The sequence below is a fragment of the Williamsia muralis NBRC 105860 genome, assembly GCF_001598915.1.
Lineage (GTDB): Bacteria > Actinomycetota > Actinomycetes > Mycobacteriales > Mycobacteriaceae > Williamsia > Williamsia muralis.
The window spans coordinates 57297-172639 of record NZ_BDAP01000006.1 but is presented as its reverse complement, the minus strand read 5'-3'; the positions used below and the strand labels follow the sequence as shown (position 1 = coordinate 172639).

Genomic DNA, 115343 nt, shown 5'->3' with positions numbered 1-115343 from the left:
CACGCCCGGGCAGGGTCTGGACTGCAGCGGTCTGACCCAATGGGCCTACCGGGAGGCCGGAGTCGAATTGCCCAGGCTTGCCCAGGAACAGGACACAGCCGGCGTCGCGATCGCACAGTCCGATCTCCAGCCGGGTGATCTCGCGGTGTGGTCGGGACACGTCGCCATGTATGTGGGCAACGGCCAGCTGGTGGAAGCCGGTGACCCGGTCAGCGTGTCCCCGCTGCGTACGACCAACATGGGTCAGACCTTCGAAGGGTTCTACCGACCGCAATGACTCGAGCGACACCACTGGTGATCCGGCACCGTCACGATCCGGCCATGCCCGATGTAGCCGACGTTCAGGATCGGTGACTAGGCTCTGTGGCCATGGCCGGAGACATCGTCCCAATCGAACTCGGAATCACCGAGGGCAACGCGTTCACCCTGTGGGCCCCACGCTGGCGTGAGGGTGACGATGAGTGGGAGGCATTCCTCGGTCTCGACGAGGATCTGTACGGCTTCGCGTCCGTGGCAGAACTGGTGGCGTTCATCCGTTCGGGCGACGACAACGATCTGGTGGAACACCCCGCGTGGAACACCGTTGTCGGACTCAAGGCCGACGAACTCGAACCGGCCGAGGACAAATCCTTTGATCTGATCGCCGTTCCCGAGCTCGCCTCTGAAGACCCCACACCCGAGGTCATCGCCAAACTCGAGGACGTACTCGAGATCGTCCGGATCATCGGCGAGGTCTGCGAACTGACCCCGATCACCAAGTTCTTCAACGGCAACCCCATCCTCGGTGCCGTCACCACCGGCACCCGCAACTTTCAGGGCCGTGACGGTGAAGAACTGTGGGGGCGCATCGGAACACTCATCGACAAACGCTGGGACGACGTGGTCGATGCCATCGACGAGGTGATCACCAGCCCCGAGGTCGACGCTGACCTGGTGTCGGTGGCCGAGGCAGAGATCCTCGCCGCCGCCAGCGCCGAAGACGAAGACGAGCCCGACGAAGACATCGAGTTGATCGACGGCGAATCGGACGACACAGATTCCGATGACGACGACGATGACCTCGACGACGATGAAGACGATGATGACGACGAGATCGACGAGGACGATTTCTGGGCGTCGGTCGGCATCGATCCCATTCAGATCATCACCGCCGACGGCGAGTTCTTCACGCTGCGTTGTTATCTCGACGACGACCCGGTCTTCTTGGGGGCGCGCGGCAAGATCTTCGCCTTCCCCTCGCACCGGGCACTGGAGCGATTCCTCGCCGACGACAACGAACACGACCTCTCCGTGGTCAGCACCTTCGAGGAGATCCAGGTCGCCGCAACCGACGGTTCGCTGGAGATCGAGGTGTACGAGGACAACGTCTACGTGCTGCCCGGCCTCACCGAGGACATCGCGGACGGTCCCCGCCGCATCGACCGTCGCCAGCTGGAGTTGGCAGTCGAGCTGTTCACCGACGCAGCCGATTTCGCCGACGACGATTCCGTCGCGGAAGCACTGGGTTCCACTACGCCGCTGGGCTGGTTCGTCAACTATGCGCTCAACCCCGACCCGAAGCGCTTGGCGCCGAGCCCGCCCTTCGACAACGAGTCAGAGGCGTGGCGGGCGCTGGAGCACGAGTTCGAGACCCGGCTCGACAAGAAGCGCGGATAAAGCCACCGTCGACGCCGGTAGAAGCGCGGTCGACAGCGGCAAGAGCGCGGTCGACGGCGTTCAGCCGATGAGCACCGCGTACCCCGGCTTGATGACGTCGTCGATGATGGCGAGTCGATCGTCGAAGTGGATGAACGCCGACTTCATCGCGTTCACCGTGAACCGTTCGAGGTCGGCCCAGCCGTAGTCGAACTGGTCGACGAGCACCTTGCACTCCCGGCTCATGGTGGTGTCACTCATCAGCCGGTTGTCGGTGTTCACCGTCACCCGGAACCGCAGTCGGGCCAGCACGTTGAACGGATGGGTCACCAGACTCTCGACGGCACCGGTCTGAACGTTGCTGCTCGGACACAACTCCAGCGGAATCCGCTTGTCGCGCACGTAATTCGCCACATCGCCCAGTTGGGCGTCGGGGAATGCGCCTGCCGCGAGATCGGTGCCGTCCGGCAGGACGATGTCCTCGATGACCCGAACCCCATGCCCGAGGCGATCGGCACCGCAGAAGCTGATCGCCTCGTGGATCGACGGCAGTCCGAACGCCTCACCGGCATGGATGGTGAAGGGTGCGTTGTTCGCCCGCATGTACTCGAACGCATCGAGATGTCTGCTCGGTGGGTAACCGGCCTCGGCGCCCGCGATGTCGAAGCCCGCGACGCCGCGGTGGCGGAATCGCACTGCCAATTCGGCGATCTCCCTCGACCGAGCGGCGTGCCGCATCGCGGTCACCAGAGTGCGCACCTGGATCCTCCGGCCCCGGTCTGCCGCGTGTGCGGTGCCGTCGGCGAATCCTCGCAGCACGGCCTCGACAACCTCGTCGAGGGTCAGGCCGGCTTCCAGATGCTGCTCGGGGGCGAAGCGGACCTCCGCGTACACCACCCCGTCGTCGGCGAGGTCTTCGGCGCATTCACGGGCCACGCGCTCCAGAGCGGCCGCCGTCTGCATCACAGCGACGGTGTGGGTGAACGTCTCGAGGTATCGCACCAAGGATCCGCTGTCGGCGGCGTCACGGAACCACGAGGCCAGGCCGGGGACGTCCTCGGCGGGCAGATCCTCGTACCCCACATCGCGAGCCAACTCCAGCACGGTTCCCGGCCGCAGTCCGCCGTCGAGATGGTCGTGCAAGAGCACCTTCGGCGCGAGGGAGATCGTCGGCAAGTCCAGCGGCGCGGGTGTCATGTGTCGACGGTAACCCGATCGATCACCCGCGACCGGGCTTGCGGCGCTGTCGAACCGATCACGGCGGCCCCGGCCAGTGCCGCCGACCCGGCAGCAAAACGTTGCGGCGTTCCGGTGTACATGGTGAACAGCGGGTCGCCCACGGCCACGCGGTCGCCGGCACTCACATGCAGCTTCACCCCGGCCTCCGCCTGGACTGCTTCGCCCTGCCGTTCTCGGCCCGCACCCAGTCGCCATGCGGCCACGCCGACAGCCATGGCATCGATCGTTTCGACCACTCCGGCGGTCTGTGCGCGGATGACCTCGGACTCGGCGGCCACGGGCAGCGGCGCGCGGGGGTCGCCGCCCTGGGCCCGGATCATCGCGTCCCAGACGTCCATCGCCTTGCCGTTCGACAGGTTGTCCGCCGGATCCACCCCGGTGATCCCCGCGGCGTCGAGCATGGCGGCCGCCAACGCCACGGTGAGTTCGACGACGTCGGGCGGTCCACCACCGGCAAGTACGTCCACGGATTCGGCGACCTCCAGCGCGTTCCCTGCCGTGAGCCCCAGAGGCTCCGACATCGAGGTCAGCAGTGCCGAGGTGTGCACACCTGCTTGGTTTCCCAGCTCCACCATGATCTCGGCCAGCTCGCGTGCATCGGCCTCGGACTTCATGAAGGCTCCGGAGCCGACCTTGACGTCCAGTACCAGCGCGCCGGTTCCCTCGGCGATCTTCTTGCTCATGATCGAACTCGCGATGAGCGGAATCGATTCGACCGTCCCCGTGACGTCGCGCAGTGCATAGAGCTTCTTGTCGGCCGGAGCGAGAGTCGCACCCGCGGCGCAGATCACGGCGCCGACGGACTCGAGCTGCGCGACGATCTCGTCGTTTGTCAGGTCCGCTCGCCAGCCGGCGATGGCCTCGAGCTTGTCCAACGTGCCACCGGTGTGCCCCAGCCCGCGGCCGGACAGTTGCGGCACCGCGACGCCGAAGGACGCGACGAGCGGCGCCAGCGGCAACGTGATCTTGTCCCCCACCCCACCTGTCGAGTGCTTGTCGACGGTCTTCAGCTTCTTGCCGTCGCGCCGGAGATGGGTGAAGTCCATCCGTTCTCCGGAGTTCATCATGGCCGCCGTCCAACGGGCGATCTCCCGGCGGTTCATGCCGCGCAACAGAATCGCCATCGCGAGCGCCGACATCTGCTCCGCGTGCACCGACCCGTGGGTGAACGCATCGATGACCCAGTCGATCTGTCCGTCGGTCAATGCGTGACCGTCTCGTTTGGTGGCGATCACCGTGACCGCGTCATGGATCTCAGGCACCACCGACCTCCTTGTTCCCGTCAGCCCCATCGGCCACTCCGCCATCAACCACTCCGCCATCAACCACTCGGCCGGCCTCGAGATCGGCGGGCCCGAACGAGTCCGGCAGCAGAACGCCCAACGGCTTGGGCCCGTCGCGGTGATCGATCAGCATCGTGTCCCCGCCGTGTTCGAGCAACACTTGTCGACAGCGCCCACAGGGCATCAGGATCTGGCCCCGGCTGTCGGTGCAACTGAGCGCCACGAGGCGCCCACCACCGGAAACGTGGAGGTTTCCGGCCAGCGTGCACTCGGCGCAGAGCCCTAAACCATATGAGACATTTTCCACATTGCAACCGGTAACAATTCGCCCGTCGTCGACTAAGGCGGCCGCGCCCACCGGGTACCGCGAGTAGGGGACGTAGGCACCCTTCATTACCTCTATTGCTTTGTCCCGCAATAGATTCCAATCGATACTGGCCGACATTTCGCAGCCTTTCGCTCGCGACGGACAGCGCGGACGCATCCGCACCTGAGATGTGAAGAATGGTAAGGCAACCCTAATTCGAGATGCCTTGGGGCTCTTGTCGACTCGGGGAGGATTCCACCCTCGTTCAGCTTAGGTTTAAGGTTTGTTTTGTGGGTCCACGATCGAGCTGCCGGAACCGCGCTCGACGCGTCCACCAACGATGTTGGAGGCCAATTTCTCGATGAGCATTCCTACAGAGACCGCGCCCGCCCCGGTGCGCAAACGTTCCCTGTATCGGGGTGACCCAGGCATGTGGTCCTGGGTGCTGCACCGGATCACCGGTGTCTCGATCTTCTTTTTCCTCTTTGTACACGTGCTCGATACGGCAGTGATCCGGATCGACCCCGACAAGTACTCCGAGATCATCGAGACGTACAAGAACCCGATCGTCGGCCTGATGGAAATCGGCCTCGTGGCGTGTGTGCTCTACCACGCTCTCAACGGTGTTCGCATCATCCTCATCGACTTCTGGTCGAAGGGTCCCAAGTACCAGCGTCAGATGCTGTGGATCATCTTGGGCTTGTTCGTCATCCTGTTCGGCGCGGCGACGGTCCGGTTGCTGCAGCTCATCGTGGAACACATCTAGGGAGGCCGGACGATGACCACATCACAAACCCCCCGGATAGCCAAGACGTACGGCACCGACCACGACCGGCCGGCCAGTCTGGACAACCCGCGCTCACCGCGCCGCCCCAAGGGCGGCAACTTCGAGAAGAACGCATGGCTCTTCATGCGCTTCTCCGGCCTGGCGCTGATCATCCTGACCATCGGCCACATGTTCATCATGCTGGCCTGGGACGACGGTGTTCACCGGATCGACGCCTCGTTCGTCGCGGCGCGCTGGAAAGAACCGTTCTGGCAGGTCTGGGACATCTCGATGCTGTGGCTGGCCCAGCTACACGGCGGCAACGGTGTCCGCACGGTGATCGCGGACTACTCGCGTAAAGACTCGACACGTTTCTGGCTGAACGTCCTGCTGGTGCTGTCGATGATCCTGGTGCTGCTCACGGGCACGTACGCCCTGCTCACCTTCGACATCACGAGCGTGGGCTGACCCGATCCGCCTTTCGGCCACGACCGCATGCCTCCGGCGAGCACCCACCGGCCGCATCCGGTGACACTGATGAGAGAGAAGCCATAGATGCAGGAACACCGTTACGACGTGGTGATCGTCGGCGCCGGCGGCGCCGGAATGCGCGCGGCCATCGAAGCCGCGCCGCGCGCCCGAACAGCCGTGCTGACCAAGCTCTACCCCACCCGTAGCCACACCGGCGCGGCCCAGGGTGGCATGTGCGCCGCGCTCGCCAACGTCGAGGAAGACAACTGGGAGTGGCACACGTTCGACACCGTCAAGGGCGGCGACTACCTCGCCGACCAGGACGCGGTCGAGATCATGGCGAAAGAGGCCATCGACGCAGTGCTCGACCTCGAGAAGATGGGTCTGCCGTTCAACCGGACCCCCGAGGGCAAGATCGATCAGCGTCGATTCGGTGGGCACACCCGCGACCACGGCAAGAGCCCGGTCCGTCGGGCCTGCTACGCGGCCGACCGCACCGGCCACATGATCTTGCAGACGCTGTACCAGAACTGCGTCAAGCAGGACGTCGAGTTCTTCAACGAGTTCTACGCGCTCGACATCTGCCTCACCGAGAACGACAAGGGCGAGAAGGTTGCCACCGGTGTGGTCGCCTACGAGTTGGCCACCGGCGAGATCCACGTCTTCCACGCGAAGTCGATCGTCTTCGCGACCGGCGGCTCGGGACGTATGTACAAGACCACGTCCAATGCGCACACCCTCACCGGTGACGGCATGGGCATCGTCTTCCGCAAGGGTCTGCCGCTGGAGGACATGGAGTTCCACCAGTTCCACCCGACAGGTCTTGCCGGGCTGGGCATCCTGATCTCCGAGGCCGTACGCGGCGAGGGCGGCATCCTCCGCAACGTGGACGGTGAGCGGTTCATGGAGCGCTACGCCCCCACCATCAAGGACCTCGCTCCCCGCGACATCGTCGCCCGCTCCATGGTTCTGGAGGTTCTCGAGGGTCGCGGCGCCGGACCGAACAAGGATTACGTCTACATCGACGTGACCCACCTCGGCGAGGAAGTCCTCAACGAGAAACTGCCCGACATCACCGAGTTCGCCCGCACGTATCTCGGCGTCGATCCGGTCACCGAGTACGTCCCCGTGTTCCCCACCTGTCACTACGTCATGGGCGGCATCCCCACCAAGATCAACGGCGAGGTGCTGGCGAACAACGACGAGGTCGTGCACGGGCTGTACGCCGCTGGCGAGTGTGCCTGCGTCTCGGTCCACGGCGCCAACCGCCTCGGCACCAACTCGCTGCTCGACATCAACGTATTCGGTCGTCGTGCCGGCATCGCTGCGGCCGAGTACGCGCAGAACACCGAGTTCCACGAGATGCCCGAGGAGCCGACCAAGATGGTCGACGGCTGGCTCGAGACCATTCTCTCCGAGCACGGACACGAGCGGGTTGCCGACATCCGTACCGAACTGCAGGCCTCGATGGACGCGAACGCCTCGGTGTTCCGTACCGAAGAGACGCTGAAGCAGGCGCTCACCGACATCCACGGATTCAAGGAGCGCTACAACCACATTCGTGTTCACGACAAGGGCAAGCGCTTCAACAGCGACCTGCTCGAGGCGATCGAACTCGGCTTCCTCCTGGAGATGGCCGAGGTCACCGTCGTTGGCGCGCTGAACCGGAAGGAATCGCGCGGCGGTCACGCCCGCGAGGACTACCCCGATCGCGACGACACCAACTACATGCGGCACACGATGGCGTACAAGAAGGGCGACACCCTTCTCTCCGACATCGAGTTGGACTACAAGCCAGTGGTCCAGACCCGTTACGAGCCGATGGAGCGGAAGTACTGATGACCGTAACCACTGATGTCGCCGCCGGCGAAGCACCCGACGGCCCCGCACTCCCCCCGGTCCCCGATGAGGCGACCATGGTGACCCTGAAGATCCGCCGGTTCAACCCGGAAGATCCGGACGCACAGGGCTTCGAGAGCTTCCGCGTGCCTGCCCTGCAGACCGACCGCCTGCTCAACCTGCTCCTGTACGTGAAGGGCTACCTCGACGGCACCCTGACGTTCCGCCGCTCGTGCGCTCACGGTGTCTGCGGTTCGGACGCCATGCGGATCAACGGTGTGAACCGGCTGGCCTGCAAGCTGCTGATGAAGGACATGCTCCCCAAGGACAAGTCCAAGGAGATCACCATCACGGTGGAGCCGATTCGCGGCCTACCGGTGGAAAAGGATCTGGTGGTCGACATGGAGCCGTTCTTCGACGCGTTCCGCGCCGTGAAGCCGTTCCTGATGACCAGCGGCAACGAGCCGACCCGTGAGCGCATCCAGAGCCAGACCGACCGCGCCCGGTTCGACGACACCACCAAGTGCATTCTGTGCGCATGCTGCACCACCAGTTGCCCTGTGTACTGGAGCGAGGGCAGCTACTTCGGCCCCGCAGCCATCGTCAACGCTCACCGCTTCATCTTCGACAGCCGCGACGAAGGTGCCGCAGAGCGTCTGGACATCCTCAACGAGGTCGACGGCGTGTGGCGTTGCCGCACCACCTTCAACTGCACCGACGCCTGCCCTCGCGGCATCCAGGTGACCCAGGCCATCCAGGAAGTCAAGCGCGCGTTGATGTTTGCCCGCTGATCTGAGCAAGTTCGCGACACACACGATGGCCGTCACCTCGAGGTGACGGCCATTGTGCTGTCCGGGGCCGGTTCAGTAGTGGTAGGTGTCCGACGGGGCTGGCATGTGGTCGGGGTCGTCGTATTCTTCGCTGAATTCGATGCCGTAGGCACGCGCGAGGTCGAGGATCTTGGTGCCGCGAGCAATGCGTGGCAGATCGGACCCGTTGCGAATCTCGCCGCCGTCACGTTCGAACTCGGCAAAGAACTCCAGCGCCCAAGCGATCTCCTCGTGCGAGGGTGAGAGACCCTCGTTGACCGCAGCGCACTGGTCGGGCGTCAGGCAGATCTTTCCCGTCATCCCGAACTCGGCGCTCACGGCCGTGGCCTCGCTCAGCTTGAGCGCCGACGACCCGACCGTGGGCCCGTCGATCGCACTTGGCAGGTGGGCCGCTTTCGCGGCGATGGTGAAGCGCGATCGGGCGTACGCGAGCGTGGCGGGCTGATCGCCGAAACCGGTGTCACGCCGGAAGTCGCCGATACCGAAGGCCAGTCTGAAAGTACCCTTGGCCAAAGCGATCTCGCTGATCCGCTCCAAACCGCGGGCGGTCTCGACCAATGCGACGATCGGCACACCCGGTAGTCGTTTGGCGGTCTCGGTCACGTGGTCGACCGACTCGACCATGGCCAGCATCACGCCTCCGACCGTCACCTTGCTCAGCGCGTCGAGATCGTCGGCCCACCACTGCGTACCGAAGCCGTTGACACGTACCCAGTCGCGATTTCCGTCCCCGAGCCAGCGGACCACGTTCTCACGGGCGGCCACCTTGTCCCTCGGGGCGACGGCGTCCTCGATGTCGAGAACGACGATGTCGGCACGCGACTGGACAGCAGCCTGGAACCTCTCGTACTGCAGACCGTTCACCAGCAGCCAGCTGCGCGCCAGCACCGGGTCGATACGAAAACCGATGTCGTCGGGGTCGATGGCGGTGGCATTCTTCGGAGCGTTCACAACACACAATGGTCCTCTATCGATCCACGTCGGATCAACGGGGGCAAGGGCCTGCGCGTCGTTGCCGACCAGGAAGCCCGCGAGACGCGCAAATAGTCGGGTCCGCGGTGGGTTCATCAACTAAATCAGTCGTTGTGTTACTGATCTGGAAACAATTTCGTTGTTGTGGCGCGATTTGACTGTCGAAACCGTACGGTAAGCATGTTCGATCCCCTCACCGTCCGGAGATACCCATGGCCATTTCGGAAGCACCCGGTACCGCCGTCTCAGACAAGGGTCTGCGCGCCGGCTCACTGGGATTGGTGGGCAACGTCGTCATCGGCCTGTCGGCCGTGGCACCCGCCTACAGCCTCGCCGCCACTCTCGGTTTTGTTGTCGCAGCAGTGCACGAAAAGGCTCCGGCCATGTTCGTGCTCGCATTCATTCCCATGTTGCTGATCGCGTTCGCCTATCGCGAGCTCGGACAGGACACCCCCGACTGCGGCACCACGTTCACATGGGGCACCAAGGCGTTCGGGCCCTGGGTCGGCTGGATCGGCGGCTGGGGCCTGGCGGTGTCGGCGATCATCGTGCTCGCCAACGTGGCCGAGGTCGCCGGCGTCTACCTACTGCGGTTCCTCCACCTCGATTCCTGGGCCGAGAACATCTGGGTGAAGGTGCTGCTGGGCAGCGCCCTGATCGTGATGATGACCTGGGTCAGCATCCGCGGCATCGTCATCAGCGAGCGGATGCAGAACGTCCTGATCACCGTTCAGTTCGGTGTCCTCATCACCGCCAGCGTGATCGCCCTCGTCAAGGTCGGGCTCGACAAGGCCGGCCCACAGGCGATCAATCCCGAGCTCAGCTGGCTGTGGCCGAGTGGCCTGAGTTCGTCGGCGATCGCCGAAGCCGTCATCCTCTGCATCTTCATCTACTGGGGCTGGGACGCCTGCCTGGCCGTCGGCGAGGAGACCAAGGACTCCGCGAAAACACCGGGCCGCGCTGCCGTCCTCACCACGATCATCCTGGTCTGCACCTACGTCTTGGTCGCCTACGCCATCCAGTCGTTTGCCGGATTCGGCGACACCGGCATCGGCCTGAACAACGAAGAGAACGCCGACGACGTGCTGACCATCCTCGGTGACCCGGTTGCCGGCGCCGTGCTCTCGGCGCTACTGCTGCTCACCGTGTCGATATCGGCGCTGTCGTCCACACAGTCCACCATCCTGCCGACCGCCCGCGGAACGCTGTCCATGGCCGTCTACGGGGCGATCCCCAAACGCTTCGCGACCATCCATCCGCGGTACATGACACCGGCATTCGGCACAGCCGTCATGGGCGGGGCCGCGCTCGCGTTCTACCTCGTGTTGTCACTCGTCAGCGCCAACACCCTCGGCGACTCGGTGGCGTCTCTGGGCCTGGCGGTCGCGTTCTATTACGGGATCACCGCGTATGCCTGTGTCTGGTACTTCCGCAAGACACTGTTCACGTCTGTCCGAAACCTGTTCTTCCGCGGCATCTTCCCGCTTCTCGGTGCCCTTGCGATGACGTGGGCGTTCATCAAGAGCGCTGTCGACATGTACTCGATCGACTACGGGTACACCTCCGTCGGGGGCGTCGGCGGTGTGTTCGTCATGGGTGTGGGCATGTTGGTGCTCGGGATCCCACTGATGTTGCTGTGCTTCGCCTTCGGGCCGAAGGACTTCTGGAAGGGCAAGACCCTCAATGCCCGCACCGAAGTCAAGGTCCCTGATGTGTACTGAGGTCAGACAGCCGTCCGCACCCGCAGTGCCCGCTCACACCCTGACCACAACGCCTGTAACGAAAGCCGGTTCACACTCATGAGATTGACAGTGGGTTACCTCTACACCGACACCGGTGATGACGGGGTGAACCTCGCCATCGCCATCGCTCGTGCCACCGGGGCTGCGATCGACCTCGTCTGCGTGGTACGTGAAACCGAGCCGGATGGTTCACCGGGTCGGACGAGCTACCAAGAGGCGCTGGTCCGGAAAGCACAGCAGTGGCTCGACGAGGTGGTCGAGGACATCCCAGACGGCATCGATGTGAAGACGCACACCCCGGTCGCCGAATCGTTCCCCCAATGTCTCATCGAGTTCGCTCTCGAGACCAAGGCAGCGATGATCGTGGTGGGTGGCACGAGCGACGGCATCCTGGGCAAACACACCCTCGGAACCATCTCGTCGGCTCTGACCCACGCCTCACCGGTACCGGTCGCCCTGGCGCCCCGCGGATACAGCCGCGTCGACATCCCCACCATCGACACGCTGACGGTGGCCGTGCCGACTGCCGAATCGAAAGACAATCCGCTCCCGTTTGCCCTCGGCCTCGCGCGGGAGGGCGGATTGAATCTCCGTCTCCTGTCGCTGGTCTCCCACGACGGATACGCCGGTGCCGACGACGGTTCATCCGAGGTTCGCGCCCGCCACGTCGCCGCGGCGCAGGCCAACCTCAGGCTCGCCGAAGAGAGTTGTGGTGGAGCGGTCGGCATCGAATCGCTTGTCGCCGACGGCGACACGGTCGAGGAAGCGCTCGACGAATTGCGCTGGGGACCGGGAGATGTCGTGGTGATCGGGTCAGGACGGCTCGCTCCCCCACGCCGGGCTTTCCTGGGTTCCATGTCGGCCCGCATCCTGAGGAACACCGATGCACCGATCATCGTCGTACCCAAGGACTTCACGCCCTGACCTGCCCGATCTTGGTGGGTTCGGGCGAAGCCGACCTGCACAGACGCTCGCCCGAACCCACCAAGATCGGGGTCAGGAGTCGAAGCCGAGGCCCAGCGCATCCATGGTCTTGAGCCACAGGCCCCGCCGGCCCTGATTGCGGTCGGCACGCGCGAACTCATGGCGGGTGACGGTGATCCCGAACCACCGCAGCGGCTCCGGCGGGAAGGGCAGCGGTTTTTTCTTCACCATCTTCAGCCGGGTTCGTTCGGTGTCCTTGCCGTCGACGAGGTCTAGCGCGGTGCGCGCCCCGAAGTGTGAGGCCCCGACACCGAGCCCGGTGAAACCGAGTACGGACACCACCTTGCCGCCCATGCTCACATCCCAGAAGTTGCTGAACCGCGAGCAGGTGTCGATCACACCTCCCCAGGCGTGGCTGGCCTTGATCCCTTCCAGCTGCGGGAACACCTGCAACAGATGTTCGGCCAGCAGGGCGAATTCCGCCGGGCGCTGGGCATGCCGGGGATCGGTGTCCGAACCGTAGTGGTAGATCGCATCCCAGCCGCCGAACAGGATGCGGTTGTCGGCGGTGAGCCGGAAATAGTGGAAACGGTTGCCCGAGTCGGCAAGTCCCTGACGGCCCGTCCAGCCGATGGCCGCGAACTGCGCATCGGTGAGCGGTTCGGTCATGATCGCGTAGTCCCACACCGGCACCATCAGATGACCGAGCTTGCGGCGCAGCGGTTTTGATGCTGCCGTCGCCAGTATCACCTTGGCGGCATCAACCGTGCCGTAGCCCGTCTGCAGGTGCACACGTTCACCCATCGAACGGAGATCGGTGACCTCGCTGTGTTCGTACACGCGGACACCGAGGCGTTCGGCTGCTGCGGCCAGACCCCAGGCGAGGCGCGCAGGATCGATCAGGATCACGTCGGGGTCGTACACCGCCCCGTGGGCCATCGGGCTCGAGATGTGGCGGGCGAGCTCGTCGGCATCGAGGAACCGCAACGGCTGGTCGAGGACTCGACCCTGACGCGCAACCTCTTTCAGGTCGTCCACCTGCCACTGGAAATTGGCGATGTCGAGCTCACCGTTGCGCTCTGCGTCGGCATCGATGCCAAGGCGCCGCATCGCCGCCTCGATCTCATCGAGTGTCTCCACACCCATCTGGAGCAGCTCGGGCAACTCATCGGCGTAGCGGTCCAGTCCGTTCACCAGGCCGTGGGTCAGACTGGCCGAACAGAACCCGCCGTTGCGTCCAGACGCTCCTTCGGCGATCCGCGCGCCTTCGAGCAGGATGACCGACCGCGCAGGATCTGCCTCGGCCGCCTGCACCGCTGCCCACAGGCCGGTGAACCCACCGCCTACGATCACCAGGTCTGCAGTGGTCGAGCCGCTCAGCCGCCCCCGGGCAACCGGGCGTTCGGGCCGGTCGAGCCAGAAGGGCGCCGGCGCCGCCTCGGCGACCACGGCCGTTCCGCGGGCGGTGGGCGAGGATGCCCACGCCGCGGACTTCTCTACTGCGGCAGGGTGAAAATTGTTCGGTGCCATGGTTTTTGCGATACTCCTGTGATGTCGCTCATCACGTGTTTGATGGTGAGGTATTCGTCCAGCGAGTAGGTGGACATGTCCTTGCCGAATCCGGACGCACCGACTCCGCCGTGCGGCATCTCGCTGATGATCGGGATGTGGTCGTTGATCCAGACGCACCCGGCCCGGATCTCGCGGGAGGCGCGCTGAGCTCGATACAGATCACGGGTCCATGCCGATGCGGCCAACCCGTACACGGTGTCGTTGGCGCGGCGCAGTGCATCGTCATCGTCGTCGAAAGCGCTGACGGTCAGTACGGGACCGAAGACCTCGTCTCGATACACCTCGGCATCTTCGGGTACGTCGGCGAGCAGGGTCGGCGGATAGAAGGCGCCTGGGCCCTCTGGAACGGTGCCGCCGGTGACCACCCTGATGCCACCGTCGCGGGCGCGATCCACCATCGCCGACACCTTGTCGCGATGGGCAGCCGAGATGAGTGGGCCCATGTCGGTCGCCGGATCGGTGGGATCACCCATCCTCACGGCCGACATCAACTCGGCCACACCGGCCACGAAGTCGTCGTACAGGGGTCGAGCCACGATGGCCCGCGTGGCGGCGGTGCAGTCCTGGCCGGAGTTGATCAACGCCCCGGCGACCGCGCCGTGGATGGCTGCCTCTAGGTCGGCGTCGTCGAACACCACCAGTGGGGCCTTGCCCCCTAGTTCCAACTGCACCCGGGTGCCGTGAACCGCTGCCTGAGCCATCACCTGACGGCCGACCCCGGTCGATCCGGTGAAGGTGACCACGTCGACGCCGGCATGTCCGGCGATGGCGGCACCCACCTCCGCGCCGGTACCGGTCAACACGTTGAACACCCCGTCGGGCAGTCCTGCCTCCGAGGCCAGACGGGCCAACGTCAACGTGGTCAGGGGCGTGAGTTCGGCGGGCTTGAGGACCACGGTGCATCCGGCGGCCAATGCAGGCATGACCTTCCAGACCGCCATCTGCAACGGATAGTTCCACGGCGTGATGGACCCGACCACACCGACGGGTTCGCGCCGGATGGATGAGGTGTGCTCACCGGAGTACTCCGCCGTCGCCTTCCCTTCCAGGTTGCGGGCCAGACCCGCAAAGAAGGTGGTGTTGTCGACACATCCGGGCACGTCGAACTCGGTGGCGAGCCGGATGGGTTTTCCGGTGTGACTGACCTCTTCGGCCGCGAGGGCGTCGCCGGCCGCCGACATGGCGGATGCGAGCTCGGCCAGCACCGCACCACGATGCGCCGGTGTCGCGGACGCCCAGTCCCGCAGCGCATCTCGCGCGACGTCCACTGCAGTGTCCACGTCCTGCGCCGTGGCGAGGGACGTGGAGGCGACAGCCTTACCGGTGGCCGGATCGATGACGTCGTGCGTGGGCCCTGCGCCGACGAGCTCGGCACCACCCACCCAACCGGCGGCAAACGACGATGTCTTGGTCATGAAGGTCCTCGCACATGCGTGGTCGATTGGTCAGCGGTGCCTGCCACCTTACTGACCGATTGCGAAATCCGCGACCGTATTGCCTTTTGAACGACTAATTCGCCCGTTGTTGTTGCAGTCCGCTACGAAATCCGTAACCATGGCAATGCGAAGATCGAACCAGGATGCGCATCGAGAAGAATCGGGACCATGACCGATCAGCAACCGATAGCCCTAGACGACATCTCCAAGCAGATCATCGAGGAGCTGCAGGCCGATGGCCGACGTTCCTATGCCTCGGTGGGCAAGGCGGTGGGACTGTCGGAGGCTGCGGTGCGCAACCGGGTTCAGCGACTCAGCGATGCCGGGGTATTGCAGATCGTGGCGGTCACCGATCCCATGCAGGTGGGATTCGCCCGCCAGGCGATGATCGGGATCCGTTGCACCGGAGACACTGCCGAGTTGGCTGATGCACTGGCAACCATCGAGGAGATCGATTACGTCGTGCTCACGGCCGGCTCCTTCGACATCGTCATCGAAGTGGTGTGCGAGGACGACGAGCATCTGCTGGACGTGCTGAACAAGAAGGTCCGATCGCAGCCTGGTGTGACCGGGACCGAGACCCTGGTCTACCTGAAATTGGTTAAACAACAATACAATTGGGGTACGCGATGACCGCTCTCGACACCGAGACAACAAGCCTGGGCACCCGCTCGGCACGCCACCTGTGGGGACATTTCTCCCGGCACGGCGACCAGACCATCCCTCCCGTGATCACCCGCGGCGAAGGGGCACGGATCTTCGATGATCGCGGGCAAAGCTACCTCGACGGCCTCTCGGGCCTGTTCGTGGTGCAGGCCGGGCACGGACGTGACGAGCTCGCCGACGCCGCCGCCAGACAGGCAAAGGAACTGGCGTTCTTCCCCTTGTGGTCGTACGCCACGCCACCAGCGATCGAACTGGCCGAGCGCCTCGCGGGATACGCCCCCGGCGACCTGAACCGGGTGTTCTTCACCACCGGCGGCGGCGAGGCCGTCGAGAGTGCGTGGAAGCTGGCCAAGCAGTACTTCAAGCTCAAGGGCAAACCCGGAAAGCACAAGGTGATCTCGCGGGCGATCGCCTACCACGGCACACCGCAGGGAGCGCTCGCGATCACCGGCATCCCGGCACTCAAAGAGGCCTTCGAGCCTTTGACACCCGGTGCCTTCCGCGTGCCCAACACCAACATCTACCGCGCGACCGAGCACGGCGACGACCCGAAGGCGTTCGGCAGGTGGGCGGCCGACCGGATCGCCGAAGCGATCGAGTTCGAGGGCCCCGACACCGTCGCGGCGGTCTTCCTGGAGCCGGTACAGAACGCCGGCGGCTGTTTTCCGCCCCCGCCCGGCTATTTCCAGCGGGTCCGCGAGATCTGCGACGAGTACGACGTTCTGCTGGTGTCGGACGAGGTGATCTGTGCCTTCGGGCGGATCGGTTCCATGTTCGCCTGCAGCGACTTCGACTACATCCCCGACATGATCACGTGCGCCAAGGGGATGACGTCGGGCTACTCCCCGATCGGCGCGATGATCGCCTCGGATCGGTTGTTCGAACCCTTCAACGACAACTCGACCTCGTTCGCTCACGGATACACCTTTGGCGGACATCCTGTTTCGGCCGCCGTTGCGTTGGCGAACCTCGACATCTTCGAGCGCGAAGGCCTCAACGACAGGGTGAGGGACCTCGCGCCGGCGTTCCGCTCGACCCTGGAACGGCTGAACGATCTGCCGATCGTCGGGGATGTACGTGGCGAGGGCTACTTCTACGGGATCGAATTGGTCAAGGACAAGACGACCAAGGAAACGTTCACTCCCGATGAGTCCGAACGCGTCCTGCGCGGCTTCCTCTCCACGGCACTGTTCGACGCGGGCCTCTACTGCCGGGCCGACGATCGCGGCGACCCGGTTGTCCAACTCGCGCCACCGCTGATCTGCGGACAGGCCGAATTCGACGAGATCGAGCAGATCCTGCGTTCGGTTCTGACCGAGGCGTACAGCAAGATCTGACCTGCGCCGAGGCCTGGTCCGGTGACCCCTCCCGGACCAGGCTTCGGCGGCGGTCGCCGAGCCCCGACTTTCACTCAGCCTGAGCCGAACCCTGTCCCGCGGCGGCATGCTCGGACAGACTCGACGATATGACTGCCATCGCCGAATCGCGTTCCACCACCGTCAGTTCCATCGCGGTCCCGCGCACTGCCCTGTCGGTGACCAAACTCGGCGAGCACCTCGGCGCACGGGTTGACGGCGTGCGCTTGTCGGCAGACCTCGATGCGGCCACCATCGAGGCCATCCGCTCGGTGATCGCCACTCACAAGGCCGTGATCTTCACCGGCCAGCACCACCTCGACGACGACGCGCAATACGCATTCGCATCCGTCCTGGGCAGCCCCACCAAGGCGCACCCCACCGTGCTGTCCCGCGGTGAGGACCTGCTGCCGCTCGAAGGGGCCGCGAACTCCTGGCACACCGATGTGACATTCGTCGACCGAATCCCGAAGATCTCGGTCCTGCGTTCCATCCAGCGACCGAGCTACGGCGGCGCGACGATGTGGGCATCGACCGTCGCCGCCTACGCTGCACTCCCCGTTCCGTTGCGCGCGCTTGCCGACCGGTTGCGGGCTGTGCACTCGAACGACTACGACTACGCCGAACACCTCACGGTCGGCGACAGTTCCGATCCCGAGTACCGGGCAGAGTTCGGGAAGACCATCTACCGAACAGAGCACCCCGTGGTTCGCGTTCATCCCGAGACCGGGGAGCGCGCACTCACGCTCGGGCACTTCGTCCAGTCATTCACCGGGTTCAAAACCTCGGAAACAGCAGACCTACTCAGACTCTTTCAGGCCAGAATCGAACGGCCCGACAATACATTCCGGTGGAATTGGAATGAAGGCGATGTTGCCATCTGGGACAATCGGTCCACCCAGCATTACGGCGTCGCAGACTTCGGTGATCAATACCGTCGGGTCAACCGGGTCACCCTTGCCGGGGACATCCCGGTGGGAGTACACCGCGATCGGTCGACGATCATCACCGGTGATGCCTCGGATTACTCCGTTGTCGAAACCCCCAGCCCGCTGATCGGCTGGGAACCGGCCAGCAACGCGAGTATTCGCGGATACGCAGATCTTCCGGCGAATTAATCCTGGGCGCGCCGAAAGGCGCCCGTCCTCGCACGTCACCTGGGCATTTTCGGGCACGGTAAAAGAAAAAGCGCGTTCGTCCGGGGCCAGATAGTGATTACTGCTTAGTATTGCCGTGATGACAACGGCACACTCTCGATTACTTCGCCTGTTCGCCGCGATCACCACGGCGATATTTGCAGCGGCCCCAGCCATTATTGCCGCGCCACACGCCGGCGCCGCGCCAGGCGACGGCGGCATTGTGTCGGCCGCCCCCACCCTGAGCCTCGATTCACTGGGCGCAGGAGAAGATCTCGCCTTTCCCGGCCAGCAGGGTTCGACAACGGTGACAATTCCTGTGCCCGAAGGGCTGACGCCGACCGATATCCGAGCCACGGTTCAGCTGCCGTCGAATGCGCAGGGCGCCACCCTGACCGTCGTCCAAGACGGCGAGACACTGTCATCCATCGACGTGCCGTCAGCCGACCGGACGCCGGTCACGATCGGGTTGCGCGGCGCCGAGGTCATCGACAACGCAGTCATCGTCACCATTCGCAGTTTTGTTGTGCCACCGGCAGGTTTCTGTGTCTTCGATGAGACCGATCAGCTCATGCTTCTCACGCCGTCGGTGGTCTTCTCCGGGACCGAGATCGCGCCCACCGTCGTCGCGGACTTCCTGCCACCGATCCTCCAGCGACTGACCATCGCGACCCCTGCAACACCGACGCAGGCAGAATCCAATGCGGCCGTCGCGCTGGCATCTGCTGTGGTCGGCTATTACGGCGAGCAACCCGTCGACGTCGTGATGGAGACACTTCCGGAAGGTCAGTCCGCGCTCACCACACCATCCACGGCGTTCGAGAGGCAGGTTGCCGTCATCGAACGCCCCGACAGCGCGGTGACCCTACTCGGAACCGTGGGAGTGCCGGCGCTGTTGCTCAGTGGTCCCGCCACAGACCTGACCAACCAGACGCGGTTGTTGACCAGTGACATGTCGCGGCTGGCGGTCAGTTCGAAGGCAGTGGCCGGGCCGTTGCGCGCGAGCCCGCAACTGCCGCCCGATGCGACCACGCTGCGTGACCTGGGTGAGCCGGGTGCCAGCGCCACCGCCCTCACCGATCCCAAGGTCTCGATCGGCCTCGATCAGACACGCCTCGGCCGGCCCACCGGCGACATCAAGGTCAACCTCAAGGGGTCGTACACGCCGCTTCCGCCGAACTATGGCGGCCAGGTGGTGGTCTCGGTCGGTGATGAGGTCGTCACCCGATGGGCCACCGAGCCCAGCGGGACCATCGACAAGATGATCACCATCCCCGACCGGCTACTCCAGCGTTTCACCGACCTCAACGTGGCCGTGGACGCCGCCGGTGACACCGGGGCATGTGGTGAGGCCAGCCCCATCACGCTCGACATCAGTGGCGACAGCCCGGTTCAGAGCAGCCCGGCCACACCGCCGGTGCCGCCTGGGTTCCAGTCGGTTCCGCAGACGTTGATGCCCGAACTCCAAATCGGTCTGACAGTCGGGTCTTTCGCCGACACCGCCCGTGCCGTGTCCATCATCGAGGGTGTTCAGCGACTCAGCGCGGTACCGCTGGGAACAAGTGTGGTGCCGCTCGAGACCGCGACAGCCTCGAAGCTCCCGGCCATCCTGATCGCCGCCGACAACTGGGACGATCCCACCATCGACCTGCCGGTCAGCAAGTCCGGCAACAACCCCATCGATTTCGCCGGGGTCGACGGAAACGGCGACGAGACGACACTGACACTCGACCCGGCGGTGAACTTCGGCTCGTTGCAGACCGTCGTCGACGGTGAGCGGACAGTCCTGGTGGCCACCTCGACCGGTGCCCCTGGCCAGCTCGACGCGTTGCTGGGATGGCTGGGCGCAGATCGGGATCGCTGGGTCCGACTCAACGGCAATGCCCTTGTGGCGGTTCCCGACCGCGACCCCGTGGCGCTGACCGTCGACATCGGCTCCACGTCGAACACCTCCGACACCGAAGACAACCGTTCACTGATCCGATGGATCGGGGCGGGTGTTCTCGTGGCGATCGCGATAGTTGTCGCCATCGTCGTGATCCGCAGTCGCCGGCGCGAACCGGGAAGCTGATCCGTGGCGGCGTCGTCCGGATCGATCTTCTCGCGGTGGCACCCCGCATCGCGAATCGCGCTGCGATGGGCCATCATTCTCGCCGCAACGTTCATCGCCTTCTACTCGACGTGGCGCGACATCTCCGAAGAGGCGTACTCGGGTAGTTTGATCGGCTACGTCTTCTCGGTGCCGTGGCTGGCGTTGCTGGCGGCGCAGGGCGTGGCCCGGCGCCGTACCGGCGAGTTGCCGATTCACGACCGGCAGACGGACGTGATCGTCGGGTTCATGGGGCTGGTACTGGCACTGCTCATCAAAGGCGTTCTGCTGCGCCGATACTCGGACGACTTCAGCCTTCTCCATCTCGATCTGCTCGCGATGTGGATCTTCCTCATCAGCGCCAGCATCATGCTGTTCGGTCTTCGGCCGGTCACCCGATTCGCGTGGGTATGGCTCCTGCTGCTCATGATGTTCCCGCTGCCCTATCGGATCATGGTGATCACCCTTGGTGGCGGCCGTCAGATCGCCGGGCTGGTCGCCCTCGGACTTGCTGCGTTCGCGACCGCCATCGCCGTCGGACGCACCTGGCAACGCGCGGTGACCGGCGCGGCGTTGACGTTTGCGGTCGGTGGCGCAATCCTGTTGGTACTCATCGAGTTCTATCCCAATGCGCCGGTGATGGTGTACCAGCAGACGCCCACACTGACCGCAACGGTGGTGGTCAGCCTCGGTCTCTACTTCTACTCACGCCGGGGAGAGAAGAAACGTCCACTCGAACGGTCGATCAACCCGTTGACCGCCGGCGAGGTGTGGCGATCGGTGCCGGTGGTCGGGGTCATCGCAATTCTTCTGGCCTTCATCACGCTTCCCGTTCCCAGCCTTCCCCCGGTACGTCAGGTGGACGGCCTTCCGTTCCGTACACCGCTCATCTCCCCTCCGCAGTGGCAGACGACGAGCACCGTCGAATACCGGTGGGTCAAGAGGTTCTTCGGCACCAACTCGGTCCTGATCCGGCAGCGAATGCTCGCGGAAGAGGGGAACTTCGAGTGGGACAAGCTGTCCCGCCCGCGGGAGGTGGTGGTCGACAGCGTCACCAGCCGGCGGCCGATCTCGTTCACGATCTACCCCGACAACGTCCTCTACGACATGTCGCAGACCCGCTCCAGTGCAGGACGTGACGTCAACCTCGGTAACGGGATCATCGGGCGGATGTACGCGGTGGTCGACGACAAGCTGCTCGTCACCTGGACCAAGCTCACCTGGACCTGGGAAAACGGCGGCGCCGCACAGCGGGTGACCGTGCTTACCGTCGACAACCACGAGGCGAATGCGCCATTTCCCGAGCCGGCCAACGCACTGGTCAGCAACCTCAACACGGTCTTCACCGTGCTGCTCCGCGGCAATTCTGTGGTGACCAACAACGACCCCGTGTTCAAGGACGAGGGGCTGCTCACCGAGTTCGGTAGAGACCTGGTCGAGGCGCAGCTCGCGCCGCTCAAGAAGCAGGTACCCGCATGACGGGGCCACCGGAGCACCCCACGGGTCCCTCGGTTCCCGGTGAACTGAGTGAGGAGTTCAAGGCCGCGGCGTTGCACGATGCCATCGAGGGGCTCCGTGAGGCCGATCCGCTCAGATCGGCGTCGATCGCAGTTCTGGGATGGCAGAAGAACTTCCTGATCGGGCTCCTCGTGGTGGTTGTCGGGTTCGCCATCTGGCAACCCATTCCGACAGCAACTGCCCTGATCGGTGTCTGCACCCTCGGTTACGTCTGGTCGATGATCGACAGGCTGCTGCTGTTCCGGCGCGGGCTGGCATCGGGCCCGATCAACATCAGCGACGAACGGGCCCGGGCCATCCCCGACGCCGACCTCCCGCTATACACCATCCTGGTACCCGCCTACAACGAACCAGAGGTGGTTGCCGATCTCATCGGCGCGATGGCCGCGCTCGAGTACCCGTCGGACAAGTTGCAGGTCCTGTTGTTGCTCGAGGCCGATGACGACGTCACGATCTCGGCGGCCGAGGGGTGTCAGGACGTCGAGATGATCACCATCGTGCTGGTCCCGGCGGCCGACCCCCGAACCAAACCGAAGGCTTGCAACTACGGTCTGCACCTGGCAACCGGTGAGATCGTCACCATCTATGACGCCGAGGACCTGCCCGATCCCCTTCAGCTCCGGCGCGTGGTGGCAGCCTTTGCCTCAGAGGACGATTCGGTGGCGTGCGTCCAGGCCAAACTCGCGTTCCACAACGGCAGGCAGAACATGCTCACCGGGTGGTTCACCGCCGAGTACGGACTGTGGTTCGGATACCTGTTGCCGGGCCTGATGCGGAGCAAGGCCCCGATCCCGTTGGGCGGCACGTCCAATCATCTCCGGCGCTCGGTACTCCGTGAGATCGGTGCGTGGGACCCGTTCAACGTCACCGAAGACGCCGACCTCGGTGTCCGCATCGCCGAGACCGGCTACCGCACCGCCGTCATCGATTCGGTGACTCTGGAAGAGGCCAACAGCGATCCCATCAACTGGGTCCGCCAGCGATCACGGTGGTACAAGGGCTATCTGCAGACCTGGCTGGTGCATGTCCGACGTCCGGTGGGCCTGTGGCGGGCGATCGGTACCGTGAGTTTCATCCGTTTCACCTTGCTGTTGGCCGGTACACCCGTCATCGCATGCCTCAATCTCGTCTTCTGGTTGATCACCGTCTCGTGGTTTCTCGGCCAGCCCGCGGTCATCGGCGAAGTCTTCCCCTGGTACATCTATTTCCCGGCGCTGGTGTCGCTGATCTTCGGCAACGGCGCCACCATCTACATGAACCTGATCGCGCTGCGCGAAGACGATCGTCCCGATCTGCTGTTGCCTGCCCTGACCGTGCCGCTCTACTGGGTGATGATGAGTGTGGCGTCGGCAAAAGGGTGTTACCAGCTGATCCGCAATCCCTCGTACTGGGAGAAGACCTTCCATGGGTTGTCCGCGAAGCCGGACAGCGACTCCGGTGTCGGACAACCAGATGCGGCGGCAGCCGCATCGAAGACCGGGCCGAGCCAGGTTCCCCTCGACGCGGCGGGCGGCAATGTCTGATCGCGGACTCGGCCGGACCATCTACTTCGTCAGTCTCGCCGTCTACGTGGTGGTCGGCTACGTACTGTGCGTGCGTGAAGGATTCATCATCGGCGACTCGCTGTCCCGGGTGTCTGCGGCACAAACCGTTCTGTTCAGTCGCGACCCGCACGTCGCGGCCATCGGTTTCGTCTTCACGCCTCTGACCTCGCTGATCCAGTTGCCCGCAGTGGCATTCAGCCCACTGTGGGCACCGTTGACCGAACGAGCCTTTTCCGGGGTGCTCATGTCGGCGGCCTTCATGTCCGGTGCCGCGGTACAGATCTTCGCAACTGCCGCGGACCGTGGACTGCCGCGGTCGTTCGCCTTGATCGTCACCGCGCTGTTCGCGTTCAACCCCATGATCGTCTTCTACGGGTCGAACGGTATGAGCGAGGCGCCATTTGTGTTCTTCGTGTGCTGGGCGGTGCGCCGGCTGATCGCCTGGACCACAGACGACGACGTTCACCACCTCGCGGCTGCCGGCATCTCGCTGGGTCTGGGTTACCTCACCCGTTATGACGCCGTCGCCGCCATCGCCTGTGCCTCGCTGCTCGTCGCAGCGACCACGGCCATCCGCGCCTCGCCGCGGCTGCGATGGCGACGAGCCCTGCTGGACGGCGGATTGGTCGCCGCACCGGGCTTTTTCGCCTTCATCGGCTGGGCTGCGAGCAGCTGGCTCATCACGGGCCAGGCGTTTGCACAGTTCAGTTCTCAGTACGGCAACTCGGCGATTCTCCAGCAGTCCGAAGGCGGTGGAACAGATTTCGTGCCCGGTGTCGAGTTCGCGGTGGTGTCCACTGTGCTCCTGGCACCGACGCTTATCCCGCTGGCCCTCGCTGCCGGAGTCGCCGGATGGTGGCGTGGCGACTGGGCTCCGCTGCTGGTGCCGATCGTGTTGTTCGGTAGCGTTCTGGGCTTCCAGGGGTACAGCTATGCCAGTGGATCGACCTTTGGCTTCCTGCGGTTCTACATCGTCGCGATCCCGTTGGCCGCCACGCTCGCCATCCTGCTGGTCCCTGCGCGCGCGTGCACGATCACAAAACGGCGGGGCAAGTACGCACCGCAACCACCGCAGGCCCGCCGTTCGCCCGCTCGCCACCGGGTGGGTTCTGCCCGCACGTGGCCTGGACTCGCAGTGGCCGTTGTCTTGGTGGCGATCACCGTGCCCGCCTCGGCGTACGGCATGAGCAAACCCAAATATGCCCCGCAGGAGTATGCGCTGGGTGCGGTGCTCGACCCGGACCCGGACAACGTCACCGAACGCAAGGCAACCGAACACCGCATTGCGTCAACGTTTTCCACCGAACGAGAGCTGGCGAAGTATCTCGACAGCCTCGACCTGCCCGAGGGCTCGGTGCTGACCGACACCGTCTACGGATTCGCTGTTGTCGCCGCATCTCGAAAGCCCAAGACCTTTGTGGTCCCCTCTGATCTGGATTTCACCGCCTACCTGAACGACCCCAGCAGAAATGAGGTCCGATACCTGTTGTCGGTGCCCAACACCGGTCGCGGTGAGTCCGACGCGGTGAACCTGCGGTATCCGACGTTGTACGAAACCGGCGCCGACATCGCGACTCTGGAGCTCGAGGTACCCAATGACGGTGAGGATCAGCCCGATTGGCGGGTCTACCGGGTTGAGGAAGCTCCGACGCTCTAGGGACTCAACGCCCGGATCACGGCAAAGATGGGATCCCCGGGGCCGATGTCGAGCGTGCACTCGCCGAGCCGGGGGTCGGGCACAAACGCCCAGAACAACGCACCGGCGGTGCCCGCTGCCCGTTGGGCGGTGATCTTCCGCGTCAGGTCGTCCGCCCGGCCCTGCAACGGCCCACACGACCCCGCCATCTGGCCCATCTCGGCAACCACCAGCGGTTTGCCGACCAGACCGGCCTGTTGGATCCGTCGCTGCAGTCCGTCGGTCGCCGTTCCCGGCAGCGGCTCACCCCGCGGCCCGTAGTCGTGGTAATCGAGTACGTCGATCCCCGGCGATGCAGCGACATACTGGTACTCGTCGCCGCGCGAACCACACTGACCGCCGCCTGCGAGCCCGGCCCAGATGGGCGTGTCCGGGTCGAGTGCACGCAGCCGGGCACCGGCGACATCGAAGAACTTCCGGAGCACTTCGGCCGAACGCGGCGGACAGAGCCGGTTCTGCCACGAACACCGACTGTCGTTGCAATTGCTCGGCTCGGCCTCCCCGACCAATTCCCACCCGGCGAGCGCGCGAGAGTTTCCCCACCGGGCCACCGCCGCATCCAGCCAGGACGCATATGCCATCGGCGAATCGTCTGTCGCGGGATCGTCCCAGCGGTCGGCGAACCACGAGTGATCCTTGAATTCGAAGTCCTCACAGACACCCTCACCCGCCGAGAGCACCGCGACGAGCATCTGGTCGTGGTCGGCAGCCTCCTGGAAGATCTTGTCCAGGCGTCCGAAGTCGATCTCACCGGTGTCCTTGTCCCTGGCGAACGACGAGAAGAGATTGAACCGGGTGACCGCGTTCGGGGGCAGCGAGGCGAAATACTTGTTCAGATCGACCTGAGCGCCACAACCTTCGTTGAGTTGCCAATCGGTACCCAGTTGATAGGCCGCGAAACCGATGGGCCACCAAGGTTTTCCGTCCAGGGTCAATCCCTTGGCAGTCGCGGTCACCCTAGACTGCGCGACGGACGGACCCTGTTCGGATTCCGGCGATCCGCACCCGGCCGTCCCGATGACCACTGCGAGGACAACGGCAATCGCCGCCAGACACAGCCGGCCGGGCAGGCGCGTCCCGAGGACGGTGCTCTCGGCGGGGGTCACTCAGCGAATCGTACTCGGATAAACGACAATTCGACGGCCGTTACCGCTCGCAAACCACTGGGTCGGTTGAATACGGACACTGCGGGCAGGCAGCACACCCGGTCTGCGGACCCGGGTACCCTGCAGGCGATGATCCGATCGATGGCGCGTGCCGCAGCCCTGGCGACCGTGGTGATGCTGACGTCTCTCTCGCTCGGCGCCGCCGAGGTGACCGCTGCGCCGATCCAGGGCACACCGACCGCAGGTGCGCCGGCACCCGAGACCATCACCGACAGCTGCCCGTACAGGACGCTGCCGATTCCTCCTGTCGACGAATCCGAGGTGGTTCCGCCGGGCTCATCTTCACCTGCACCTCTGCCCGTGCCCAGCCCACCGGTCGGTGGTGAAGCACTCGGCGGATGTGGCGTGGTCACAGCCCCGGATGCGGCTCCCCCACCCGCCGGACTCACCGCGGCAGGTTGGCTGATCGCCGATCTGACCGCAGGCAAGGTACTGGCGGCCAAAGACCCTCACGGTCGGTACCGTCCCGCCAGCACCATCAAGGTCCTGCTGATCCTGGTGGTTCTCGACGAGTTGGATCTCGACGACACGGTCACCGGAACGCAGGAGGACGACGAGGTGGAGGGCGATGCTGCCGGTGTCGGGCCGGGTGGCGTCTACACGGTGCGCGAACTCCTGGCAGGTCTGATGATGGTGTCCGGCAACGACTGCGCCAACGCCCTGGCCCGCGCTCTCGGCGGCCCGGAGGAGACAGTCGACAGGATGAACGAGAAAGCCCGCGAGCTGGGCGCCCTGGACACACGGGCGGCGTCGGCCTCCGGTCTGGACGGTCCCGGGATGAGCAGCTCCCCGTACGACGAGGCGCTCATCTTCGCCGAGGCCCTGAAGAACGACGACTTCGTGGAGATCTCGCAGCAGACGCAGATGAGGTTTCCCGGCTACCCAGGCATGCCGACGCCCACCCCCACTGACCAGAGCGTCGACGGCGCGGTCGCCGAGACCACCACACAGTCGACTCCTGCCGGGGATCCCGGGATCGACGTCTACAACATGAACCAGCTTCTGTACGACTATCCCGGCACCGTGGCAGGCAAGACGGGCTACACCGACGATGCCCGAAAGACCTTCGTGGGCGCGGCGGAGCGGGAAGGACGCACCATCCTTGTGGTCCAGATGTACGGCCTCAACGACTCCTACGGCTCGTTCTGGCGACAGGCCGAGGCAATGCTCGACTACGGATTCGCCCAGTCACCGGATCTGTTCGTCGGCTCGCTCACCGACGATCCCGCATCGCCTAGTTCGGTGGAGTACTCCGGTGGCACCGACGAAGACGTGGCCAGGTCCCCATCCGTGCAGGATTCGGGCCGGTCGTCATGGACGGCCCGGATCACCATCGGGCTTGTCGGAGCACTGGTTGTCATCGGGCTGGTCTACGCCGGGGCACGGGTGAACAGGCGGCGCTGACACCTCGGCCCGGTTGCGATCAGAACGCGCGGGGTAATGCTGCGGCATGCGTATCGCCATCACCGGAGCCAGCGGCAACCTGGGCACCGCACTCCTGTCCGAGCTCGCCGGGTCCGGACATGACCTGATCGGGATCGCGCGACGGGTTCCCCAGTCGGTGCCGCCGTATGACAGCGCCAGATGGCTTGCGATAGACGTCGGTGGCCGGGAAGCGGTCCGACAACTGACAGCGGCGTTCGAAGGGGTCGATGTTGTTGTCCACCTGGCGTGGCAATTCCAGCCGTCGCATCGCGTGGGCCGATTGCGTGCGACCGGAGTGCAGGGCACCGGCAATGTGCTCGCCGCCTCCGCGGCCGCCGGCATCGGTCACCTGGTGCACATGTCGTCGGGCGCGGTGTACAGCGGCGTCGACGATCATCGCGCTGTCGATGAATCGTGGTCGCGATCAGGCGTCAAGGAGTCGGTCTACAGCATCGGCAAGGTCGACGCGGAACGGTCGATCGACGAGTGGGAGCAGACACATCCGAACACCCCGCCCGTTGCCAGACTTCGACCCGGCTTCATCGGCCAAGGAGGAATCGGCGCCGAACTGCTCCGTTACGCCCTCCCCGGTTACTTCCCCGCTGGTCTGCTCAAGATGCTCCCGATGGTGCCCCTGGATCGCTCGTTGACCATCCCCGCGGTCCATGCGCGCGACGTTGCCGTGGCGATCGGCACCATCATCGATCGACGCGCTCACGGCGCCTTCAACCTCGCCTCCGATCCGCCGGTGACCGCGGCCGACATCGCCACAGCGCTGGGCGCCCGTCTAATTCACGTTCCGAAGCCGGTGGTCGCCGGCGCGGTTGCCCTGTCGTGGCGGCTGCACGTGCAACCGGTGGACCGGGGCTGGATCGAGTTGGCCTACCAGGTACCCCTTCTCGATTGCACCCGAGCACGGCAGGAACTCGACTGGGCTCCCAGGTTCAGCGGAACAGAGACCATCGAACAATCAGTGGATGCCGTGCTCGAATCCGAGGACGGGGCGAGCCCCCCGCTGCGACGCCGCAACCTCATCGGCGAAGTGGGCAAGGTACTCAGCGGCCGTGGCGTGGCCACCCGCGACAAAGCCTGAGCGACAAGCTCATCCGGCCCGCGTCAGCGTCCCGACCCCGGCCGGGCCAAGAACTTGTGCGCTGCCGCTTTCGCGACGTCCGGCGTCACAGCGTCTACCGCCGCCATCGCCTTCGACATGATGGAGCTCGCCACCACTTTGCGCTTCCCGCTCATCATCGCCTCATAACCTTGGCGCGCTACCTCACCGGCGTCGTCCTTCTTCGCCTGCCCCATCTTCGTGTCGTCCATCTGCGCCCGATGGAAGAAGTTGGTGCCCGTGGGACCCGGCATCAGTGATGTGACGGTGACCGCGCTGTCACTCAACTCCCCTTGCAGCGCTTCGACAAACGACTGCACAAAGGACTTCGACGCGTTGTACACCGCCTGATACGGCCCCGGCATCGTGGAAGCGATCGACGACGTGACCAGGAGCTTGCCCTCATTGCGCCGCACCATGTCCTCGAGGACGAGTTTGGTCAGATGCACCGTCGATGTCACGTTGAGGTCGATGACCGACATGGTGTCGGGCAACGGGGTGTCGAGGAAGGCGCCGCCCCGCCCGACACCTGCGTTGAGTGCCGCTGCGGCCAAGGGGCGTTCGTCTGCTGCGACAGCTGCGTAGACCTGCGCCACGCCGTCCTCGGTCCGCAGATCGGCGGTGACCGACCGAACATGAGCACCGGTCTCACCGAGACGCTCGGCGGCGGCGTCGATCTTCTCGCTGTCGGCAGCGACGATGAGGTCGTAACCATCTGCGGCGAACAGTGCCGCGAGTTCGTAGCCGATTCCGCTCGAGGCGCCGGTCACGAGGGCAAGTGGTTTACCGGTTGGTGTGCTGGGCGAATTCGTCATGACGTGTGCGTACCCGATACCGCGTGGTGTCAATCGGTGCGGCGAACCCGGGACACTCTCAGCGTTTGCGTCCCCGTAATGCCGAGATGCCCAGCGCGGTGACGACTCCCGCCCCGATGGCGGCCACGGTGCCTCGCGGGGACAAGCCATCGCGGACGTCGACCCGAGGACTGATGACCACCGGATCGGGGACCCGCGTCGCTTCGAATTTGCGATTGATCGGATCAGTGGCAGCCCACGCCGTGGCGAACAAGATGATCCGTGTGGTGATGAAGGCGAAGACCATGATTCCCAGGATCGGCCCGAAGGTCGCCCCCGCCGGACCCGTCAGGACCGATTTGAGGTAGAACGAGGCCACGAATTTGAAGATCTCGAAGACCACGGCAGTCAGCAGGCCGGCCTTGGCCGCATTCCGGAGCGGCAGTGCCACCCTGGGCAACTTCGCGATGACCCAGGTGAACAGCAACCACGACGCAAGGATCGACAACACATACGACACGGCCCGGATGCCCACCGACACCCCGGGCAGGTCGTCGGCACTTAACCACTCGAGGATCTTCAGTGTGAGTCCGCTGCTGGACAACGCCGAAAGGGAGAACGTCAGGACGATCGCGAGGAACAGTCCCGCCAGCGCACCGAGGTCGGCCAGCTTGGTCTTCACCATCCCTGCGGACTCCGGCTCGGGTCCCCACTGGACGGTCAGTGCGTTGCGCAGGTTGGCCATCCACCCCAGTCCTGCGTACAGCGCGACCACCAACCCGACGACCCCGATGGTGGTACGTGACTCGATCGCCTGGTCCATCAGATCGGTCAGCTGCTGACTCATGCTGCCGTCCACGGACTCGGCGATCTCGTCCTTCGCCTTGTCCAGGAGGTCGGGGTTGCCCGCGAACACGAAGCCCGCGGTGGCGAACCCGATCATCAGCAGCGGAAACAGGGCGAACACACTGAAATAGGTTGCGCCCGCAGCGAAGAAGTCCCCCTTGCTGTCCTGGTAACGCGTGCCCGCAGCCACCAGGTGATCAAGCCACGGCCGCTGCGCGCGCTGCCTGTCCAGGAAGGACGGCTTCTCGGACGCTTTGTCTGTCTCTGGAGTGGACATCGAATCCCCGTTCGGTTCGTCCGTCGAGCCCTTGGCGTCTGGCGAGCGTCTGGTCAGTCGGGTGCCACCGGAGCGGCGAATCCGACTTTGTCATACACCTTCTGCACGGTGCGGGACGCGACGTCACGGGCACGATCGGCCCCAGCGGCCAGCACCCGGTCGATCTCGGCGCGCTCGGCCATCAGTTCGTCGAATCGCGCGCGCAGCGGAATCACGAACTCGCTCAACGCCTCTGCCGTGTCCACCTTGAGCTGGCCATAACCCTGGCCGGCGTACCCGGCGACGAGATCGTCGACGGACTTGCCGGTCAGTGCCGACTGGATGGTCAGCAGGTTGCTCACCCCTGGTTTGTTCTCCCGGTCGAAGACGATGTCGCGACCGTTGTCCGTCACCGCGGAGCGCAGCTTCTTGGCCGACCGTTTGGGGTCGTCGAGGAGGTTGATCAAGCCCGAATCGGATTCGGCGGATTTGCTCATCTTGGCCGTCGGATTCTGCAGGTCGTAGATCTTGGCCGTCTCGGCCACGATGTACGCCTCCGGCACCACAAACGTCTTGCCGAAGCGGGAGTTGAACCGTTGCGCCAGGTTTCGCGTCAGTTCGAGGTGCTGGCGCTGATCCTCGCCGACGGGGACCTGGTCCACCCCGAACGTGAGGATGTCGGCGGCCATCAAGATCGGGTAGGTGAACAGACCCACGCTCGCATGGTCCACACCCTGCTTCGCCGACTTGTCCTTGAACTGCGTCATCCGGCTGGCTTCGCCGAACCCGGTGATGCACGACAGCACCCAGGTCACCTGCGCGATCTGCGGCACGTGGGACTGCAGATAGATGGTCGCGCGATCCGGATCGACGCCCAGGGCGAGCAGTTGGGCAACACTGCGGCGTGACCGGTCGCGGAGCGCCTTGGGGTCGTGCGCTGCGGTGATGGCGTGCATGTCGGGGATGAAGTAGAAGGCGTCCTCGAACTCGTCCTGGAGGGCCACCCACTGCTGAACAGCACCCAGGTAGTTGCCCAGATGGAACGAATCGCTGGTCGGCTGGATACCCGACAGCACGCGTCTGCGCCGCTCTGTTGTCCCGGTCTCGGTAGTCGCTTCAGTCACCTGCGTGATTCTTCCATTCTGCGGCGGGTGGATTCACGAGTACTCCACCGTGACGGGGGCGTGGTCGGACCAGCGGAGGTCATAGGCGTCGGCCCGGTGCACATACGACTTGGTGGCCCGTTGCCCCAGTCGCTTGTTCGCGAGCTGGTAGTCGATCCGCCAGCCGGCGTCGTTGTCGAAGGCCTTGCCGCGCCAGCTCCACCACGAGTACGGGCCAGGTACCTCACCCGCCAGTTCGCGGGCGGCGTCGACCCATCCGGCCTCGAGCAGTCCGGCGACCCACTGCCGCTCCTCGGGCAGGAAGCCAGGATTCTTGACGTTTCCCTTCGCGTTCTTCAGGTCGAGCTCGGTGGGTGCGATGTTCCAGTCGCCACCGATGACCACGTCGCGGCGTTTGCGCGACAATGCCGCGAGATGGGCAGAGAACTCATCGAGGAACCGGAACTTCTCCTCGCGCTTCGGGCCGTCCGAAGCACCCTTGGGCAGGTACAGACTGGCCACGGTCAGATCACCGAAGTCGGCCTCGACGTACCGGCCGGTGCCGTCGAACTCGTTGCTGCCGAACCCCTTACGAACACGGTCCGGAGCCGAGCGCGACAGGATCGCCACACCAGAATGACCCTTGACCGTCGACTCGTTCAGCGTGAGATGCCACCCGTCGGCGAGGGCGGGGGCGAGTGCTTCGACCACCTGCTCTTCGGTGGCCCGGGTTTCCTGCAGCAGCACGTGGTGGGTGTCGGTGTCGCGCAGCCACGGCAGGAGCCCCAGGTTGCGCTCAGAGCGATGTTTCACCGCTGCCCGGATGCCATTTGCGTTGATCGTGGTCACGATTGTCGTCACGTCCGACGACCCTACGTGCGGGTCACGACATCACCGGCAGCGGTCCGTGAACTCCGTGCGGGTCAACGTGCGTCGACCGCGACCAGCTCGTCCGACTGCGGAAGAACCGGAGCCTTGGCCCCGACCCGCCGGGCATACGCGAGGGCCAGCGCCAGGACCAGCAGACCTGCCACTGCCAACCCGGCGCCGAGCAGAGACGGTGCGCGGTACCCGTACCCGGCCGCGATCACCAGACCGCCGAGCCATGCCCCTCCGGCGTTGGCGATGTTGAGTGCCGAGTGGTTCAGCGCAGCGGCGAGCGTTTGCGCGTCCTCGGCGACATCCATCAGACGAATCTGCAACGCCGGTGTCAGCGCGGTCCCGCTGACACCGATCAGGAACGTGAGCACCAGGGCGGCCCACGGGTTGTCGGCGAGCAACGCGAACAGGATGAGTACCACCGTGATCGCCACCAGCCCGATGAAGATGGCCCGGACCACACCGCGATCGGCAAGTGCACCGCCGGCGATGTTGCCGGTGACCATGCCGAGGCCGAACAGCATCAGTGCGATGGGGATGAATGACTCGGACACTCCGGAAACGCTGGTCAGCGTGGTGCTGATGTAGGTGTAGAACGCGAACATCCCGCCGAATCCGACGATGCCGATGAACAGCGTGAACCACACCTGAGGCCGGGTGAGGGCGCCCAGTTCGGTGATGGGGTTGGTGATTTTCATGCCGGACAACGTGGGCAGGAACACCGACAGGGCACCGATGGTCAGCAGCCCGATCACCACCACCACGACAAATGCGGCGCGCCATCCCAGAGTGCTGCCGAGCCAGGTGGCGGCAGGGACGCCGATCACGTTGGCGACGCTGAGGCCCAACATCACCTGCCCCACCGCCTTGGCCCGTGCATCCGGGCCGGCGAGGTGTGCGGCGACCAGAGCCGCGACCCCGAAGTAGGCGCCGTGGGGAAGGCCTGCGACAAAGCGGGCCACCATGAGCATGCCGTAACTCTGGGCGAGCACTGTGGCGGCGTTGCCGATGGTGAAGGCCACCATCAAGGCGATCAGGAGTGTGCGCCGGGACATCCGGGCGGTCAGCGCAGCGATCAGCGGTGCACCCACCACGACACCGAGAGCGTAGGCGGAGATGACGTGTCCGGCGGTGGGTTCGGTGGTCCCGAGGGAATCCGCGATCGACGGGAGCAGTCCCATCGCCACGAACTCGGTGGTGCCGATCCCGAAGGCACCGAGGGCAAGCGCCAGGACGGCGTTGCGACGACTTCCCCGCCAGCCCCGCCATCCCTGCGGGTTCGCGGTGGAAACCGGGGTACTGACGGCAGACATGGTTCATCCTCTCGAGGGGGCTTGGGGTGAGGCGGCGACGCTGCCGGGCAACCAAGGTTTCAACTGCGTGGCCCACCGCGATGATTCCCTGCGGTGAGGTGAACTCGCCCACAGCCGGGCCATGGAGGTCAGTCCGTGCCGAGCGCGGCCTTGACGCCACTTCACGAAGCTGTCGACTCCCGCCGAATCACCGCGGGCACGCGGGCAAAAAGTGCTGTTACGCAAGGTCAGAATCAGTCTGCGCAGGATGCTTTTTTGGCCGGGTGGCGCGTGTTATATCCTTATCGCCAGGTCATGAGTATCAGCGACAAGCCCCGGCTCGCTGATCGGCAACCCTCCAACCGCGGTGGGGTGCTCCGGGTGATGACCAGGCCAGCGGTTTTTCGCCGCGGCAAGCGCGGGTCCGAAGGTCGGACCCAACAGTTGGATGCACCACCGACCATGAAGGAAGAAGTTCGCCATGTCTGACACTGACGTCAATCCCGCCGACAACTGGAGCTTCGAGACCAAGCAGGTCCATGTTGGTCAGAGCCCCGATTCGCAGACCTCGGCCCGGGCATTGCCGATCTACCAAACCACCTCGTACACCTTCCGTGACACCGAGCACGCAGCGAACCTCTTCGGACTCGTCGAACCCGGCAACATCTACACGCGCATCATGAACCCGACGCAGGATGCCGTCGAGCAGCGCATCGCGGCACTCGAGGGTGGCGTCGCCGCTCTCCTGGTCGCGTCCGGTCAGGCCGCCGAGACCTACGCCATCCTCAACATCGTCGAAAACGGCGGGCACGTCGTGTCGAGCCCGCGGCTCTACGGCGGTACCTACAATCTCTTCCACTACACACTGCCCAAGCTGGGCATCGAGGTGGGCTTCGTCGAGGATCCCGAAGATCTCGACAGCTGGCGTGCGGCGATCAAGCCGAACACCCGCGCATTCTTCGGTGAGACCATCTCCAACCCCAACAACGAGATCCTTGATCTACCGGGAATCAGCTCGGTCGCGCACGAGGCGGGCCTGCCCCTCATCGTCGACAACACCGTCGCGACCCCGTACCTGATCAATCCCCTCGCCCACGGCGCCGACATCGTCGTCCACTCGGCAACCAAGTACCTCGGCGGCCACGGCACAGCGATCGGCGGAGTGATCGTCGACGGCGGTACCTTCGACTGGCGTGGACAGCGAGACGGCAAAGACCTGTTCCCGGGCTTCACCACCCCGGACCCCAGCTACCACGGTGCCGTGTTCGCAGACCTCGGCGCACCGGCCTACGCGCTCAAGGCCCGGGTCCAGTGGCTGCGCGACACCGGCGCCGCGATCTCGCCGTTCAACGCCTTCCTCATCGCGCAGGGTCTGGAGACCTTGAGCCTGCGGATCGAGCGGCACGTGTCCAACGCTCAGGCCGTCGCCAAGTATCTCTCCGAGCACGCTCAGGTCGAGTCGGTCGCGTACGCCGGCCTCGAATCGTCGCGCTGGTACAAGCGAGGTCAGGAACTCGCCCCGCGCGGCCAGGGCGCCATCATCGGTTTCGAGATCGCCGGTGGCGTCGATGCCGGCAAGCGGTTCGTCGAAGGACTCACCCTGCACAGCCATGTCGCCAACATCGGCGACGTGCGCTCGCTGGTGATCCACCCGGCCTCCACCACCCACTCGCAGCTGCTGCCGGAAGAGCAGCTCGCCGCAGGTGTCGCCCCAGGGCTGGTCCGGTTGGCAGTTGGCATCGAGAACATCGCCGACATCATTGCCGACCTCGACGCAGGCTTCGCCGCAGCCAAGTGACGACGAGCCCCAAGCCGACATTGAGCACCGACCCGCACACGCCCCCGCGAATCCACCCGGATTGGGAGTCGCTGCCTGACGGGAAGCTGACCAGTGTGTCGGTGGGGCCCATCGAGCTCGACAACGGCGAGCGCATCGAGAACGTCACCCTCGCCTTCCAGCGGTGGGGCACACTCTCGAAAGCGCGCGACAACGTGGTGCTGGCGCTACACGCGCTCACCGGTGACTCCCACGTCACCGGCCCGGCCGGACCCGGTCAGCCCTCCCCTGGTTGGTGGGATGGGCTGATCGGTCCGGGCGCCGCCGTCGACACGAACGAATGGTGTGTGGTCTCGGCCAACGTCCTCGGTGGTTGTCGGGGGTCCACCGGACCGGCATCACTCGATTCCGAAGGGCGCGTGTGGGGTTCGCGCTTCCCGCAGATCACCGTGCTCGACCAGGTGCGGGCCGAGGTCGCGTTGATGGACGCCCTCGAGATCGACACCGTCGCAGCGGTCCTCGGTGGATCCATGGGCGGCGCGCGGTCGCTCGAGTGGGTGATCGGCTACCCCGAACGAGTGCGCAGTGCACTCATCTTGGCTGTGGGCGCCCGGGCCTCCGCGGACCAGATCGGCACCCAGACCACCCAGATCGCCGCCATCCAAGCCGATCCCGATTGGCAGGGCGGCGACTATCACGGCACGGGCCGCAGGCCGACCGCGGGATTGGGAGTTGCGCGGCGCATTGCGCACATGTACTACCGCCACGAACTCGAGTTGGACGAGCGCTTCGCGAATTCGCCCCAGGGACAAGAGAATCCACTCGAGGGTGGCCGTTACGCGGTCCAGAGCTACCTCGAACACCAGGCCGACAAGTTGGTCCAGCGGTTCGATCCCGGCAGCTACGTGGTGCTCTCGCAGGTCCTCAACCACCACGACGTCGGCCGCGGTCGCGGCGGCGTCGAGGCGGCGCTGCGTAGCTGCGAGGTGCCGGTGATCGTCGGCGGTATCGACTCCGACCGTCTGTACCCGATCCGTCAGCAGGTCGAGTTGGCCGAGCTGATGCCGGGATGCGTCGACGGCTTGCACGTTGTGCATTCGGCCAACGGCCACGACGGATTCCTGACCGAATTCGATGCGGTCTCAGAGCTTCTGAAGAAAACCGTCGATCTGGCGCGGCGCTGACTCAGCGCTAGACCTTCCTGCCGGACTCCTGTCAGGCGATCAGCGCGCTTGCGGCGTGGGCGCGATGGCGTCTGGGATCGTCGTCGGGGCGATCGGCGTCATCGCGGGCGGTGTCATGGCGGGCGGGGGCTCGATGGCCGTGCTGTCCGGAGGCGGCGTGCTCGGATTGCTTGTCGGCGGAACCAGTGTCGGAGACCACGGGAACGACGGCAACGGGAACGGCCACAGAGACGGGCTCAGAGTGGACGTCGACGGCCGGGACGGTCCGGTACCGGCCGGCAATTCCGTTGTGGCCCAACCCGGGTCCGAGTTTCCACCGCCACCGCCGCCACCTCCACCAACGGCCGGTGGTGCCGGATCGACAGTGGTGGTGATCGTCACCGGCTGAGGTTGCACTGGTGGACGGTCCGGTGTGCTCACGCGCGGACTGGAGATCTCGACGGTGGTCGTGGGCGCCACCGTGGTGGTCGTGGTGGACGACGTGGGTGGCTGCGACTCCGGAGTACTCGGATTGCCCGCCAACGACGAACCCACCGCGTACACGGTCATCAGCGCGCCGGCGAGCAAGGCCCCGAACACGGCAAGCGGCGCGGCCGAGAGCCAATCGCGACTGCGCCTGCCACCGATGAACGCCAGATCGGCACCGCCACGTCCCCGCGCCGCGATCTTCGCGGCGCCGGTGGCCGCCACCGACTCCGGCGCCTTGGGCAGAACTGCCTCGAGACCGGCGGCGTCGACGATCAGGTCACGGAAGATCGGGATGTTCGCAATGCCGCCGACGAGCACTACTGCTTCTGCCCCCGAGGCGTGCGGCCCGTTCACGTAATCGCCGACCACGCGTGCGGCGTGCTCGGCCATCGGAGTGGTCAGCCGTTCGAGCGAGGTCCGGGTGACGGTCACCGGGTCGGCGCGGTTACCGACCATCAGCGCCGTCGAATCCTTGATGGACAGTTCCTCTTTGGCGGTACGGCAGGCGCTCAGCACCGTGGACTTGCGCCGTCCGCGTAAGCGGCCAGAACCCACGACGTCATCGGCGATCAGCGAATCCAGTGCGATACCGGCAACCGATTCGCTGCGTTGGTAGTCGGTGATGCGACGACTCGACGGGTCGAGGCAGTACATGCCCATCCCGGTGTCGCCGAGGTCGACGACGACCACCTGTGCGAAGCGACTGATCTCGCCCGTACTGATCAGCTGGTGCGCCACGGCCTCGGTCTCCGCGACCAACTGGATCTGACGTTTGGCGCCGGTCCCCTTGGACGCGATTTCCCGGGCGTGCTCATCGGTTCGGTAGGCAACGCCGATGGTGCCGACGCGGTCGCCGCGCTCTCGCGCCTGGGTGAGCATCAGATCGATGCCGGAATTGATCCTTCCGGCCCGGGTCAGTCCATCGGTGGGGTCGACGTCGATCACCCGGCCCAGAGCATCGACACGACCACTCTCGTCGGTCGTCAGCAGAACGCAGTGGACCATTCCACTGCCTGCGGACAGGCCCAGCGAGGTGTTCATTGCTCTCTTCCGAACTGTTGATGTGTCGCCTGCCTGCGCGGATGCGGTTCTTCCACATCGTGCGACAAGCTCTCCTGGCGTGCCCCCCAGCACTTTTTGTTGCCGGCTCCTGGCCGACGATCGACAACGACCGTCGCGGCTCAGGTCAACCGACTGGTGCAGTAACAGACACGATTGTAATCAATCTGTGCCCAAAGGGTCGATCGAGGTAGCCAACCACAGTATTGCGACGCCGGCCAAGGACATGGCCACGACGTCGGCGAATCGTCCACGCACCTCGAGGAGACCGACCCTCGAACTGGGCAGAATCGCACGTAAGAGCGCTGCGAGGAGGGCAGCAGACCCGAAGACGAAGGCTCCACGACGCCAGCGGTCGAACACCAGGAACACCGCTGCGATCACGACCAGGGCGACGACGGCCATGAATGGGATCTGCACGAGAACCCACCGCAGCCTGCGCACCTGGTGCAGCCGCCGGGCACGGTTCCGTGCGGCACGATCGGCCCCACCTCGGATGTCGGACGATCTGGGCGTCATCTGCTGTCGGCGATCAACGCTGTGCAAGCGCGGACTCTGCGCGTTCCACGACGTTGGCCATCAGGAACGCCCTCGTGAGTGGACCGACACCGCCCGGATTGGGAGATACGTGGCCTGCCACGTCCCAGACATCGGCCGCGACATCTCCCACCAGACCGGCATCGGTGCGGCTCACGCCCACGTCGATCACGGCAGCGCCCGGCTTCACCATGTCGGCGGTGATCAGCCCGGCCACACCTGCTGCAGCTATCACGATGTCGCCGCGCCTGACCTCGGCGGCCAGATCCCGGGTACCGGTGTGACAGAGGGTCACCGTGGCGTTGTCGGTGCGCCGTGTCAGCAACAGACCGATGGGGCGGCCGACGGTGACTCCGCGGCCGACCACCACCACGTGGGCACCGGCGATCTGGATGTCGTAGCGCCGCAACAGATGCAGGATGCCCCGCGGGGTACACGGCAGTGGCGCGTCGGACGAGGTTCCGGAACCGTCGAGGACCAGCCGGCCGAGGTTGATCGGGTGCAGACCGTCCGCGTCCTTGTCCGGGTCGATCCGCTCGAGGGCGGCGTTCTCGTCGAGGTGCTTCGGCAGCGGCAACTGCACGATGTACCCGGTGCACGCCGGGTCCGCATTCAGGTCGTCGATGGCCTCGTTGAGCTGTTCGGTGGTGATGTCGGCCGGCAGGTCCTTGCGGATGGAGGCGATCCCGAGTTTGGCGCAGTCGTTGTGTTTGCCGCGGACATAGGCCTGCGAGCCCGGGTCGTCACCGACGAGGACCGTGCCGAGTCCGGGGGTGACCCCCGCGGCCCGAAGTTTGTCCACGCGGGCCTTGAGGTCGGTGAAGACCTCGTCGCGGGTGGCTTTTCCATCCAGTACGGCTGCGCTCACGCTGCCATTGTTCCAGGCGTCGGTGATACCTGGTGCCAGGGGCACGCGCGGGGTCGATGAGCGGTCATTCGAGATCGAACCACGCCACCGCGGGCGCCTCGATCCCGCCGACCCAGACGCGCCCGTTGTGTTCGACCACACCCGTGCTCTGACCGAAACCGGGGACGGGGACCCGGTACTCCGCGACGACCCGGACGGTGGCCAGTTGGATCTTCAGCAGACGCATCGGTGCCACCGCCTTCGGCAACAGACGATCCGGCAGCCGCCAGAGCAGTTTGCGCAGGCCGGGTCTGCCGGCCAGGGCGTCGAGTGTGCCGTTGCGGTTGGCCACGAGGGCGAGCCACATGTGCTCACCATCCGGTGCCAGCGAACTGTTGTCGGGAAAGGCGGGCAGACCGTCGAGAACCACCGAATCGGTTCCCGTCTCCAGATCGAAGGACCGTAACCGGTAGGCGCCGGTCTCGGCGATCAGCAGCCGACCCTGGTGCACGACCAGCCCGTTGGCGAACTGCAAACCGGTCAGCACCACCTCAGCAGTACCCGACCAGGGTGAGGTCGATGATTCGTGAGAGCCCGGATCACCGGGATCGTTCAGCACCACGCGCAGCAGTCTGCCCGCGCCCGAGTGCTCGAAGATGTCGGCCATGTACATCTCGTACGGATGGCGGGTGGTCGACTGGGTCACGTAGAGCTCGAGTGGCCGTGGATCGGGGCCGTCGGTGGCGGCGGTGACCACCACGTTGGAACAGAAGGTCAGCCGTTCGCCATCGATCTGGTCGACGACGGTGTCGATGCGCCCCGACCGGACGTCCATGTGCAACAGGCCGCGCTCGCTGTCGCAGATGAACAGGTGGTCGCCGAGCATCTCCATACCCAGGGGGCGCCCACCGGTGTTCGCCACCACCTGCCGCGAGTGGTCGACCGGGTCGATGCGGATGATGTTGCCGCCGATGGCACCGGTGTAGATCCGTCCCTCGCGGTCCACGACGACGTCTTCGGGTGAATCGTCGTCCAGGGTGATCACCGTGACTTCAGGGGTGAGCGGAGCCGGCCAGCCCGCGGTGTTCGCCGGAGGCGGCGTCCAGGCCACCGGGTGGATGACCGGCTTCTTCGGCGCACTGGTGTGCTCGTTGCCAGGCCTCCGGGCCTCACCAGGTGTGTGGGTCACAACTCTCCTCCCCCGATCCGCAGACCGTGTGCCACCGCGAACTCCATGGCCTGGTCGGGATCGACCGAGGCGTCGGTCACCGACGCCTGCAGCCAGAGCAGCGGATCGCACCGCGCACCGCGCAGGTTCGCTTGTCCGAGTTTGACACCCACAGCCCGGATCCCGGTGAGATCTGAGCCGGAGAGATCCGCGCCGATCAAGATGGACTCGGTCAGATTCGCCTCCCGGAGGCGGCATCCCCGGAGCACCACGCCCGACATGTCCAGACCGCCGATCGACATCAGCGACATGTCGCAGTCGATCATCGTGAGGGGCCGCACCCGCGAGTGGGTGATGACCGAGCCGACCAGACTGCAGTCGGCCATCTCGACCTTGTTGAGATGGGTGCGCTCGAAGTGACAATTCCGGAAGGCACTCGACCGATGGCGGGAGCGGGCGAGACTCGCGCCGGTGAAGTCGCAATCGGTGAATGTTGTGCCCTCCGTTGACAGCTCGCTGAGGTCACATTCGACAAAACTGCATCCGACGAACTGCCGGCCCACCCATTCCTCGCCGGAATGGTCGGCAAAATCGAACCGTTCGTCCACGGTGGCCTCATCGCTCATGAGTGCATGTCTACACCGCCACGGCGACACCGCCGAAGAGTCCTCCATGGCGGTGAGTCAAGCTTGACGAGTGTTCCGACTGCTGTTCCACGAGCCCTGCATACCCCCCAACACCGGTAACGCGATCCGGTTGGCGGCCAACACCGGGTGTCAGCTACACCTGGTGGAACCGCTGGGATTCGACCTGTCCGAACCCAAGGTGAAGCGTGCCGGGCTCGACTACCACGACATGGCGTCGGTGACCGTGCACGAGGATCTGTTCGCTGCCTGGGGTGCGCTTGCCCCACAACGGGTTTTCGCCTTCACCGCCCATGCCGACACGTTCTACACCGACATCCACTATCAACCCGGCGACGTTCTGTTGTTCGGTCCAGAGCCCACCGGGCTGTCGGAAGAGGTGATGTCCGACCCGCACGTGACCGAACGTGTCCGCATCCCCATGCTGGCCGGCCGACGTTCCCTCAACCTCGCGAACGCGGCGAGCATCGTTGTGTACGAGGCATGGCGACAGCACGGTTTCGCCGGGGCGGTCTAGCGATCGGGGCGGTCTGACTATCGGGCTGGTCTGACGTCAGTCGATGGGCAGGCCACGCATCACGAAACGGCGGAGCATCCCTGCTGTCGGCTGATCCAGTCGGAGTTCGGCGTTGTCCGACTCATGAGGTGCGGTCACCCGTAAGACCAGTTCGCCGCCGGGCAGGATGTCGGCGGAATAGATGTGGTCGCTGCGTTCCCATCCGAGGTGCAAACCGCCGTCGACGGTTGCGCTCGGCGCCGATTCGTTCCAGTAAGAACTGGGCAGTCCATCGCGGTAGATCTCGTAGAACTCTTTGGCTTGGGGGCTCGGGGCCAGCGAGTCAGCACCCTGCCACCCGTCTTCGAGCGCCCAGACAATCGCGATCTGAGTGTCCAGCGAGTTCTCGCTGTCGGTGGTCTCGACAGCGCCCGGTGTCTGGCGGTTGAGATTGTTCGAATAGTTGCTGCGCGTCATCTACCGAGGCTAGTCGCTGTGAGCCGGTAAATACAGGCCGCCGAACGTGCCCACCCCTGCCGGCACTGGGCTAGCGATCCCAGTCAACCCGTTCGGCCATGGCCAGCAACGTGTTTCGCCGGGATGGGCTGGTGGCGGCGATCCACGCGATCTTGCCGTATACGTGCTCGCGGAAACGCGGATGGTCGTCGCGGTTCTGGGCGTGGGCACCCGTGCGAATGGCGTTGTGCAGCAATGCCCTGAGGTTGTCGTAGTCGACCCGGCCGACCCTGGGCCGGTCGTTGACCACCAGCCCCGCGAGTTGCTGGCGCTGGTGTGAGTACATGATCTTCGTCTTGTCGGGGTGAACGGTGAAGCCTTCGTCGGCGATGATGCGCAGCACCGTCCAGAGCACCTGTCCTGCGTCCATGACGTCGCCCGAGATGGCCAGATCGTCGCCGTAACGGCTGTAGTGGAGGTTGTTGTGCCGGGCATAACCCCAGATCCGGCGGTCCATGGTGCGCATGACCAGGTTGGCCAGGGCCGGCGAGGTCGGGGCACCCTGCGGCAGATGCCGCGCCCGCAGCAGCGACGCGTGGGCGAAGTCGAGTCCTCGAAGCACATCGGGAGGTGTTGCGGTGGTGCATATCTCGGACAAGAGCCGGGATGTCCGCCGATATCCGACAGCTGCGAAAACCGCGCGCACCCGCGCCGAGGTGATGGTCGGGAAGCAGTTCCGCAGATCGACCCGCAACACCACGTTGCGGTCGGAGTGTGGCCAGGCGAAACTCGCCGTGGACCGGCCCGCGACAAATCCCTGCGCCGCGCGATGCGGTGGGATGCGATCGAGTATCTCCCGGAGTATCCGGCGCTGGATCTCGCGTAGATGGGGTTTTGGCGCCTCGATCACCCTGACGCCGTCGCGTTTGGGGATCGTGACATACCGATAATGGGCGAGCGCAGTCTTTTTCGAGCGTAGCCAGAGACCCCGATCGGCGAACCACTCCAGTTCGCCCACCGTGAGACCGAGCCAGCGCGCCACATCGGTGGCGTCGGCCAGCGGAGTGAGAGCGAACGTCATCTCGGGCGTCGGCAGTTCACCGAAGACGTGGCTGCGGTTCTCGATGACCATCGACCAGAGCGCCCTGCGAACGGCCTCCGGCTCAGGCCTCTCGGGGAACTTCTCGAGCAGCAGGCCGAGCAGGGCCGTGGCCGTGGCAGGCGCCGTCGTGGCCGCCAGCATGTCGCCCAGCGCATGGACCGACCACCGCGGATCCACCTCGAGCCGGTTGATGAGCAGGTCGAGCGACCGTGCCGGGATCCGGATCTCAGGGCCGAGGCCACCCAGATCGTCAGGATGCGCGGAGTCGGTGGAGTCTCCCGGATGGGTCGAGTCGGTGGTCATGAGGCAGATGCGCGGCGGCGGGGCGACCAGAACTCTCGTCTGCGGCGCCGTGTAGCACGCGGAGCGTGCCTGCCGGCGTCGGACGCTGATACCAACTGTGAGATGTACCCAGGGGTTGCCCCTGAGACGGGTTCGGAGAACCCACTCTCGCCCCGCCCACCGCGCATCCCGTCATGCTAATGCCGGCCGGTACTCGCAGCGATCCATCAAACGGCCCACCGATCCCGCCGAGTGGGTCACGAGGCCAGGTCAGGCCCAGTCACGAGATCGGGATCCGACACGGAGGTCCATGCGCTGCAGGCGGTCGGCCACCACCGTCACCGCCCCCTCGGCATTTTGCACCCGCCCCCGGATCAGCAGGGCGGGCGCCGTCTGGGCCAGTTTGCGGTATTTCGCCCAAAGACCCACCGAGCACACCACATTGACCATCCCCGTCTCGTCTTCCAGGTTCACAAACGTCACTCCCGCCGCCGTGGCGGGGCGTTGCCGGTGGGTCACCGCACCGCCGACCAGCACACGGGAACCGTCGGGCACCGACAACAGGTCCGCCGCCGCGACCACTCCCAGCGCGTCGAGCTGGGGGCGGATGAACTCGGTGGGATAGCTGCCCGGGCTGACCCCCGTGGCCCATACGTCCGACGCCGCCATTTCCACCTCACTCATCCCCGGAAGTGCCGGCGCAGCACTGTTCTCATGCAGCGGCAGCCGATCGGACTTCTCCTGAGCTGCCGAACCGGCATCCCACAACGCCTGCCGTCGGCTGATGCCGAAACAGTCGAATGCCCCGGCCGTGGCCAAGGCCTCGAGCTGGTTGGTGCTCACATCCGTGCGCCGGGACAGGTCCGCTGCGCCCGTGAACGGGCCACCGGTCAAGCGCTGCTCGACGATCTGCTCGGCCAACTCGGTACCGATCGACCGCACCGACGCCAGCCCGAGGCGCACGTCGAGTCCGTCGTTCTCCAGATCGGCGTCCACCTGCGACAGGTTGATGTGAGGACCATGTACGGCGACGCCGTGGCGCCGGGCGTCGGCAACCAGCGTCTGTGGTGAATAGAAGCCCATGGGCTGCGCTTTGATCAACGCCGCGCAGAAGGCCGCCGGGTGGTGCAGCTTGAGCCAGGACGAGTAGAACACCAGGGACGCAAAACTCTGCGAATGACTCTCCGGGAAACCGAAATTGGCGAACGCTGCCATCTTCTCGAAGATGCGGTCGGCCATCTCCCCGGTGATGCCGTGCAGATCCTCCATCCCCTGGTAGAACCGGCCGCGTAGCCGGTTCATCTTCTCCGGCGATCGCTTCGACCCCATCGCCCGGCGCAACTGGTCGGCCTCTGCGGCACTGAACCCGGCCACATCCACCGCAACCTGCATCAACTGTTCCTGGAACAGCGGCACCCCCAGCGTTCGCGCGAGTGCCGCCTCCATCGAAGGGTGTTCACAGGTCGGCTCTTCCAATCCGTTGCGACGCCGGATATACGGGTGCACCGACCCACCTTGAATGGGCCCGGGGCGGATGAGCGCCACCTCCACCACCAGGTCGTAGAACTTGCGTGGCTTGAGCCGTGGCAGCGTTGCCATCTGCGCCCGCGATTCCACTTGGAACACCCCGACGGTGTCTGCTTTGCACAACATGTCGTACACGGCTTTTTCGGTCAGATCGATCTTCGCCAGGTCCACATGGATGCCGCGGTGCTGCTCGAGGAAGTCGATGGCGTAGTGGATGGCTGACAGCATTCCCAGACCCAGCATGTCGAACTTCACCAGACCGATGGCAGCGCAGTCGTCTTTGTCCCATTGCAGCACACTGCGATTGGGCATCCTGGCCCATTCGGTGGGACAGACGTCGGCGATCGGCCGGTCGCAGATCACCATGCCGCCGGAATGGATACCCAGATGCCTCGGCATGCCGTTGATCTGATTGGCGAGGTCGACCACATCGTCGGGGATGTCGTGTTCGTTGGCCTTCGCCGCATCGTATCGATGCACCTGTTTGCTCCAGGCATCCTGCTGCCCCACCGAATACCCCAGTGCGCGAGCCATGTCCCGCACCGACGACTTGCCCCGATAGGTGATCACATTGGCGACCTGAGCGGCGTTCTGCCTCCCGTACCGTCGGTACACGTACTGGATGGCCTCTTCTCGCAGATCCGACTCGATGTCGATGTCGATGTCGGGTGGGCCATCGCGGGCGGGCGACAGGAATCGTTCGAACAGCAGATCGTTGCCGACCGGGTCGATCGCGGTGATCCCCAGTGCGTAACACACCGCCGAGTTGGCTGCACTGCCGCGGCCCTGGCAGAGGATGTTGTTGTCGCGGCAATACCTGACGATGTCCTCGACCACCAGGAAGTAGCCCGGGAACCCGAGGGTGTCGATCACATCGAGTTCGTGCTCGATCTGCTCATACGCCTTGGGATGGCTCTGCGGCGTGCCGTACCGCTCGGTGGCCCCGCGTGCGGTCAGTTCTCGCAGCCACGAACTCTCCGTGTGCCCTTCGGGTACGTCGAACGGCGGCAACTGCGGTGCGATCAGGTGCAATCCGAAGGCGAGCTCGCCGGCCAGCATCGCGGCGTTGTCGATGGCATCGGGGTGAGCACTGAGGAGCCGCGCCATCTCGTCTCCGCTGCGCAGGTGGGCGCCCCCGAGGGGCGCGAGCCAGCCATCCATCTCATCCAGACTGCGGCGCGCACGCACCGCGGCCATCGCCATCGCCAGCCGCCTGCGATGTGGCGCCGAGAAGTGGGCGCCCGTGGTCGCCACCGTCATCACCCGATTGCGCCGGGCCAGCCCCGCGAGCACCGCGTTGCGTTCGTCGTCATCGGCCATCCCCTGCGCGGTCAGTTCCACGGCCACGTTGTCGCGGCCGAACAGGTCGATCAACTCACCGAGCGCAGCATCGGCGGCATCCGGCCCGCTCGACGACAATGCCTGGCGCACAGCTCCTTTTCGGCATCCGGTGAGTATCAGCCAATGCCCGTCCGCGGCCCCTGCCAACGTCTCGACGTCAAAACGCAGCAGTCCCTTCTCACCTGCCGCCATGTGTCCGGCGGCGATCTGCCGGGACAGCCTGCGGTAGCCCTCCTGGCCCCGGGCCAGGACCAGCAGATGCGAACCGTCCGGATCGGCCACACCGGTGCGAGGGGCATCACGCAGCAGCGAGAGTTCGGAGCCGAAGACGGTGGGCAGCTTCCATTCCAGGGCTGCCTCGGCGAAACGCACCACACCGTAGAACCCGTTGTGGTCGGTGATCGCCAAGGCTTCGAGGCCCAGCCGATGCGCTTCCTCTGCCATCTCCTCGGGACTGCTGGCCCCGTCGAGAAAACTGTAGGAGCTGTGGGCGTGCAGTTCGGCGTACCGGACCTGCGACTTGCCTCGTCGTAACTCGCCGGCCTCGTAGGGCGTGCGTTTACGCGACCACGCCGGACTGTCGCCACCGTCGCCGGCAAAGGTCTCGCCGGATCGGCCGCCGACATGCGGCCGCCCGGAAAGAACCCGTTCCAGCTCCGACCAGGTCGGAGGGCCGTTGTGCCAACCCACACCTCACCGTATCGAACATGTTTTCGAAGAACAAGCCCGGCAATTGCCGGCTCTCAGCGCTCACCACGGACCGGCCCGGACAGCCGATTATGTCGGCACGGGTGACCCGACTCTGGCATTGTTGACCCACATGATGCACCGCGATGTCGGTGGCCCGAGCGGCCGGAGACAACACCCCTCGCCACACTCGACAGCAGCCGGCCGCACCCTCACACACCTCAACGGCACGGCGCGGTGACCCACACCGACAGTGTCGACTCAGGCCCCGACAACAGGGTGCTCACTGCCACCGCAGCCCTGGACACCCCGTTTCTCGCCGTCGACGACGTCGTTCTCGACGCCAACCTCGCACGGATGTCCGAGTTCGCCGCCGGATCGGGTCTGGCGCTGCGCCCGCACGCCAAGACCCACAAGAGCACCGAACTCGCCCACCGTCAGATCGCGCATGGAGCGGTCGGGCTGACCGTCGCCACCATCGGCGAAGCCGAGGTGTTCGCGGCGGCGGGCATCACCGATCTGTTCATCGCCTATCCGCTCTGGGTCACCGAGAGCAAGGCGCAGCGACTTCGCCGGGTCATGGATCAGGCCGAGGTGCTCCTGACCGTGGATTCGGCGGCAGGCGCCGGGCAGTTGGCGCAGCACTTGCCCGGCGCGCGTGTGCTCGTCGAGATCGACAGCGGTCATCACCGGACCGGGGTGCATCCTCAGCGCGCCGGCGATGTCGGACACCGTGCGGTGGCGGCAGGACTGAAAGTGCTCGGCGCGTTCACCTTTCCCGGACACAGCTACCAACCCGGCCGTCCCGCCGGGGTGGCGAGGCAAGAGTCCGGAGCCCTTGCCATGGCAGCCCAGTCGCTGCGCAACGGCGGTATCGATCCGGTCATCCGCAGTGGTGGTTCAACGCCCTCGGCCAGCGAGGCGGATCCTTCGGTGCTCACCGAGATCCGGCCGGGGGTGTACGTGTTCGGTGATGCCCAGCAGGTGGAGTTGGGTATCTGCACGTTTGCGCAGGTGGCGCTCACCGCGGTCACCACGGTCGTCCACCGCGAAGCAGGCAAAGTGGTACTCGATTGTGGCAGCAAGGTTCTGGGAGCAGACCAGCCCGCGTGGGTCAGCGGCGGTGGCCGTCTGCCGACCTATCCCGACGCACGTGTCATCGCACTGTCCGAACACCACGCCACCGTCGACTTCGCCAATTCGAAGTCGCGGCCGGAGGTGGGAGACCGGGTCCAGGTGGCGCCCAATCACGTTTGTGCCGCAGTCAATCTCGCGAACGAGCTGATGGTGGTCGACCTCGCCGGTGAGGTGACGCCGTGGCGGGTGAGCGCACGAGGAGCCAACTCGTGAGAGCCCTGTGGACGGTGATGCTGATCATCACCCTGACCGTGGCCGGTTGTGCCCGGGAAACGGAGCAGGCGGTGACCGCACAACTGACCAAGGCCTCCGGAGTCCGCTTCGACCAGATCGGCGTCGACGAAGTGCGCGAAACGGCAGACACCATGGTCGTCGACACCACCGGGTTCGGCGTCGACGTGCTGCGGGGCACCGACCTCTCGGACAATCAAGTGATCTCACCGTGGAGCGCAATGATCGCACTACAGATGCTGCGGGCGGGCGCGGGTGGCACCACCGCTGCCGAACTCGATGCGGTGATCGGTCAGCAGGACGACGATGCCAGTGCGGCGCTGATCGGACAGCTCGATCGATTCGACGGTGATCCCGGCGGCGTCGACGAGGACAAACCCCCCACCCCACCGGTGTTCCATCAGGCTGCCGGAATCTTCATCGACGATTCGGTGGAGGTCGGCGCCGGATACCTCGAAGTACTCGGCAGCCGTTTCGACAGCGGGGTGTATCCGGTGGACTTCACATCGCCTGACACCGAATCCGCCATCGACAAGTGGCTGGCGGTGAACACCGGGGGCAAGATCCTCGAGACCCCCACCGACTACAACCCGGACACGGTGATCAGCCTCCTCTCGACCGTCTACCTCGCAGCCGCGTGGCAACAGCCGTTCTCACCGGATTCCACTACACCAACCGATTTCACCTCCGCAGACGGATCGGTCGACGAGGTCAACATGATGCGCAAGACGGTCTCGGCCGGCTGGGTCTCCGGCGCGGGGTGGACCGGTGTGCAACTGCCCTATTCCGACGGACTGGCCATGCAGGTGTTTCTGCCCGAGGGCCGCGACGTGAGGACGATACTCGACCAGCAGGTGCTGTCCGGGGCGAGCACACAGCTGCGTTCGGCGCCCACCACCTCGGTGTCGGTGAGCCTGCCGCGATGGGAGGTGGAGAGTTCGGTGAATCTCAAGACCGTGCTCGAAGGGCTCGGCGTCCGGGAACTGTTCACCGACGCTGCCGATCTGAACGGCATCAGCCCCCAGCTGCTCGTCACGGCCGCCGCCCAGGACAGCACCATCACGGTGGGCGAAAAAGGCACGGTGGCAGCGTCGGCGACCCAGATCGATGCCGGAGTGACCGCGATGCCCCCTGAGCAGATGGAACTCTTCGTCGCCGACCGGCCATTCGTGTACCAGATCATCGACACCTCAACGGGTTTGCCGCTGTTCCTCGGATCGATCAACAAGCCCGGGAGGGTCTGATGGCGCGGACGGCGCACCGATACGCGGCCCTGTTGCGCGGTGTCAACGTGGGTGGCATCCGAATCAAGATGGCCGATCTCAAGGCCTGCGTCGAAGCGCTCGGGCACACGAACGTCAAGACAGTGCTCGCCAGCGGCAATGTGCTGTTCGAGTCACCGAGTACCGACGTGGACAGGCTCACCGCTGCACTCGAGAAGGCTTTGTCCGACCGATTCGGCTACGCGGCAAGGGTTCTTGTGGTGCCTGTCGACAGGCTCACTGCGATCATCGACGCCTACCCATTCCCCGAACGAGACGACTGGCACGCATATGTCGTCTTCTACTCCGACCCCGCTCAGGTCGACGTCGTCGCCGCGATCGCGGGCGAACTCGATCCGCAGCAGGAACAGATCGCAGCAGGCGAATCGGTGCTGTATTGGCAGGTACGAAAAGGCGACACCCTCGACAGCGTGATCGGTAAACGCACGGGATCGAAGAAGAAGTCGGATTCCGGCTGGTTCCTCACCAACCGGAACCTCAACACCTTACGTAAGCTGCAGTGAATTGCCCTGCGCTGCAGGGTGTCAGCCTGCAGCGGGTACCAGTGACCGCTCGCGGATGTCTGCGGGCAGGTCTTCGTCCGGATGCCCGAGCCCCAGGTTTTCGCGCAACGTGCTGCCCTGGTACTCCGTACGGAACAGACCGCGACGCTGGAGCTCGGGAACCACATAGTCGACGAAGTCGTTGAACGTTCCCGGTGTCTGGGCCGTGGAGACGATGTAGCCATCGGCTTCTCCCCCGGTGAACCCGGCCTCGATCTGATCGGCCACATCGGAAGCGGTACCCACGAATTGCGGCAGCAGCACTCCCTGCGCGTAGAGCTTGCCGATGTCACGGAGCGTCAGGCTGTCTCGTTCACTCAGCCGCCTCGCCACATCGAACAGTCCCTGCGTCCCGGAGACGGAGATGTCTTCCAATGGGGCGTCGAGGTCGTACTGCGAGAAGTCGTAGAATGCGACCGACACGGTGATAGTGCTCGGGCGAGAAGAATTCCGTCGTGGAGCCCGGGTGCCTCCATGCGGCGTGGGAATGGGTGACGGGCGAGGCGATCAGGAATCCGCCCAGGTGCAGTTGACGACTCATCGGTATCAGGTCCTTCGGGTGTCGAGAGGGCGCCGGAAGGCGCTCGCTGCCATCGAAGTCGGGAACGACGGACTGTCCAAGTGTTCTCGTCACCCTGGGTGAAACAAGGCCGCACATCCGCCGCGCGGCGTACCGTGCGTCATTCGTACACACCTTCGACGGTCCACTGCCCATCTTGATAGTGCAGCAATAGTGCTCGTGAATCCTCCAGCAGCACTTGCGCTCTGGCGTATGTCCCGACATGCACATCGACACCACCGCCACCATCACCCGGCCCTGCGGCCCACCACCGTTCGTCGGTGGCCCACGGCCCCGCCCACCAGCTCAACGACCAACTGCGCCGACCCCAGGTCAGACTGGCCGGATCGGCACTGAAACTGCCTCGGGCAGTGACCTGCACCGGGGAGTCCTCGGCGTCGAGAAGGGTCACCGGTGCCATCGGCAGCACCGAGGGCGACGGTCCCGGCAATTGCCCCGGCCAGGGGGCATCCGGGTCGGCCTGGGCCACCAATTCGTCCCCGAGGGGTACCAGGGTGATCTGCTGCCCGGGCCCACGGCCACCACTGCGTACCGGAACCTGCACGCGTTCGCCTCCCAGCAACCCCTGCACCCGCACCAGTGCCCGGCGCACCCGCTCGGCCACTTCTCCGTCTCCTCCGGCCAATCCCCCACCCGTGAGCCCGAGTTGCATCGCGCCCGAGCCGATCACCTCCACCGGATCGAGACGCAACATCACCACCGGCCCATCAGGGCGGTCGGCGGCGCTGCGGCCGGAAAGCCACCCCTCCAATTGCCAGCGGATCCGGTCAGCTGTCGCGTCAGGGGTCAGCGGCTGTGCACAGCGCCAGGTGCGGGAGTACTCACGACCGCTCTCGGTGGTGGCCTGCACGGTGAGCCGCGTGCAGGCCACCGACGCCGCGGCCAATACATCGTGCAGCTGGGCGGACAGTCGCCTGCCGATGAAGGCGGCGGCATCGACGCGGTCCACCGGTGGGTCGCAGCGATGTTCGACGACCAGGTCCGGTGGCGGCGCCTGCCCCGACGGCGGGCGTTGCGGCAATGCCCGAGCCGTGCGGTGCGCGAAGATCGCGTCCGCCCCGAAGCGGGTGGCGACATCGGTGGACGACAGTTCGGCAAAGGCTCCGATGGTTCGAAGCCCCATCCGCCACAGCAGATCGACCAGGGCCGGTCGATCGTCGGCACACATGCTGGGCTCCACCGACAATTGCGAGATACGCAGCGGCGCAAGGAACTCCGCACCCTCGCCCGGAGGTACCACCTTGCCGTGCCGAGCAGCGATGATCGCCGTGAAGAGTTCGTCGGCGATACCCACCTGGGATTCGATGCCACAGGCAGACACAACGTCGGTGAGTTTCTCGGCCGCCGCCTCTTCACCACCGAAATAGCGCGCAACCCCACGGGCTGGCAGCACCAGAAGTCCCGGCCGCAACACCTCGACCATCGGGATCAGTTCGGCGACGGCGGCGGCCACCGGTTCGAACAACCGGGCATCACGTCCCTCGTCCGCATCTGTCACGGTCAGCTGGGGGCACCGCGCCTGGGCATCGCGTTTGCGCATCTCCCGCCGCACCCCCACCGCACGTGCCGCGGCAGAACAGGCGATCACGCGGCCGGACCGCAGCACCGCAACCGGACGATCCGGCGACAGATCCATCTCTGCCGCCGCGGCGACGGCCGGCCAATCCGGGCACCAGACCCCGAACACCCGATCACTCATCTACAACGCCACCGGCAGCGAAGGAGCATCGTACGAATTGCTCTGGGAGTCGACCACATCGACGAGCTGCACCCGGTCGCCGCAATGCATCACGTCCAGCCGGGTATCGGCTCCGGCGAATCCGCGTCCGTGTGAACGGACCGCGAGTGAGACACCTCCGAGGCGGCCGTAACCACGCCGCACAGCGGAAGGCTGGTGGGCGGTGGGCTGATGCCGGTACGCACAGACCCGCGACTGCAACTTCACATGTGCTCCCGACCACGTGCCGTCGGTGACCACCAGCACCGCGCCCTTGCTACGAGCGCGGGCCATCACCACCCGGCTGCGCGAGGGTGGCACCGAGATACCACCGAGGCCCACCACCACCAGGTCGAGTCCATCGAGCAGCACCGCGGCGATCTCCACCGGATCTGGCCCGGGGTCGGGTATCACCGCGATCCGGGACAGGTCGGCCCCCATCTCGACCGCCGCGAGCAGACACAGCTGCGGCTGACCGATGACCGCCACATGACCGCCGTCGGCACTGACCTGTGCGATCAGCGACAACAGCAGCGACCGTGCACCCTCCAGGGCCAACACCTGACCACGGATCAGCCCGGCACCGGGGAGCACCCGTTCGAGAGCCGGCGGGACAGCCAGCCTCTCGCGGTCGGTGTACTTCTCCTGCTCATTGACAACCGCCGACATCTGTCTTTGTGGCACAACGGATTCGGGCTTTGATCGAGTGGTGGCAGCAGCGAGGGTCTGCCGCAACATCGCCAGCTTCTGCGCCTTGTCCGGAGCTGTCTCCATGGTCTGCATCGCACCCCTGTCCATACTCCCCACCAAGGGGGAAGTGGCGCAGGGAAGTTGCAACCACCGGTCTGACTCGAACACATTTTCGATTCTTTTCGAATGTAGGTCAGCACTCCGACAAGCGTCAATACGCTTCGGCGCGTCGTCCGGGCGAGTCGTCCTCGCCCGGCACACCACCCACTCCAGTCTCAGGAGTCCACTAAGGTCAGACCAATGAGCGCCTCCTCCTACCGCGTTCCCGGCCCCGATTATCTGGTTGCCGGGCGGTACCGTCTGCGCTCGAAGATCGGTGGCGGTGGCATGGGCGCCGTCTGGCTGGCACACGACACACTCCTCGACCGGCAGGTCGCCATCAAGCAGGTGTTGTCGGTGGCCGGCATGACCGAGGACTCCGCGGCCGAGATGCGACAGCGAGCCATGCGTGAGGGCCGGATAGCGGCCCGGCTGAGTCATCGCAACGCCATCGCCATGCACGACGTGGCACTCGACGCCGGCGAACCCTGGTTGGTGATGGAGTACCTGCCCTCGCGCAGCATCGCCGAGATCCTCCATCAAACCGGCACCATGCCCGTCAAGCAGGTGGCCCAGATCGGTGCCCAGGTGGCCGACGCCATGGCCGAGGCCCACAACGCAGGCATCATGCACCGCGACATCAAGCCGGGCAACATCCTCATCGCAGAAGGACGCAACGCCGGGCTGGTGAAGCTGACCGACTTCGGGATCTCGCGGTCCAAGGACGATGTGCAGCTCACCCAGACCGGTGTGATCACCGGTACCCCGGCGTACTTCGCACCCGAGGTCGCCCGTGGCGAGGATCCGACGGAGGCCTCCGACGTCTACTCGCTCGGCTCCACCCTCTACACCTGTGTGGAAGGTCAGCCGCCGTTCGGGCTCGACGAGAACTCCCTGGTGCTGCTGCACAAGGTCGCCCGCGGCGAGATCATCCGGCCCCAGCGGGCCGGAGCCCTCGAGGGTGCTCTGCTCGCCATGCTCGAGCCGAGCCCGACCCGCCGGCCGACGATGGCCGGGATCCGCGACCGGCTTGCCCAGATCGCCGCGGGCGATGCCGGCAACACCGCACAGATCCTCACCAGTCCGCTGGATCGACGAATCGCGCCCCTCCCCCCTCGGCCAGCCACCCGGCGCATCCCGACCACCACCCAGTCAGGCCTCCCGGCAGCTCCGGGACCGGCCACTGCCGGACGGGCCCACCCGACCTCGGGTGTCGGCGAGTCGTGGCAGGTCACCCAGCACTCACGGCCGGCGTTCTCCGGATTCGACCAACAACCCGAGAAGACTCCGCCCCGCCACGCCGCTCTCGCGGCTGCGGTGTTCCTGGCATTCGTGGTGCTCGCCGCCATCGCGGTCACCCTCATCGCACTGATCCGCTAGACCCGCGTCGTCTCGAGCGCTACGCACCGGTTCGGATCAGTGCGCCGCGCACGCGGCCGCGCGTCGGCACTAGCTGATGTGCCGGTTGGCGGCCCACCTGGTGAGTGCGTTGCGATTGGACTGCTGGGTCTTGCGAAGAACGTTGGACGCGTGGGTCTCCACCGTCTTGATCGAGATCACGAGGTCCTCGGCGATCTCCCGATACGTGAACCCCCGGGCAAGCAGCCGCAGGACCTCCATCTCGCGTGGTGTCAGCGAATCGAGTTCGGGATCCAGATGTGGTTCCGGCACGGGCGATTTCCCGGTGAACGAATCGAGCACGAATCCGGCCAGTCGCGGACTGAACACGGCGTCCCCGTCGGCGACACGACGCACGGAGTCGGCCAATTCCGAGCCGCCGATCGTCTTGGTGACATAGCCGCGGGCACCCGCGCGAATGGTGGCGATGACGTCTTCGGCGGCGTCGGACACACTCAGCGCCAGGAAGACGGGTGACTTCTGCGGTGCGGCGTCGGCGACACCTCGCAGCACCGCGATCCCTCCACCGGCAGGCATGTGCACATCGAGCAACACCACGTCCGGCGACGACTGGAGGATGCCCGCGATCGCATCGGCAACTGCGCCTGCCTCCCCGACCACGGCCATGTCGGTCTCCGAGGCCAGTTCCGCTCGTACGCCAGAGCGGAAGACACCGTGGTCATCCACAAGAAACACCCGGTATGGCTCACTTCGGCCGGTCATCGCCCCAACTCTCTCAATTCACCGCATCCGATTCGGAACCGGCGTCCTCACCGAGGTCCGTGACCAACGGTGTCTCGCCGCCACGCGGCATCGACATCCGGACATCGACCCCTCGACCGGCGGTCGACTTGATCTCAACGCTACCGCCGTGCCGCTGCACCCGCGCTTTGATCGACCCCGACACCCCGCGGCGATCTTCTGGTACCTGGTCGGGATCGAAGCCGACGCCACGGTCGCGGACGAACACCTCCACCTGCGAGCTCTCCACCTCGGCGTACACATCAACCGAGCGTTCCCCGGAGTGTTTGGCGGCGTTGACAAGTGCCTCCCGCGTCGCCGCGATCAGCGCAGCCCATCGACGGTGATCGCCGCTCCACGAGGGATCATCGGCCGTGACGTCGCCGACGGTCACCACCTCGACTTCGACGCCGTAGTGATCTTCGACCTCGGCGGCCACGGCCTTGAGTGCGGTGGTCAGCGAATCACTCTGCTGCCCTTCACCTTCGAACAGGTAGCGGCGCAGCTCGCGTTCCTGACTCCGCGCCAGGCGCTGCACTTCTTCGGCATGTCCCGACCGCTTCTGGATCAGCGCCAGGGTCTGCAGCACGGAATCGTGGAGGTGCGCGGCGATCTCTTCCCGTTCGGCATTGCGGATGCGTGCGGCGCGTTCGGCACCCAGCATCCGGGCCATCCGCAACCACAACGGGATCGTCAGCAGCAGCACACCCAGTACCGTCGCGGCGACGGCCAGCAGCGTGGTGCTCAACCCGCCGATCCGGTTGTTCCCGGCCAGCACCACCACCACCAGGCCGATCACCACCAGCGTTGCGCCACCGGCGATTCGGGTCCAGGTGATCGCCCGGGCCGACGCGGATCTGGGCCTCCATGTCGAATCGAGTTCGCGCCAGACGAGTGATGCGCCGACCGCCACCACCACGAGCGGGATGAGGAACTGCGCGGGGGTGCCTGAGGCCACGAACCCCACGGACACCACTGCGACCACGCCGACGATCGCCAGGCCGATTCCCTGCCGCCGTTCGGACGAGGTGGGCGGTTCGGTGTCGGTACCCGGCGGGCACATGAACCAGAGCAGACCGTAGGCGCACACGCCGGCCCCGGCCAGTGCGCTGAGCACGACGAACACCACGCGCACCCGGAATGCGTCCACTCCGAGGTGGTCGGCCACGCCTCCGGCGACCCCGCCGATGACACGGCCACCATCACGGCGGTGGACACGTTCGACTGTTGGCACCAGTCGATAGTGGCACGCGCTCGCGGTCGCACACATCAGGGACAATCCCCAGATGTGATTCCAGGGAGCAGATCAGGGTGAATCCCGATGGTGCGGTGCCCGACCCGTGATCAGTATTGAACACATGAGCGGAGATGTCCCGAAGACGAAGCGAAGCGGAGCTCGACCAGAAGTCCCGAAGACGAAGCAAAGCGGAGCTCGACCATGAATGCCGACGAAGCGAAGCGGAGCTCGACCATGAATGCTGCATCCAGTCCCACCATCAATGCCGAAGTACTGCAGAACATGTGGCAAACGCGCCCGGCACGTGCCGCGTCGGGTTCGACGATCGGCGGTGTGTGCACCGGGATCGGTGTCCGGTACAAGGTCGACCCCACGCTCGTGAAGGTGGCGTTCATCGTCTCGGCACTGTTCGGCGGTGCAGGCATCCTGCTCTACATCGCTGCGTGGATCGTGCTGCCCGAGGGCGCTCCTGCTCAGTCGTCTCCGGAAACAGCGATGCGCCCCAAACGCTTTCGGCACGGAATGCGTCATGCCTCATCCCACCCTCCGACCGTTGTCGCGGTGGCCGTCGTGGCCGTCGTGGCCCTGATCGCCGGACCCCATCTTGCGTGGAGCAGTGGTGGCCTCTTCGGCCTGGCGCTGATGATGCTGGGCTGGTGGTTGCTCTACCAGCGCACACCGGTCCCCGAGCCCGGTACGAGCGCCGACACGTTGGGGCAACAGGCAGCCGGCGATCCGGTCACCGCAGGCGGTTCGTGGTGGCAGACCGCCACAGGTGTGCACAGCCCTGCTGCGGGCGGGCACTTCCAGAGCTGGACTCCCCGCGCCTGGCTCAAGGAGGACCCTCCGGCGACGGCGACCGACGCAACGCAGACGACTGATGGTGAGGAGGCGGACTCCGATGTCGAACCGCCGCTCCCGACCCCACCTTCGTGGGACCCACTGGGTGCAGCGCCTTTCGCCTGGGATCTGCCGGAGCCGTCGTCGCCGGTGGAGCGCACACCGTCGTCACGCTTCACCCCGGTGGTGCTCGGTATCGCGGTCATCGTCGCAGCGGTTGCGGCGGCGATCGGCACGGAGGTGGATTGGTTCGGTCCGGCACGGGTCGGGGCCATCGCGTTGGCCGTGGTCGCCGGCGGGTTGGTCATCGGAGCTTTCGTCCGCAAGGGCGGTGGCCTGATCCCGATCGCCATTCCCCTCGCCGGGTTCGTGGTGGTCGCCACGGTGATCGGCAACGTGAACCTGCCCGAGGGCGGCATCGGCGACCGCGATTGGAAGCCGCTCTCGGTCGCCGATCTCCAGGACGAGTACTCCCTGACGATGGGTTCGGCACGACTCGACCTCACCGCACTCGAACTCGACGCCGACAAGAAGGTGACGATCGACATGGGTGTCGGCGACTTCAAGATCATCGCGCCCGAGAACATGAACCTGCGCGCCGATTGTGAAGTGGCCATCGGAGAGGTCAAATGCCCCGAAGGTCTCGAGGGCGGACCTGATGGATCCCAAGGTCCGGTGCTGACCATCGACGCCCATTCGAAAATCGGAAATGTGGAGGTCATCCGTGACTAAGTTCGCACCATTTCAAGCCGTGACCGGAATTGCCGGACTATTGGTGGCCTTGTGGGCCATCGCGGGCGGCCCCGAACTCAACGGCTCGGATTCGACGATGTGGATCGCGCTCGCCGTTGCTGTCGGGGTGGGACTCATCCTGATCTTCAGCGGAGGCAGAGACAAGAAAAAGCTGCCCGGGGTGTCCGAGCACGAAACGACCAGCTAGCAGTATTCGCATCGATCCGGCCGCGTAGCAGCGGCCGGATCGATGCGTCGTTCACCGTGACAGCGGCTTTGTCCACGTAATCGAATAGCGGTAGAGCAATTCCCGCCGAAAACGTGATCCGGGCAGGAGTTCAGACGCATGGGTGCGCATTTCCCGATACGAGACCGGTGGCGGCCACACAATGGGCGACGGCTGTTTCCACACGTTTCGCCGTGCCACTGCGGCGCCCGCGGCCACGATGGACACGTAATCCAACGCACGATCGCGTAGACCTTCACTGCCCGCACAGCCGACCACGACAAGCGTTCCGCCAGGGCGGATGAGTTCTCCCATGCGCCGCAGGCCATGGCGGGGATCCATGTGATGCAGTGTCGCAACCGAGACGACCGCATCGAACGACTCCGGTTCGAACGGATGACTGAGGACGTCACCACAGATGTAGTCGATGTCGTCCGACTTCGCCGCCGCCATGTCGACGCTCGCCTCATCGCAGTCGATCCCGACCACGTGCGGTATGGATCGATGTAGAAGTCGGGTCAGCATTCCCTCGCCCGATCCGACGTCGAGCACCGACGCTGCTCGTCCCTGCAGCGACCGCTCGATGAATGGGTAGTAATGAGTGTTGAAATTCCAGTGTTTCGAATCCGATGCAATGTGGTCATGGTCTTCGATTCGAAGAAGAGACCAACGCTCTTTGACCGAATTGTTGCCGCTCATGATCGCCATTTGATGCCCCCAACCTGTTCGTGGACACCCAACACAAACGTGTTGTGTCCCACATATGAACCGTGTACTTCACCGTGTTGCCCGAATGGTGAATTCACAAACGAGGTCGATTCGACAATTCGGTGATACGACCCCGCTCGCACTCACCATTACTTTTGCAAACGTAGCACGGAGACGATTCAGGGTTGCCCCGGCGATCACTCTGATTGATTCGTCAGCAAGTTCACAATAGGCAGACACAAATCAAACATTGAAATGCGTGCTGGTCGCAGCCCAAAACAAAGGCCGGACATCCGATTCAGAGCGAATGAATGGAAAAAGCCCATACGGGAGTGAAACTATTTATTCACGTCGACGAATGGAACGCGCCGCGCCCGCAGGCACGACAGCGAGCCTATTCCCATTCGATGGTGCCCGGGGGCTTGCTGGTGACGTCGAGTACCACCCGGTTCACCTCAGGCACCTCGTTGGTGATCCGAGTCGAGATCTGTTCGAGCACCTCGTAAGGAATGCGGGTCCAGTCGGCCGTCATCGCATCTTCGCTCGACACCGGGCGCAACACGATCGGATGGCCGTACGTGCGGCCGTCGCCCTGCACACCCACACTGCGCACGTCGGCGAGCAGAACCACCGGACACTGCCAGATCTGGTGATCCAAACCGGCGGAGGTCAGCTCCTCACGGGTGATCAGATCAGCCTTTCTGAGGAGTTCGAGACGGTCTGCGGTGACCTCGCCGACGATCCGGATCGCCAGACCCGGACCCGGGAACGGCTGGCGTCCGACGATCTCCTCCGGCAGACCCAACTCGCGCCCAACAGCCCGGACCTCGTCTTTGAACAGCAGGCGCAGTGGCTCCACCAGGCTGAACTCGAGATCCTCCGGCAGACCACCGACGTTGTGATGACTCTTGATGTTCGCCGTACCGGTTCCACCGCCCGACTCCACGACGTCGGGGTACAAGGTGCCTTGGACGAGGAAGTCGACCTTCTCCCCTTCGGCTGCCCGGTCGCCGAGCACATCGCTCACCGCTCCTTCGAAGGCACGGATGAACTCGCGGCCGATGATCTTGCGTTTGGTCTCCGGATCACTGACGCCTGCCAACTCACGCAGGAACGTCTCCTCGGCGTCAACCGTCACCAGACGAGCGCCGGTAGCGGCCACGAAGTCCTGCTGAACCTGCTCGCGTTCGCCGGCCCGCAACAATCCGTGGTCGACGAAAACACAGGTCAGACGATCTCCGATGGCCCGCTGTACCAGCGCGGCAGCTACCGCCGAGTCGACCCCGCCGGACAGACCGCAGATGGCGGTGCCGTCACCGATCTGTTGACGGACCTGCTCCACAAGCGCATCGGCGATGTTCGCCGCGGTCCAGGTGGGCTTGAGGTCGGCGACCTCATGCAGGAACCGGGTCAGGATCTGTTGCCCGTGCGGTGTGTGCATCACCTCGGGGTGGTACTGCACACCGGCCATCTGACGTTCGATGCTCTCGAACGCGGCGACCGGGGCGCCCGCCGTCGAAGCGGTGACCTCGAACCCGGGCGGCGGTTCCTGGACCGCGTCGTTGTGGCTCATCCACACCGGCTGTTGGGCCGGGGTGCCCGAGTGCAGCACGCCGCCCTCATTGGTCATCGTGGTGCGACCGAACTCGCGCCCACCGGTGTTCGCCACGACGCCGCCCAGCGCATTCGCCATGGCCTGGTAGCCATAACAGATCCCGAACACCGGAACGCCGAGGTCGAACAGATCGCCGTCGATTCCCGGGGCGTCGTCCGCATAAACCGACGCAGGTCCCCCGGACAGGATCAGCGCGACCGGATTCTTCGCCTTGATCTCGTCCAGGTCGGCGGTATGGGGGATCACCTCGGAGTAGATCCGGGCCTCACGCACGCGACGCGCGATCAGCTGGGCGTACTGCGCCCCGAAATCGACCACCAGAACCGGTCGCGGAGCCGCTGATTCCACACCTGTATCTTCGCTGTCTGCCACGCCTGTCAGTCTAAACCCGGCCGGGGTCGGGCCCGTCCCACCGGCAACCGGACGAGGTCGGCACTCAGGCGCTCACACCGTCGGTCTTGGTGATCACCGTCAGTGGCAGCCGAAGCGCACCGGGCGCATCCGCCGGAACCACCGGCGCCTTGGGCGGCGTCGGCGAGATCCGTTCGTAGGGCTGCCCCTGCGGCGGCCGGATGTCGTGCTCACCCTTGTTGGGCCACAACGCAATTGCGCGTTCGGCCTGGGCACAGATCGACAGCGAGGGATTCACGCCCAGGTTCGCCGAGATGGCCGCACCGTCGGTGATGTGCAGGGTCGGGTAGTTCCACACCCGATGGTAGGGGTCGATCACACCGGTGTCGGGACTGTCGGAGATCACACACCCACCGAGGTAGTGAGCGGTGAGCGGCATGTTGAACACATCTCCCCAGGTTCCGCCGGGCAGACCGTCGAACTGTTTGGCCGCACGCTCGGTGGCTTCGTTACCCGCAGGGATCCACGTGGGGTTGGGCTCCCCATGGCCCTGTTTGGTGGTGACCAGACGCCACGGCCCGAACTTCTTCACGAAGGTGGTGAGCGAATTGTTCCGGTTCTGCATCACCAGCAGGATCACCGTGCGCTGACTCCAATGCCGCAACCAGATCAGCTGCAGAACGCCCCGCCAGCCCTCTTCACGGGCCTTGTCGAGCAGCTTGAGCCGCCTCGACCGACCCGGCTTGTCGTCGGTGAGGAATGTCTGCAGCGCCGCAATGGCGTTGGATCCCTTGCCATATCGGACTGGTTCGATGTGCGTGTCGGGCGACGGGTGGAAGGACGAGGTGATCGCGATGCCCTCGGAGAAATCCTGCGCCGGATCGTAGGAACGGCGCATCGCACCCAAGATCGATTCGGAGTTGGTGCGGGTCAGCACACCCAACGTCTCGGAAAGTTCCGGCAGCGAACCCCTGTCCTTGGCCAGGTGCATGATCTTCTGGGTGTTGAACGTACCGGCGGCGACGATCACCTGACCCGCGGTCAGGGTCCGGCGGCGGGCACCGATCCGGCCCCAGGCCGCCGACCGAGCCGTGTGCACCTTCCAGCTGCCGTCTGCCTGCGGATCCAGCCCGGTGACCGTGGTGCGGTCGAGAATCGTCGCCCCGCGTGATTCGGCCAGACCGAGGTAGTTCTTCAGCAGAGTGTTCTTCGCGCCGTACCGGCATCCGGTCATGCAGGCGCCACACTCGACACACACCGTCCGGTCGGGGCCTGCACCACCGAAGTACGGATCGGCCACCCGCTCACCCGGAGTTCCTGTGCCACCGGACTTCTCACCGAAGAAGACGCCCACGGGGGTCGGCCCGAAGGTGTCCCCCACCCCCATCTCGTCGGCCACCTGCCGCATGACGCGGTCGGCGTGGGTGACGATGGGGGTGCTGACCACACCCAGCATGCGGCTGGCCTGGTCGTAGTACGGCGACAGCTCGCTCTCCCAGTCGGTGATGTGCTCCCACTGTGGATCCCGGAAGAACGGTGTCGGCGGTTTGTAGAGAGTGTTGGCATAGTTCAGCGACCCGCCGCCGACGCCCGCACCGGCCATCACCATCACGTCTTTGAGCAGATGGATGCGTTGGATGCCGAACATCCCGAGCTTGGGAGCCCACAGCCACTTGTGCAGTCGCCAACTGGTTTTGGCGAACTGGTCGTCGGCGTACCGTCGGCCCGCTTCGACGACACCGACCTTGTAGCCCTTCTCGACCAGCCGTAAGGCGCTGACACTCCCACCGAAGCCCGATCCGACGATCAATACGTCGTAATCGTGCTTCTCGCGAGTGGCCGGCTGCTCGGGCTGGGAGTAGCTGTTACCGCGTGATACAGACACCACGCCATCGTACATTGGTACGTTACCGGCCGGTAATGTATGGCGAATTCTCGTGTGAGAAGAGCCAGGGGCGTGGTCAATCGCAGGCCGACAAGCCGACTTTCTGGAACTCCTTGAGGTCGGAGTAGCCGGCCTTGGCCATCGAACGCCGCAATGCGCCAACGATGTTGAGGTGTCCGAACGGGTCGTCGGTGGGCCCGTGCAACACCGTCTGCAGATCCGGCCTGCCTTCGTCCTCGGCCACGGCCAGCAGTGCGCCACGAGGCATCGACGGATGCGCGGCGGCAGCGGACCAGTAATAGCCGCGGCCGGGCGCCGAGGCTGCCGCAGCCAGAGGTGTGCCCAGGACGGCGGCGTCGGCGCCACAAGCGATCGCCTTGGCGAGCTCGCCGGAGTTGTGGATGTCGCCGTCGGCGATCACGTGGACGTAGCGACCGCCGGTCTCATCGAGGTAGTCGCGGCGGGCCGCCGCGGCATCGGCGATGGCGGTGGCCATCGGGACCCCTATCCCGAGGACTTCCCCGGTGGTGGTGGCCCCCGCGGTGGAGCCGTAACCGACGATCACCGCGGCAGCACCGGTACGCATCAGGTGCAGGGCGGTGCGGTGGTCGTGCACGCCACCGGCGATCACCGGTACGTCCAGTTCGGCGATGAAGGTCTTGAGGTTCAGCGGTTCGGAATCTCCTTGGGAGACATGCTCGGCGGAGATGATGGTGCCGTGGATGACCAGGAGCTCCACCCCTGCAGCCACCAGCACCGGCGTGAGCTCGGCAGCCTTCTGTGGGCTGACCCGCACCGCGGTGGTGACGCCGGACTCACGAATCGACGAGACAGCCTGACCGAGCAGGTCAGGATCGATCGGTGCCGCATGGAGTTCCTGCAGCTTGCGCACTGCCGCTGTCGGATCGATCTCGTCCTCGGCGATCCGCACCACCTCGGCGATCTTGGCCTCGACATCGCGGTGACGAGCCCAGAGACCTTCACCGTTGAGGACGCCGAGACCCCCGTGCCGACCCAGTTCGACAGCCGACTGCGGCGAGACGAGCGCGTCCGTGGGGTGACTCAAGATCGGGATCTCGAACCGGTAGGCATCGAGCTGCCACGCGGTCGACACCTCTTTCGACGAGCGGGTGCGCCGAGACGGCACGATGTTGATGTCGGCGAGCTCGAAGGTACGGCGAGCCGTTCGGCCCATCCCGATTTCCACATGATCTTGCACGAAGGTGCCTTTCGTCACTGCTGCACACAGAACCGCATCGGTGACCACCGACAGATCGGTTCACGAACTGGTTTGACCTGCCCGAACTGATCGAAGCCGGCCGCCTGGGAACTCAGCGAGAAGTGTAGTTGGGCGCCTCGACGGTCATGGTGATGTCGTGCGGATGGCTCTCTTTCAGGCCCGCCGCCGTGATCTGGACGAACTGGGCGTTCTGCAGCTCGGCGATCGAGCTCGAGCCGGTGTACCCCATCGCAGCGCGCAGTCCGCCACCCAGCTGATGGATCACCTGGTTGAGCGGTCCACGGAACGGCACTCGTCCCTCGATGCCCTCGGGAACGAGCTTCTCTTCGGAGAGCACATCGTCCTGGAAGTAGCGGTCTTTCGAGTAGGACTTCGCCTGGCCACGCCCCTGCATCGCGCCGAGTGAGCCCATCCCCCGGTAGCTCTTGAACTGCTTGCCGCCCACCAGGATCAGCTCGCCCGGGGCTTCCGCGGTGCCGGCGAGCAGCGAGCCGAGCATCGCGGTCGATGCCCCTGCCGCCAGCGCCTTGGCGATGTCCCCGGAGAACTGCAGCCCGCCGTCGGCGATGACCGGAACCCCGGCCGGCTTGCAGACCGCAACTGCTTCCATGACCGCAGTGATCTGCGGGGCGCCCACGCCGGCGACCACACGGGTGGTGCAGATCGAACCGGGTCCGACCCCGACCTTGACCGCATCGGCACCGGCCTCGACGAGAGCGGCAGCGGCGGCACGGGTCGCGACGTTCCCGCCGACGATCTGCACCTTCGACCCGATCTCTGCCTTGAGTTTGCTGACCATCTCCAGGACCAGACGGTTGTGCGCGTGCGCGGTGTCGACGATGATCACGTCCACCCCGGCATCCGACAGCGCCATGGCCCGATCCCACTGGTCACCGCCGGTTCCGACCGCGGCCCCGACCAGCAGCCGCCCGTCGGCGTCCTTGGTGGCATTGGGGTGCTGCTCTGTCTTGACGAAGTCCTTCACCGTGATCAAACCGGTCAGGCGACCGTGCCCGTCAACGATCGGGAGCTTCTCGATCTTGTGCCGTCGCAGCAGGCCGAGCGCGGCTTCGGCGGACACACCCTCCTGGGCGGTGATCAGTGGCGCCTTGGTCATCACCTCGGAGACCGGCCGGTTCTGATCGACCTCGAAACGCATGTCTCTGTTGGTGATGATGCCGACGAGCTCGCCGGCGTCGTCGGTGACGGGCAGGCCCGAGATACGGAAGCGGGCACACATCGCGTCGACCTCGGCCAGCGTGTTCGACGGGCTGCAGGTCACAGGATCGGTGACCATGCCGGCTTCGGACCGCTTGACCGTTTCCACCTGCCCCGCCTGGTTCTCGATCGAGAGGTTGCGGTGCAGCACACCCATCCCACCGGCGCGGGCCATCGCGATGGCCATGCGGGACTCGGTGACGGTGTCCATCGCCGAGCTCACCAGGGGCACCCGCAACGTGATGTCGCGGGTCAACTGCGACGAGGTGTCCACGTCGCTCGGGATCACGTCGGAGGCCGCGGGCAACAGCAGGACGTCGTCAAAGGTGAGGCCGAGCATGGCGACCTTGTTCGGGTCGTCGCCGCCGGTCCACACCGGGCCTCGTGCCTGGGCGGAGCCGGCTGTCGGGTTGTTCATTCCGGGCACGCTCATTCCGGTCAGGCCTGTTCCACTTCGGATCGGCATGTTGTCATTTCGATGAGTCCATCCTATCTGCTCGGCGGACCTCCTCAGGACGTCGCATCCCGCCCTCGGCGGTGCCCTCGTCGAGCGCTGACTCGGCGGTCGACCCTCCCCTCACGCACCACAGGTCGTTCACCCATGTGAAGGAGGATCGTTCATCCAACCGGCGTCGATCTTTCATTCATGCGGTGCACAGACTGGCGCCGGTGGGGTGAGGCTGACTACCGTGGTCAGCGTGCGAGATCATCTGCCGCCGGGGCTGCCACCGGACCCGTTCGCCGACGATCCCCGAGGGGACCCATCGGCGGCGCTGGACGCCGCCCCACCCGGTGAGCCACTGGACGCGAACGAACGCATGGCGATCGAGGAAGACCTCGCCGATCTCGCTGTCTACGAGGCACTTCTGCACCGCCAGGGGATCCGCGGTCTCGTCGTGGTGTGCGACGACTGCCAGCTCGACCACTATCACGACTGGGACATGCTGCGCGCAAACCTGCTGCAGCTCCTGGTCGAGGGCACGGTACGACCGCACGAGCCGGCCGTGGACCCCAGTCCGGAGGCGTACGTCACCTGGGATTACTGCCGCGGTTACGCAGACGCGACGATGCACGCCAAGGACGAGGACTGATCTACTTCCCCAACCGCGGGCTCGGGCCGATCAGCCCGGCGGCGGTAGCGGGACGCTGCTGGTGGTCGAGGTGGTCGTCGGGGTCACCGGCGACTCACTGGTCACGGTCTCATCGGTGGTCGGTGGTGGCGTGGACACCGAGGTCGTCTCCGACGGGATCGCCGTCACCGTCTGCTGCGTCTCGGTGATCGTCACCGGGGGCAGCTGAAGCTGTGGCAGCTGCGTCTCCAACGGCGGAAGCGTGACGGTCGTCGGGAGAGTGATGGTCGGCAGGATCGCCGTGAGCAGACCACGCAACTGGTCGATCTTCGCCTGCAGCTCGGCCCGCCTGTCGGTGTCGGTGACATCGGCAAGCTGGGACTCCGCACGGTTCAGATAGTCCTGGGCCGCGGACTTGTCACCCGTCGACAACAGGTCGACGGCGTGATCGAGGTCGTTCTCGACGTCCCCGGCGGCAAGCGTTGCCGAGGCATCCGCCCCGAACATCGCTTCCTTGACTCCCCAGAGCCGATCGCCGGGCGAGGCGTCATGGGCCACCACTGACAGACCGCCGAACACGATCGCACATGCTGCCGCGGCGCCGGCCGTGTATCGGGCTACCGTCAGCGACCGGCGACGGGTCGCGGTCCTTCGCTGCGCGGCGATGCCCGCCTCGACCTCTTCGAGGGTCGGACCGGCAGGCATCGGGGCGCCCGTCACTTCGGCGCGCCAATTCGACAGCAGCGCCGCCAGTTCGTGGTCCACAGGCGTGTGCGCGGGAACTCCGCGCTGAGACACCAGGGCGTCGATGAACTCGTCGTCGGCGCGGACCGCGCCGAGGTTCACCGGGATGGAGTCTTCATCGAGCGCCTCGGATGCCGATGAGGGCACGCTCTGGAAACGCTCGTCGGATTCATCACCGAACCCCTTGCCACCACGTCGATCGCGCCTGTCACCCATCGCCCTCACCTACCCTTCTCGATCTCGGTCTTCAATTTCGCGAGTGCCCTGTGTTGAGCCACCCGCACCGCTCCCGCCGTACTCCCCACAGCGGACGCGGTCTCTTCGGCCGACAACCCGACAACCAGTCGGAGCACCAGCACCTCACGCTGCTTGTCCGGGAGCGTCGACAACAGTTCGTTCATCCGACGGCCCGCGTCGGAGTCCAGCGCCCGCTGTTCGGGTCCGTCGTCGACGGCCATCCGCTCGGGCATCTCATCCACCGGCTCGGCTTTGTTACGACCGGCCGCTCGATGAGCATCGGCAACCTTGTGGGCGGCGATGCCGTAGACGAACGCCATGAACGGTCTGCCCTGGTCTTGATACCGGGGCAGAGCTGTCATGACGGCCATGCAGACCTCCTGCGCTACGTCGTCGGCGGAGAGCGAATGCCGCTCACCACCTCCGACCCTGGCCCTGCAATAGCGCACAACCAGGGGGCGGACACTTTCGAGTACGTCGGAGAGAGCCGATCGGTCGCCCTGCGCTGCGGCAGTGACAACCCGGTCCAACTCTTCACCTGTAAAAATCATCGCTCGTAGACGTCTCCGCGTTACCTTCGCCGATTGGTGCCGGCCGCGCGGAGGCCATACCCCCGGCGGTAAGTCGCTAGTAGCTTAGCCAGCGAACGGCCTCGCGTTCTCGCCGCTAGCGCATCGCACCGCCGCGAGCGGCCAGTTCGTGCCTCAGATCGGCCGCACTCGGCGATCCGCCGGCGCCGAGCGCTTCGAGCAACATGGCCGATGCCCACCACAGCGGCAGCTGACCAGCGGAAGCTGCCGCATCACCAACTCGCTGGGCTCCCTCGATGGCGCGCGTCGTCTCCCCCGCGCTCGCCGCGGCCGCAGCAGCGATCAGTTCGGACTTGATGAGATGCCGCTGCGAGGGACACCCCCGGGCCACGGCAAGGGCTGACGACGAGTGTTCTTGGGCGGTCTCGGGGTCACCGGTGTACATCGCGAGTTCGGCCCGGACCCACAGTGAGCGCAGGGCCGGTCGGCCGTGCCACACCCATTCGCTGCTGCCCTCGATGCGTTCATGCGAGTCGATCAGTAGGGCGTCGACCCGGTCCAGCAGTCGCGCGGCGGCACCGAACATCCCGCGCCCGAGATCGTCGGCGGCCAGTCCGGTGAGTGCGTCGCACCAAGCAGACACCCGGGGTCCGGCGATCGTGGCCGAATCGAACCCTGCCACCGGGGTGGCGAGCAGGGCCAGTGCGTGCGCGTCATGGTGGACGGCGTGAAAATGCTCTCCACCCTGTCGCAGATGCGCGGCGCGCGTACTCGCGGCGAGGGATCGGAGAACGACGTCGGTGCTGGTGGTGGCGATCCGGCGCAACTCGGTCGCCGCCGCGGCGTAGTGGCCGCTGCCGCCCAACGCGACGGCGCGAAACCACCTGTCCCAACCGTCACCGGCCACGGGAACCGGGTACTCGCCCGCACTGCCGCCGAAGGCGATCGCGGGTAGTGTGACCTGCATCGCCCTCCTCACATCACGGCGCGGTAACCAAGTTAGCGTGAATTTAACTTACTGAAACCGGCTCAAAAGTCGCCTCGACGTCAATCTGAGGTCACCGGAACATTTCCTGCGGGTAAATTGCCGCACTTCCGCGTTTTCCCTCCATACGCGGTTCTCAAACCACCGCGAGCCTCCGCGGCAGCACTCGAATGGCCCCTGACGTGCGCTTACGCCGTCTACCTTCGCCATACCTCGACGCCAGTCGCCATCACAAAACAACAGGGCGTCGATAAACAAATGGTTAACATCGCCCGAAGTTCGCGTCTTCAATTGGCGGAATCGGGGCCTGTTGACTCCATTTCCTCGCTTTGCATACGGTGTGCTGGACGTCGAAAACAACGCGGTCTCGACAAGTCAGTCACAATTACGCCTCACCGGCACGTCACAGAGGAGCACGCAGATGCCTCAGCCGAACCACCTTCCCGGACCGAATGCCGACATCTGGGATTGGCAGATGAAGGGCTTGTGCCGCGGTGTCGACTCATCAATGTTCTTCCATCCGGACGGCGAGCGTGGCCGTGCCCGGGCCCAGCGGGAACGTCGCGCGAAAGAACTGTGCCACCAGTGCCCCGTGGTAGCTCAATGCCGCGAACACGCACTGGCGGTCGCTGAGCCATACGGCATTTGGGGCGGCCTGTCCGAGTCCGAGCGCGGAATGCTGATGAAGCGCGGAGTCGGGCGCCGCATCGCGAGCTGACCTTTGCAGCCCCACGAAATCCAACGCAAAGAAACAAAACAGAATTGGATTTCAATCTCAAACAATTGAATCTTCACAAAAGCGAGGACGCCTGATATCGGCTCCTCGCTTTTGTTGTCAAGACAAATCCGAGAAACAACACCCGAACAACCGGTGAACGACAAACGCCCCGGCCGTGGGGCCGGGGCGTTCGAGGTCGGGCAACAACTAGTGCGCGTGTCCGTGACCGTGACCGTGGTCGGCCTCGGACTCGGCCGGCTTGTCGGTGATGGTGCTCTCGGTGGTCAGGATCATCCGCGCCACCGACGCAGCGTTGACGATGGCCGAGCGGGTCACCTTCACCGGGTCCACCACGCCGTCGGCGAGCAGGTCGCCGTAGGTCAGGGTGCCGGCGTTGAAACCGTGGCCGCGAGGGAGTTCGGCAACCTTGGAGACCACCACGGCCCCGTCGGTTCCGGCGTTGGCCGCGATCCAGAACAGTGGCGCCTGAGCAGCCTGCTTGACCACCCGTACACCGAGCGCCTCATCACCGTCGAGGCTGTCGGCGAGATCGTCGAGGACCGCTGCGGCAGCCTGCACGATCGCCGAACCACCGCCGGGGACGATGCCTTCTTCCACAGCTGCCTTCGCTGCAGCGACGGCGTCTTCCACGCGGTGCTTGCGCTCCTTGAGTGCGGTCTCGGTGGCTGCGCCGACCCGGATCACTGCCACCCCGCCGGCCAGCTTGGCCAGGCGCTCGGCGAGCTTTTCCCGATCCCAGTCGGAATCGCTGGCCTCGATCTCCCGACGGAGCTGCTCGGCGCGGTTCGCGATGGCGTCGGAGGTTCCCGAACCATCGACGATCGTCGTGGCGTCCTTGGTGACGACGATCCGGCGTGCGCCGCCGAGCAGTTCGAGCCCGGCGTCGGCCAGGGTGATGCCGATGTCGGCGGTGATGACGGTGCCGTCGGTGACGATCGCCAGGTCCTCCAGGAACGCCTTGCGGCGGTCGCCGAAGAACGGCGCCTTGACCGCAACAGCGCGGATCGTCTTACGGATCGAGTTGACCACCAGGGTGGAAAGCGCTTCGCCTTCAACATCTTCGGCGATGATCAGAACGGGCTTGCCGGATTCGGCGATCTTCTCCAGAAGCGGCAGGAAGTCGGGCAGCGAGCTGATCTTGTCCCGGTAGATGAGCACCAGCGCGTCTTCGAGGACGGCTTCCTGGCTGTCGATGTCGGTGACGAAGTACGGCGACAGGTATCCCTTGTCGAACTGCACACCCTCGGTGATCTCGAGGTCGGTGACGAGTCCCGAGCTTTCCTCCACGGTGACGACACCGTCGGCGCCGACGCGGGCCATGGCCTTGCCGACCATCTCGCCGACCTCTGCGTCACGAGAGGACACGGTGGCGACCTGCGCGATGGCTTCAGCACCCTCCACCGGGGTGGCAGCGGCGAGCAGCGACTCGGAGAGCGCGTCGGCGGCCTTGGAGATCCCCAGGCCCAGCGCGATCGGGTTGGCCCCGGCGGCGACGTTGCGCAGTCCGGCCTTGACGATCGCCTGCGCCAGGACGGTGGCCGTGGTCGTGCCGTCGCCGGCCACGTCGTTCGTCTTGGTGGCAACAGATTTGACGAGCTGGGCGCCGAGGTTCTCGAACGGGTCTTCCAGGTCGATCTCTCGGGCGATGGTGACGCCATCGTTGGTCACGGTCGGACCGCCGAACGCCTTGGCCAGCACCACGTGGCGGCCGCGGGGTCCAAGAGTCACCTTCACCGCGTCGGCGAGGTGATTGACCCCTCGCTCCAGCGAGCGCCGGGCCTGCTCATTGAATTCGATCTGCTTGGCCATGTGTGTGGCTCCTAAGATTTTGGTCGGGTGATGAAACGACAGCCGCCCCGGCTACCCCGCATGGGGACGCCGGGGCGGTGTCGAACCAGAGTTACTTGGAGATGACTGCCAGCACGTCACGCGCCGACAGGATCAGGTACTCCTCGCCGGAGTACTTGATCTCGGTGCCGCCGTACTTGCTGTAGATGACGGTGTCGCCTTCTTTGACGTCGACCGGGATCCGGTTGCCCTGCTCGTTCACGCGTCCTTCGCCAACGGCGACGACGGTGCCCTCTTGCGGCTTTTCCTTGGCCGTGTCGGGGATGACCAGGCCGGACGCAGTCGTCGTCTCGGCCTCATTGGCCTGAACGAGGATCTTGTCCTCGAGCGGCTTGATGTTCACGCTCGCCACGATGTGAGCCCTCCACTTTCGGGGTAGTTCGGGCCCGAAGACCGGACCCTGTTTAGCTGTTCGGAACGTATACGGCGCCTGGATCGGTCCCGTCGTCGCGGGTGCCGGAACCTCACTGGGTGCCGACTAGCACTCTATACATGCGAGTGCCAGCACTCAAGGTGAGAGTGTGCGAACTTCTCATACCGGGACCGATACCTTCGTCGCGACGGCGCGGTCGCGACGACGCTCCCATCCGATCAGGCCCAGCGTCGAGACGAGGGCGACCACGGTCAGCACTGCGATCACCGTGATGGCCGGGACCATGCCGCCGATCAACTCCCCCGGACGCCCGGGTTCGGCACTGCCGAGGATGGCGGTGATCACCGCCATCATCAGCGCGCCACCGATCTGGATGCTGGTGTTGACGAGCCCTGAGGCCAGTCCCTGTTCGTCGTCCGACACACCGGCGGTGGCCTGGGAGTTGACCGAGGGGAACGTGGCCGCGAACCCGATGCCGAGGAACAGGATGGTCGGCAGCAGGAAGACGAAGTAGTTCATACCCGGCTCCACGCGGAGGAACCACAGGTATCCGATGAGGAACGCCACGAAGCCGCCCGCGATGAGCAGCTTGGTGCTCACGCGGTCGAGCACCCGGTCCATGAAGAACGCGCTGGCGACCACGAGCACACCGGCGGGCAGGAACCCGAGTGCCATCTCGATCGGCGACCAACCCAAAGAGTTCTGCAGGTACAGCGTGACGACGAACTGGAAGGCCACATAGCCACCGAACATCGCCGCGGCCGACAGGTTGGCGTGCACGAGCGTGATCGACCGCAAGATCCCCAGGCGGAGCAGGGGGTGCTTGTGCCGCACCTCCACCGCGATGAAGGCCGCAGCGAGTAGACCTGCGATGACAAACAGGACGATGGTCGACGTCGCTGCCCAGCCGACCTCAGGCGCCTGCACCACGGCGAACACGAGGATCAACAGCGCAGATGTACTGGTGACCGCGCCGATGACGTCGAAGTGCGACCAGTTGAACGCCGCGCGGGGCGACTTCGCGATCACCCGGGCACCCACCACGAGTAGCAGCAGCGCAACGGGGCCGGGGAAGATCAGAGTTGCGCGCCAGGACAATTCGGTGAGCAGCCCACCGAAGACGAGGCCCAGGGAGAACCCGCTGGCACCGCACACGGTGTAGATCGACAGTGCTTTGTTGCGGGCCGGCCCCTCGGCGAAGGTCGTGGTGATGATCGACAGGCCTGCGGGCACCGTGAAGGCCGCGGCCACGCCTTTGACGAAGCGCAGCGCGATGATCAGGGTGTCGATCTCGGTCGCCGCGCTGACGACGGAGGCGACGCCGAACACGGCCAGTGCCGTGAGGAACACCCTGCGACGACCGAGTAGGTCACTGGCTCTTCCTCCCAGTAGCAACAGGCCCCCGTAGCCGAGGACGTATCCGCTGACGATCCACTGCAGCTGGGCCTGGTCCATGGCGAGTTCGGAGCCCATCGAGGGGAGCGCAACCCCCACCATCGAGACGTCCAGCCCGTCGAGGAACAGCGCGCCGGCAAGAACCACCAGCAACAACCAGGTCTTGCCGGTCCATCCGCCGGCAGACGTGACGTGCTCGGTGGCCGGCGCGTCGCCGGCCATCAACTCCTTCTCCTTTGTCGTTCTGGGTTCTTGGATCTTCGGGTCTTCGGGTGTGGTTTCAACCGTCATGGTCCAGAACTATATGCATTTGCATCTAATGTGTCTACATAAAATGCAGACGAACATAATGTGGTTGCATCTGATACGATGCCCCTATGTCCACCCCGCACCGAAGCGACGATGACCTGGCCCAGGCCTGGCATTCGCTGTCGGTGCGGTACCACCGCCTCCAGTGCGATCTGGACCGGGAATTGCAAGCAGCACAACAGATCTCGAACAGCGAGTTCGAGGTCCTCGAGCTCCTCGCGGCCGCGGACGACTGCAAACTCCGGATGAGCGAGCTCGCCGGATCAGTCCACCTGAGTCAGAGCGCCCTGTCCCGTCTCGTGGCCGGGCTCGAGAAAGACGGATTGGCATGCCGATCCATGTGTCCGCAAGACCGCCGGTCCGTCTTCACACAGCTCACCGACGAGGGGCGAGCCAGATACGAGGCGGCCAAGCCCGTCCAGCGCGCCATCCTCCGTGCCGAGGCCGAATGCCATTCATCCGGATCGATCTGCGGCGCAATCGAAGTGAATCAAGGCCCACAGAGCTGATCGCGGATCAGTAGTTGCTGACCTGCACCGACAGACCCGGGTCGGTGGCCACCGTCAGAGCTGACGGGACTGCCCCACCGGCAATCACGTGAGCACCCAGGGTCGCGATCATCACACCGTTGTCGGTGCACAACCGCGGCTTCGGGACCCTCAGGGTGATCCCGGCGTCCTCACAGCGTTCTCGCGCAAGCGACCGGATTCTCGAGTTCGCGGTCGCGCCGCCGCCGAGCACCAACGTGTCCACACCGACGTCTCTGCATGCCCGCACGGCCTTCATGGTCAGTACGTCGGCCACCGCTTCCTGGAAAGACGCCGCAATATCCGCGACGGGCGGCTCGACACCATCACGGCGGCATTGCTCCACGTATCGGGCAACCGCAGTCTTGAGACCGCTGAACGAGAAGTCGTGCCGCGCATCCCGCGGACCGGTCATGCCCCTGGGAAACCGGATGGCGTTCGGATCACCCTGTGCCGCAGCCGCATCGAGTGCCGGTCCACCCGGGAAACCGAGGCCCAGCAAGCGAGCAACCTTGTCGAACGCTTCACCGGCGGCGTCGTCGACCGTCGTGCCCAACTCCACGATGGGCGCACCGAGGTCGTCGACGTGCAACAGGTGTGTGTGTCCGCCCGACACCAACAGCGCCACGCAGGGCGGCATCGGGCCGTGTTCGAGGGTGTCGACCGCAACGTGACCGCCGAGGTGGTTCACCGCGTACAGCGGCACATCCCACGCCGCCGCATAGGCTTTCGCTGCCGCCACCCCTACGAGCAGCGCACCGGCGAGTCCCGGACCAATGGTCACCGCCACGGCGTCGGGCACCCGGATGTCCGCCGTCGCGAGCGCCCGCCGCATGGTCGGGACAATGGCTTCCAGATGTGCGCGGGAGGCGACTTCGGGGACCACTCCCCCATATCGGGCATGCTCATCGACACTGGAGGCCACCTCGTCGGCCAGCAGTGTGGTCGTACGGTCGGCATTCCACCGGACGATTCCCACACCTGTTTCGTCACAGGAACTCTCGATACCCAGGACGATCATGGTCGGCCTCCCTCGGGCGGGGCTGATCTCTGCTCACGCCGCATCGTGTACGCGTCTGCCCCGCTGGGCTGGTAGTAGCCCTTGCGGGTTCCCACGATCTCAAAACCGTTGCGGCGGTACAAGTTGATGGCCGCCTCGTTGTCGGTACGCACCTCGAGGAACACCGGCGCCCGACGCTTGTCCGCGATCTCGAGCAGGGCCGCGAGCAGCTCCCGTCCGTGACCGTGTCCCTGATGCTCCGGGGCGACCGCGATCGTGTGGATTTCACACTCGTAGTCACCCTCCGGTCCGAGCACGGAGATACCCGCGTAGCCGACCAGGTCGTCGCCGTCGCGGGCCGCGAAGTAGTGATTGTGACGTGTCGAGATCTCGGCACGAAATGCTTGTGCGGGCCACGGCGAGTCGCCCGCGAACAGCAGGCTCTCGATGGCCGCGCAACGGGCCGCGTCGCGAGGGAGAAGTGGCCCGATCTCCACTTTCGACGAGGTCATTTCTTGCGGTCCTTGAGTTCCACGGCATCCGGTCGACGAAGGTACAGCGGCGTCAACGGCGCGGGTGGCGTCCTCGACAGGAGTCCTGGCAACGCCACCTGAACCAGTCCGATGGCCGTGGGAGCAGAAGCGGTGAGCACCGGGTAGTCGAAAAGCGCGGTATGAGCGGGAGACCCGGCAATCGCGTCGATGCCCGGCGAGGTCGCCGCTGCGTGCTCGAGCGCGGCAGCGAGATCGGCGGGAGTCATGACGTCCGGACCGTCGGTACGGGCGCCACGTGTGTACCGCGCCCAGTAGACCTCCCGACGGCGCGCGTCGGTGACAACAAGAAGGGAGTCGACGTCGCTCGCCGCGACCGCGATCGCGTCCAGCGAGCACACTCCGTGGACGTCGACGCCCAGCGCATCGCCGAATGCAGCGCCGGTGGCCAGCCCGACACGCAATCCGGTGAACGGTCCGGGACCTTGCCCCACCACAACTGCGTCGAGGTCTGCCCTGGCGACGCCTGCCTCTTCGAGGCATTCCAGGATGCGGGTGGTGAGGATCTCCGCGTGGCCCCGCGTGGTGGTCTCCACACGCTCGGACCGCACGGCGAGCCGGCCGGGCGATGATCCGACCGTGCCGGTATCGAGTTCCACGATCCCGGTCACGACCTCGGGCGTTGCGGTATCGACTGCGAGGACAAGCACGATCAGCCAGCCTACCCGTGACGGCCGACGCGCCGTGGCGACCGGACGTCGCCGACTGCGTCAGCCGCGGGTGACCCAGCCATAGTTGACGGTGCGCTCGTCGGTGTCGAGGTCACGGCGCAGGCGAACCAGCAGATGACGTCCACTCAGCCGTTCCGCCACCCCCTCCCCCCATTCGACGACGACCACGGAGTCGGTGAGGTCGGTGTCGAGGTCGAGGGCGTCGAGTTCCTCCAGACCACCCAGCCGATAGGCGTCGACGTGAACCATCGCCGGTCCACCTCCCGGCCCCGGCCGGTGCTCCCGCGCGATGATGAACGTGGGTGAGGTGACGCGACCCTGCACGCCGAGACCTGCCCCGATCCCCCGTGCCAGAGCGGTCTTGCCCGCGCCGAGTGGCCCGTCGAGGATCACCAGATCTCCCGCGCCCAGGCCGGCGGCCAGGCCACGTCCGAACGCCTCGGTGTCCTGCACCGTCGGCAGGGTCTCCTGCTCGAAATCCGCCTGGTCGTCAGATGTCACGGTCGCTGTACCCGCTCGACGAGCTCGCTGATCGCGTCGTTGACTGCCGGCGGGTTCTCCATCATCACCATGTGGCCGCACTCGGCAACGCCGATCAGTTCGCAGTTCTTGCCCAGACGGTTGTGCAGTTCCACCGAGTTCGCCACCGGCGTGACCTTGTCTTCGTACCCGCACACGACCATCGTCGGGATCGCGGAGAGTACCGGGAGCCCGGAGGTCTCGTCGTGCTCCTCGAGAGCACGCAAGAAGTTGACGACCGTGTCGATCCTCGTGTTCTGGATGACCGATTCGGTGAACTCGATCACGGCGGGTGAATGGTATGCAGAGCCGAAACTGCCCGCGGTCAGCACCGGGGCCATCAGCATCCTCGTCACGCCCCGGCCTGCCTCCACCGCTCGCGGGGCTTGCCGGACGGACAGCCTGAAGGCGTCGACCAGCGGATTCTGCAGTCCACGTCCCAAGCCGGCCTGCGTGATCCCGTGGGCTGCGCTCGCCACGAATCCGGCACCGACCACTTTCGACCCGAACAGTTCCGGTCGTCTACTGGCCAACGCCATGATCGCCATGCCGCCCATCGAGTGCCCCACCAGCACCACGGGTCCATTCGGAACAACCACGCGCAGAACGGTTTCGAGGTCCGCGGCCATCTGCGTGATGGTGCACGAGCCCGCGGCGGCCTGGGCAGACTCACCGTGCCCCCGGTGATCGAAGAAGACCATGCGGACGTCGTCACCCCACGTCTGCGCGAGATCGCGGCGCTGGAAGTGCCACGTGGACATGCGTAGGCAGAAGCCGTGGACAAAAACGACGGTGAGCGGCGCATCTCCCGGACCGACTTCCCGAACAGCCAGCGGCACACCATCATCGGCGACCACGATGCTCGGGCGATCGTTGTAGATCGCCCCGAAGTCCTCGATGGAGTTGGGGTCGGTGGTGGGGTGCCGCCGCGTCAGCGAACGCGCTGCCGCCCCCACGGCGAGAGCGCCCAGAGTCGCGATGCCGGCTGTACCGGCCAAGATCTCCCAGCGTCCGGTGCGCTCCATCAGCCGGGCCCCGCCGCGACGGGTGTGTGGCGGCCGTTCGGAATCGGCGCTGGCGCACCGACATACGTCCGCACCGCCCGCCCACGGATTCCGGAGACGATCTCGTAGTCGATGGTGCCGATGGCCTCGGCCCACTCGAGAGCGGTGGGTCCACCATGCTCCCCCGTCCCGAACAGCACCGCGCGATCGCCCACTTCGACACCACCGCCGTCCGCGCCGAGGTCGACGACCATCTGGTCCATACAGACACGTCCGACATTCGGAAAGCTCCGGCCGTTGATGTGGACCCGCAGGGTGTTCGACAGCAGTCGCGGAACCCCGTCCGCATAGCCTGCCGGCAGCAACGCAACGGTGGTGTCGCTCGGTGCAGTCCACGTGTGACTGTACGAAACACCTTGGCCTGCCGAGATCTTCTTGACCGACAAGACTTCGGCCGAGAGAGTCATCACCGGGATCAAACCGAAGTCGCCGAGGTCTGGGGCGGGCGATCGGCCGTATACGGCGATGCCGGGCCTGGCGAGATCTCGGCTCAGGTCAGGCCTGGTGAGCGTGGCCGCGGAATTGGCGATGTGCACAATCTCTGGACCCACGCCGAGGCGGCGCAGGTCGGCCACGGCCTCATCGAGGCGTTCACCTTGCAGGCTGTTGAGTGGATGGCCGGGTTCGTCACCGCGCACGAGGTGGGACATCACTCCGCGTAGCACGATCGATTGTTCCGCCGAGGCAGTAGCGACGCCGTCCCGCAGCTCGTCCCACTCATCTGCCGCCACCCCGTTACGGGCCAAGCCGGTGTCGACCTTCACGGTGACCGACGCGGTACGGCCCGCCGTACGAGCCGCCTCGACGACCGCAGTCAGCTCGCGGGGTGAGGAGACACCGATCTGCACATCGGCCTCGATCGCAGCACCGAAGTCCGCCGAACTGCCGTGCAGCCAGGCCAGGAGAGGCGCGTCGATCCCGCCCCGGCGCAACGCCAGCGCTTCGTCGATGGTCGCGACCCCGATCTCGGCCGCACCAGCGCTCATCACTGCAGCAGCGACCTGCACGGCGCCGTGACCGTACGCGTCCGCTTTGAGCACGGGCATCAGCGCAGCGGTGGTGTGTGCCTGTAGGACCTCGATGTTGTGGGCAACCGCCGACAAGTCGATGCGGGCCTCGAGCGCCGGAGAATTCATCGCCCACCATTGTCGCACTCGACACCGCCGAGGAGGGCACGCAAGGTGGGCGACACCGCCGCCAGCAATGCCGACGCGCCGATCGGGGCATTCCCGCCGCCGTGATTCGGCCCTCCCGCAGACGCTGCGATCGCCGCCAGCGCATGTACTCGCGCTGCCGCAGCCGCGGCAAACGACGGTTCCAGACCTGCGGCCAGCAGACTGCCTGCGATGCCCGACAACACGTCGCCGGCGCCGGCCGTGGCAGCCCACGACGATCCTGCGTCGTTCACCAGTACCTGCCCGGAGGGATCCGCGATCAGTGTCGCCCGCCCCTTGAGGAGCACGGTCGCACCCAGTTCTGCCGCGAGATCCTTCACGGCCGCGATCCGGTCGACGCCGGGGGGCTGTCCGGTGATCCGGGCGAACTCGCCGGCGTGCGGGGTGATCAAGGTAGGTGCGGTGCGGGTGGTGAGCAGCTCACGGTGGGCGGCCAACAGTGTCAGTCCGTCGGCGTCGACAAGCACGGGCAGATCGGTGTCCAACACGTGTCGCAGTCGCCTGATCCCGGTGTCATCGGTTCCTGCGCCTGGCCCGATCACCCACGCCTGCACCTTGCCCGTCTTCTCCGGCTCATCACTGGCGACAACCTCGGGGAAATGCGAAAGCACCTGCGGCGCTGCCGTTCCGACGTACCGGACCATTCCTGAGGTGGCCACGACAGCCGCCCCACTGCACAACACGCCGGCCCCTGGATAGCGCGCCGAGCCCGCGACGACACCGACCACTCCCTGGCTGTATTTGTCGTCCGACGGCCCGGGCACCGGCCACATCGCGGCCACCTCGGCGTTGCTCAACTGCCGCAATGCCGGGCGGTGAGCCTCGATGCCTATGTCGGCCAACACGATCCGGCCACACTGGGGTGCAGCGAGCACGTGAGCCACCCGGTATTCACCGAATGTCACTGTCACCGCGGCCCGCACGGCCGGGTCATTGACCTGCCCGGTGTCCGCATCGACCCCTGACGGGATGTCCACCGCCACGATGGGCGCGGGGAGCTCACCGACGATCCGAGCCGCTTCCGGGCGCAGTGGTCCCGAACCGCTCAGCCCCACGATGCCGTCGATCACCACATCGACGTCGGGCGAGAAGCTGTCGGTGACACGCCCGCCGGCGCCGCGGAAAGCGGCGAGACTGCTTGCGTGAGTGCGGTCGCCGGCCAGCAGGACAGCGCGCACGTCGACGCCCCGCCGGCGTAGTAGCGCGCCCGCGAACAGAGCGTCGGCCCCATTGTCGCCGGCTCCCGCAAGCACACCGACCTTGCGTCCGTAGCAACTACCCGATCGTGACACCAGTTCCGCCGCAACCACATCCGCGACAGCGCGAGCCGCACGACCCATCAACACCCCGCGCACCAACAGATCGCCGGTCGCCACCTCGGCGGCCCGGATCGAGTCGGCGGTGAAGTAGTCGATCATCGCCCCGCCCGGCCTATTCGACGGTGACGGACTTGGCCAGGTTGCGCGGCTTGTCCACGTCGTACCCGCGCGCCTGAGCGACAGCCGCAGCGAAGACCTGCAGGGGCACAGTCGAAACCAGTGGCTGCAGCAACGTGGGCGTCTGCGGGATCACGATCAGATGGTCGGCGACGCTCCGTGCCGACTCGTCACCTTCTTCCGCGATGACGATGGTGGTCGCTCCACGCGCCTGGATTTCCCGGATGTTGCTGACCATCTTCGAGTGCAGCAGTGCCCGCCCCGTCGGTGAGGGCATCACGATGATGACCGGAACACCGTCTTCGATCAGTGCGATCGGCCCGTGCTTGAGCTCACCGGCAGCGAAGCCCTCGGCGTGCATGTACGCGAGTTCTTTGAGTTTGAGTGCGCCCTCGAGCGCGACGGGGTATCCGACGTGACGCCCGAGGAACAGGACGGTCCCCCGGTCGGCCAGGTCGCGGGCCAGTGCACGCACCGGCTCGACCGTCTCGAGCACTGTGGCAACCGCGGCCGGCATCGCTTCGAGCGCAGCGTATTCGCGTGCCACCTCATCGGGATACTTCGTACCCCTGGCCTGTGCGAGCGCCAGACCCACCAGGTACGTCGCTGCGATCTGCGCGAGGAAACACTTGGTGGACGCCACCCCGATCTCGGGTCCGGCGTGGGTGTAGAGCACGGCGTCGGATTCTCGTGGGATCTGCGCACCATTGGTGTTGCAGATGGCCAAGACCCGGGCCTTCTGTTCTTTGGCGTGCCGGACCGCTTCCAAGGTGTCGGCGGTCTCGCCCGACTGCGAGATGGCAACCACAAGGGTAGAACGATCGAGAACCGGGTCGCGGTAACGGAATTCGCTGGCCAACTCGACCTCGACCGGCAGACGCGTCCAGTGTTCGATGGCGTACTTGGCGAGCAACCCCGCGTGGTAAGCAGTACCGCAGGCGACCACGAACACCTTGTCGATGTCGCGCAGGTCGTCGTCGGTGAGTCGCTGCTCGTCGAGGATGATCCGGCCGTTCTCGAAGTGCCCGAGCAGGGTGTCGGCGAGAGCCTGTGGCTGCTCGGCGATCTCCTTGAGCATGAAGAAGTCGTGCCCACCCTTTTCCGCAGCCGCCAGATCCCAGTCGATGTGGAAAGGCCTGCCGGATTCTTCGTTGCCTTCGAAATCGGTGATCGCGTAGTCGTCGGCGGTGATCACGACCACCTGGTCCTGACCGAGTTCAACAGCCTCACGGGTGTGTTCGATGAATGCGGCGACGTCGGAGCCGACGAACATCTCGCCCTCGCCCACACCCACCACCAGTGGAGTGGACCGGCGCGCGGCCACGATGGTGTCGGGGTGGTCCGCGTGCGTGAACACAAGCGTGAACGCACCCTCGAGCCGGCCCAGCACCGCATATGCGCTGTCGACGAAGTTGCCCGCCGTCGAACCACTGGCGTATTGCAGAGCCATCAGGTGGACGGCGGTCTCGGTATCCGTGTCGGACGAGAACTCGATGCCGGCCTTCTCCACCTCTTCCCGCAGGACCGCGAAGTTCTCGATGATGCCGTTGTGGACCACGGCGATCTTGCCGTCGAGGCTGGTGTGGGGGTGCGCATTTCGGTCGGTCGGCCGCCCGTGGGTGGCCCAGCGCGTATGTCCCATACCAGTCGAGCCCGCGAATGCTTCGCGGCCGATGGTGGCCAGTTCCTTGTCCAGGTTCTCCAGCCGTCCGGCCTTCTTCTCGACTGCGGCATGTCCGGCGCCGTCGAGGATTGCCACACCAGCGGAGTCGTACCCGCGGTATTCCATCCGGCGCAGGGCTTCCACGACAACCTCGAGGGCGTCGCGTCTGCCCACGTATCCGACGATTCCACACATAGTGCTACAGGGTACTTGCCGCGCGCGGTTACACAGAAGTCGCTGGTGAAGTGCCGATTCTTGCGTTCGCACTGACAGCAGGTGAAGTTATGGGTTACGCTGTGCGAACTCTTGCAGTTCTCGAGCGTCAAGCTCAGGGAGTCGAGGGGGATGCGTCGGTTGGGACGCCCTTGATACGTTCGATCCGTATGTCCTCCACCACCGGGGTCAACCCCCACTTCTCCACCGCGATCCACGTGAAAATCCTGTAGCAATTCCCTCTGGTCACGGTTCGATCTGCAAACACGCTTTTTTGCCTCGTACACACGTGTCACCTCGCATTTCGCTGTAGGTTTCGATGCGGGCTCCACTTTCGGGTCCATCCTCCCGAAGGACGTACATGGACTGGCTGTGGGACATATCGGTGCTCGACGGACCATTGCCGTGGGCCATCCTCCTGCTCGGCGCCCTGGGGCTGTTGTGGCTGATCCTGCTGCCCCAGAAGGCCTACCTTCTTGTTGTCGTACCGATTGCCGCGGTCGTCAGCTTCGTTCTGGTGTTCGTGTCGAAGTGGCTCATCGAAGACGTCTGGAAACTGTTCTCGGACCCCATCCCCTCGTCCAACTACATGTGGGGTGGCGCAGCGGTGTTCGCACTGCTGCTGTTCATTCCGAGGCTGATCCGTGGCCGGGGCGTGGCCGCCCGGATCATCACTGTCCTGGCGACGGTGTTCGCGGTGGTGATGGCTCTCGCCCAGATCAATGACCACTTCGACGAATACCCGACCGTTGGCTCCGTCTTCGGGATCAACAACGTCAGGACGGTGTCCATCGACGAGGCCCGCAGCACCGACATCAAGACCGTGGAGGTGGACAAGTGGCGCAAGCCCGCTGGCCTGCCGTCGCAGGGCGGCGTGATCACCTCGTCCATCCCGGGTGAGGTCTCGAAGTTCAACGCCCGACCGGCCAAGGTCTATCTACCGCCCGCCTACTTCGCCGAGCCCCGTCCGTTGCTGCCGGTACTGGTGCTGATGGCCGGACAACCGGGGTCACCGGAAGACTGGCTCGTCGGCGGCCGGTTGACGCAGACGATGGATCAATACGCTGCTGCCAACGAAGGACTGTCCCCCGTTGTGGTGGTCGCCGATGCCACCGGCGACGAACTCGCCAACCCACTGTGCATGGATTCCAACCTCGGCAACGTCTCGACCTACCTGTCGGTGGATGTGCCCACCTGGGTGAAGAACACCTTGCAGGTCGAGACGGACCCGTCGGGATGGGCTATCGGCGGGTTGTCGTACGGCGGTACCTGCTCATTGCAGATGACCACCAATCACCCAGAGGTGTATCCGACGTTCCTGGACATGTCGGGCCAACTCGAGCCCAGCCTCGGTGACCGCAAACGAACCATCGACCAGGCATTCGGCGGAGACGCGGCCAAGTTCACCGCGGTCAATCCGATGGACCTGATGAAGTCGAAGAAGTACCCCCAGGTGGCCGGCGCCTTTGTCGTGGGCAAGGACGATGCGGAATACCGGCCCGGCCTGCAGCAGGTCTACCAAGCCGCACAGGCTGCCGGCATGGACGTCCACTTCGACACCGTCCCGGGCGGACATTCGTTCGCCGTGTGGTCGGCAGGCCTGAAATTGGAGATGCCATGGCTCGGTAAGCGCCTGGGATTGCCGTGATCTAGGGAATAATCCCCTCCGAGAGCGACTCTGCACACATCTCGACCACCAGCGGCGGGCACGGGCCCGTCCGTTCGGCCGGCGCGACCGGCTCCACAACGCGAAAGGCGCCGATGAGCACGACCGACACCACTGCCGAGGCACCCCCGGCCGAGCCGACACCGTCGCGGGCCACCAAGGTGCTCGGTCCGGTGGCCTGGACCATCCGCAAGGTTCCCTTCACCTCGACCGTGGTCGCGGTGACGATCGTTCTCGGCATCGTCACCGGAGCGTTGTGGGAGACGGTGGAGAACCGGTCCTGGTTCGGTGATGTCGCCTATGGCTATCCCCCGCTCACCGACGGTAAGTGGTGGACTCCGTTGTCGGGCACCCTCTTCGGGCTGACACCTGCGCACTACATCGCACTCATCGTCATCTTCGCCGTTGTTGTCGGGTGGTGTGAGTGGTTGCTGGGCACGGTCAGGGTGGCCATTGTCACCATTGCGGGGCAACTGATCGGCGAGCTGGGCGCCGTCGCGTTCATCGCGCTGTTCCGGCCGACCAGCTGGGAATGGGTCGACCATCTCGCCGACGTCCAGGACGTGGGCCATTCCACCGCCATCGTTGCTGCCGTGGCCGCGGCAAGTGCCAGACTCCGCTCGCCGTGGCGACTGCGGGTGCGGGCGATACTCCTTGCCTACGTTGCTGTTTCTTTCCTCTTCGAGGGCTCGCTGCATGACGTCACCCACCTCATCGCTGCAGTGGTGATGCTCGTGGTCGGCGAAAAGTTCTTCAGTCGAGGTGAATCCGGTGTGATGCCGCGAACGCGGCAAGAGATCCGGATGATCAGCTTTCTCGGCCTGGTCCTCATCGGTGTCGTCAACATCGCTGTCGCCGTGTTTCCCGGCGACGGGCCCTTCGGTCCCACCGATTCCGACGACAGCCTCAGCTGGGGGTCGATCGTCAGTGTTCTGATCGTGCTGCTGATCGCCGACCAGTTGCGGCGCGGACGGCGCTGGGCATGGTGGATCACCGTGATCTACGGGCTCTTGTACGTCGCGTTGCTCGTCTTCGTGTTGGTCGCGGTGATCACCTCCGACTTCAAGGGTCAGGGCGCGGTCACTGTTGGTACCGGTCTGTTGTGGATCGTCGAACTGTCGTTGCTGTTCGCCGGGCGGTATGCGTTCAACGTCCCGCTGCGCAGCCGGAAAGCCATGGCGGGCATGGGCGGATCGAATCCGGCCGAACAGGTACGCAGCCTCCTCAAGAGATATGGGGGCAGCACCATGAGCTGGATGATCACCTGGGAGAACAATCAGTACGCGTTCACCAAGGACGGCGAAGGCGTGATCGGCTACCAGCGACCGGCCGGCACCGTCATCGCCCTCGCGGACCCCGTCTGCGCCCCGGAGAAACTGGCCGAGACGATCCGCGAGTTCACCGACATGGCCGAGAGCAGCGCACGCATCCCCTGCTGGTTCTCGGTCAGTGAGGCAACGGCCGAGATCGCCCGCGAGATGGGCTGGCGCACTTTGCAGATCGCCGAGGACACCATCATCGACCTGCCCACACTGGCCTTCAAAGGCAAACCGTGGCAGGACATCCGATCGGCGATCAACAGGGCGAAGAAGGAAGGCATCAACTTCAAACTGACAACCCTGAAGGACGAGCCGTTCGCCGTACTCGCCCAGGTGCGGGCTATCTCCGAGGAATGGGTCGGCGACAAGGGCCTACCGGAAATGGGTTTCACACTCGGCAGCGTCGAGGAGGCCCTCGACCCGGAAGTCCGTGTGGCGCTTGCCATCGACGAAACGGGTTCGGTGCACGGAGTCTTGTCGTGGCTGCCGGTGTTCGGTGGAGATGATCAGATGAAGGGCTGGACGCTCGACGTGATGCGCCGACGCGACGACGGCTTCCGCCCGGTCATCGAATTCCTCATCGCGAGCTCTGCGTTGGCTTTCAAAGCCGAAGGCGCGCAGATCCTCTCACTCTCGGGCGCTCCGCTCGCCCGTGCCGCCGACGACACCGGCGATGTGGAAGCCATGGACCGTCTGCTGGACATGCTGGGAGCAGCAATGGAACCGTTCTACGGGTTCCGCTCATTGCACGCCTTCAAGATGAAGTTCCAACCAAGGTACGAGCCGGTGTACATGTGCTTCCGCGATGAAGGCGATCTGCCACGGATCGGACTAGCTCTCACCAGGGCGTACCTGCCCAACGCCACCCCAGGTCAGATGTTGAAGCTGGCCACCACACGGGAGTAAGGGCATCAGCGAACAGAGGCAAGCCCCGTCGGCGGATACACACCGACGGGGCTGACCAGCAGTTCGGTTGGGTCAGGCGGTCCCGGCACCGAGTTTGGTCGAGGCCTGCGATCGCTGCCGCTGCACCTCGATGGCAGCATCGAACTCTGCCCGCCAGTTCTCGGTCAGCGGCAGCTCTCGGTTGACGGCCTCTTCGGTGGACAGCTCCACCGGGAATCCGAATGTGTCGTAGAGCTTGAAGAGGTCGTCACCGTTGACGGTGTCACCGGTCTTGCCCAGTCGCTTCAACTCTCGCAAGCCCTTGCCGAGGGTGCGCCGGAAGGCCCGTTCCTCCTTCTCCAGCACGGCGATCACCACGTCGCGCCGATCGGCCACCTCCGGGTAGGCCTCGGCGTACAGACCGGCGACGACCGGGACCAACTCCGTCAGCAGGTTCTGCTGAACACCGAGTTGATGGGCGAAACGGATAGCCCGCCGAACGAGCCGTCGCATCACATAACCCTGTTCCTTGTTCGACGGCACCACACCGTCCACCGCAAGGAACACCGCACCGCGGATGTGGTCGGCGATCACTCGCATCGCAACCGTGTTGTCGTCGTAGCTCACACCCGAGAGCTCCTCGATCTTCTGGACGATCGGCCAGAGGAGGCTGATGCGATATACGTCAGGACTGTCGATGGATGCCGCGGCGATCCTCTCGAGACCGCCGCCGTAGTCGACGTTCTGCTTGGGCAGCAACGCAAACCCGTCGTCGGTCTTGCAATACTGCATGAACACCGAATTGCCGATCTCCATGTACTGACCGCCATCGGAGTTCTGATGCGGGTACTTGCCGAAAGCCGTGTCGTGCTCCACCTGTGGGAAGTAGTAGAAGACCTCGCTGTCCGGTCCGCCTGGGTCGCCTACGGGCATCGTGTCCGGACCGCCGGACCGTGACCACCAGTTCTTGTCGCTGTAATACGCGATCCGCGCGCCTTGGTTTCCTTGCTCGTTGCCCTGTTCTTCGGTCAGCAGCACCACCCTGTCCGACGAGACACCGGCCTTGGTGAACAACTCGGTCCAGATGTCCGCGCTCTCATCGTCGCGGGGGATGCCGTGTTCGGGGTCTCCCGAGAACACCGTCACGTAGATCCTGTTCGGATCGAGTCCGACGATCTCGGTCAGGAAATGCCAGAACAGCGGGATCTGCTCGGACTTGAAGTAATCGCCCAAACTCCAGTTGCCGAGCATCTCGAAAAATGTGGTGTGCCGGTTGTCGCCGACTTCCTCGATGTCCTGCGACCGAAGGCAGGTCTGCGAATCGGCGAGCCGGTTGCCGTCCGGATGTTCGGCGCCCAACAGGTATCTCAGCAATGGCTGCATCCCGCTGCCGGTGAAGAGTGTGGTGGGGTCGTCCTTAGGCACCAGGGGGGCCCTGTTGATGAGGGCGTGGCCGCGCTCCTGCATCAGCGAGAGGTAGGCGCTGCGGATTTCGTTGGCATCCATCCGGTAACTGTCCCAAGATCACGGCCGGTGTGCGCGCCGAATCGGCGCGTTGGCCCGAAAATTGTCTCCGATACGGGCAACGGGTGATGTCGGCCGGCAACACGATCGCTTAGAGTCAGTTCGTGGCCAACCCCAAGAAGCTCCTCTCGCAGCTGTCCAAGACAGGACCGCACAAGGTCTTGCGCGGCGATATGGCGATTGTCGGATTGCCGGGCACCGTCTACGCGCCCGCCGCCGGGAAGGACCTGCCCGGGGTGGCGTTCGGTCATGGCTGGCTCACGGGCGCCAAGCAGTACAACAAGACCCTCGCGCATCTGGCCTCGTGGGGCATCGTCGCCGCGGCGCCCACCACCGAGAAGGGCATGCTCGGTTCCGATCAAGGACTGGCCGCTGATCTCGAGACCACCCTGTCGATCATCACCGAGGTCCGCCTCGGTGCCGGCGACATCACCGTGCACAAGCAGCGTCTGGCGGTCGCCGGTCATGGCTTCGGCGCATCGGCCGCGACGTTGGCCGCGTCACGGAGCAGCAAGGCCAAGGCACTCGCTGCCCTCTACCCGGCGCCGACCAGTTCTGCCGTGCTCCCCGCCGCCGCGGAGGTCCGCCAGTCCGCGCTGATCCTTGCCGCGCCCGGCGAACTCGAATCGATGACGTCCAATGCGCTCGCGCTGCGTCGCGCTCTGGCCGGACAGTCGGTGTTGCGCCTGGTCCCCAAATCCGACAACCGAGGACTGGCCGAAGGCTTCAGTGTTCGGGCCAGGCTGGGTGCCGGGGGCAACGACAAGAAGACGCAGAAGCTGACGCGCGCGGTACTCACCGGATTCCTGTTGCACCAACTGACGGGCGACGTCACGTACGCCGCATTCAGTGACCCGGCAGCCGAACTCGGCAAGCTGATGACGATCGACCCCGATGCACTCGCGCCTGGCATGGAGGAGATCGTCGACCCACTCACCAAGCTGCTCAAGGGCTAGCGCGGTTGTTCGAGGTCCAACGCTGTTGCCCAACGGCTGGCACCACACCGAGCTCCGGCGTTCAGCGGTCGGACAGCCAACCGGATGTGTACGAGAACGCGGTGTCCTGACAGTCCTCCACCTCGACGCCGGACTGACCGGGGAACGGCGTCGATGAGTCCTTCGCACCGGTGCCCAGAGTTGCCTTGGCCCCGATCGTCGGGTTGTCCGCTGACTCACCCGGGGCTGGGTACGGGGTGTGGGGGCTGAGGTCGATGTCGTTCGCGGGGAGCAGGATTGCGCCGCCCGCAGCCACCGATGCCCGTGTGACACCGCGACCGTGCGTTGCGTTCTCGGCACTCGTCCGGACCTTCTCACCGAGTGCCTGCTGACTTTTGCGGTAGCCGGCCACGGCCTCGGCACTGTGAGTACCGACTCTGGCGGCGATGTTGTCGAACAGGTCGGTCAGGCTCATTGCTCACCGGCCAGAGCCAGGAGTCCGTCGTCGGGCGGTGCCACCGCGTCGCGCTCAGAGGCCTGCGGTGTCACCGGTGTCGCATCGAGATTGCCAGGAGCGCCGGGGGTATCGACATCGTCTTTGCTTCTCGGAGCTTGGATCCCCGGGGAACCGGGCGTCGGACATTGATCGAGAGACTCGCGATCCGTCTCGGGCGCGTCTGGCGGTTCGGGGTCACCGGGAGTCGCCGGTACCGGCGCTTGCTCCTCGAAAGTCAGGTCGTCACCGATCTTGCTCTGGCCGTCCGCGGTGGTGATCTCGCACGCTTGCTCCTCCGGCCGGACAGCATCCGGTGGCGCCAAAGACACCTGAGGGTCCGGACATTCGGGCGCGCCCGAGTCGGATGACCCTTTCAGGTCGAACCGTTTGTCTCCCAACGGGGTCGAGGCCGGCGGTTCAGCTGTCTCACCGCCCGCGTCCGCCGCATGCTCGGTGCCCTCGGGGCTCGCCGGAGGCGGCATCACTGCGCCGCTTGCGTTCGCCACCATCTCGATCACACCTGTGATCGAGCCTGCCACAGCCGAACCGACTGCCACAGCGACGGACCCGAGTACCGCTGAGAGATCGGCACCACCCACCATGGACGTCCATGGGCTCGCCACCCCCGACTGTGCCGTCATCACCGGCTGCGTCTTCACGGGCTGCGCCCCCGGTTCGCACGCCGAGGTCGAGTTCACCGGCCCGGAGTCCGGTGCCGGTGCGGACACCGTTGTGATGCCCGGAGATTCGCGAACCCCGCCACCTGGTCCAGAAACCTCTACCGCAGCGTGGCAATCGCGCTCGGAGGCGATCGGTTCAGAGTTGTGAGCGGCGCATCGCACCAGTGTCTCGTCCGAGGACACCAGCTGTCCCCTCTCACAGTCGCCGCCTGCGTAGTCCGAGACGTCCACCTGTGCCATCGCCGTACACAGCCCGGTGAGAACCGCATCGATGGCGTCGTCGCACAAGGTGACGGCGGTGTTGAACAACGCGACGGTGCTGTCGATCGCAGCTGTCAGTTCGGCGGCGGGCGAACCCGGGGTGGTGACCAGTGTCAGCCATGAACTGATCGGGATCCCGAGCAGAGTGTCGGGTGTGATGGCGGCGACGCACCAGAACTTGGCCAACCGGGCCGCCTCGATGGCGTCGGCAGCCACCACCATCCCAGAGCCGATGTCCGCCAACGCCGCCACATCAACCGTCGCGCGCGGGATGTGCGCGTCCTGAAGGCGAGTGCGGGCGACGATGCCGGACCCCGTGGGCCAACAGGTTCCCAGTACGGCGTCCTGGCCGGTCTGATTCTGCAGTTCGGCCGCCGCGACGGTCTGAAGGCCCAACACGATTCGACCGTCGGCTCGCAGCGTGTCGGTGTCCAGGTCCTCGGTCTCGAGCAGGCGATTCCGGCACACGTCACCGGAGGGAACGTTTTCCATCCCCAGCCGCCGCGCCAGCGGGCCGACGTTGTCGAAGAAGCGGACGCTGTTCTCCGCCGCCGACCGTTGGTCCGTCAATTGTTGTGCGAGACCGGGCGTCTCACCCATGGAGGCCGCCATTCCCGGTGGTCGCGGGGTCGAACGTCGCAGCATTCACCACGTCCTCGCCTGTCAGCGTTGCGGCTGCATCGAAGAGTCCCCCGGCGATGCTCCGCGACGACTCGACGAAGCGGTTCACCGATGACACCACCGCAAGCAGTCCAGCTGCATACTGCTCGCCGTGGGTCGCGTACCGCGTTCCCGCGTGTGAGCCGAACGAGCAGTCGGCGACAGCACCCGCAGCGACCTCGACCGCCCGGGCACCACTCCGAAATACCTCGCCGACCCCTTGTACCGCGGATGTGTCCATCCACGTCTGCTCGCTCATGATGCCTCCCCGAAATCAGACGTTGCGGGGCATGGAGAGGTTCCGTTCTATTGCCCGAGCAAGCCGGACACCGCGTCAAGGAGCGCGTGTGGCCGCTGTTCGACAGGCGCAGGTTCGACCAGCGCGAACCGGCATCCCACTGCCCGGGCACCACCGTCAGCCTCTTCGCTGTCACCCACCATCAACACATCGACGGGGTCAACACCCAGGTGACCCGCAGCGAGAGTAAAGATTCGCGGATCGGGTTTGGTGACACCGACCTCAAAGGACAGGGTGAAGTCGTCGACGAGTCCGGCCATGTCATGTATGTCGAACACCGCGCGGACATCAAACGCGATGTTGCTGACGACCCCCACCTTGATTCCGCGTTCCCGGAGTCGCCGCAGACAGTCTCCGGTGTCCGGATACGGTTTCCACGACGACGGATCGACCACCCGCTCGTACAACAATTCCGCATGACCGGGCAACGTGAGTCCGGATGCCCTCAGAACCGACAAGTAAGCCCTACGGTGCAGTAGCGGGTCCAGATCTCTTCGTTCCCATGCGAATTCGTCTTCGGTAGGCAGACCCGGCGGCATCCCGACCGGAGCGGTCATCCTTCGGATGATCTCGGACTGCGCCTCTCCTTCGAACTCTTCCCCGGATTCCTGGCGCAGGCGTGTGAACCACTCGGACCGTTCGGTGAACCGGAAGAGGGTGCCCGAGAAGTCGAACAGGACAGCGCTCACGGGTGGCAAAGTCAGGCAGACTCGACAGCGGCCGCGATTTTGGTGGCCACCGAATGCGCCTGCTCTGTGGTGGCTGCCTCCACCATGACACGCACGAGTTGCTCGGTACCGGAGGGCCGGAGCAGCACTCGTCCGGTGGCGCCGAGTTCGGCCTCACCGTCGGTCACTGCCTGCTTGACCGAAGCTGCCTCGGCCACAACGTTTTTGTCGGCAACCCGCACGTTGAGAAGGACTTGCGGCAACGCACTCATGATGGATGCCAGATCGGCCAGCGACCTACCGGTCTCGGCCATCCGGCCCATCAACGCAAGCCCGGTCAGGATGCCGTCTCCCGTGGTGCCGTGCGAAGGGATCACCACGTGTCCCGACTGTTCGCCACCGAGCGAGAATCCGCCGGCACGGAGCTCCTCGAGGACGTAGCGGTCACCGACGGCGGTGGTACGCACAGTGATCCCGGCGTCGGTCATCGCCAGATGCAACCCGAGGTTGCTCATCACCGTGGCGACGAGGGTGTTGTCCTTGAGGCGGCCGGCATCTTTCATGGCACTGGCCAAGACGGCCATGATGGCGTCGCCGTCGACGACCTGTCCCGCGGCATCGACCGCGAGGCAGCGGTCCGCGTCGCCGTCGTGAGCGAGTCCGAGGTCGGCCCCGTATTCCAGAACTGCTGCTTGAACCCGATCGAGATGTGTTGAGCCGCAATCCTTGTTGATGTTCTCGCCATCGGGGTTCGCGCTGATCGCGATCACGGTGGCACCGGCAGCGCGATAGGCACGTGGCGCAGCCGCATAGGCGGCGCCATGGGCACAATCGACCACCACGGTCACCGACTTCAAGTTGACGTCCACAGCTGCGGACAGATGGGTCAGGTACGCGTCGAGTCCATCGTGCGCATCGCGAACGCGGCCGACATCCGCACCGGTCGGCCGGTCGAACACGGTGTCCAGCGCGGACTCGATCGCGTCCTCGGCGGCGTCGGCGAGTTTGTGCCCACCAGCGGCGAAGAACTTGATCCCGTTGTCGGGCATGGGATTATGCGAGGCCGAGATCATCACGCCGAAGGCAGCGTCGTAGAAGTCGGTCAGATACGCAACAGCCGGGGTGGGAACGACGCCGACTCGCAGGGCATCGACACCCGCCGCGGTCAGACCGGCACAGACGGCGGCTTCGAGCATCTCCCCCGACGCCCGCGTGTCCCGGCCCACGATCGCTATGGGGCGGCGGCCAGAGGCCGGCGCTGTGGGGCGGCCGGACCCGGACCGATCCTGCGGCAGTACACGTGCCGCTGCCTGCGACAGCGACAGCGCCAACTCGGGGGTCAGGTCGGCATTTGCCAGACCACGTACGCCATCGGTACCGAACAGGTGCCCCATTGACATCCTTCGCTCTAAATACACAGGCAGGCGTCCAGTGAAACTGAACGCCTGCCTGTGCCAAGTTCGACTTGGTGTTTCTTGCGGGCTGAAGAAATCAGCGCTTGCTGTACTGCGAAGCCTTACGGGCCTTCTTGAGGCCGTACTTCTTGCGCTCCACCGCACGCGGGTCACGGGTGAGGAAGCCGGCCTTCTTGAGGGCTCCGCGATCCTCTGGGGTGACCTCGATGAGGGCACGAGCGATGGCCAGACGCAGAGCGCCGGCCTGTCCCGAAGGTCCGCCACCGTGCAGATTGGCAGCGATGTCGAAAGCGTCGGAGCGCTCGACGGTGACGAACGGCGCCTTGATGAGCTGCTGGTGCACCTTGTTGGGGAAGTACTCCTCCAGGGTGCGGCCGTTCAACTTGAAGGCACCGGTGCCCGGTGACATCCGGACGCGGACGACGGCCTCTTTACGACGGCCCACGGTCTGGATCGGGCGATCGAGATCGATCGGCGCGCGGGTGACGGCCGGCTCGTCGGCAACGTCTGCGGTGGTGTCGTCCACGGTGTAGTCGTCAGCGCCGACCTCGGCCTCGACCACTTCGGGAGCCACTGCTTCGGCTTCGTTCACATCGGACACGTTCTGCTCCTCCGGCGCCGTCACTGGGCAACCTGGGTGATCTCGAAGGGCACGGGCTGCTGCGCCGTGTGGGGATGGTTGGGGCCTGCGTAGACCTTCAGCTTGGAGGCCATGGCCCGCCCGAGCTTGGTCTTCGGGAGCATCCCGACGATCGCCTTCTCGACGAGGCGTTCCGGCTGGGTTGCCAGCGACTCACCGACAGTGCGGGACCTCAGGCCGCCCGGGTATCCCGAGTGGCGGTAGACAAGCTTGTCGTCGCGCTTGTTTCCGCTGACGGCAACCTTCTCGGCGTTGATGATGACGACGAAGTCGCCACCGTCCATGTGGGGTGCGTAGGTCGGCTTGTGCTTGCCGCGCAGGAGCGTCGCGCTCTGCACAGCGAGGCGGCCGAGCACCACGTCGGTGGCGTCGATGACATGCCACGTACGGGTGATGTCACCGGCCTTCGGGGTGTAAGTAGGCACAGATAGTCCTCATGTCTGGTGAACTGGAGCTGGTCTGGAACACGGCAGAGGTAGTTCCCGGCGACCAGTGGGGACCCGGGCCTCGACTACACCTGGCTACAGGCGGTCGCGCACCAACGGTCAACAGTACCGGCCGGGCAGTCGACAGGTCAAAACGCCGCAGACCGGCGCCGGCCGTGCGGCGGACTCGAACGTCATGGCGCTCCTATCCGCACCGCACCCACCGCGACCCGGCACTGCTCGTCGATCGTCTCACCTGCGGATCCGCCCTGACATCCCACACTCACCTGCAACCCCGCCGACACCAGCAAGTACCACCTGATCGGCCCTCCGGAGACGGGCACCTCGCGGTAGCTGATCACCTCCCGGCCTGCGTAACGCGTGCTGGCTGAGAACTCCTGGACGACGTCGTCGCCGCGCTGCCCGATGCGATTGCGCAGGCTGCCCGCCACCGAGGCCAGGGTCGACGTGTTGCGCACCGTGTTCTGCAAGACGATGATCCGCCGGTCGTCGCCGGGTGCAGCGAAGGTGGTGCGGGACACAACACCTTCGGCTGCTGGCTCCGAGCTCTCGCGCCACTCGACGGGCACGGTCACGGCGACGCGCCCGAGCTGGGCCTCGCGGTCCGCAGGCGGCGGCACACCGGCGCGTCCGTTGTCGACCATCAACGCGATCACCACCACTGCGATCACCACAGCCGCGGTCGCTGCCACGGCCCCGGCGACTCGTCGGCGCACCGGCGTCCGGCCATCGGTCGGCGGTTCGCGAATGCCCTCGTCCACCGGCAATGCGGCGCCACCGAAGCGGTGGATCAGTGATCGCTGCACTGCCGCGACCCGACCGACCACTGTGTGGACTTCGCAACACCGCAGAACCTCCGCAACTGCCGCTGGGTCGGTGCCATCGACGAGGATTGCCTCGACGCGGTTGTCGACGATGTCACCCAGTCGAAGAGCAACCGTCTCGGCAGTGGCCACCGAGGTCCCGACAACGGTCCAGCTGCCGGCTGACCGATCCATCTCATGGATGTCGATCCGGGAGTGGACCTCGATCACCAGTGCCCGCTGCGTGGAAGATCCCAGATGCGATTCGGCGATGACCGAAGCACGCGGTGTCAGCACCAGATGGCCACAGTGGGGTTGCGCCGCCTGCCGCAAGATCTCGGTCCGTCGGACACCCCATGTCGTCGGGTGTGCCAGCTCCACGGCCCCGAGGCCTTCGAGCGCTCGGGCGAACACCTCTGACCATGCCGCCGCGGTAGAAATCCTCACCCCGTCGACGGCCACCGACGATCCGTTGATGCCGCGGACAAGGGCTTTGACGGAGCAGGGTTCACGCCCGGCAACCACCACGTCGTCATAGGCGATGTCGGCGACCACCATCCGTATCGGTCGGACCGTCGGCGACGCCGCGGGCTCTTTGTCTCTCACGTCGGGTGTCATCACAACGGCGGCATGTGGGCGACCTGGATCATTTCCTGCGGTCGCGATCTGGACACCAGTTCTCCCCGACCCGGTACCAGGCGCTGCAACCGCACCCGGCCCAGCAGGTACCCCTCGTCGCGGTCACCGCTCATCAGCAGCCCATCGGTGGACAGGTCTTTGAGACGCCCGATGATCGGATCGAACAGAGCTCGTCCGGCGCCGCCAGAACGGCGCGCGACGATGAGGTGCAGGCCGATGTCGCGGGCCTGGGCCAGCAGGTCGAGCAACGGGCTCAACGGGTTTCCGCTTCCGGTGGCCACCATGTCGTAGTCGTCGACGATGATGTACACGTCCGGCCCCGACCACCAGTTGCGGTCACGGAGTTGCTGCTGGGTGACGTTCTCCCCGGGGATCCGGGCGGTGAAGAACGCCACCAACTCGTTCACCATCGGGGTGAGGGTCTGGGCCGAACTCGCATACCCGGCGAGGTGATCGGTGTCGATCACACCGAGCATGGTGCGCCGATAGTCGACCAGGACGATTTTCGTCTGCGTCGCCGTGCTGTTCTCGACCAGACCAGCGACGATGTTGCGTAGCAGCGTGGTCTTCCCGTGCTCCACGTCGGCGAAGACCAGAAAGTGTGGTTGAACCCGGAAGTCCAGGATGACCGGGGCCAACTCGGCTTCGCCGACACCGATCGCGACTTCACCGGCCGTCAGCTCGATCCCGGCGTCGTGAACCCGTGCCACCACCTCGGACCGTTCCAGATGAGCGGCGAGTTTGCGGACCGGCATGGCCTGCTGACCGGGGTAGACGGCCACCAGCTGCTGCACCGTCTGCGCCACGGCCGCACTCAGTGAATCGAGCGAGGTGTCGGAATCCGTGCGCGGCAGAGCGATCAGCATGTGCAGGTGCTCGGCGGTCAGACCACGCCCGGGCCTGCCCTCGGGCACGAGTCCGGCGACCTTGCGGCCCATCTCCGAGTCGAGTGGGTCGCCGAGTCTCAGTTCGAGGCGGCTGCCGATGAGGTCTTTGACGGCCGGCCTGATCTCGGCCCAGCGGGCAGCGGTGAGCACTACGTGGACCCCATACGAGAGCCCCTGCGCCACAATGGTGTTGATCTGCTCGTCGAGGAAGTCGAACTCGCCGCGGATCACCGAATAGCCGTCGACGACCAGGAAAAGGTCACCGAAGACATCCGCCTGCACCGATGCGTCACCGGCAAGGCGGCGTTGGCGATAGTCGCGCATCGACTCGATGCCGAGTTCGGCAAAGCGCAGTTCCCGCTGCCGTATCACCGTTGCGACCTCGGCCACCGTCCGCCGCACGGCATCCATGTCCGAGCGGCTCGCAACCGATCCGACATGCGGCAGGCCGGCGATCCCGGCCAGACTGCCGCCGCCGAAGTCGAGGCAATAGAACTGGACCTGCGCCGGACTGTGGGTGGCAGCCGCCGCAACGATCAACGCGCGCACCGCATTCGACTTACCCGATTGTGGTCCACCGACGATCGCCACGTTGCCGCGCGATCCGGCGACATCGACGGTGAGAACGTCGCGCCGCTGGTCGTACGGGCGGTCCACGATGCCGATCGGGAACACCAGCCGACCGATCTGCGGGGTCCGCCAGTGCGGGGCCAGCATGTCGATGGTCGGCGGTTGACCCAATGGCGGCAGCCACACCTCATGCGCCGGACGTCCCTGCCCGGCGATGCGGTCCACCACGATCTCGAGCAGCGTTCTGGAATTCGGTGCGGGCGGTTCCGGATCACCGGCAGGGTCGGGGCCGGCCACCTCGGCCGCAGCCGGGGGCACGATGGGGTCGAGTGGCACAGGGCCGGCGGTGAACATCTTCAGGCCCACCGGGCCGCCCGACGACGCGGTGTGCTCGGCGCCCGCCGCGACCGGCGGCGAGTACGGACCCGACACGTAACACGTGTTGAATCGAATCGGTTCCGCCGAATCACATTTGAGGTAGCCCGATCCCGGCACGTTGGGCAGGTGATAGGCATCGGGTACACCGAGTACTGATCGGGACTCGTTGGCGGAAAAGGTTTTCAGTCCGATGCGGTAGGACAGATGACTGTCCAGGCCTCGCATCTTTCCTTCTTCGAGCCTTTGCGAAGCAAGGAGCAGATGGATGTGCAGCGACCGGCCCAGTCGTCCGATGGCCACGAACAGGTCCGCGAAATCCGGCTTCTGCGCGAGCAGTTCGGAGAACTCGTCGACGACGATGAACAACGCCGGGAGCGGTTCCAACGGCGCACCCGCGGCGCGCGCACGTTCGTACTCCCCCACGTTCGCGAAGTTCCCCGCCGCGCGAAGCACCTCCTGACGCCGGTTCATCTCCCCCGACAACGCGTCGCGCATCCGGTCGACCATCGACAACTCTTCTTCGAGGTTGGTGATGACGGCTGCCACATGCGGGCACGAGTCGAGGCCCAGAAACGTTGCCCCACCCTTGAAGTCGACCAGGACGAGATTGAGTGCCTCAGGCGAATGGGAGCTGACGAGCGAGAGCACCAGAGTACGCAGGAACTCCGATTTACCTGATACTTGCTAAAGACACCAATGAACTCGGACGCAGCAGCTTCTTCGGCAACAGGTGCAGCCGTGGCTCAGGCGGCGTCACCTGCGGGCCTTCCCCTAAAATAAGCAGACCGCCACGGCTGGCCTGCTGATCAAGACAGAGGCGTCCGCAGCCGTCGCTATCCAGCGCAGCGATAACCTAAGTGCGCGGACTAAGCGGCACCGACTAGCCTTCTCGCGTGGTCAGCGAGCTGCTGTTCGTTACTCGTGTAACCGACGCCCAGCTGGGTGAACACTTCTGCGGCCTCCTCGAAGGCTTCAACCTGCCTATCGGTCTGAGGTTTCGCGAACAACACTTGAACATCGATGTCGGGTTCAACGCTAAATCCCTGCGCCTCGCCCGGAGGAACCAGGATTGCCCCCTGTCGACCGGACCTGAACCTGTCCATCGCGTACCCCCAGGCTTTGACGTCGCTGACCACCTCGCCAACGTTGTCTCGCTGGAAGCTCCACGCTTGTGTCAGCAACTCCGGCGTATTGCCGACCGCAAAGTCGACGCGTGTTCTGATCCGGTCGCCCACTACGAGGTCTGGACGTTCGACGACGTGGATCCCAGGCACGAATGAACCGAATGACCTACGAAGGTGCGCCAGCAGCGTTCGCTTACTGATGCTGTTGCGTGTCGTGGCTTCGATGTCTACGAGCAGGCGCTTGAAAACCACATCAAGAACGCTGGCCGCGCTGTCGGCTACTGCAACCCCAGGTTCGCTCAATTGAATAATATTTCGACGCTCTGCCCGCAGACTGCTAAGCCAGTCAGTGGGCAGCTCGATTAGCGACTCGGATGACTCTTCGATGTCGCTACTCAGTTGAGCTATGAACTCGGCGACGACGGCTAGTTGTTCTGCCGAGCAGAGTTTCGCAGCTCTCCGAGGGTTCTGAATCTGGCGCACGTCCCAGTCGCCTTCTTCTGCGGAGCCCGCGACCGCACCCACGTTTACGAACTCGCCGGTCCTCGGCTCGGGAACGCACCTGACCACGGCGTACTCGTACCTTGGCATACGATTCCTAACTCCTCAGGCGATCAAGTCGACCAGCTACCGCAGGCGCACGCTGTTCTAGAAACCAGCCGAGTGCCTCAAGGTCAGTATCCGCGACATTCCAACTTTGTGGCACTTCCGCTAGGACGGACAAGATCTGCGCTCTCGAAAGCTCCCTAAGTGCTGCTGCGACCCTCTCTAGTTCGGCCTGGTCAAGTCCGTGCGCCGGAACGGGCAACAACCGAGGCGTCCCGACTTCGCGCTGAAGGTCCTGGTCCGTCCACCCGGCGTTCATGGCGGGCGGCAGATAGAGTCCGTGATCGTGCGAATACGTGCTTCGGTCGTTGTCCGTGTCGTACAGCCACTGCGGATCCGACCCGTAGAACAGGTCGTAAATTGCGAAAACACCGACGTGCCGCTGGCGGTTGCTGTTCCGCGTTCGGCTTTGCAGCCCGTCTCGGCCCTCTACGCAATGATCGAGCGCACGGCTACCGTGGGCGTAGCTCGAATCGAGCTTAATCCCGGGCCTAAGCTCCTCCCCATGTAGCTCGTCGGGAATCCTGATGATGGCGGCGTCGCACGTCGGCGCACCGATCACAGAACCGAATCGAGCGACGAGCATTTCGGTAGCTACCGACATCCGATCTCTGACAGAGGTAAAGATGTCCTGCACCTTGATGAAGTAGTCGAAACCGTCATCGGCAGTTACCCGCACCGGTGCTGCCTGGGTTGCTCCAACGGGTCCCAAGAGAACCACCACTGGAACCGCCGATGGCTCCTTACGCTTGGGCAGCAGACCTTCCCACTCGGACCGGGCAACACCAATCGGGCGCGACATGACTGGCAGAGTAGTTCAAGGCCAACTGCGAGTTGCGATCCTGGCCGTCGTCGACGGCCCGCGCGGGTGATTCAATTCTTGTCTAGACGGGTGAGTCCGCGTTCTAAGCCGCGGAATCTGCTCGTCCGGAACTCCGGGCACAACTTCGACGTCTAACCAGAATGGATCATCTCCCAAAGGTCGCAACCGACGCGATACAGGCCGCGCTGCACATGGTGCGTTGGGAACTCGAACTGGTCGAGGTGAACGATCAACCCGAGTCTGCGACTGCCATCGTGCCCACACAAGATTGACGACATGGCGGATCACCTCAGTCCTGATGGACGGTCGCGCGTCATGTCCGCAATCCGGTCTAAGAACACGAAACCTGAACTAGCTGTCCGAGCAGGGTTGCGCGCGGCTGGAGCAACTGGCTACCGGATCCACACCCGCCATCTGCCTGGTAAACCCGATGTCGCGTTCACGCGATGGAGAGTCGCGGTCTTCGTCGATGGTGCCTACTGGCACGGGCACCCTGACCACTTCGACCCCTCGAATGCGACGGCGTACTGGCGGGAGAAGATCGCGCGCACCCAAGCTCGGGACGTCGTCGCGAGTGACGCGCTCCGAGACCTGGGCTGGACTGTTCTACGGTTCTGGGACTTTGAGTTGAGAGCCGACTTCGACAACTGTGTCGAACAGGTTCTCGCAGCCCTCCGGCATCGCGGATGGACTGATCCCCTGCCTACAACTCGTTCAAGTCCAGCCGGAACGACCGATCACCAGTGATCTCACTGAACGACATTCCGGTCTGGAGCATCTGAATCAGCCTGGACGCATCCTCAGCGTCGATCTCACGCTTGAGCCCTAGCGCGGGGACCGTGAGCAGCACTCGGGGATCATCGCCGTCGGCAAATCGCGAAATACCGATGGCGTTCCCTACGGCGTCCTCGAGCCACACCGTCGATTCTTCGTCACGCGGAGCATCCATCGCGCGAGAATACTACCGGCGCACATTCACGCCCTGAACGGTGCGCGCCTCCCAAGATCTCAGAGCGACCGCCGATACGGTCCCCCTGTGGGTTCATCATTCGCGCCGACGCTCCTCGGTTGGAAACGCAGTGCAAAGAACAAGCTTAACTGGGCCTGGGTCCCCAACTCTGCAGACGTTGACAACGCGACCAGCTTGCGGCTCGCGGCGACCATCCTCGATCAACTGGGCGACCCTAACCCCAACGTGAGCATGCTGAGCCCCGCAACCACTCCGCCTCCGAGCCCCGGGGGCCCGCTTGAACAGGCAGTGTGCGAAGAACTCGCAGCCCAGCTTCCGCTGCTCGATCCGAAGCGGGACTGGCAAGTTCGTCGTGGCCGGAACATCATGGAGTACGCGCAGTATCAACACCTTGCCGGTGTCCAGGCAGCCATAGAGGACAACCCCAACCTGCGCGTGACCATCGGGACGGACTACCTAATCACCCCAGATGTTCTGGTAGGCATCTTCGGAACGCCCACTCTCACCGACCACCCCTGGCTTCACGCCGCGCTGGCGTGCAAATGGACTATCCGGTCGGACCGCGTCCAGAACATCCGACACGAGAACGGCAACATGATTCGTCATCGAAGAGGTCGATTGCCGCATCTCGCCACCATCACGGCAGAACCGTTGCCAACACGACTCGCGTCGATTGCTCGTGGAACTGGTGAGGTGGACGTCACTTACCACATTGCCTACGCCGAACTCGCGACAGCGGTTGCAGCCGAAAAAAACCCCGGACAGCAGGCCGCATGGGACGAAGTTACTGGCCAGGGACGCCTTCGTGACTACGCAGTCATGGCTCAGTCCCTTGTGGACTGGTAGTAACCCTGCGCCGTGTTCTGCTGAGATCTAGTCTCTTCTAGAACCCATCATGACGACACTGCCTCTCGCAGCGCCTGCGTGAAACAGTCGACGAGCGCCTCAACAGATGGATCTTCGGCACCCACGACGGCCACACACGCATCCGCATCCCCCGGATAGTCTGATTCCCTTGTATAGATGCCTACCTGCCAGCCCTCTCGCATTTCGGGATCATCGGCCAGGTCGTTGGCATAGTCGGTTACTAGCACACTGTGGCCTGTCTCCAGGACGCCTTCCAACGCCATGCATCCCCCACCCGTGTTGACGAGAGCGAAGTCGACCCCAAATTCGTTTTTCAAGACGTGGATGGCGAATAGGTAGTCGTAGGCGCGGGACATTCTTGAGCCTCCTGCATGTTGGTTGATCGACACCGTATCCGCAGCCACCGACCGGCAGTTCCCCGACCAAGGTGGGGTCGTTCAGAACGTGAAAGATCGTGCCCGGGTTGTGCTGTGGCTTGACACCAGCTCGTGGCAGCGTGTCGTTAACGCGATGTCCGAGCGTCATGAAACGATTGCCTAGTGCTGACTTCGTTAGAGATATGTGCAGGTGCAGGCGGACAGGCCCTTGGCCTTGAACAGGCTGGGTTCAAGCACCTCGCCGTTGTGGAGAACGACTCGCACGCCTGCGAGACGCTCAGACTGAATCGGTCTCACACCAAGCTGGCGAAGGCACGCCGGTGGACAGTCCGAGAGATGGACGTCAAGGATCTGGACGGTCGCGACTACGAGGGGGTCGACCTGTTCGCAGGAGGCGTGCCCTGTCCCCCGTTTTCTGTCGCGGGAAAGCAACTCGGCGCGGGCGACGAACGTGACCTCTTCTCGACCGCCCTGAGTCTCGTTGAAGTGACGAAGCCGAAGGCCGTTCTCCTCGAGAACGTCAAGGGCCTGTCGACTGCGCGGTTCGCGCCTTACCGGCAGGACATCATCAACACCCTCGAAGAGTGGGGTTACATGTCCCACTGGCAGTTGATCAACGCGAGCGAGCACGGTGTCGCTCAGCTTCGACCACGGTTCGTTCTCGTTGCGCTGCAGACGCAGTACGCCGCGAACTTTGCTTGGCCAGCGCCGGTTGGTAGTCCACCCACCGTCGGCGATGCGCTCTACCCCTATATGTCCGAGAACGGATGGGCGGGGGCACACGCCTGGGCTAAGCGCGCCGATGGCGTCGGACCAACCCTCGTCGGAGGATCAAAGAAACACGGCGGGCCTGACCTCGGACCTACACGAGCACGCCAGGCATGGGCGATGATGGGAGTCAACGGCAGCAGCCTTGCCGAAGAAGCTCCTGGCCCTGAATTCCCCACCGATGGGGTACCGCGTCTAACTGTAAGGATGGCTGCTGCACTACAGGGCTTCCCTCGGTCCTGGAAGTTCTACGGGCGCAAGACCGCTGCTTACCGTCAGGTCGGCAACGCGTTTCCGCCACCAGTCGCCGCTGCTCTAGGCAAGGCAATCGCTGCGGCGATCACAAACACCCCGCTCGCTGTAGACCTAGATCGGATTCCGGTCTCAGCAAGTCGTTGATCTTCCCTACGAGCGGCGTCCGTTGAGAGCGTCTGCGATTCGTGCTTCGAGTTTTTCTTTTTCCTCGGGAGCCAGCTTGCGGATGCGGTCATAAACTTCGTCCACTCGGTCACGAGTTCGGTGGCCCTTCACAAGCCAGGAGTTGAGACGCCTCAGCTCTGCAGTCTTGAGCGGCCTGACGATGCTCCACATCTCCTCGGCGCTCGGCGGGTCGATGCCTTCAGAACGCTTCGGTTCGTTGCACCACCTGCATTCGACCCTCAGATTCCCGGGTTCGGCCAAGCCCTCGCGATCACCTGGAATCACGTGACCGATCGTCATCGCTGCTACCTGGTCAGGATCTCCTGGGTATGGCTCGCCATCGCCGATGCCGCAGAGCTGGCAGCGGCTGCCATCGCGCTCGAGGATCGCGCTCCGCAACTTCTTGCTGATGTTGTTTGCGTTCTTGGGACGAGGCCCAAGCCCGGGATGCCAGCCAACAACATCGAGACGGTAGTGCTCCTGCTGCAGGGTGCGGTCGTCTTTCCAGCTCGTGATCTTCCAGCCATCTCGGGCGCTTCGTAGCTCCCTGATGCGCCTCTGAAAGTGTTCAGCTTTGTTCCGCTCTCCCTGAGTGCCGAGCACGCCCCGCAGTTCGTCAGTTGTGAAGATGTCCCCGACACTTCGATTACACGCAAGATAAGCCGCGATCCGGCGCTCGTCGCCGTAGTCGCGGTCGCTGTTCGGCCATTTCTCGAGGTCCCACCACAGAACCTCATCGGACGCATAGGCCTCCGGCCCGTACTTGACCATGCAGCAACCTTTTCATGACGACGTTCATCAACACGCGGTATGACACGCTGGGAGCGTGGATTCAATCCTTTTGACATGGAACCCGGGCAAGTGGAACGGGTGGTCACCCGACTACGACACGTACGCAGCGCAGGTCCGCGACAACGGGCCACAGGAAGTCGACTGGTCAATCGGCAATCGAACGACCGGAATCGGCCAAGGCGTCGAGGCATGGTTGTTCTTGCAGGGTGGCATCGATCCCACTCGCCGAGGCATTCTCGGACACGCGACCGTGAAATCCGCTCCCTGGCGAGGGACAGATCCGAAGGACTCCTCGAGGACGACGAATCGAATAGACATCACTTGGGACCTGCTATTACCGGAGTCGGACCTGATTGATGTTGTCACCCTTGAGAGCGCGGCACCGAGAACTGCATGGCGAGGGATCCGCAACTCCGGGGCGCGTATCAATCCGGCGGATATCCCGGCGATAAGGCAGCTGTGGACGGCGGCCATTCCGTCCACGCCGTTCGATGACGAGGCCCCGGGTACATACCCCGAGGGATCGACTCGAACTGTGCTGGTCAACAAGTACGAGCGAAGCCGAGCAGCCCGCGAGGCGTGTATCGCAAAGCACGGATCCAAGTGCAAGGCGTGCGGACTCGACTTCCAACAAATGTATGGAGACATCGGCGACGGCTACATCCAGGTGCACCACACAGTGCCGGTGTCACAGATTGGTAGTAACTATCAGGTGGATCCCGTGAAAGACCTGGTGCCACTGTGCGCTAACTGCCACGTGATGGCCCACCGGCGCAGGCCCGACCCTTACACAGTCGGTGAACTACGTAGACGTCTTCGCAGGTCTCAGTAATGCGGCTCGTAGCAGCGAGACAGTCACATTGAGCGAAAACAAAGCTTTGCTCGAAGATGCTCTTGGGTCCGAACGTCTTCGCCGCATCGGGGCACTCGAAGGCCATTTACAGCAGCTCATCGATCAGACAGAAGACGCGGTCACCCTCGAGGTCCACCTCCGCCCGCTCACACCCACCGAGCACCTCCAACTCAAAGCCACGGACGACTACCGCAGTGGACACTGGGCTTGTGCCGGTTTCGACGGTTCGGACAAAGTCTTCTGTATCGATGGCGTGGACCGCGAAGCCGATGGACGCGCCGGATCTGGAACACTTTTTTCCCCGAAATTCACTCGCGACTAGTGTCCTGGTGGCTTGTACACGCCTGGCGGTTCATAGATCTCAGCCGGGCCAGTCTCGCTTGCCTCCAGCAGCCATTCACCGCGGAGCTGCCGGTGATGACTCGTGCACTCATCGAAGATGTCGGTTGCATTCACTACGAGAGCAAGCACTTGGCCGCCAAGTGGGCTGAAGCCAAGGGACTACCAGACGGCGTGGATCGGCCTTGGGACCTGAGGGAACTCCTGGACCCTGAGCTGACACAAGCATCCTACGGGTCAAGGCTGAAGTGGCTAGAAAAGAAAACACCTTCCGCGAAGAGCATCTTGACCTACCTTGACCATCTCGCGCGAGCAACCGGCAATCAGGAACTCCCTGGCTGGTACGACCTGCTCACCGACGCTGCCCATCCAGCGTTCGCTAGCCGGACCGTTCAGTCGTCGCAACTGTCGATTCACAATTCGGGCGCGGTCTGGCAGAGGGAATACAGCCGACGAACTGTTCGACCGAGGTTTGATGGAGACATCGATTTCACGATTGTCCGGACGGCGGCGGACGCCGCCTTGCAGTGCACATCTATCGGCATCGATCTCCTACGGCAGTCGCTCGCAGTTGTTGACGATTTTGGGCTCACCACAGGCGCAGCCACGATGACTGAACGCGCCTACTGGCGCAACCTGCGGCCATCCAGCGGCAACCGTCCTTGCCCATGCGGACGCGGGTCGTGGAGGAAATGCGGTCATTACTGGAACTCACACGCACCATCGATTTCAATCAGTCCCGACTGAAACCGGACTCTGTGCACGGGCGGCTTCCGGCTTACCAGGCATGGCTCGGAGAAGTGTTTCCAACTCACCTCGCCCATTGCCCTACCGTCATCCCCAGTGCGGAACCCAGACCGCCCCCTGTGCTCCTGTACTTACACGAAGCCGTCACGAGCAACCCCACAAGAATTTCCGGGTATTGGCGTCTTCCGTACCATCCACTCATGGCGACAGGTGAGGCCGTGGTCCGGTGGACCCACGCGTTGACTACCCCAATCAACCTCTACGACAGCATCAAGCCGATGTGGACGCAGCCCGCGTTCCCGCACGCCCAGGCATCAAGCGGGTTCATCGCGACCATCGTCGAGCCCGTGCTTGAGCTATGGAATGCACACACACCTTCGGAGACCACCGACCTCCACGAGTTGTTGTGGCCGGTGGTCCAGGCCGCGAGCACACTCGACCCAGGCGATACGTCGACTGCTCCCGTGACGGCGTTCATCGAGATCGTTCGGAAAGCTCGAGACGCGGTCCAGTTGTTGCCGCCGACGGAAACCGCGGAGGACGTCGTCGACGAGATGGTTACGACTCTGAAACTGCTTGTGCTTACAGCGCGTCTCGGCCACACCGGAATAATGCTCGCGGTACGAGACCACTGGGTACCGCGAATGCAGGAGACCTCGAAGGGGCGGACACCTGCGCCACTCTTCTTCGACATGCTCACCGTGCAACCTGTTGACACCCCAGGGCCGAACACGTTGCCGTTCACCACCGTGCTGACCTCGACGGATCCGGGGACGGCCACCATGCAGGAATACGTGTCGCAGGGCGCGACCGAGAGCGAAACCGAGACCCAGCGGCGTTTTGCCGGGATGTGGATGACACTGTGGGTTGCCAAGTGGGAGAAAAGCTATCGTCCCCGCCTCGCAGCCTCCCATGACTGCACTGTCGACGACATTCTGTCTCCGTTGATCGGCGACATGGTGAAGATGCGCAACGACTACGCCCATCACGACGGAATTGCCACGAAGGCCTTAGAGAAGTGCGCCCGGCTTCAATGGTTCGTCGCGGGGCAGCCGATGCAACCCATGCAAGCGAACTACGAGCAGCTGTTTCGCGAGTTCGATGCCGAACGAGGGTCGCTCGTGGTCGCACCGACTCCGATTGTTCGAGATCGGGTTCAGGTCAAGGGCAAGGTGAGTCCGATCCTCCGCGCAGAATACGAGGCCATGGTGTCCGAACTCGGCCTGCGACCGGACGAGGCCTTGGAGGAGGCTATTGGCGCTTGGATTGAGGCCGGGCGCACCTCTCAAAACTAAAGTTCTGAGACGGCCCGGCAGATCAACCCTCTTGCATGTGTAAACCCAGGTGGGCTCGTCTCAAAAGATGTTCCAAAAGTGCCGTCTCAATATTGTGTTCCATAACAGCTTCTGAGACAATGAAGACATGATCGAAACCTCCACCGGCACGATCCTTGGCTACGCTCGCGTCTCAACGACGCACCAGACGCTCGAGCAGCAGCAGGACGCGCTCAAAGCCGAAGGCGTGTCGAGTGAGCGGATCTACTCAGACAAGCTCTCCGGCAGTAATTCGAACCGGCCAGGCCTCGCCGAGCTGTTGGATTACGCGCGACCGGGCGACACCATCGTGGTCGTCGGGATCGACCGGCTGGGGCGAAACGCAGCCGAGGTGATGACTACGATCCGGGACCTGCTGGCAAGAAATATCACCCTGAGGTCGATTCGAGAGGGCGTCGACACCCGAACTGCCGCAGGTCGGATGCTCGCTGGCGTGCTCGCCTCGTTGGCCGAACTCGAACTTGAACTGGGCAAGGAGCGACGGGCCGCAGCACGTGTCGCCGCAAAGGCCCGGGGGCGAGATATTGGGCGACCTAAGGCTCTCTCACAGCAGAAGGCCGATCTTCTGCGCCGGATGCACGCTTCAGGCGAACCCGTCTCATTGCTGGTGGACGAGTTCGGCGTCAGCCGTGCGACCGTCTACAGGTTGATCGAGCAGCGCCACTGAGCGACCCGATACCCGCGTGTGATCGGTGGCTGGTCAGCTGGCCTGCGTTAGGCCGCGACTATGACGCCCTCCGAGGCGTCGCGGGGTCATCGTCGTCGGTCCGGACAACGGACCACGTCCCCGAGACCAGTAGGTCTGATGCACCGTCTAGAAATGCGGCCCTGTCCCCGGACCGGGTGAACCGGAAGGTTGCTTGTCTTCCTGCGACTACCCAGTCTTTCGCTTTCGTTCCGCCCCATGAGATCTGCGGGTGAGATCCCGATTCATTGTGCTGGGCAAGCCCACGAAGCATGCTCAGCACCGCTTCGCTCGATATCTTCATCGTCACGCTGTACTTACACGCGGCATAGTTGGCACCTGCCATGTTGACTCCCACCCGAACTCGCGAACTGTCACACCATCCGGTACATCCTTCACGGACGAGAACCGAAAGACCACCGATTCACTGATACTCCACTGACATCGACCAGGTGCAATCTGGCCGGACGCTCGCTTTCGCCACCATCGGGCCAGTGGCTGACTGGACTCGCGTCGTGCCGGATGGGGCAGTCGGGTAAACCTGCATAAAATCGAGGCTTCGGTCCGCCGCCGTCCACAGATCGATGGTCCCTTGCTCGGCCATCTCGCTGCAGTCGACGTCGTAGTTGATGAACCAGCTCCGCGACGCGGTGAAACGTAGCTCACCTTCTCCTACGCCCTGCCCTGCAATCGGCGCAGCCGGGTAGCCGCGAACTTCAGCAGGCGGGGCTATAGCTGGTGGTCGCGACGCCGTGGGGGTCGCCCGAGTAGTCGACGTCGGGTTGTAACCACCTATCGGGGTGTTCGTCGTGTACTCCAGCATCGGTTCTCGTGCGAGCAAGGACTCTCCAGACCTGATCGTCAGAGCGTCGGCGACAACGGTGTACGTGACATCGCCGCTTGTAGCGAGGTACCCACCCGGCGTGGGCTCAGTGTTGTCGACCTGGCTCTCGGCTTCGTCGCTCAGGCGCACTCCTCGGTAGTAGAACGCAGACGGAGTCGACACTGCCTGGCACACCACTACGAGCGACTCCGCGGTGCGCCCTATCGCAACGGCGATGTCGCCGCGGTCACACCGCGCGTGTGACCCGACGAAACCGTTCCCATCCATGCCCGTCGGAGGCGTGCCGGGCTGACTCGTCTCAGGCGGTTGCGCGGTTGCGGAAGGCGTTCGACTCGAAGCAGAGGCCGACGACGTTTCGTCATCACCTGCATTCACAAGGAGAAGAACAACTAGGAGCAGGGCAACAAGCAGGACGGCGATGACGCCAATGAGGATCCAGGTCACCTTGTTGTTTCGAGCTGGAGGTCGCCCTTCCCCGAATTGGTTCGTGGGCGAACCGTACGGCTGTGTCACGGAGTTAGCCTTTCGTCGAGCAGACATCACGCTTGGGAACCGACCCCCTTGCACAGTGCCATGTCAACAGCACGAGATCGACGGATCGACGAGACTGACGACATCAAGGCCTATGTACCGGGTCGGACTGATCGGGCCGAAAGTAGCGATCTTGTCGACGGGTGTCTTACTGCCTGATCACGATGGGGAGTGTTCCTACGCCGATGTTCTTTAATGACTCTCGGGTAGATAGGACACGTCATATGCCCCTCCCCGAACAGGCTGAAAGCTGCCCACGAGGGTGGGCGGCCACCAGAACGCGAGGTTCTGTGACTATTCGGGGAGGGGCGTGATGTCTGGGTCTCTCGGTACAGATGAGGTATCCGCCTCTTGTTCGACTTAGTCGTCGAACAAGAAGGTCACCGGACACCTATTTGAGTGTCCGCTGACCCACACGCTGGCCACGGGTATTACTCGCTCGCCACAGTTGCCGGGTTTCTGCTTCAGCTGGGTGAGAGGCCTCGACACCGCCTCGTCACAATCGCTCTGGACGTCTTCGATAGGTGGGTCTGCCCTGAGTACCTACCGCCACAAGAAGCTCTTGTCGTTCTTTGTTCTCACTACACCCGGGAACTAACCGGTGGCACGAGAGGTTTTTCTGCACCTGGCCGCCACCCGTGCCCTCCGATCAGGAATTCCGTGATCGCAGCCGTTTCCGGTAGGCTGTCACCTGCAATTTGTTTGTGTCACAGTCGATGCTACCCGAGGACCGCTGCGATGGCTCTGATCGCGGGTAGCAGAGATTGAACCGAGCCCCCTTCAATGCTGTTGCACTGGAGGGGGTTCAGTTTTTTATATTTGAAACTCACTTGTGTCAAACCTACTTTCGACCAACTCAGCAACGGCATCTACCGTCCCCAGGCATGCTGAGAAGCCACCGCGACCGCTGCTCAAGTCGGTCGCACGCACCCCTGCCTCAGATGGCTCCTGGCGTCACTCTGGGCCTCCCAGCATGAACAGCGCCATGTCCACATCGCGAGGGCACCAGACCAGATCAGATCCAGCTTCAACCATCGCTACGATGTCGCACACGGTCGCCATATACCGGCTGTATCTGCCCGGCGCTCCGAAGCCGAGGTCGCGCAGCGCAGCCACAACTCGACGGTCGTACACAGCCATCCGATCCGGCGCACACGCGGTCAGGATCGTTGACGGCACCGCAGGTCCGCTCGTGCATCCGGGCAGCCCCAGGAGTGCCATGCGACCCGCAGAAGCAGCCTCAGGTATCGAGAGGTCACCGTCTTTTGCGACATCGCACGCTGCCCGGGTGACGGCCTTCACGCGAGCGTCAGGCATCTCGTTCAACTCTCGCGTCCAAGGACTACTCAGGTTCAGCCTCTTCCAGAGCAGAAGCGCTCCGATGTCAGCTTTTCCCAGACAACCCGACTCTGCCGCTCGGCCCTGGACTTCGACCAAGACCTCGTCATAAAAACTTCCGGATCCGATGCTTGGGTAGCGAGCACGCGCATCCACCAAGGCCGTAACCGGGTCCGGTGTTTCGCGCTCATGCGGCATCTTCGGACTCTACCGGCCCGTTTCCTTCGTTCCGGTCACATAGGTTCTGACCTCGGGCCCCGCACATCGTCGTCGTCATCATCATCGAAAGCCCTCCGGCTCGGATCCTCCCTCATCTTTTCGAGAATCTCGGGCCACAACTCCGGAGGAACAGTGGACTTCACTGCATGCATAATTCGGTCTAGCTTGAGCATCGCGTCCGCGACATCAGTTGACCCACCTCGGGTCTCCATCACCTCCTGTAGCCGAACAGCAGCAGACATCGCGGCGCTCAAACTCACAGGAGCCTCAGAGCCGACCAGTGCCTGATAGCCCTTCACCATGACCGTCTCAAGAAGGGCCATTGGAGTGACGGCGTTCTCTACCCCGCTTTCGAAATCGATCTGATTCTCGCGGGCACGTCGCTCCAGGATCTCTCGATACGTCGACCTCGCTGCATCTTGAACCGGGAAGTGCCGCGCCGTGTGATTCCTGACCGAGTCGACTGTCACTCGGTCTTGCTCGTCAAGCTCGCTGTTCTCCGCCGCCAAGGCCCGCACGATCCTGGCGTAGCCGACCCCCCGTGCGAGCAGGTCATTGACCTTCAGCCGGACGTTGTCGAGCCGACAGACGCGGCACCGTGGTTCAAGGAAAACAATGGGAGCTCTACGCCCATCCGAACTTCGGTCACCGACGTCGCCAAAACTGCCGGGCGTCTGAGTATCTGACATTTTTCCTCCTGTCTGGCCGAACGGGTAACGTCCACGGTCCACCCAGTCTCGACCTCTAATTCGGTTCGTTCGAGCGCCCCAGCACATGTGGCACTTCTCGGGTACATACCTGTACTTCGACGCCACGAGTGCCGTTCCCGGGTGCCACAGGTCGAGGCGGAGCCAGCCACCTGCTCTCCTTCTTGATCTATAAGGGGCCTCATGCGACTAAACCCAGGTAGTGGGTGGTACAGCCCACTCACGGGTGGCGTTCGTATTGCCTCTCCTGGACACGCCGGAACTGTCGGAACTGTCGGAGGGTAATCAGGTACTAACAGTTCCCTACCTTCCACAGACAACCCCGCAGACCGCCCATCATCAGTCAGTCCGCAAAGCTCGTCGATCTTCTTGGACGTGGTGAACTGGACCTTCCTAGTCCCACTGACGACACTGGAATATTCGTTCCACAGGTCGAGGTCCCCGCTGTATCGGTGGACATCCTCGAGGATCGCCATCGGTGTTCTGCTGCCGTCTAGGGACCGCCTTCTCACCTGTGTGCCCTTCGTCAGGTACCCGGCCAGCGAGTACTCCGTTCCCTCTTGCATCTCCCTGATGTCCTGACCGGTTAGTTCCGCGCCGCCGCCGTTGTCGCGAAGGCTACGAATGTGCCTATGTGCGACAGCCGTCTTCAACCCGGCCAGCGCGCCTTCGCTTAGCGACTCGGTCAGCAGAAGCAGCACATGCGAGTGGACATTCCACCCAGACTTCGGCGTGTGGACGACCTCGGTGAACCGAAGAAAGCCCTTGATGCCAAACTGCTGCCGATCTCGCCGCCAACCCGATCCTTGAGTCACTGCCGACCACGCAGCATCCGACCGGTCCCAAAGGACCTCCAGTCCATCGGAAACGGTGTGGCACTGAGACAAGGTCAGGAGTGCTACCGACCCACCAAGACGGGTCCACCCACGCAACCTGCGATGGACTCGCACCTCTTCTCGCTTCGATTCGGCGAACGCGCACATTGGACAAAGCCACTTCCGGCCACAGTGGATAGTGGTCCGAAGGACCTCTCCGGCGCTACCTCGTGGTCCCCTCGGGATCGTCCGCCCACACCCGTTGATCGCCTCGTCCGTGGTCAGTGACTGCGCAACCCGGCGGAGTGCTCTGGCATCCGTTCTTTCGTAAAAACAGGTTCCGGCATCATCGAAGTGTTCATCTTGGACGACGACTGGCGGACGGGAGGTTGGGACCGCAGACAGCACCCGTCTACGCCGCTCTGCGGTTCGCCACATCAGTTCGCATCCGAGCGATCACCAGACGGTCGACGGCCTGATACTTCTGCTGATTGCAGCGGGCGCAGATAGGTCTTGTGTTCGCCAGCGTGTGGGGACCGCCCGCCCTGACGCATAGGACATGATCAAGCTGCTCGAAAGGCCCACCACAGCGGTAGCACTCATTGCCGTAGCGATCTATCAGCTGTTCGCGGGTGAAGTGTTCTATCACCACCGGCAAGCCGTACGCCTTGCAACGTGTCTTGTATCCCGAAAGACCCGGGGTCATCTTCAGGTAGCAAGCGTGGTCATAACTGGCCCGGCACGCTGCGCAGGTGCCACGCCTTCCGGACTCGGTCGAACGGTCGACCGCGAAATCATCTACTTGCTTGAGATGTCCACACTGACTACACCGACGAAACTCTTTTTCAGTGCGAGGTTCGCTGTTGATACAGAGATCTGGACTCCGGCGGTCCGAGGGCCTTTGATTTCTCACCCTCTATCACCACTAGAGCGAGTCTGTGTCTGCATGCGCAGACCCTGGTACCCAAGGACAAAGATCCACTCAAGTTGCTTCCCAGAGGGTTTAAACGCAGCGGTCGCGGAATCACCCGCCCGAGTGCGGCTTCGAGTTGACGGCGAGGGGACCCGACCGGAACGTCCTACAACCTCAGAGGATTGAAGCGTATCGGAGCTGCTTCTTCCGCAGAACAACATCGGTCACTTGCCCCCACCGGACAGCAGGAGACCGGCGATCCGGTCCCTCTGCTCCTCGGACAAGGCAGGCGCTTTCGCCGCGAGCGCTTCGACATCCGCCAACCACTTGAGACTGGCCATTTTTTGTCTTGCGGCCAACACATCCGGATCTCGCGGATGCCGGGAACGACTCAGCGATGCGAACCGGGATCGCTCCGAGCGCCAGGCTTCGGAGGGATTTTTTTCTTCAGACACAGAGACTCCACAGCTTGAATGCTGTGAACTACCCCCGAGGACGAGCGAGACGTTGGCGCTCTCGGCCCTCGCGGAGGTTCACCAGAAGGTGTCTCTCTGCTGCACGTTGTTCCAGGGCTTGTGTGCTTGACTGCCAACCTGCGTCAACCCTGGCGCTTGTAAACGAAGATACCAGCTAATAGCCACTAGGGCGCGACAATTCAGCCGTCGGACGAAAGCACCTTCCAATCGATTCCGATGTCTTCGTGCCGGAAGTACGTGCCATCTGTTGTGCGCCCGCTTTTGGTCGGATTGATCGTCACCGTGACGAGGGCGTCCAAGATCGTCCGCTTCTTCTCCAAGTTCATTGCCTGCCAGAGAGAACGAATGTCATCGGTTCCGTAAACGTCGGCGAATGCGCTCTGTGACGCCGACTTCGCTAACGTGCTCGCGATGGTCTCAACCTCGGTCTCCAGCCTTGTAGACGCGGTTGTGAGCACCGACAGACTGATATTGCCGTCTGCGAACGCCTGCGCAAGCTGGTCGAGCCGCAGTGTCAATATCGATCTCTTTTCGCGCAGCTCCACAACGTCGATCTCGGCGCTTGCACTTGGGAGGGATACCGCGAAGTCAGGTCGCGACAACCTGGCCACCACGAGGTCTTCCACGTACGCGTCAAGC

Annotated in this window: 102 protein-coding genes, 4 pseudogenes and 1 riboswitch (2 of these 107 cut by a window edge); of the genes and pseudogenes, 41 read left to right on the top strand and 65 right to left on the bottom strand. The window is 64.6% G+C overall.

The window, feature by feature from the left end; all coding sequences use genetic code 11:
• Together WIMU1_RS20930 and WIMU1_RS20925 are read left to right on the top strand one after the other, a co-directional pair.
• Positions 1-277 carry the final stretch of a C40 family peptidase gene (locus WIMU1_RS20930; RefSeq protein ID WP_062800081.1) on the top strand. Its footprint begins 791 nt before the window's first position, so 277 of the gene's 1068 nt are visible here — the last part of the coding sequence; its start codon lies off the left edge, out of view; its stop codon occupies positions 275-277.
• A 92-nt stretch (positions 278-369) separates the two neighbouring features.
• Positions 370-1656 (top strand): SatS C-terminal domain-containing protein, encoded by a 1287-nt coding sequence (locus tag WIMU1_RS20925; protein ID WP_062800079.1) that lies wholly within the window; start codon positions 370-372, stop codon positions 1654-1656.
• A 60-nt stretch (positions 1657-1716) separates the two neighbouring features.
• Here WIMU1_RS20925 and WIMU1_RS20920 read toward each other — a convergent pair whose 3' ends face one another.
• The 3 genes and pseudogenes from WIMU1_RS20920 to WIMU1_RS25895 form a co-directional block, all read right to left on the bottom strand.
• Complete coding sequence (locus WIMU1_RS20920; RefSeq protein ID WP_062800077.1) at positions 1717-2832, bottom strand: adenosine deaminase; 1116 nt, start codon at positions 2830-2832, stop codon at positions 1717-1719.
• The gene (locus WIMU1_RS20915; RefSeq protein ID WP_062800076.1) at positions 2829-4166 is read right to left on the bottom strand and encodes a thymidine phosphorylase; all 1338 of its coding nucleotides are present in this window, start codon (positions 4164-4166) and stop codon (positions 2829-2831) included. The genes WIMU1_RS20920 and WIMU1_RS20915 overlap by 4 nt, the downstream gene beginning before the upstream one ends.
• Before the next feature lie 34 nt (positions 4167-4200).
• A pseudogene (locus WIMU1_RS25895) lies at positions 4201-4602 on the bottom strand (cytidine deaminase); the annotation flags it as partial.
• 223 nt (positions 4603-4825) lie between these two features.
• Here WIMU1_RS25895 and sdhC point away from each other — a divergent pair.
• The 4 genes from sdhC to WIMU1_RS20895 all read left to right on the top strand — a co-directional run bounded on the left by sdhC (position 4826) and on the right by WIMU1_RS20895 (position 8331).
• Positions 4826-5230 (top strand): succinate dehydrogenase, cytochrome b556 subunit, encoded by a 405-nt coding sequence (gene sdhC / locus WIMU1_RS20910; protein WP_038254497.1) that lies wholly within the window; start codon positions 4826-4828, stop codon positions 5228-5230.
• Between the two features lie 12 nt (positions 5231-5242).
• The gene (locus WIMU1_RS20905; RefSeq protein ID WP_023962128.1) at positions 5243-5698 is read left to right on the top strand and encodes a succinate dehydrogenase hydrophobic membrane anchor subunit; all 456 of its coding nucleotides are present in this window, start codon (positions 5243-5245) and stop codon (positions 5696-5698) included.
• 87 nt (positions 5699-5785) lie between these two features.
• Positions 5786-7540, top strand: a complete 1755-nt coding sequence (gene sdhA / locus WIMU1_RS20900) for a succinate dehydrogenase flavoprotein subunit (RefSeq protein WP_023962126.1) — start codon at positions 5786-5788, stop codon at positions 7538-7540.
• Positions 7540-8331, top strand: a complete 792-nt coding sequence (locus WIMU1_RS20895; protein ID WP_023962124.1) for a succinate dehydrogenase iron-sulfur subunit — start codon at positions 7540-7542, stop codon at positions 8329-8331. The genes sdhA and WIMU1_RS20895 overlap by 1 nt, the downstream gene beginning before the upstream one ends.
• A 72-nt stretch (positions 8332-8403) precedes the next feature.
• On the opposite strand, the gene WIMU1_RS20890 is transcribed toward WIMU1_RS20895, so the two are convergent.
• On the bottom strand, positions 8404-9321 hold the full coding sequence (locus tag WIMU1_RS20890) for an HpcH/HpaI aldolase/citrate lyase family protein (protein ID WP_062800291.1): 918 nt from the start codon (positions 9319-9321) through the stop codon (positions 8404-8406).
• A 233-nt stretch (positions 9322-9554) separates the two neighbouring features.
• On the opposite strand from WIMU1_RS20890, the gene WIMU1_RS20885 reads away from it, so the two are divergent.
• The gene (locus WIMU1_RS20885) at positions 9555-11063 is read left to right on the top strand and encodes an APC family permease (RefSeq protein ID WP_062800074.1); all 1509 of its coding nucleotides are present in this window, start codon (positions 9555-9557) and stop codon (positions 11061-11063) included.
• Between the two features lie 78 nt (positions 11064-11141).
• Positions 11142-12008 (top strand): universal stress protein, encoded by an 867-nt coding sequence (locus WIMU1_RS20880; RefSeq protein ID WP_062800072.1) that lies wholly within the window; start codon positions 11142-11144, stop codon positions 12006-12008.
• A 72-nt stretch (positions 12009-12080) separates the two neighbouring features.
• On the opposite strand, the gene WIMU1_RS20875 is transcribed toward WIMU1_RS20880, so the two are convergent.
• On the bottom strand, positions 12081-13538 hold the full coding sequence (locus tag WIMU1_RS20875) for an NAD(P)/FAD-dependent oxidoreductase (protein ID WP_062800070.1): 1458 nt from the start codon (positions 13536-13538) through the stop codon (positions 12081-12083).
• On the bottom strand, positions 13505-14995 hold the full coding sequence (locus tag WIMU1_RS20870; protein ID WP_062800068.1) for a gamma-aminobutyraldehyde dehydrogenase: 1491 nt from the start codon (positions 14993-14995) through the stop codon (positions 13505-13507). The genes WIMU1_RS20875 and WIMU1_RS20870 overlap by 34 nt, the downstream gene beginning before the upstream one ends.
• Positions 14996-15184: 189 nt before the next feature.
• Between WIMU1_RS20870 and WIMU1_RS20865 the strand changes: the two genes are divergently transcribed.
• From WIMU1_RS20865 to WIMU1_RS20835, 7 genes are all read left to right on the top strand, one after another.
• Positions 15185-15649: an Lrp/AsnC family transcriptional regulator gene (locus tag WIMU1_RS20865; RefSeq protein ID WP_023962114.1), complete on the top strand. Its 465-nt coding sequence runs from the start codon at positions 15185-15187 to the stop codon at positions 15647-15649.
• Positions 15646-17019, top strand: coding sequence for an aspartate aminotransferase family protein (locus WIMU1_RS20860; protein ID WP_062800066.1), 1374 nt, complete (start codon positions 15646-15648; stop codon positions 17017-17019). Before WIMU1_RS20865 ends, WIMU1_RS20860 begins: the two co-directional genes overlap by 4 nt.
• A 128-nt stretch (positions 17020-17147) precedes the next feature.
• Positions 17148-18155 (top strand): TauD/TfdA dioxygenase family protein, encoded by a 1008-nt coding sequence (locus WIMU1_RS20855; protein ID WP_062800064.1) that lies wholly within the window; start codon positions 17148-17150, stop codon positions 18153-18155.
• A 118-nt stretch (positions 18156-18273) separates the two neighbouring features.
• Positions 18274-20244 (top strand): hypothetical protein, encoded by a 1971-nt coding sequence (locus tag WIMU1_RS20850; protein WP_243404369.1) that lies wholly within the window; start codon positions 18274-18276, stop codon positions 20242-20244.
• 3 nt (positions 20245-20247) lie between these two features.
• Positions 20248-21741 (top strand): hypothetical protein, encoded by a 1494-nt coding sequence (locus WIMU1_RS20845; protein ID WP_062800062.1) that lies wholly within the window; start codon positions 20248-20250, stop codon positions 21739-21741.
• Complete coding sequence (locus tag WIMU1_RS20840; protein WP_062800061.1) at positions 21738-23303, top strand: glycosyltransferase; 1566 nt, start codon at positions 21738-21740, stop codon at positions 23301-23303. Before WIMU1_RS20845 ends, WIMU1_RS20840 begins: the two co-directional genes overlap by 4 nt.
• Positions 23296-24981, top strand: a complete 1686-nt coding sequence (locus WIMU1_RS20835; protein WP_062800059.1) for an ArnT family glycosyltransferase — start codon at positions 23296-23298, stop codon at positions 24979-24981. Before WIMU1_RS20840 ends, WIMU1_RS20835 begins: the two co-directional genes overlap by 8 nt.
• On the opposite strand, the gene WIMU1_RS20830 is transcribed toward WIMU1_RS20835, so the two are convergent.
• Positions 24978-26126, bottom strand: coding sequence for a beta-mannosidase (locus WIMU1_RS20830; protein ID WP_245969064.1), 1149 nt, complete (start codon positions 26124-26126; stop codon positions 24978-24980). The two genes, WIMU1_RS20835 and WIMU1_RS20830, sit on opposite strands and share 4 nt — an antisense overlap.
• A gap of 129 nt (positions 26127-26255) precedes the next feature.
• Here WIMU1_RS20830 and WIMU1_RS20825 point away from each other — a divergent pair, with 129 nt between their 5' ends.
• The gene (locus WIMU1_RS20825; protein ID WP_120803004.1) at positions 26256-27590 is read left to right on the top strand and encodes a D-alanyl-D-alanine carboxypeptidase family protein; all 1335 of its coding nucleotides are present in this window, start codon (positions 26256-26258) and stop codon (positions 27588-27590) included.
• 46 nt (positions 27591-27636) lie between these two features.
• Positions 27637-28704, top strand: coding sequence for an NAD-dependent epimerase/dehydratase family protein (locus WIMU1_RS20820; protein WP_062800057.1), 1068 nt, complete (start codon positions 27637-27639; stop codon positions 28702-28704).
• A 23-nt stretch (positions 28705-28727) separates the two neighbouring features.
• On the opposite strand, the gene WIMU1_RS20815 is transcribed toward WIMU1_RS20820, so the two are convergent.
• The 5 genes from WIMU1_RS20815 to WIMU1_RS20795 all read right to left on the bottom strand — a co-directional run bounded on the left by WIMU1_RS20815 (position 28728) and on the right by WIMU1_RS20795 (position 33913).
• Positions 28728-29537, bottom strand: coding sequence for an SDR family NAD(P)-dependent oxidoreductase (locus tag WIMU1_RS20815; RefSeq protein ID WP_062800055.1), 810 nt, complete (start codon positions 29535-29537; stop codon positions 28728-28730).
• A 58-nt stretch (positions 29538-29595) separates the two neighbouring features.
• Positions 29596-30639: an inner membrane protein YhjD gene (yhjD, locus tag WIMU1_RS20810; RefSeq protein WP_062800053.1), complete on the bottom strand. Its 1044-nt coding sequence runs from the start codon at positions 30637-30639 to the stop codon at positions 29596-29598.
• Positions 30640-30692: 53 nt separating this feature from the next.
• Positions 30693-31742: a tryptophan--tRNA ligase gene (gene trpS, locus WIMU1_RS20805; RefSeq protein WP_084248440.1), complete on the bottom strand. Its 1050-nt coding sequence runs from the start codon at positions 31740-31742 to the stop codon at positions 30693-30695.
• 33 nt (positions 31743-31775) lie between these two features.
• Complete coding sequence (locus tag WIMU1_RS20800; RefSeq protein WP_062800050.1) at positions 31776-32582, bottom strand: exodeoxyribonuclease III; 807 nt, start codon at positions 32580-32582, stop codon at positions 31776-31778.
• A 62-nt stretch (positions 32583-32644) separates the two neighbouring features.
• A complete protein-coding gene (locus tag WIMU1_RS20795; protein WP_062800049.1) occupies positions 32645-33913 on the bottom strand; it encodes an MFS transporter in 1269 nt (422 codons plus the stop codon).
• Positions 33914-34203: 290 nt separating this feature from the next.
• Positions 34204-34317, top strand: a riboswitch (SAM riboswitch).
• 56 nt (positions 34318-34373) lie between these two features.
• Here WIMU1_RS20795 and WIMU1_RS20790 point away from each other — a divergent pair.
• Both WIMU1_RS20790 and metX read left to right on the top strand, forming a co-directional pair.
• Positions 34374-35690 (top strand): bifunctional o-acetylhomoserine/o-acetylserine sulfhydrylase, encoded by a 1317-nt coding sequence (locus tag WIMU1_RS20790; RefSeq protein WP_030171167.1) that lies wholly within the window; start codon positions 34374-34376, stop codon positions 35688-35690.
• A gap of 20 nt (positions 35691-35710) precedes the next feature.
• On the top strand, positions 35711-36853 hold the full coding sequence (gene metX, locus WIMU1_RS20785; RefSeq protein WP_062800283.1) for a homoserine O-acetyltransferase MetX: 1143 nt from the start codon (positions 35711-35713) through the stop codon (positions 36851-36853).
• A 39-nt stretch (positions 36854-36892) separates the two neighbouring features.
• On the opposite strand, the gene WIMU1_RS20780 is transcribed toward metX, so the two are convergent.
• From WIMU1_RS20780 to WIMU1_RS20760, 5 genes are all read right to left on the bottom strand, one after another.
• Positions 36893-38362 (bottom strand): Hsp70 family protein, encoded by a 1470-nt coding sequence (locus WIMU1_RS20780; RefSeq protein ID WP_062800047.1) that lies wholly within the window; start codon positions 38360-38362, stop codon positions 36893-36895.
• A gap of 180 nt (positions 38363-38542) precedes the next feature.
• Positions 38543-38899, bottom strand: a complete 357-nt coding sequence (locus WIMU1_RS20775) for a DUF3017 domain-containing protein (RefSeq protein WP_023962076.1) — start codon at positions 38897-38899, stop codon at positions 38543-38545.
• Between the two features lie 13 nt (positions 38900-38912).
• Positions 38913-39785 (bottom strand): bifunctional methylenetetrahydrofolate dehydrogenase/methenyltetrahydrofolate cyclohydrolase, encoded by an 873-nt coding sequence (locus tag WIMU1_RS20770; protein WP_062800281.1) that lies wholly within the window; start codon positions 39783-39785, stop codon positions 38913-38915.
• A 64-nt stretch (positions 39786-39849) separates the two neighbouring features.
• Complete coding sequence (locus WIMU1_RS20765) at positions 39850-40953, bottom strand: hypothetical protein (RefSeq protein ID WP_062800045.1); 1104 nt, start codon at positions 40951-40953, stop codon at positions 39850-39852.
• A complete protein-coding gene (locus WIMU1_RS20760; protein ID WP_062800043.1) occupies positions 40950-41558 on the bottom strand; it encodes a pentapeptide repeat-containing protein in 609 nt (202 codons plus the stop codon). Before WIMU1_RS20760 ends, WIMU1_RS20765 begins: the two co-directional genes overlap by 4 nt.
• A gap of 70 nt (positions 41559-41628) precedes the next feature.
• Between WIMU1_RS20760 and WIMU1_RS20755 the strand changes: the two genes are divergently transcribed.
• Positions 41629-42093 (top strand): tRNA (cytidine(34)-2'-O)-methyltransferase, encoded by a 465-nt coding sequence (locus WIMU1_RS20755; protein WP_023962068.1) that lies wholly within the window; start codon positions 41629-41631, stop codon positions 42091-42093.
• A 36-nt stretch (positions 42094-42129) separates the two neighbouring features.
• On the opposite strand, the gene WIMU1_RS20750 is transcribed toward WIMU1_RS20755, so the two are convergent.
• The 3 genes from WIMU1_RS20750 to WIMU1_RS20740 all read right to left on the bottom strand — a co-directional run bounded on the left by WIMU1_RS20750 (position 42130) and on the right by WIMU1_RS20740 (position 47470).
• Positions 42130-42549 carry a hypothetical protein gene (locus tag WIMU1_RS20750; RefSeq protein WP_062800042.1) on the bottom strand — a complete coding sequence of 140 codons (420 nt, stop codon included), beginning with the start codon at positions 42547-42549 and terminating at the stop codon, positions 42130-42132.
• A gap of 70 nt (positions 42550-42619) precedes the next feature.
• On the bottom strand, positions 42620-43933 hold the full coding sequence (locus tag WIMU1_RS20745) for a reverse transcriptase family protein (protein WP_062800040.1): 1314 nt from the start codon (positions 43931-43933) through the stop codon (positions 42620-42622).
• 249 nt (positions 43934-44182) lie between these two features.
• A complete protein-coding gene (locus WIMU1_RS20740; RefSeq protein WP_062800038.1) occupies positions 44183-47470 on the bottom strand; it encodes an error-prone DNA polymerase in 3288 nt (1095 codons plus the stop codon).
• Between the two features lie 276 nt (positions 47471-47746).
• Between WIMU1_RS20740 and WIMU1_RS20735 the strand changes: the two genes are divergently transcribed.
• From WIMU1_RS20735 to WIMU1_RS20725, 3 genes are read left to right on the top strand one after another with little or no spacing between them, the layout of a single operon-like run.
• The gene (locus tag WIMU1_RS20735; RefSeq protein ID WP_062800279.1) at positions 47747-48817 is read left to right on the top strand and encodes an alanine racemase; all 1071 of its coding nucleotides are present in this window, start codon (positions 47747-47749) and stop codon (positions 48815-48817) included.
• Positions 48814-50079, top strand: coding sequence for a serpin family protein (locus tag WIMU1_RS20730; protein ID WP_147431396.1), 1266 nt, complete (start codon positions 48814-48816; stop codon positions 50077-50079). Before WIMU1_RS20735 ends, WIMU1_RS20730 begins: the two co-directional genes overlap by 4 nt.
• Positions 50079-50621, top strand: coding sequence for a DUF1697 domain-containing protein (locus tag WIMU1_RS20725; protein WP_062800035.1), 543 nt, complete (start codon positions 50079-50081; stop codon positions 50619-50621). The genes WIMU1_RS20730 and WIMU1_RS20725 overlap by 1 nt, the downstream gene beginning before the upstream one ends.
• Positions 50622-50642: 21 nt before the next feature.
• Here the strand turns inward: WIMU1_RS20725 and WIMU1_RS20720 are convergent.
• From WIMU1_RS20720 to imuA', 3 genes and pseudogenes are all read right to left on the bottom strand, one after another.
• A pseudogene (locus WIMU1_RS20720) lies at positions 50643-51089 on the bottom strand (LLM class flavin-dependent oxidoreductase); the annotation flags it as partial.
• A 251-nt stretch (positions 51090-51340) separates the two neighbouring features.
• Positions 51341-52939, bottom strand: coding sequence for a DNA polymerase Y family protein (locus tag WIMU1_RS20715; RefSeq protein ID WP_062800034.1), 1599 nt, complete (start codon positions 52937-52939; stop codon positions 51341-51343).
• Complete coding sequence (imuA', locus tag WIMU1_RS20710; RefSeq protein WP_243404372.1) at positions 52940-53755, bottom strand: DnaE2-dependent mutagenesis accessory factor ImuA'; 816 nt, start codon at positions 53753-53755, stop codon at positions 52940-52942.
• Between the two features lie 192 nt (positions 53756-53947).
• Between imuA' and WIMU1_RS20705 the strand changes: the two genes are divergently transcribed.
• On the top strand, positions 53948-55126 hold the full coding sequence (locus WIMU1_RS20705) for a serine/threonine-protein kinase (protein ID WP_062800030.1): 1179 nt from the start codon (positions 53948-53950) through the stop codon (positions 55124-55126).
• Positions 55127-55195: 69 nt separating this feature from the next.
• On the opposite strand, the gene WIMU1_RS20700 is transcribed toward WIMU1_RS20705, so the two are convergent.
• Entirely contained in the window at positions 55196-55867 is a 672-nt protein-coding gene (locus WIMU1_RS20700) for a response regulator (RefSeq protein ID WP_023962046.1), read from the bottom strand.
• 13 nt (positions 55868-55880) lie between these two features.
• The gene (locus tag WIMU1_RS20695; protein WP_245969066.1) at positions 55881-57119 is read right to left on the bottom strand and encodes an ATP-binding protein; all 1239 of its coding nucleotides are present in this window, start codon (positions 57117-57119) and stop codon (positions 55881-55883) included.
• Between the two features lie 237 nt (positions 57120-57356).
• On the opposite strand from WIMU1_RS20695, the gene WIMU1_RS20690 reads away from it, so the two are divergent.
• Both WIMU1_RS20690 and WIMU1_RS20685 read left to right on the top strand, forming a co-directional pair.
• On the top strand, positions 57357-58694 hold the full coding sequence (locus WIMU1_RS20690) for a PspC domain-containing protein (RefSeq protein ID WP_084248467.1): 1338 nt from the start codon (positions 57357-57359) through the stop codon (positions 58692-58694).
• A 19-nt stretch (positions 58695-58713) separates the two neighbouring features.
• A complete protein-coding gene (locus tag WIMU1_RS20685; protein ID WP_062800026.1) occupies positions 58714-58902 on the top strand; it encodes a hypothetical protein in 189 nt (62 codons plus the stop codon).
• Positions 58903-58953: 51 nt separating this feature from the next.
• On the opposite strand, the gene WIMU1_RS20680 is transcribed toward WIMU1_RS20685, so the two are convergent.
• The 5 genes from WIMU1_RS20680 to guaB all read right to left on the bottom strand — a co-directional run bounded on the left by WIMU1_RS20680 (position 58954) and on the right by guaB (position 66355).
• Positions 58954-59619, bottom strand: a complete 666-nt coding sequence (locus WIMU1_RS20680; protein WP_084248466.1) for a class I SAM-dependent methyltransferase — start codon at positions 59617-59619, stop codon at positions 58954-58956.
• Positions 59620-60022: 403 nt separating this feature from the next.
• Positions 60023-61615 carry a glutamine-hydrolyzing GMP synthase gene (gene guaA, locus WIMU1_RS20675; protein WP_235189656.1) on the bottom strand — a complete coding sequence of 531 codons (1593 nt, stop codon included), beginning with the start codon at positions 61613-61615 and terminating at the stop codon, positions 60023-60025.
• 64 nt (positions 61616-61679) lie between these two features.
• Positions 61680-63404 (bottom strand): GMC family oxidoreductase, encoded by a 1725-nt coding sequence (locus tag WIMU1_RS20670; RefSeq protein WP_062800276.1) that lies wholly within the window; start codon positions 63402-63404, stop codon positions 61680-61682.
• Between the two features lie 151 nt (positions 63405-63555).
• Positions 63556-64674, bottom strand: coding sequence for a GuaB3 family IMP dehydrogenase-related protein (locus WIMU1_RS20665; RefSeq protein WP_369792669.1), 1119 nt, complete (start codon positions 64672-64674; stop codon positions 63556-63558).
• Positions 64675-64810: 136 nt separating this feature from the next.
• Positions 64811-66355: an IMP dehydrogenase gene (gene guaB / locus WIMU1_RS20660; RefSeq protein WP_062800274.1), complete on the bottom strand. Its 1545-nt coding sequence runs from the start codon at positions 66353-66355 to the stop codon at positions 64811-64813.
• A gap of 280 nt (positions 66356-66635) precedes the next feature.
• Between guaB and WIMU1_RS20655 the strand changes: the two genes are divergently transcribed.
• On the top strand, positions 66636-67028 hold the full coding sequence (locus WIMU1_RS20655) for a DUF5319 domain-containing protein (protein WP_023962030.1): 393 nt from the start codon (positions 66636-66638) through the stop codon (positions 67026-67028).
• Positions 67029-67058: 30 nt separating this feature from the next.
• Here WIMU1_RS20655 and WIMU1_RS20650 read toward each other — a convergent pair whose 3' ends face one another.
• The 3 genes from WIMU1_RS20650 to WIMU1_RS20640 all read right to left on the bottom strand — a co-directional run bounded on the left by WIMU1_RS20650 (position 67059) and on the right by WIMU1_RS20640 (position 69485).
• A complete protein-coding gene (locus WIMU1_RS20650; RefSeq protein ID WP_062800024.1) occupies positions 67059-67967 on the bottom strand; it encodes an anti-sigma-D factor RsdA in 909 nt (302 codons plus the stop codon).
• 5 nt (positions 67968-67972) lie between these two features.
• Positions 67973-68539, bottom strand: coding sequence for a sigma-70 family RNA polymerase sigma factor (locus WIMU1_RS20645; RefSeq protein WP_023962026.1), 567 nt, complete (start codon positions 68537-68539; stop codon positions 67973-67975).
• Between the two features lie 115 nt (positions 68540-68654).
• On the bottom strand, positions 68655-69485 hold the full coding sequence (locus WIMU1_RS20640) for a hypothetical protein (RefSeq protein ID WP_062800022.1): 831 nt from the start codon (positions 69483-69485) through the stop codon (positions 68655-68657).
• Between the two features lie 439 nt (positions 69486-69924).
• Between WIMU1_RS20640 and WIMU1_RS20635 the strand changes: the two genes are divergently transcribed.
• Positions 69925-70221 (top strand): WhiB family transcriptional regulator, encoded by a 297-nt coding sequence (locus WIMU1_RS20635; RefSeq protein WP_031333284.1) that lies wholly within the window; start codon positions 69925-69927, stop codon positions 70219-70221.
• 207 nt (positions 70222-70428) lie between these two features.
• On the opposite strand, the gene groL is transcribed toward WIMU1_RS20635, so the two are convergent.
• The 3 genes from groL to WIMU1_RS20620 all read right to left on the bottom strand — a co-directional run bounded on the left by groL (position 70429) and on the right by WIMU1_RS20620 (position 74080).
• Positions 70429-72051 carry a chaperonin GroEL gene (groL, locus tag WIMU1_RS20630; protein ID WP_062800021.1) on the bottom strand — a complete coding sequence of 541 codons (1623 nt, stop codon included), beginning with the start codon at positions 72049-72051 and terminating at the stop codon, positions 70429-70431.
• Positions 72052-72142: 91 nt separating this feature from the next.
• Entirely contained in the window at positions 72143-72442 is a 300-nt protein-coding gene (gene groES, locus WIMU1_RS20625) for a co-chaperone GroES (RefSeq protein ID WP_030171070.1), read from the bottom strand.
• A gap of 180 nt (positions 72443-72622) precedes the next feature.
• Positions 72623-74080: an MFS transporter gene (locus WIMU1_RS20620; protein ID WP_245969272.1), complete on the bottom strand. Its 1458-nt coding sequence runs from the start codon at positions 74078-74080 to the stop codon at positions 72623-72625.
• 155 nt (positions 74081-74235) lie between these two features.
• On the opposite strand from WIMU1_RS20620, the gene WIMU1_RS20615 reads away from it, so the two are divergent.
• Positions 74236-74676, top strand: a complete 441-nt coding sequence (locus WIMU1_RS20615) for a MarR family winged helix-turn-helix transcriptional regulator (protein ID WP_062800017.1) — start codon at positions 74236-74238, stop codon at positions 74674-74676.
• A gap of 7 nt (positions 74677-74683) precedes the next feature.
• On the opposite strand, the gene tsaD is transcribed toward WIMU1_RS20615, so the two are convergent.
• Genes tsaD through glmS form a run of 8 tightly spaced genes read right to left on the bottom strand, consistent with a single transcriptional unit; the run spans position 74684 to position 82968 of the window.
• Positions 74684-75715: a tRNA (adenosine(37)-N6)-threonylcarbamoyltransferase complex transferase subunit TsaD gene (gene tsaD / locus WIMU1_RS20610; protein ID WP_062800015.1), complete on the bottom strand. Its 1032-nt coding sequence runs from the start codon at positions 75713-75715 to the stop codon at positions 74684-74686.
• Positions 75712-76206, bottom strand: a complete 495-nt coding sequence (rimI, locus tag WIMU1_RS20605) for a ribosomal protein S18-alanine N-acetyltransferase (protein ID WP_062800014.1) — start codon at positions 76204-76206, stop codon at positions 75712-75714. The genes tsaD and rimI overlap by 4 nt, the downstream gene beginning before the upstream one ends.
• On the bottom strand, positions 76203-76895 hold the full coding sequence (gene tsaB, locus WIMU1_RS20600) for a tRNA (adenosine(37)-N6)-threonylcarbamoyltransferase complex dimerization subunit type 1 TsaB (protein ID WP_062800012.1): 693 nt from the start codon (positions 76893-76895) through the stop codon (positions 76203-76205). The genes rimI and tsaB overlap by 4 nt, the downstream gene beginning before the upstream one ends.
• Positions 76896-76955: 60 nt before the next feature.
• On the bottom strand, positions 76956-77417 hold the full coding sequence (gene tsaE / locus WIMU1_RS20595; RefSeq protein ID WP_062800011.1) for a tRNA (adenosine(37)-N6)-threonylcarbamoyltransferase complex ATPase subunit type 1 TsaE: 462 nt from the start codon (positions 77415-77417) through the stop codon (positions 76956-76958).
• The gene (locus WIMU1_RS20590; RefSeq protein ID WP_062800009.1) at positions 77414-78460 is read right to left on the bottom strand and encodes an alpha/beta fold hydrolase; all 1047 of its coding nucleotides are present in this window, start codon (positions 78458-78460) and stop codon (positions 77414-77416) included. Before WIMU1_RS20590 ends, tsaE begins: the two co-directional genes overlap by 4 nt.
• Positions 78460-79635, bottom strand: coding sequence for an alanine racemase (gene alr, locus WIMU1_RS20585; protein WP_062800007.1), 1176 nt, complete (start codon positions 79633-79635; stop codon positions 78460-78462). The genes WIMU1_RS20590 and alr overlap by 1 nt, the downstream gene beginning before the upstream one ends.
• Positions 79632-81092, bottom strand: a complete 1461-nt coding sequence (locus WIMU1_RS20580; RefSeq protein WP_062800005.1) for an NAD(P)H-hydrate dehydratase — start codon at positions 81090-81092, stop codon at positions 79632-79634. The genes alr and WIMU1_RS20580 overlap by 4 nt, the downstream gene beginning before the upstream one ends.
• A gap of 13 nt (positions 81093-81105) precedes the next feature.
• Positions 81106-82968 carry a glutamine--fructose-6-phosphate transaminase (isomerizing) gene (gene glmS / locus WIMU1_RS20575; protein WP_062800004.1) on the bottom strand — a complete coding sequence of 621 codons (1863 nt, stop codon included), beginning with the start codon at positions 82966-82968 and terminating at the stop codon, positions 81106-81108.
• 379 nt (positions 82969-83347) lie between these two features.
• On the opposite strand from glmS, the gene WIMU1_RS20570 reads away from it, so the two are divergent.
• A complete protein-coding gene (locus WIMU1_RS20570; RefSeq protein ID WP_062800002.1) occupies positions 83348-84634 on the top strand; it encodes an alpha/beta hydrolase in 1287 nt (428 codons plus the stop codon).
• Between the two features lie 113 nt (positions 84635-84747).
• The gene (locus tag WIMU1_RS20560) at positions 84748-86877 is read left to right on the top strand and encodes a bifunctional lysylphosphatidylglycerol flippase/synthetase MprF (RefSeq protein ID WP_084248436.1); all 2130 of its coding nucleotides are present in this window, start codon (positions 84748-84750) and stop codon (positions 86875-86877) included.
• 72 nt (positions 86878-86949) lie between these two features.
• Here the strand turns inward: WIMU1_RS20560 and WIMU1_RS20555 are convergent, their stop codons facing one another.
• Complete coding sequence (locus tag WIMU1_RS20555; RefSeq protein WP_030171035.1) at positions 86950-88362, bottom strand: alanine--tRNA ligase-related protein; 1413 nt, start codon at positions 88360-88362, stop codon at positions 86950-86952.
• A gap of 122 nt (positions 88363-88484) precedes the next feature.
• On the opposite strand from WIMU1_RS20555, the gene WIMU1_RS20550 reads away from it, so the two are divergent.
• Positions 88485-89336: a dienelactone hydrolase family protein gene (locus WIMU1_RS20550; protein WP_062799996.1), complete on the top strand. Its 852-nt coding sequence runs from the start codon at positions 88485-88487 to the stop codon at positions 89334-89336.
• Positions 89337-89397: 61 nt separating this feature from the next.
• On the opposite strand, the gene WIMU1_RS20545 is transcribed toward WIMU1_RS20550, so the two are convergent.
• The 11 genes and pseudogenes from WIMU1_RS20545 to WIMU1_RS20495 form a co-directional block, all read right to left on the bottom strand.
• Positions 89398-89790, bottom strand: coding sequence for a hypothetical protein (locus WIMU1_RS20545; protein WP_062799994.1), 393 nt, complete (start codon positions 89788-89790; stop codon positions 89398-89400).
• Positions 89787-91352, bottom strand: a complete 1566-nt coding sequence (locus WIMU1_RS20540; protein WP_147431397.1) for a hypothetical protein — start codon at positions 91350-91352, stop codon at positions 89787-89789. Before WIMU1_RS20540 ends, WIMU1_RS20545 begins: the two co-directional genes overlap by 4 nt.
• A complete protein-coding gene (locus tag WIMU1_RS20535) occupies positions 91345-91671 on the bottom strand; it encodes a hypothetical protein (protein WP_120802764.1) in 327 nt (108 codons plus the stop codon). The genes WIMU1_RS20540 and WIMU1_RS20535 overlap by 8 nt, the downstream gene beginning before the upstream one ends.
• Positions 91672-91718: 47 nt before the next feature.
• Positions 91719-92399 (bottom strand): HAD family hydrolase, encoded by a 681-nt coding sequence (locus WIMU1_RS20530; RefSeq protein WP_245969068.1) that lies wholly within the window; start codon positions 92397-92399, stop codon positions 91719-91721.
• Positions 92400-92410: 11 nt separating this feature from the next.
• Positions 92411-93772: a phosphoglucosamine mutase gene (glmM, locus tag WIMU1_RS20525; RefSeq protein WP_062799988.1), complete on the bottom strand. Its 1362-nt coding sequence runs from the start codon at positions 93770-93772 to the stop codon at positions 92411-92413.
• A gap of 97 nt (positions 93773-93869) precedes the next feature.
• Positions 93870-94418, bottom strand: a complete 549-nt coding sequence (rpsI, locus tag WIMU1_RS20520) for a 30S ribosomal protein S9 (RefSeq protein ID WP_062799986.1) — start codon at positions 94416-94418, stop codon at positions 93870-93872.
• The gene (gene rplM, locus WIMU1_RS20515; protein WP_023961983.1) at positions 94415-94858 is read right to left on the bottom strand and encodes a 50S ribosomal protein L13; all 444 of its coding nucleotides are present in this window, start codon (positions 94856-94858) and stop codon (positions 94415-94417) included. The genes rpsI and rplM overlap by 4 nt, the downstream gene beginning before the upstream one ends.
• Positions 94859-95052: 194 nt before the next feature.
• Positions 95053-96288, bottom strand: a complete 1236-nt coding sequence (locus WIMU1_RS20510) for a type VII secretion-associated protein (protein WP_158599275.1) — start codon at positions 96286-96288, stop codon at positions 95053-95055.
• An 11-nt stretch (positions 96289-96299) separates the two neighbouring features.
• Positions 96300-98834 (bottom strand): annotated as a pseudogene (gene eccCb / locus WIMU1_RS20505) (type VII secretion protein EccCb); the annotation flags it as partial.
• A 188-nt stretch (positions 98835-99022) separates the two neighbouring features.
• Positions 99023-99871 carry a DUF3037 domain-containing protein gene (locus tag WIMU1_RS20500; protein ID WP_062799981.1) on the bottom strand — a complete coding sequence of 283 codons (849 nt, stop codon included), beginning with the start codon at positions 99869-99871 and terminating at the stop codon, positions 99023-99025.
• 7 nt (positions 99872-99878) lie between these two features.
• Positions 99879-100688: a hypothetical protein gene (locus WIMU1_RS20495; protein ID WP_147431399.1), complete on the bottom strand. Its 810-nt coding sequence runs from the start codon at positions 100686-100688 to the stop codon at positions 99879-99881.
• A gap of 161 nt (positions 100689-100849) precedes the next feature.
• Here WIMU1_RS20495 and WIMU1_RS26735 point away from each other — a divergent pair, with 161 nt between their 5' ends.
• Together WIMU1_RS26735 and WIMU1_RS26925 are read left to right on the top strand one after the other, a co-directional pair.
• Positions 100850-100981, top strand: a complete 132-nt coding sequence (locus WIMU1_RS26735; protein WP_255283887.1) for a hypothetical protein — start codon at positions 100850-100852, stop codon at positions 100979-100981.
• Positions 100982-100985: 4 nt separating this feature from the next.
• Entirely contained in the window at positions 100986-101456 is a 471-nt protein-coding gene (locus tag WIMU1_RS26925; RefSeq protein WP_084248435.1) for a very short patch repair endonuclease, read from the top strand.
• On the opposite strand, the gene WIMU1_RS20490 is transcribed toward WIMU1_RS26925, so the two are convergent.
• Positions 101413-101658, bottom strand: a complete 246-nt coding sequence (locus WIMU1_RS20490) for a hypothetical protein (protein WP_062799978.1) — start codon at positions 101656-101658, stop codon at positions 101413-101415. The genes WIMU1_RS26925 and WIMU1_RS20490 overlap by 44 nt on opposite strands.
• Before the next feature lie 87 nt (positions 101659-101745).
• Here WIMU1_RS20490 and WIMU1_RS20485 point away from each other — a divergent pair, with 87 nt between their 5' ends.
• A complete protein-coding gene (locus WIMU1_RS20485) occupies positions 101746-102525 on the top strand; it encodes an NgoMIV family type II restriction endonuclease (protein ID WP_062799976.1) in 780 nt (259 codons plus the stop codon).
• A gap of 47 nt (positions 102526-102572) precedes the next feature.
• Here WIMU1_RS20485 and WIMU1_RS20480 read toward each other — a convergent pair whose 3' ends face one another.
• Positions 102573-102902, bottom strand: a complete 330-nt coding sequence (locus WIMU1_RS20480; RefSeq protein WP_062799974.1) for a hypothetical protein — start codon at positions 102900-102902, stop codon at positions 102573-102575.
• A 186-nt stretch (positions 102903-103088) separates the two neighbouring features.
• Here WIMU1_RS20480 and WIMU1_RS20475 point away from each other — a divergent pair, with 186 nt between their 5' ends.
• Positions 103089-104090, top strand: a complete 1002-nt coding sequence (locus WIMU1_RS20475; RefSeq protein ID WP_062800272.1) for a DNA cytosine methyltransferase — start codon at positions 103089-103091, stop codon at positions 104088-104090.
• A gap of 6 nt (positions 104091-104096) precedes the next feature.
• Here the strand turns inward: WIMU1_RS20475 and WIMU1_RS20470 are convergent, their stop codons facing one another.
• On the bottom strand, positions 104097-104882 hold the full coding sequence (locus tag WIMU1_RS20470) for an HNH endonuclease (RefSeq protein WP_062799973.1): 786 nt from the start codon (positions 104880-104882) through the stop codon (positions 104097-104099).
• A 55-nt stretch (positions 104883-104937) separates the two neighbouring features.
• Here WIMU1_RS20470 and WIMU1_RS20465 point away from each other — a divergent pair, with 55 nt between their 5' ends.
• The 5 genes from WIMU1_RS20465 (at position 104938) to WIMU1_RS20445 (ending at position 108843) form a co-directional block, all read left to right on the top strand.
• Positions 104938-105735, top strand: coding sequence for an HNH endonuclease (locus WIMU1_RS20465; protein ID WP_062799971.1), 798 nt, complete (start codon positions 104938-104940; stop codon positions 105733-105735).
• Between the two features lie 28 nt (positions 105736-105763).
• A complete protein-coding gene (locus WIMU1_RS20460) occupies positions 105764-106078 on the top strand; it encodes a hypothetical protein (protein WP_147431400.1) in 315 nt (104 codons plus the stop codon).
• Positions 106079-106170: 92 nt separating this feature from the next.
• The gene (locus tag WIMU1_RS20455; RefSeq protein ID WP_147431401.1) at positions 106171-106842 is read left to right on the top strand and encodes a hypothetical protein; all 672 of its coding nucleotides are present in this window, start codon (positions 106171-106173) and stop codon (positions 106840-106842) included.
• A gap of 200 nt (positions 106843-107042) precedes the next feature.
• Positions 107043-108137 carry a hypothetical protein gene (locus tag WIMU1_RS20450; protein ID WP_120802768.1) on the top strand — a complete coding sequence of 365 codons (1095 nt, stop codon included), beginning with the start codon at positions 107043-107045 and terminating at the stop codon, positions 108135-108137.
• 127 nt (positions 108138-108264) lie between these two features.
• The gene (locus WIMU1_RS20445) at positions 108265-108843 is read left to right on the top strand and encodes a recombinase family protein (protein WP_062799964.1); all 579 of its coding nucleotides are present in this window, start codon (positions 108265-108267) and stop codon (positions 108841-108843) included.
• A 442-nt stretch (positions 108844-109285) separates the two neighbouring features.
• Here the strand turns inward: WIMU1_RS20445 and WIMU1_RS20440 are convergent, their stop codons facing one another.
• From WIMU1_RS20440 to WIMU1_RS20425, 6 genes and pseudogenes are all read right to left on the bottom strand, one after another.
• On the bottom strand, positions 109286-109867 hold the full coding sequence (locus tag WIMU1_RS20440) for a hypothetical protein (RefSeq protein ID WP_147431402.1): 582 nt from the start codon (positions 109865-109867) through the stop codon (positions 109286-109288).
• A gap of 1323 nt (positions 109868-111190) precedes the next feature.
• Positions 111191-111553 carry a hypothetical protein gene (locus tag WIMU1_RS20435; RefSeq protein WP_211339025.1) on the bottom strand — a complete coding sequence of 121 codons (363 nt, stop codon included), beginning with the start codon at positions 111551-111553 and terminating at the stop codon, positions 111191-111193.
• Positions 111554-111807: 254 nt separating this feature from the next.
• Entirely contained in the window at positions 111808-112482 is a 675-nt protein-coding gene (locus tag WIMU1_RS20430) for a hypothetical protein (RefSeq protein WP_062799960.1), read from the bottom strand.
• A 707-nt stretch (positions 112483-113189) separates the two neighbouring features.
• Positions 113190-113753, bottom strand: a pseudogene (locus WIMU1_RS26920) (protein rep); the annotation flags it as partial.
• Positions 113728-114021: an HNH endonuclease gene (locus WIMU1_RS26915; protein ID WP_084248433.1), complete on the bottom strand. Its 294-nt coding sequence runs from the start codon at positions 114019-114021 to the stop codon at positions 113728-113730. The pseudogene WIMU1_RS26920 and the gene WIMU1_RS26915, both read right to left, overlap by 26 nt.
• 862 nt (positions 114022-114883) lie before the next feature.
• On the bottom strand, positions 114884-115343 hold the 3' end of the coding sequence (locus WIMU1_RS20425; RefSeq protein WP_084248431.1) for a recombinase family protein. Its footprint extends 959 nt past the window's final position; 460 of the gene's 1419 nt are visible here — the last part of the coding sequence; its start codon lies beyond the right edge, outside the window; its stop codon occupies positions 114884-114886.

Excerpts from the sequence above, each read along its gene's own strand:
- WIMU1_RS20925 (WP_062800079.1), top strand. The coding sequence starts at position 370 with ATGGCCGGAGACATCGTCCCAATCGAACTCGGAATCACCGAGGGCAAC.
- WIMU1_RS20920 (WP_062800077.1), bottom strand. The coding sequence starts at position 2,832 with ATGACACCCGCGCCGCTGGACTTGCCGACGATCTCCCTCGCGCCGAAG.
- WIMU1_RS20915 (WP_062800076.1), bottom strand. The coding sequence starts at position 4,166 with ATGGGGCTGACGGGAACAAGGAGGTCGGTGGTGCCTGAGATCCATGAC.
- sdhC (WP_038254497.1), top strand. The coding sequence starts at position 4,826 with ATGAGCATTCCTACAGAGACCGCGCCCGCCCCGGTGCGCAAACGTTCC.
- WIMU1_RS20905 (WP_023962128.1), top strand. The coding sequence starts at position 5,243 with ATGACCACATCACAAACCCCCCGGATAGCCAAGACGTACGGCACCGAC.
- sdhA (WP_023962126.1), top strand. The coding sequence starts at position 5,786 with ATGCAGGAACACCGTTACGACGTGGTGATCGTCGGCGCCGGCGGCGCC.
- WIMU1_RS20895 (WP_023962124.1), top strand. The coding sequence starts at position 7,540 with ATGACCGTAACCACTGATGTCGCCGCCGGCGAAGCACCCGACGGCCCC.
- WIMU1_RS20885 (WP_062800074.1), top strand. The coding sequence starts at position 9,555 with ATGGCCATTTCGGAAGCACCCGGTACCGCCGTCTCAGACAAGGGTCTG.
- WIMU1_RS20880 (WP_062800072.1), top strand. The coding sequence starts at position 11,142 with ATGAGATTGACAGTGGGTTACCTCTACACCGACACCGGTGATGACGGG.
- WIMU1_RS20875 (WP_062800070.1), bottom strand. The coding sequence starts at position 13,538 with ATGGCACCGAACAATTTTCACCCTGCCGCAGTAGAGAAGTCCGCGGCG.
- WIMU1_RS20870 (WP_062800068.1), bottom strand. The coding sequence starts at position 14,995 with ATGACCAAGACATCGTCGTTTGCCGCCGGTTGGGTGGGTGGTGCCGAG.
- WIMU1_RS20865 (WP_023962114.1), top strand. The coding sequence starts at position 15,185 with ATGACCGATCAGCAACCGATAGCCCTAGACGACATCTCCAAGCAGATC.
- WIMU1_RS20860 (WP_062800066.1), top strand. The coding sequence starts at position 15,646 with ATGACCGCTCTCGACACCGAGACAACAAGCCTGGGCACCCGCTCGGCA.
- WIMU1_RS20855 (WP_062800064.1), top strand. The coding sequence starts at position 17,148 with ATGACTGCCATCGCCGAATCGCGTTCCACCACCGTCAGTTCCATCGCG.
- WIMU1_RS20850 (WP_243404369.1), top strand. The coding sequence starts at position 18,274 with ATGACAACGGCACACTCTCGATTACTTCGCCTGTTCGCCGCGATCACC.
- WIMU1_RS20840 (WP_062800061.1), top strand. The coding sequence starts at position 21,738 with ATGACGGGGCCACCGGAGCACCCCACGGGTCCCTCGGTTCCCGGTGAA.
- WIMU1_RS20835 (WP_062800059.1), top strand. The coding sequence starts at position 23,296 with ATGTCTGATCGCGGACTCGGCCGGACCATCTACTTCGTCAGTCTCGCC.
- WIMU1_RS20825 (WP_120803004.1), top strand. The coding sequence starts at position 26,256 with ATGATCCGATCGATGGCGCGTGCCGCAGCCCTGGCGACCGTGGTGATG.
- WIMU1_RS20820 (WP_062800057.1), top strand. The coding sequence starts at position 27,637 with ATGCGTATCGCCATCACCGGAGCCAGCGGCAACCTGGGCACCGCACTC.
- WIMU1_RS20815 (WP_062800055.1), bottom strand. The coding sequence starts at position 29,537 with ATGACGAATTCGCCCAGCACACCAACCGGTAAACCACTTGCCCTCGTG.
- yhjD (WP_062800053.1), bottom strand. The coding sequence starts at position 30,639 with ATGTCCACTCCAGAGACAGACAAAGCGTCCGAGAAGCCGTCCTTCCTG.
- WIMU1_RS20795 (WP_062800049.1), bottom strand. The coding sequence starts at position 33,913 with ATGTCTGCCGTCAGTACCCCGGTTTCCACCGCGAACCCGCAGGGATGG.
- WIMU1_RS20790 (WP_030171167.1), top strand. The coding sequence starts at position 34,374 with ATGTCTGACACTGACGTCAATCCCGCCGACAACTGGAGCTTCGAGACC.
- WIMU1_RS20780 (WP_062800047.1), bottom strand. The coding sequence starts at position 38,362 with ATGAACACCTCGCTGGGCCTGTCCGCAGGCAGTGGAATGGTCCACTGC.
- WIMU1_RS20775 (WP_023962076.1), bottom strand. The coding sequence starts at position 38,899 with ATGACGCCCAGATCGTCCGACATCCGAGGTGGGGCCGATCGTGCCGCA.
- WIMU1_RS20760 (WP_062800043.1), bottom strand. The coding sequence starts at position 41,558 with ATGAGCGATGAGGCCACCGTGGACGAACGGTTCGATTTTGCCGACCAT.
- WIMU1_RS20750 (WP_062800042.1), bottom strand. The coding sequence starts at position 42,549 with ATGACGCGCAGCAACTATTCGAACAATCTCAACCGCCAGACACCGGGC.
- WIMU1_RS20745 (WP_062800040.1), bottom strand. The coding sequence starts at position 43,933 with ATGACCACCGACTCGACCCATCCGGGAGACTCCACCGACTCCGCGCAT.
- WIMU1_RS20725 (WP_062800035.1), top strand. The coding sequence starts at position 50,079 with ATGGCGCGGACGGCGCACCGATACGCGGCCCTGTTGCGCGGTGTCAAC.
- WIMU1_RS20715 (WP_062800034.1), bottom strand. The coding sequence starts at position 52,939 with ATGAGTGATCGGGTGTTCGGGGTCTGGTGCCCGGATTGGCCGGCCGTC.
- imuA' (WP_243404372.1), bottom strand. The coding sequence starts at position 53,755 with ATGGACAGGGGTGCGATGCAGACCATGGAGACAGCTCCGGACAAGGCG.
- WIMU1_RS20705 (WP_062800030.1), top strand. The coding sequence starts at position 53,948 with ATGAGCGCCTCCTCCTACCGCGTTCCCGGCCCCGATTATCTGGTTGCC.
- WIMU1_RS20700 (WP_023962046.1), bottom strand. The coding sequence starts at position 55,867 with ATGACCGGCCGAAGTGAGCCATACCGGGTGTTTCTTGTGGATGACCAC.
- WIMU1_RS20690 (WP_084248467.1), top strand. The coding sequence starts at position 57,357 with ATGAATGCTGCATCCAGTCCCACCATCAATGCCGAAGTACTGCAGAAC.
- WIMU1_RS20680 (WP_084248466.1), bottom strand. The coding sequence starts at position 59,619 with ATGAGCGGCAACAATTCGGTCAAAGAGCGTTGGTCTCTTCTTCGAATC.
- WIMU1_RS20665 (WP_369792669.1), bottom strand. The coding sequence starts at position 64,674 with ATGGGCCGAACGGCTCGCCGTACCTTCGAGCTCGCCGACATCAACATC.
- guaB (WP_062800274.1), bottom strand. The coding sequence starts at position 66,355 with ATGAACAACCCGACAGCCGGCTCCGCCCAGGCACGAGGCCCGGTGTGG.
- WIMU1_RS20650 (WP_062800024.1), bottom strand. The coding sequence starts at position 67,967 with ATGGGTGACAGGCGCGATCGACGTGGTGGCAAGGGGTTCGGTGATGAA.
- WIMU1_RS20645 (WP_023962026.1), bottom strand. The coding sequence starts at position 68,539 with ATGATTTTTACAGGTGAAGAGTTGGACCGGGTTGTCACTGCCGCAGCG.
- WIMU1_RS20640 (WP_062800022.1), bottom strand. The coding sequence starts at position 69,485 with ATGCAGGTCACACTACCCGCGATCGCCTTCGGCGGCAGTGCGGGCGAG.
- WIMU1_RS20635 (WP_031333284.1), top strand. The coding sequence starts at position 69,925 with ATGCCTCAGCCGAACCACCTTCCCGGACCGAATGCCGACATCTGGGAT.
- groL (WP_062800021.1), bottom strand. The coding sequence starts at position 72,051 with ATGGCCAAGCAGATCGAATTCAATGAGCAGGCCCGGCGCTCGCTGGAG.
- WIMU1_RS20620 (WP_245969272.1), bottom strand. The coding sequence starts at position 74,080 with ATGGCCGGCGACGCGCCGGCCACCGAGCACGTCACGTCTGCCGGCGGA.
- WIMU1_RS20615 (WP_062800017.1), top strand. The coding sequence starts at position 74,236 with ATGTCCACCCCGCACCGAAGCGACGATGACCTGGCCCAGGCCTGGCAT.
- tsaD (WP_062800015.1), bottom strand. The coding sequence starts at position 75,715 with ATGATCGTCCTGGGTATCGAGAGTTCCTGTGACGAAACAGGTGTGGGA.
- rimI (WP_062800014.1), bottom strand. The coding sequence starts at position 76,206 with ATGACCTCGTCGAAAGTGGAGATCGGGCCACTTCTCCCTCGCGACGCG.
- WIMU1_RS20590 (WP_062800009.1), bottom strand. The coding sequence starts at position 78,460 with ATGGAGCGCACCGGACGCTGGGAGATCTTGGCCGGTACAGCCGGCATC.
- alr (WP_062800007.1), bottom strand. The coding sequence starts at position 79,635 with ATGAATTCTCCGGCGCTCGAGGCCCGCATCGACTTGTCGGCGGTTGCC.
- WIMU1_RS20580 (WP_062800005.1), bottom strand. The coding sequence starts at position 81,092 with ATGATCGACTACTTCACCGCCGACTCGATCCGGGCCGCCGAGGTGGCG.
- glmS (WP_062800004.1), bottom strand. The coding sequence starts at position 82,968 with ATGTGTGGAATCGTCGGATACGTGGGCAGACGCGACGCCCTCGAGGTT.
- WIMU1_RS20570 (WP_062800002.1), top strand. The coding sequence starts at position 83,348 with ATGGACTGGCTGTGGGACATATCGGTGCTCGACGGACCATTGCCGTGG.
- WIMU1_RS20560 (WP_084248436.1), top strand. The coding sequence starts at position 84,748 with ATGAGCACGACCGACACCACTGCCGAGGCACCCCCGGCCGAGCCGACA.
- WIMU1_RS20555 (WP_030171035.1), bottom strand. The coding sequence starts at position 88,362 with ATGGATGCCAACGAAATCCGCAGCGCCTACCTCTCGCTGATGCAGGAG.
- WIMU1_RS20545 (WP_062799994.1), bottom strand. The coding sequence starts at position 89,790 with ATGAGCCTGACCGACCTGTTCGACAACATCGCCGCCAGAGTCGGTACT.
- WIMU1_RS20540 (WP_147431397.1), bottom strand. The coding sequence starts at position 91,352 with ATGGGTGAGACGCCCGGTCTCGCACAACAATTGACGGACCAACGGTCG.
- WIMU1_RS20535 (WP_120802764.1), bottom strand. The coding sequence starts at position 91,671 with ATGAGCGAGCAGACGTGGATGGACACATCCGCGGTACAAGGGGTCGGC.
- glmM (WP_062799988.1), bottom strand. The coding sequence starts at position 93,772 with ATGGGGCACCTGTTCGGTACCGATGGCGTACGTGGTCTGGCAAATGCC.
- WIMU1_RS20500 (WP_062799981.1), bottom strand. The coding sequence starts at position 99,871 with ATGCCAAGGTACGAGTACGCCGTGGTCAGGTGCGTTCCCGAGCCGAGG.
- WIMU1_RS20495 (WP_147431399.1), bottom strand. The coding sequence starts at position 100,688 with ATGTCGCGCCCGATTGGTGTTGCCCGGTCCGAGTGGGAAGGTCTGCTG.
- WIMU1_RS26735 (WP_255283887.1), top strand. The coding sequence starts at position 100,850 with ATGGATCATCTCCCAAAGGTCGCAACCGACGCGATACAGGCCGCGCTG.
- WIMU1_RS26925 (WP_084248435.1), top strand. The coding sequence starts at position 100,986 with ATGGCGGATCACCTCAGTCCTGATGGACGGTCGCGCGTCATGTCCGCA.
- WIMU1_RS20490 (WP_062799978.1), bottom strand. The coding sequence starts at position 101,658 with ATGGATGCTCCGCGTGACGAAGAATCGACGGTGTGGCTCGAGGACGCC.
- WIMU1_RS20480 (WP_062799974.1), bottom strand. The coding sequence starts at position 102,902 with ATGTCCCGCGCCTACGACTACCTATTCGCCATCCACGTCTTGAAAAAC.
- WIMU1_RS20470 (WP_062799973.1), bottom strand. The coding sequence starts at position 104,882 with ATGGTCAAGTACGGGCCGGAGGCCTATGCGTCCGATGAGGTTCTGTGG.
- WIMU1_RS20450 (WP_120802768.1), top strand. The coding sequence starts at position 107,043 with ATGGCGACAGGTGAGGCCGTGGTCCGGTGGACCCACGCGTTGACTACC.
- WIMU1_RS20445 (WP_062799964.1), top strand. The coding sequence starts at position 108,265 with ATGATCGAAACCTCCACCGGCACGATCCTTGGCTACGCTCGCGTCTCA.
- WIMU1_RS20435 (WP_211339025.1), bottom strand. The coding sequence starts at position 111,553 with ATGCCTGACGCTCGCGTGAAGGCCGTCACCCGGGCAGCGTGCGATGTC.
- WIMU1_RS20430 (WP_062799960.1), bottom strand. The coding sequence starts at position 112,482 with ATGTCAGATACTCAGACGCCCGGCAGTTTTGGCGACGTCGGTGACCGA.
- WIMU1_RS26915 (WP_084248433.1), bottom strand. The coding sequence starts at position 114,021 with ATGACCCCGGGTCTTTCGGGATACAAGACACGTTGCAAGGCGTACGGC.